The 115,343-nt window shown below is 40.3% G+C and carries 113 protein-coding genes and 5 tRNA genes (1 of these 118 running past the window's edge); 83 read left to right on the forward strand and 35 right to left on the reverse strand.

What is annotated here, in order from left to right; translation table 11 throughout:
- The 3 genes from OFO01_RS05620 to OFO01_RS05630 all read left to right on the forward strand — a co-directional run.
- A partial coding sequence (locus OFO01_RS05620; protein WP_270859221.1) for a YadA-like family protein occupies window positions 1-2,329 on the forward strand: 2,329 nt, incomplete at its 5' end.
- Window positions 2,330-2,391: 62 nt separating this feature from the next.
- Window positions 2,392-3,171: an OmpA family protein gene (locus OFO01_RS05625; protein WP_270859222.1), complete on the forward strand. Its 780-nt coding sequence runs from the start codon at window positions 2,392-2,394 to the stop codon at window positions 3,169-3,171.
- Window positions 3,172-3,218: 47 nt separating this feature from the next.
- Window positions 3,219-3,947, forward strand: coding sequence for a tetratricopeptide repeat protein (locus OFO01_RS05630; protein ID WP_270859223.1), 729 nt, complete (start codon window positions 3,219-3,221; stop codon window positions 3,945-3,947).
- Between the two features lie 7 nt (window positions 3,948-3,954).
- Here the strand turns inward: OFO01_RS05630 and recO are convergent, their stop codons facing one another.
- The gene (gene recO, locus OFO01_RS05635) at window positions 3,955-4,569 is read right to left on the reverse strand and encodes a recombination protein RecO (RefSeq protein ID WP_270859224.1); all 615 of its coding nucleotides are present in this window, start codon (window positions 4,567-4,569) and stop codon (window positions 3,955-3,957) included.
- Window positions 4,570-4,655: 86 nt separating this feature from the next.
- Between recO and accD the strand changes: the two genes are divergently transcribed.
- From accD to OFO01_RS05670, 7 genes are all read left to right on the forward strand, one after another.
- Window positions 4,656-5,561 (forward strand): acetyl-CoA carboxylase, carboxyltransferase subunit beta, encoded by a 906-nt coding sequence (gene accD / locus OFO01_RS05640; protein ID WP_270859225.1) that lies wholly within the window; start codon window positions 4,656-4,658, stop codon window positions 5,559-5,561.
- Complete coding sequence (locus OFO01_RS05645; protein WP_270859226.1) at window positions 5,561-6,013, forward strand: 23S rRNA (pseudouridine(1915)-N(3))-methyltransferase RlmH; 453 nt, start codon at window positions 5,561-5,563, stop codon at window positions 6,011-6,013. The genes accD and OFO01_RS05645 overlap by 1 nt, the downstream gene beginning before the upstream one ends.
- A 7-nt stretch (window positions 6,014-6,020) precedes the next feature.
- The gene (gene dksA, locus OFO01_RS05650; protein WP_270859227.1) at window positions 6,021-6,377 is read left to right on the forward strand and encodes an RNA polymerase-binding protein DksA; all 357 of its coding nucleotides are present in this window, start codon (window positions 6,021-6,023) and stop codon (window positions 6,375-6,377) included.
- 2 nt (window positions 6,378-6,379) lie between these two features.
- A complete protein-coding gene (locus tag OFO01_RS05655; RefSeq protein ID WP_270859228.1) occupies window positions 6,380-7,381 on the forward strand; it encodes a LapA family protein in 1,002 nt (333 codons plus the stop codon).
- A gap of 63 nt (window positions 7,382-7,444) precedes the next feature.
- Window positions 7,445-8,371, forward strand: a complete 927-nt coding sequence (locus OFO01_RS05660) for a tRNA dihydrouridine synthase (protein ID WP_270859229.1) — start codon at window positions 7,445-7,447, stop codon at window positions 8,369-8,371.
- Between the two features lie 7 nt (window positions 8,372-8,378).
- Window positions 8,379-8,777 (forward strand): hypothetical protein, encoded by a 399-nt coding sequence (locus OFO01_RS05665; RefSeq protein WP_270859230.1) that lies wholly within the window; start codon window positions 8,379-8,381, stop codon window positions 8,775-8,777.
- Between the two features lie 180 nt (window positions 8,778-8,957).
- Window positions 8,958-9,599 (forward strand): hypothetical protein, encoded by a 642-nt coding sequence (locus OFO01_RS05670; protein ID WP_270859231.1) that lies wholly within the window; start codon window positions 8,958-8,960, stop codon window positions 9,597-9,599.
- Window positions 9,600-9,821: 222 nt separating this feature from the next.
- Here OFO01_RS05670 and OFO01_RS05675 read toward each other — a convergent pair whose 3' ends face one another.
- Complete coding sequence (locus OFO01_RS05675; RefSeq protein WP_270859232.1) at window positions 9,822-10,652, reverse strand: prephenate dehydrogenase; 831 nt, start codon at window positions 10,650-10,652, stop codon at window positions 9,822-9,824.
- A gap of 79 nt (window positions 10,653-10,731) precedes the next feature.
- On the opposite strand from OFO01_RS05675, the gene bamA reads away from it, so the two are divergent.
- From bamA to OFO01_RS05755, 16 genes are all read left to right on the forward strand, one after another.
- Window positions 10,732-12,981: an outer membrane protein assembly factor BamA gene (gene bamA / locus OFO01_RS05680; protein ID WP_270859233.1), complete on the forward strand. Its 2,250-nt coding sequence runs from the start codon at window positions 10,732-10,734 to the stop codon at window positions 12,979-12,981.
- A 131-nt stretch (window positions 12,982-13,112) separates the two neighbouring features.
- Window positions 13,113-14,492, forward strand: a complete 1,380-nt coding sequence (locus OFO01_RS05685) for a M23 family metallopeptidase (RefSeq protein WP_270859234.1) — start codon at window positions 13,113-13,115, stop codon at window positions 14,490-14,492.
- Between the two features lie 48 nt (window positions 14,493-14,540).
- A complete protein-coding gene (gene lpxC, locus OFO01_RS05690; RefSeq protein WP_270859235.1) occupies window positions 14,541-15,425 on the forward strand; it encodes a UDP-3-O-acyl-N-acetylglucosamine deacetylase in 885 nt (294 codons plus the stop codon).
- A gap of 51 nt (window positions 15,426-15,476) precedes the next feature.
- On the forward strand, window positions 15,477-15,887 hold the full coding sequence (locus tag OFO01_RS05695; protein ID WP_270859236.1) for a glycoprotease: 411 nt from the start codon (window positions 15,477-15,479) through the stop codon (window positions 15,885-15,887).
- Between the two features lie 8 nt (window positions 15,888-15,895).
- Window positions 15,896-16,777, forward strand: coding sequence for a homoserine kinase (thrB, locus tag OFO01_RS05700; RefSeq protein ID WP_270859237.1), 882 nt, complete (start codon window positions 15,896-15,898; stop codon window positions 16,775-16,777).
- Window positions 16,778-17,009: 232 nt separating this feature from the next.
- Window positions 17,010-19,682: a translation initiation factor IF-2 gene (gene infB, locus OFO01_RS05705; RefSeq protein ID WP_270859238.1), complete on the forward strand. Its 2,673-nt coding sequence runs from the start codon at window positions 17,010-17,012 to the stop codon at window positions 19,680-19,682.
- Between the two features lie 9 nt (window positions 19,683-19,691).
- On the forward strand, window positions 19,692-20,057 hold the full coding sequence (gene rbfA, locus OFO01_RS05710; protein WP_270859239.1) for a 30S ribosome-binding factor RbfA: 366 nt from the start codon (window positions 19,692-19,694) through the stop codon (window positions 20,055-20,057).
- Window positions 20,050-20,469 (forward strand): ribosome maturation factor RimP, encoded by a 420-nt coding sequence (rimP, locus tag OFO01_RS05715; protein ID WP_270859240.1) that lies wholly within the window; start codon window positions 20,050-20,052, stop codon window positions 20,467-20,469. Before rbfA ends, rimP begins: the two co-directional genes overlap by 8 nt.
- Complete coding sequence (locus OFO01_RS05720) at window positions 20,470-20,982, forward strand: tetratricopeptide repeat protein (RefSeq protein WP_270859241.1); 513 nt, start codon at window positions 20,470-20,472, stop codon at window positions 20,980-20,982.
- Entirely contained in the window at window positions 20,979-22,127 is a 1,149-nt protein-coding gene (gene ribD, locus OFO01_RS05725) for a bifunctional diaminohydroxyphosphoribosylaminopyrimidine deaminase/5-amino-6-(5-phosphoribosylamino)uracil reductase RibD (RefSeq protein ID WP_270859242.1), read from the forward strand. The genes OFO01_RS05720 and ribD overlap by 4 nt, the downstream gene beginning before the upstream one ends.
- Before the next feature lie 137 nt (window positions 22,128-22,264).
- Window positions 22,265-23,791: an OmpA family protein gene (locus tag OFO01_RS05730; RefSeq protein WP_270859243.1), complete on the forward strand. Its 1,527-nt coding sequence runs from the start codon at window positions 22,265-22,267 to the stop codon at window positions 23,789-23,791.
- A 1-nt stretch (window position 23,792) separates the two neighbouring features.
- Window positions 23,793-25,337, forward strand: coding sequence for a hypothetical protein (locus OFO01_RS05735; RefSeq protein WP_270859244.1), 1,545 nt, complete (start codon window positions 23,793-23,795; stop codon window positions 25,335-25,337).
- The gene (locus OFO01_RS05740; RefSeq protein WP_270859245.1) at window positions 25,334-26,146 is read left to right on the forward strand and encodes a hypothetical protein; all 813 of its coding nucleotides are present in this window, start codon (window positions 25,334-25,336) and stop codon (window positions 26,144-26,146) included. The genes OFO01_RS05735 and OFO01_RS05740 overlap by 4 nt, the downstream gene beginning before the upstream one ends.
- 142 nt (window positions 26,147-26,288) lie before the next feature.
- Window positions 26,289-27,071 carry a hypothetical protein gene (locus tag OFO01_RS05745; RefSeq protein WP_270859246.1) on the forward strand — a complete coding sequence of 261 codons (783 nt, stop codon included), beginning with the start codon at window positions 26,289-26,291 and terminating at the stop codon, window positions 27,069-27,071.
- Window positions 27,004-28,467, forward strand: coding sequence for a hypothetical protein (locus OFO01_RS05750; RefSeq protein WP_270859247.1), 1,464 nt, complete (start codon window positions 27,004-27,006; stop codon window positions 28,465-28,467). Before OFO01_RS05745 ends, OFO01_RS05750 begins: the two co-directional genes overlap by 68 nt.
- Complete coding sequence (locus tag OFO01_RS05755; RefSeq protein ID WP_270859248.1) at window positions 28,391-29,329, forward strand: DEAD/DEAH box helicase; 939 nt, start codon at window positions 28,391-28,393, stop codon at window positions 29,327-29,329. Before OFO01_RS05750 ends, OFO01_RS05755 begins: the two co-directional genes overlap by 77 nt.
- Window positions 29,330-29,356: 27 nt before the next feature.
- Here the strand turns inward: OFO01_RS05755 and OFO01_RS05760 are convergent, their stop codons facing one another.
- The 8 genes from OFO01_RS05760 to ileS all read right to left on the reverse strand — a co-directional run bounded on the left by OFO01_RS05760 (window position 29,357) and on the right by ileS (window position 38,314).
- Window positions 29,357-29,872, reverse strand: a complete 516-nt coding sequence (locus OFO01_RS05760; protein ID WP_270859249.1) for an adenylate kinase — start codon at window positions 29,870-29,872, stop codon at window positions 29,357-29,359.
- Window positions 29,873-29,880: 8 nt separating this feature from the next.
- Window positions 29,881-30,540, reverse strand: coding sequence for a HesA/MoeB/ThiF family protein (locus OFO01_RS05765; RefSeq protein WP_270859250.1), 660 nt, complete (start codon window positions 30,538-30,540; stop codon window positions 29,881-29,883).
- Window positions 30,537-31,361: a carbon-nitrogen hydrolase family protein gene (locus OFO01_RS05770; RefSeq protein WP_270859251.1), complete on the reverse strand. Its 825-nt coding sequence runs from the start codon at window positions 31,359-31,361 to the stop codon at window positions 30,537-30,539. The genes OFO01_RS05765 and OFO01_RS05770 overlap by 4 nt, the downstream gene beginning before the upstream one ends.
- On the reverse strand, window positions 31,354-31,548 hold the full coding sequence (gene xseB, locus OFO01_RS05775; RefSeq protein WP_270859252.1) for an exodeoxyribonuclease VII small subunit: 195 nt from the start codon (window positions 31,546-31,548) through the stop codon (window positions 31,354-31,356). The genes OFO01_RS05770 and xseB overlap by 8 nt, the downstream gene beginning before the upstream one ends.
- Entirely contained in the window at window positions 31,538-32,644 is a 1,107-nt protein-coding gene (gene metX / locus OFO01_RS05780) for a homoserine O-acetyltransferase MetX (protein WP_270859253.1), read from the reverse strand. Before metX ends, xseB begins: the two co-directional genes overlap by 11 nt.
- On the reverse strand, window positions 32,641-34,092 hold the full coding sequence (gene guaB / locus OFO01_RS05785) for an IMP dehydrogenase (protein ID WP_270859254.1): 1,452 nt from the start codon (window positions 34,090-34,092) through the stop codon (window positions 32,641-32,643). The genes metX and guaB overlap by 4 nt, the downstream gene beginning before the upstream one ends.
- A 1-nt stretch (window position 34,093) precedes the next feature.
- The gene (gatA, locus tag OFO01_RS05790) at window positions 34,094-35,452 is read right to left on the reverse strand and encodes an Asp-tRNA(Asn)/Glu-tRNA(Gln) amidotransferase subunit GatA (protein ID WP_270859255.1); all 1,359 of its coding nucleotides are present in this window, start codon (window positions 35,450-35,452) and stop codon (window positions 34,094-34,096) included.
- Between the two features lie 99 nt (window positions 35,453-35,551).
- Window positions 35,552-38,314: an isoleucine--tRNA ligase gene (gene ileS / locus OFO01_RS05795; RefSeq protein WP_270859256.1), complete on the reverse strand. Its 2,763-nt coding sequence runs from the start codon at window positions 38,312-38,314 to the stop codon at window positions 35,552-35,554.
- Window positions 38,315-38,433: 119 nt separating this feature from the next.
- Between ileS and OFO01_RS05800 the strand changes: the two genes are divergently transcribed.
- The 5 genes from OFO01_RS05800 to OFO01_RS05820 all read left to right on the forward strand — a co-directional run bounded on the left by OFO01_RS05800 (window position 38,434) and on the right by OFO01_RS05820 (window position 43,230).
- Window positions 38,434-39,531, forward strand: coding sequence for a CinA family protein (locus tag OFO01_RS05800; RefSeq protein ID WP_270859257.1), 1,098 nt, complete (start codon window positions 38,434-38,436; stop codon window positions 39,529-39,531).
- Between the two features lie 9 nt (window positions 39,532-39,540).
- Complete coding sequence (locus tag OFO01_RS05805) at window positions 39,541-40,158, forward strand: hypothetical protein (RefSeq protein ID WP_270859258.1); 618 nt, start codon at window positions 39,541-39,543, stop codon at window positions 40,156-40,158.
- Window positions 40,159-40,209: 51 nt separating this feature from the next.
- Entirely contained in the window at window positions 40,210-41,136 is a 927-nt protein-coding gene (locus OFO01_RS05810) for an aspartate carbamoyltransferase catalytic subunit (RefSeq protein ID WP_270859259.1), read from the forward strand.
- Window positions 41,136-42,416, forward strand: a complete 1,281-nt coding sequence (locus tag OFO01_RS05815) for a dihydroorotase (RefSeq protein ID WP_270859260.1) — start codon at window positions 41,136-41,138, stop codon at window positions 42,414-42,416. Before OFO01_RS05810 ends, OFO01_RS05815 begins: the two co-directional genes overlap by 1 nt.
- 100 nt (window positions 42,417-42,516) lie before the next feature.
- Window positions 42,517-43,230 carry a metallophosphoesterase gene (locus OFO01_RS05820; protein ID WP_270859261.1) on the forward strand — a complete coding sequence of 238 codons (714 nt, stop codon included), beginning with the start codon at window positions 42,517-42,519 and terminating at the stop codon, window positions 43,228-43,230.
- Between the two features lie 607 nt (window positions 43,231-43,837).
- Here OFO01_RS05820 and aqpZ read toward each other — a convergent pair.
- Window positions 43,838-44,512 (reverse strand): aquaporin Z, encoded by a 675-nt coding sequence (gene aqpZ / locus OFO01_RS05825; protein WP_270859262.1) that lies wholly within the window; start codon window positions 44,510-44,512, stop codon window positions 43,838-43,840.
- A gap of 133 nt (window positions 44,513-44,645) precedes the next feature.
- Here aqpZ and OFO01_RS05830 point away from each other — a divergent pair, with 133 nt between their 5' ends.
- Window positions 44,646-45,263, forward strand: coding sequence for an MBL fold metallo-hydrolase (locus OFO01_RS05830; RefSeq protein WP_270859263.1), 618 nt, complete (start codon window positions 44,646-44,648; stop codon window positions 45,261-45,263).
- 107 nt (window positions 45,264-45,370) lie between these two features.
- On the forward strand, window positions 45,371-46,180 hold the full coding sequence (locus OFO01_RS05835) for a hypothetical protein (RefSeq protein ID WP_270859264.1): 810 nt from the start codon (window positions 45,371-45,373) through the stop codon (window positions 46,178-46,180).
- 114 nt (window positions 46,181-46,294) lie between these two features.
- Here the strand turns inward: OFO01_RS05835 and OFO01_RS05840 are convergent, their stop codons facing one another.
- Window positions 46,295-46,660, reverse strand: a complete 366-nt coding sequence (locus tag OFO01_RS05840; RefSeq protein WP_270859265.1) for a diacylglycerol kinase — start codon at window positions 46,658-46,660, stop codon at window positions 46,295-46,297.
- 70 nt (window positions 46,661-46,730) lie between these two features.
- Here OFO01_RS05840 and OFO01_RS05845 point away from each other — a divergent pair, with 70 nt between their 5' ends.
- From OFO01_RS05845 to OFO01_RS05855, 3 genes are all read left to right on the forward strand, one after another.
- Window positions 46,731-47,489 (forward strand): exodeoxyribonuclease III, encoded by a 759-nt coding sequence (locus OFO01_RS05845; protein ID WP_270859266.1) that lies wholly within the window; start codon window positions 46,731-46,733, stop codon window positions 47,487-47,489.
- 22 nt (window positions 47,490-47,511) lie between these two features.
- Window positions 47,512-49,179: a formate--tetrahydrofolate ligase gene (locus OFO01_RS05850; protein ID WP_270859267.1), complete on the forward strand. Its 1,668-nt coding sequence runs from the start codon at window positions 47,512-47,514 to the stop codon at window positions 49,177-49,179.
- A gap of 409 nt (window positions 49,180-49,588) precedes the next feature.
- Complete coding sequence (locus OFO01_RS05855) at window positions 49,589-50,212, forward strand: hypothetical protein (protein ID WP_270859268.1); 624 nt, start codon at window positions 49,589-49,591, stop codon at window positions 50,210-50,212.
- A 233-nt stretch (window positions 50,213-50,445) separates the two neighbouring features.
- On the opposite strand, the gene OFO01_RS05860 is transcribed toward OFO01_RS05855, so the two are convergent.
- Genes OFO01_RS05860 through OFO01_RS05900 form a run of 9 tightly spaced genes read right to left on the reverse strand, consistent with a single transcriptional unit; the run spans window position 50,446 to window position 61,052 of the window.
- Entirely contained in the window at window positions 50,446-50,805 is a 360-nt protein-coding gene (locus tag OFO01_RS05860; protein ID WP_270859269.1) for a hypothetical protein, read from the reverse strand.
- Window positions 50,802-52,763 (reverse strand): FAD-dependent 5-carboxymethylaminomethyl-2-thiouridine(34) oxidoreductase MnmC, encoded by a 1,962-nt coding sequence (gene mnmC / locus OFO01_RS05865; RefSeq protein WP_270859270.1) that lies wholly within the window; start codon window positions 52,761-52,763, stop codon window positions 50,802-50,804. The genes OFO01_RS05860 and mnmC overlap by 4 nt, the downstream gene beginning before the upstream one ends.
- Window positions 52,763-54,241, reverse strand: coding sequence for an N-acetylmuramoyl-L-alanine amidase (locus OFO01_RS05870; protein WP_270859271.1), 1,479 nt, complete (start codon window positions 54,239-54,241; stop codon window positions 52,763-52,765). The genes mnmC and OFO01_RS05870 overlap by 1 nt, the downstream gene beginning before the upstream one ends.
- A complete protein-coding gene (locus OFO01_RS05875) occupies window positions 54,225-55,313 on the reverse strand; it encodes a nitronate monooxygenase (protein WP_270859272.1) in 1,089 nt (362 codons plus the stop codon). Before OFO01_RS05875 ends, OFO01_RS05870 begins: the two co-directional genes overlap by 17 nt.
- Window positions 55,313-56,518, reverse strand: coding sequence for a tyrosine--tRNA ligase (gene tyrS / locus OFO01_RS05880; RefSeq protein WP_270859273.1), 1,206 nt, complete (start codon window positions 56,516-56,518; stop codon window positions 55,313-55,315). The genes OFO01_RS05875 and tyrS overlap by 1 nt, the downstream gene beginning before the upstream one ends.
- Before the next feature lie 15 nt (window positions 56,519-56,533).
- Entirely contained in the window at window positions 56,534-58,726 is a 2,193-nt protein-coding gene (locus OFO01_RS05885) for a RelA/SpoT family protein (RefSeq protein WP_270859274.1), read from the reverse strand.
- Window positions 58,704-58,922, reverse strand: coding sequence for a DNA-directed RNA polymerase subunit omega (locus tag OFO01_RS05890; protein WP_270859275.1), 219 nt, complete (start codon window positions 58,920-58,922; stop codon window positions 58,704-58,706). The genes OFO01_RS05885 and OFO01_RS05890 overlap by 23 nt, the downstream gene beginning before the upstream one ends.
- A 13-nt stretch (window positions 58,923-58,935) precedes the next feature.
- Window positions 58,936-59,655 carry a UMP kinase gene (pyrH, locus tag OFO01_RS05895; protein ID WP_270859276.1) on the reverse strand — a complete coding sequence of 240 codons (720 nt, stop codon included), beginning with the start codon at window positions 59,653-59,655 and terminating at the stop codon, window positions 58,936-58,938.
- 59 nt (window positions 59,656-59,714) lie between these two features.
- Window positions 59,715-61,052 (reverse strand): apolipoprotein N-acyltransferase, encoded by a 1,338-nt coding sequence (locus OFO01_RS05900; RefSeq protein WP_270859277.1) that lies wholly within the window; start codon window positions 61,050-61,052, stop codon window positions 59,715-59,717.
- On the opposite strand from OFO01_RS05900, the gene yajC reads away from it, so the two are divergent.
- The 12 genes from yajC to OFO01_RS05960 all read left to right on the forward strand — a co-directional run bounded on the left by yajC (window position 61,025) and on the right by OFO01_RS05960 (window position 74,621).
- Window positions 61,025-61,294, forward strand: a complete 270-nt coding sequence (gene yajC / locus OFO01_RS05905; RefSeq protein ID WP_270859278.1) for a preprotein translocase subunit YajC — start codon at window positions 61,025-61,027, stop codon at window positions 61,292-61,294. The two genes, OFO01_RS05900 and yajC, sit on opposite strands and share 28 nt — an antisense overlap.
- Entirely contained in the window at window positions 61,287-62,888 is a 1,602-nt protein-coding gene (gene secD, locus OFO01_RS05910; protein WP_270859279.1) for a protein translocase subunit SecD, read from the forward strand. The genes yajC and secD overlap by 8 nt, the downstream gene beginning before the upstream one ends.
- Window positions 62,875-63,843 carry a protein translocase subunit SecF gene (gene secF, locus OFO01_RS05915; protein WP_270859280.1) on the forward strand — a complete coding sequence of 323 codons (969 nt, stop codon included), beginning with the start codon at window positions 62,875-62,877 and terminating at the stop codon, window positions 63,841-63,843. The genes secD and secF overlap by 14 nt, the downstream gene beginning before the upstream one ends.
- A 9-nt stretch (window positions 63,844-63,852) precedes the next feature.
- Window positions 63,853-64,194: a DUF6394 family protein gene (locus tag OFO01_RS05920; protein WP_270859281.1), complete on the forward strand. Its 342-nt coding sequence runs from the start codon at window positions 63,853-63,855 to the stop codon at window positions 64,192-64,194.
- A gap of 8 nt (window positions 64,195-64,202) precedes the next feature.
- Window positions 64,203-66,635 (forward strand): leucine--tRNA ligase, encoded by a 2,433-nt coding sequence (gene leuS / locus OFO01_RS05925; protein ID WP_270859282.1) that lies wholly within the window; start codon window positions 64,203-64,205, stop codon window positions 66,633-66,635.
- 6 nt (window positions 66,636-66,641) lie between these two features.
- Complete coding sequence (lptE, locus tag OFO01_RS05930; RefSeq protein WP_270859283.1) at window positions 66,642-67,193, forward strand: LPS assembly lipoprotein LptE; 552 nt, start codon at window positions 66,642-66,644, stop codon at window positions 67,191-67,193.
- Window positions 67,174-68,397, forward strand: a complete 1,224-nt coding sequence (locus tag OFO01_RS05935; RefSeq protein ID WP_270859284.1) for a Mur ligase family protein — start codon at window positions 67,174-67,176, stop codon at window positions 68,395-68,397. Before lptE ends, OFO01_RS05935 begins: the two co-directional genes overlap by 20 nt.
- Window positions 68,384-69,274, forward strand: coding sequence for a M23 family metallopeptidase (locus OFO01_RS05940; protein WP_270859285.1), 891 nt, complete (start codon window positions 68,384-68,386; stop codon window positions 69,272-69,274). Before OFO01_RS05935 ends, OFO01_RS05940 begins: the two co-directional genes overlap by 14 nt.
- Window positions 69,274-72,249, forward strand: a complete 2,976-nt coding sequence (locus OFO01_RS05945; RefSeq protein WP_270859286.1) for a DEAD/DEAH box helicase — start codon at window positions 69,274-69,276, stop codon at window positions 72,247-72,249. Before OFO01_RS05940 ends, OFO01_RS05945 begins: the two co-directional genes overlap by 1 nt.
- The gene (locus OFO01_RS05950) at window positions 72,242-73,090 is read left to right on the forward strand and encodes an ATP-binding protein (protein ID WP_270859287.1); all 849 of its coding nucleotides are present in this window, start codon (window positions 72,242-72,244) and stop codon (window positions 73,088-73,090) included. The genes OFO01_RS05945 and OFO01_RS05950 overlap by 8 nt, the downstream gene beginning before the upstream one ends.
- Window positions 73,077-73,757 carry a 3-methyladenine DNA glycosylase gene (locus OFO01_RS05955; RefSeq protein WP_270859288.1) on the forward strand — a complete coding sequence of 227 codons (681 nt, stop codon included), beginning with the start codon at window positions 73,077-73,079 and terminating at the stop codon, window positions 73,755-73,757. The genes OFO01_RS05950 and OFO01_RS05955 overlap by 14 nt, the downstream gene beginning before the upstream one ends.
- 555 nt (window positions 73,758-74,312) lie before the next feature.
- Window positions 74,313-74,621: a hypothetical protein gene (locus OFO01_RS05960; RefSeq protein WP_270859289.1), complete on the forward strand. Its 309-nt coding sequence runs from the start codon at window positions 74,313-74,315 to the stop codon at window positions 74,619-74,621.
- Window positions 74,622-74,700: 79 nt separating this feature from the next.
- Here OFO01_RS05960 and OFO01_RS05965 read toward each other — a convergent pair whose 3' ends face one another.
- Entirely contained in the window at window positions 74,701-75,498 is a 798-nt protein-coding gene (locus tag OFO01_RS05965) for a 3'-5' exonuclease (RefSeq protein ID WP_270859290.1), read from the reverse strand.
- The gene (rpe, locus tag OFO01_RS05970; RefSeq protein ID WP_270859291.1) at window positions 75,495-76,136 is read right to left on the reverse strand and encodes a ribulose-phosphate 3-epimerase; all 642 of its coding nucleotides are present in this window, start codon (window positions 76,134-76,136) and stop codon (window positions 75,495-75,497) included. Before rpe ends, OFO01_RS05965 begins: the two co-directional genes overlap by 4 nt.
- A gap of 151 nt (window positions 76,137-76,287) precedes the next feature.
- Between rpe and rpmB the strand changes: the two genes are divergently transcribed.
- The 4 genes from rpmB (at window position 76,288) to OFO01_RS05990 (ending at window position 79,401) form a co-directional block, all read left to right on the forward strand.
- Window positions 76,288-76,479, forward strand: coding sequence for a 50S ribosomal protein L28 (gene rpmB / locus OFO01_RS05975; protein WP_270859292.1), 192 nt, complete (start codon window positions 76,288-76,290; stop codon window positions 76,477-76,479).
- An 18-nt stretch (window positions 76,480-76,497) separates the two neighbouring features.
- Window positions 76,498-77,628 (forward strand): potassium channel family protein, encoded by a 1,131-nt coding sequence (locus tag OFO01_RS05980; protein WP_270859293.1) that lies wholly within the window; start codon window positions 76,498-76,500, stop codon window positions 77,626-77,628.
- Window positions 77,621-78,814 carry a bifunctional glutamate N-acetyltransferase/amino-acid acetyltransferase ArgJ gene (gene argJ, locus OFO01_RS05985; RefSeq protein WP_270859294.1) on the forward strand — a complete coding sequence of 398 codons (1,194 nt, stop codon included), beginning with the start codon at window positions 77,621-77,623 and terminating at the stop codon, window positions 78,812-78,814. The genes OFO01_RS05980 and argJ overlap by 8 nt, the downstream gene beginning before the upstream one ends.
- A 146-nt stretch (window positions 78,815-78,960) precedes the next feature.
- Entirely contained in the window at window positions 78,961-79,401 is a 441-nt protein-coding gene (locus OFO01_RS05990) for a hypothetical protein (RefSeq protein WP_270859295.1), read from the forward strand.
- Between the two features lie 78 nt (window positions 79,402-79,479).
- Here the strand turns inward: OFO01_RS05990 and OFO01_RS05995 are convergent, their stop codons facing one another.
- The 8 genes from OFO01_RS05995 to ribA form a co-directional block, all read right to left on the reverse strand.
- Window positions 79,480-79,782: a hypothetical protein gene (locus OFO01_RS05995; RefSeq protein WP_270859296.1), complete on the reverse strand. Its 303-nt coding sequence runs from the start codon at window positions 79,780-79,782 to the stop codon at window positions 79,480-79,482.
- Window positions 79,783-79,882: 100 nt separating this feature from the next.
- A complete protein-coding gene (locus OFO01_RS06000) occupies window positions 79,883-80,416 on the reverse strand; it encodes a type II secretion system protein (protein WP_270859297.1) in 534 nt (177 codons plus the stop codon).
- An 83-nt stretch (window positions 80,417-80,499) separates the two neighbouring features.
- Entirely contained in the window at window positions 80,500-80,922 is a 423-nt protein-coding gene (gene lysM, locus OFO01_RS06005; RefSeq protein WP_270859298.1) for a peptidoglycan-binding protein LysM, read from the reverse strand.
- A gap of 476 nt (window positions 80,923-81,398) precedes the next feature.
- Window positions 81,399-82,265, reverse strand: a complete 867-nt coding sequence (htpX, locus tag OFO01_RS06010; protein WP_270859299.1) for a zinc metalloprotease HtpX — start codon at window positions 82,263-82,265, stop codon at window positions 81,399-81,401.
- Window positions 82,253-82,789: a hypothetical protein gene (locus tag OFO01_RS06015; protein ID WP_270859300.1), complete on the reverse strand. Its 537-nt coding sequence runs from the start codon at window positions 82,787-82,789 to the stop codon at window positions 82,253-82,255. Before OFO01_RS06015 ends, htpX begins: the two co-directional genes overlap by 13 nt.
- A complete protein-coding gene (locus OFO01_RS06020; protein WP_270859301.1) occupies window positions 82,786-83,016 on the reverse strand; it encodes a hypothetical protein in 231 nt (76 codons plus the stop codon). Before OFO01_RS06020 ends, OFO01_RS06015 begins: the two co-directional genes overlap by 4 nt.
- Before the next feature lie 10 nt (window positions 83,017-83,026).
- A complete protein-coding gene (gene rsmG, locus OFO01_RS06025; RefSeq protein WP_442868036.1) occupies window positions 83,027-83,602 on the reverse strand; it encodes a 16S rRNA (guanine(527)-N(7))-methyltransferase RsmG in 576 nt (191 codons plus the stop codon).
- On the reverse strand, window positions 83,599-84,162 hold the full coding sequence (gene ribA / locus OFO01_RS06030; RefSeq protein WP_270859302.1) for a GTP cyclohydrolase II: 564 nt from the start codon (window positions 84,160-84,162) through the stop codon (window positions 83,599-83,601). The genes rsmG and ribA overlap by 4 nt, the downstream gene beginning before the upstream one ends.
- A 61-nt stretch (window positions 84,163-84,223) precedes the next feature.
- Between ribA and hemB the strand changes: the two genes are divergently transcribed.
- From hemB to OFO01_RS06055, 5 genes are read left to right on the forward strand one after another with little or no spacing between them, the layout of a single operon-like run.
- Window positions 84,224-85,201: a porphobilinogen synthase gene (hemB, locus tag OFO01_RS06035; RefSeq protein ID WP_270859303.1), complete on the forward strand. Its 978-nt coding sequence runs from the start codon at window positions 84,224-84,226 to the stop codon at window positions 85,199-85,201.
- A gap of 14 nt (window positions 85,202-85,215) precedes the next feature.
- Window positions 85,216-86,136, forward strand: coding sequence for an ornithine carbamoyltransferase (gene argF, locus OFO01_RS06040; RefSeq protein ID WP_270859304.1), 921 nt, complete (start codon window positions 85,216-85,218; stop codon window positions 86,134-86,136).
- Window positions 86,137-86,619, forward strand: coding sequence for a DUF2603 domain-containing protein (locus OFO01_RS06045; protein ID WP_270859305.1), 483 nt, complete (start codon window positions 86,137-86,139; stop codon window positions 86,617-86,619).
- Window positions 86,606-87,970 carry an oxygen-independent coproporphyrinogen III oxidase gene (gene hemN, locus OFO01_RS06050; protein WP_270859306.1) on the forward strand — a complete coding sequence of 455 codons (1,365 nt, stop codon included), beginning with the start codon at window positions 86,606-86,608 and terminating at the stop codon, window positions 87,968-87,970. Before OFO01_RS06045 ends, hemN begins: the two co-directional genes overlap by 14 nt.
- Before the next feature lie 3 nt (window positions 87,971-87,973).
- The gene (locus tag OFO01_RS06055; protein WP_270859307.1) at window positions 87,974-89,239 is read left to right on the forward strand and encodes a (Fe-S)-binding protein; all 1,266 of its coding nucleotides are present in this window, start codon (window positions 87,974-87,976) and stop codon (window positions 89,237-89,239) included.
- Between the two features lie 31 nt (window positions 89,240-89,270).
- Here OFO01_RS06055 and OFO01_RS06060 read toward each other — a convergent pair whose 3' ends face one another.
- A complete protein-coding gene (locus tag OFO01_RS06060; RefSeq protein ID WP_270859308.1) occupies window positions 89,271-89,489 on the reverse strand; it encodes a hypothetical protein in 219 nt (72 codons plus the stop codon).
- Window positions 89,490-89,620: 131 nt separating this feature from the next.
- On the opposite strand from OFO01_RS06060, the gene OFO01_RS06065 reads away from it, so the two are divergent.
- The 26 genes from OFO01_RS06065 (at window position 89,621) to OFO01_RS06190 (ending at window position 114,012) form a co-directional block, all read left to right on the forward strand.
- Complete coding sequence (locus tag OFO01_RS06065) at window positions 89,621-90,523, forward strand: helix-turn-helix transcriptional regulator (protein ID WP_270859309.1); 903 nt, start codon at window positions 89,621-89,623, stop codon at window positions 90,521-90,523.
- A gap of 65 nt (window positions 90,524-90,588) precedes the next feature.
- On the forward strand, window positions 90,589-90,897 hold the full coding sequence (locus OFO01_RS06070; protein WP_270859310.1) for a YtxH domain-containing protein: 309 nt from the start codon (window positions 90,589-90,591) through the stop codon (window positions 90,895-90,897).
- A 17-nt stretch (window positions 90,898-90,914) separates the two neighbouring features.
- Window positions 90,915-91,466, forward strand: coding sequence for a hypothetical protein (locus tag OFO01_RS06075; protein WP_270859311.1), 552 nt, complete (start codon window positions 90,915-90,917; stop codon window positions 91,464-91,466).
- 145 nt (window positions 91,467-91,611) lie between these two features.
- On the forward strand, window positions 91,612-92,409 hold the full coding sequence (locus tag OFO01_RS06080) for a GTPase (protein ID WP_270859312.1): 798 nt from the start codon (window positions 91,612-91,614) through the stop codon (window positions 92,407-92,409).
- The gene (locus tag OFO01_RS06085; protein WP_270859313.1) at window positions 92,409-92,843 is read left to right on the forward strand and encodes a hypothetical protein; all 435 of its coding nucleotides are present in this window, start codon (window positions 92,409-92,411) and stop codon (window positions 92,841-92,843) included. Before OFO01_RS06080 ends, OFO01_RS06085 begins: the two co-directional genes overlap by 1 nt.
- Before the next feature lie 96 nt (window positions 92,844-92,939).
- The gene (locus tag OFO01_RS06090) at window positions 92,940-94,622 is read left to right on the forward strand and encodes a dynamin family protein (protein ID WP_270859314.1); all 1,683 of its coding nucleotides are present in this window, start codon (window positions 92,940-92,942) and stop codon (window positions 94,620-94,622) included.
- 69 nt (window positions 94,623-94,691) lie between these two features.
- A complete protein-coding gene (locus tag OFO01_RS06095) occupies window positions 94,692-96,908 on the forward strand; it encodes a dynamin family protein (protein ID WP_270859315.1) in 2,217 nt (738 codons plus the stop codon).
- The gene (locus tag OFO01_RS06100) at window positions 96,892-98,466 is read left to right on the forward strand and encodes a dynamin family protein (RefSeq protein WP_270859316.1); all 1,575 of its coding nucleotides are present in this window, start codon (window positions 96,892-96,894) and stop codon (window positions 98,464-98,466) included. The genes OFO01_RS06095 and OFO01_RS06100 overlap by 17 nt, the downstream gene beginning before the upstream one ends.
- Window positions 98,467-98,469: 3 nt before the next feature.
- A complete protein-coding gene (locus OFO01_RS06105; protein WP_270859317.1) occupies window positions 98,470-99,555 on the forward strand; it encodes an HP0729 family protein in 1,086 nt (361 codons plus the stop codon).
- Window positions 99,556-99,558: 3 nt separating this feature from the next.
- Window positions 99,559-99,708, forward strand: a complete 150-nt coding sequence (locus tag OFO01_RS06110) for a hypothetical protein (protein WP_270859318.1) — start codon at window positions 99,559-99,561, stop codon at window positions 99,706-99,708.
- Window positions 99,709-99,793: 85 nt separating this feature from the next.
- Window positions 99,794-99,869, forward strand: a tRNA-Thr gene (locus OFO01_RS06115).
- Window positions 99,870-99,904: 35 nt separating this feature from the next.
- Window positions 99,905-99,989: transfer RNA gene (locus OFO01_RS06120), tRNA-Tyr, on the forward strand.
- Between the two features lie 9 nt (window positions 99,990-99,998).
- Window positions 99,999-100,075: transfer RNA gene (locus OFO01_RS06125), tRNA-Gly, on the forward strand.
- A gap of 112 nt (window positions 100,076-100,187) precedes the next feature.
- A tRNA-Thr gene (locus tag OFO01_RS06130) sits at window positions 100,188-100,262 on the forward strand.
- Window positions 100,263-100,320: 58 nt separating this feature from the next.
- Window positions 100,321-101,520 carry an elongation factor Tu gene (tuf, locus tag OFO01_RS06135; RefSeq protein ID WP_270859319.1) on the forward strand — a complete coding sequence of 400 codons (1,200 nt, stop codon included), beginning with the start codon at window positions 100,321-100,323 and terminating at the stop codon, window positions 101,518-101,520.
- A 56-nt stretch (window positions 101,521-101,576) separates the two neighbouring features.
- Entirely contained in the window at window positions 101,577-101,747 is a 171-nt protein-coding gene (gene rpmG, locus OFO01_RS06140; RefSeq protein ID WP_270859320.1) for a 50S ribosomal protein L33, read from the forward strand.
- Window positions 101,748-101,753: 6 nt separating this feature from the next.
- A tRNA-Trp gene (locus tag OFO01_RS06145) sits at window positions 101,754-101,829 on the forward strand.
- 14 nt (window positions 101,830-101,843) lie between these two features.
- On the forward strand, window positions 101,844-102,017 hold the full coding sequence (gene secE, locus OFO01_RS06150) for a preprotein translocase subunit SecE (protein ID WP_270859321.1): 174 nt from the start codon (window positions 101,844-101,846) through the stop codon (window positions 102,015-102,017).
- A 12-nt stretch (window positions 102,018-102,029) separates the two neighbouring features.
- Window positions 102,030-102,560 carry a transcription termination/antitermination protein NusG gene (nusG, locus tag OFO01_RS06155; protein ID WP_270859322.1) on the forward strand — a complete coding sequence of 177 codons (531 nt, stop codon included), beginning with the start codon at window positions 102,030-102,032 and terminating at the stop codon, window positions 102,558-102,560.
- 23 nt (window positions 102,561-102,583) lie between these two features.
- Entirely contained in the window at window positions 102,584-103,009 is a 426-nt protein-coding gene (rplK, locus tag OFO01_RS06160; protein ID WP_270859323.1) for a 50S ribosomal protein L11, read from the forward strand.
- Window positions 103,010-103,068: 59 nt separating this feature from the next.
- Complete coding sequence (rplA, locus tag OFO01_RS06165; protein ID WP_270859324.1) at window positions 103,069-103,770, forward strand: 50S ribosomal protein L1; 702 nt, start codon at window positions 103,069-103,071, stop codon at window positions 103,768-103,770.
- 125 nt (window positions 103,771-103,895) lie between these two features.
- Window positions 103,896-104,375: a 50S ribosomal protein L10 gene (rplJ, locus tag OFO01_RS06170; protein ID WP_270859325.1), complete on the forward strand. Its 480-nt coding sequence runs from the start codon at window positions 103,896-103,898 to the stop codon at window positions 104,373-104,375.
- A 23-nt stretch (window positions 104,376-104,398) separates the two neighbouring features.
- On the forward strand, window positions 104,399-104,776 hold the full coding sequence (gene rplL / locus OFO01_RS06175; protein WP_270859326.1) for a 50S ribosomal protein L7/L12: 378 nt from the start codon (window positions 104,399-104,401) through the stop codon (window positions 104,774-104,776).
- A gap of 93 nt (window positions 104,777-104,869) precedes the next feature.
- The gene (gene rpoB, locus OFO01_RS06180) at window positions 104,870-109,006 is read left to right on the forward strand and encodes a DNA-directed RNA polymerase subunit beta (protein ID WP_270859327.1); all 4,137 of its coding nucleotides are present in this window, start codon (window positions 104,870-104,872) and stop codon (window positions 109,004-109,006) included.
- Entirely contained in the window at window positions 109,003-113,517 is a 4,515-nt protein-coding gene (rpoC, locus tag OFO01_RS06185; protein ID WP_270859328.1) for a DNA-directed RNA polymerase subunit beta', read from the forward strand. Before rpoB ends, rpoC begins: the two co-directional genes overlap by 4 nt.
- Window positions 113,518-113,622: 105 nt before the next feature.
- Window positions 113,623-114,012 (forward strand): DoxX family protein, encoded by a 390-nt coding sequence (locus OFO01_RS06190; protein WP_270859329.1) that lies wholly within the window; start codon window positions 113,623-113,625, stop codon window positions 114,010-114,012.
- A 6-nt stretch (window positions 114,013-114,018) separates the two neighbouring features.
- On the opposite strand, the gene OFO01_RS06195 is transcribed toward OFO01_RS06190, so the two are convergent.
- The 3 genes in view from OFO01_RS06195 to OFO01_RS06205 are tightly spaced (at most 9 nt apart) and all read right to left on the reverse strand, a layout consistent with a single transcriptional unit that may run on beyond the window.
- A complete protein-coding gene (locus OFO01_RS06195) occupies window positions 114,019-114,972 on the reverse strand; it encodes a PstS family phosphate ABC transporter substrate-binding protein (RefSeq protein ID WP_270859330.1) in 954 nt (317 codons plus the stop codon).
- A gap of 3 nt (window positions 114,973-114,975) precedes the next feature.
- Window positions 114,976-115,113, reverse strand: a complete 138-nt coding sequence (locus OFO01_RS06200) for a hypothetical protein (RefSeq protein WP_270859331.1) — start codon at window positions 115,111-115,113, stop codon at window positions 114,976-114,978.
- Between the two features lie 9 nt (window positions 115,114-115,122).
- Window positions 115,123-115,343, reverse strand: the 3' portion of a protein-coding gene (locus tag OFO01_RS06205; RefSeq protein WP_270859332.1) for a hypothetical protein. The gene runs 10 nt beyond the window's last position; only the last 221 of its 231 coding nucleotides appear in the window; its start codon lies beyond the right edge, outside the window; it ends in the stop codon at window positions 115,123-115,125.

Raw genomic sequence — 115,343 nt, forward strand, 5'->3', positions numbered from 1 at the left:
CTTAACCATTAACAATACCGACCCTGATAAAATTATCAAGCTTACAGATAACAATGTTAGCATGGGTGACAATCAAATTCACAATGTCAAAGCTGGTGAAGCTGATACAGACGCAGTCAATGTATCTCAACTAAAAGAAGCAGCTGAGGGTAATAGAACTTATCTTACTGTCAATGGTGGCACAGAAGCACCTAAGACCCCTGGTCAATACACAGATGGTAACCTAAAACTTACTCATGGCGGTGAAGATAACAACACCTATGACCTAAAACTTGCTAATAACCTAACAATAGGTGAAAAAGGTGAAAACGGCAAACCTGGCGAAGATGGTAAAATCGAAGTTATCGACAAAGATGGCAATCCAGGTGTAACTGTTGCTGCAAAAGACGGCGAGGGAACTATCGGTATCAATGGTAAAGATGGTAAAGATGCCGAAATCACAGTAGCTAAGGGTAAAGATACGCTTGATAATAAAGAACCTGGTAGAATTATTTATAAAACTACAAATAACGAAGGTAATGAGATTACATTGCAAGTTGCTACTATGGAAGACGGCTTGAAATTCCAAGGCGATTATAACGGCGAGGTAGCTAAAAAACTAAATGAAAAACAAAATATCAAAGGTAACCACACAACCGGTAAAGATAGCCTAACCAACGGCAATATCGGCGTTGTTAATGAGGGTGGTGATTTGATCATTAAACTCGCTCAAAATATTGACCTAGGAAAAGACGGAAGTGTTAAAGCTGGCGATACTACTATCAACAACGATGGTTTGACTATTGCAAATGGTCCAACTATAACCAAAAACAATGTTGATATGGGTGGAAAACAAATCCACAATGTAGCAAAAGGAACTGCCGATGATGACGCTGTCAATGTATCTCAATTAAAAGAAGTTGAAGGTAAAATCAAGGCTCCAAATACAGTTTCTCTAAAAAATGGAGAAGAAAATTTGGCTATGATTGAAACTAAAAATTCTGACGGTAGCACAAACTACGAATTGGCGTTAAATAAAGATATTACTTTGGATAAAGGTAGTATAAGTATTACTGGTGATAAAAACAATGTAAATATCACAGGCGATAAAGTAGATGTCGGCGGAAATAAAATAGAAAATGTTGCAGCTGGCACAGCTCCAACTGATGCAGTTAATGTATCTCAACTAAAAGAGCTAGTTGGTAACTACACTGTTGAAAACTACACCGATGAGGAAGGCAATACATTTAAAAATGTAGTTCAAACAAAAGATGAAAAAGGCAATACCGTAACACTAAAAACTTACAATGTCAAAGATAAAGGTGAGTATGTTACAAACAATGTCGTAACTGCGATTTCTAAGATGAACGAGCAAGGTATTAAATACTTCCATACAAATGAAGATGAAAATTTCAAACCAGAAGAACAAAGAAAGAATACTGTCGATTCATCAGCCAGTGGCGGACATGCGACAGCTATTGGTTATCAAGCAGATGCTAGTGGTAAATCATCATTAGCTGTTGGCGATAATGCAAATGCAAGTGGCGAGCAATCTATCGCTATCGGTAATGGCGCACAAGCTAGCGGAAAACAATCAATTTCAGTTGGAACTAAAAATATAGTAACAGGCAACAACTCTGGTGCGTTTGGTGATCCAAACACTGTCTCTGGAACTGGAAGCTACGCTATGGGTAATGATAATACCGTATCTACAAATGATACATTTGTAGTTGGTAACAATGTAACTAGCACAGTTGCAGACTCATTATTCCTAGGTAGCAGAACAGCTTATGTTAATCATGAAGACAGACCAGATAGAACTAAGGGTATAGATAATACTTACACTAGCGCAAGTGTAACTGCTACAAATAAAGCAGGCGAGAAAGTGGTTATCGATATGAAGAAAAAATTTGCTGGTGGCAACCAAGTCAAAGGCGTAGTAAGCGTGGGTAATGCTGATGAAACTCGCCGTATCCAAAATGTCGCACCTGGTCTAATCGGACCAGACAGCACCGATGCAATCAACGGCTCACAACTATACTCTGCTATCGATGGTATCGCCGAGCATTTGGGTAACAACATAACAAATATCAATCAAAGAATTGATAATGTTAGAGATGAGGCTAGGGCTGGTGTCGCTTCTGCTATCGCTATTGGCAACCTACCGCAATCTACAATCCCTGGTAAGGGTATGCTAAGTGTGGGTACTGGTTATTATCAAGATGAGGGTGCTCTATCTATCGGTCTATCAAAAATGTCAGACAATGGTAAATGGGTATTTAAATCATCTATCTCAGTCGATACACAAGACAACATTGGCGCAGGCGCGTCTTTGGGCTTCCACTTCTAAGGTAGCCTAGTGCGAAACCGATGAATTTCGGTTTCGCTTTTTTTAAATTTAAAGGGTAAAAAATGAAAAAATCATTACTATCAGCTCTAAGCTTGGCTGGAATTTTATTTTTTAGTGGTTGCACCACTCATGTAAGCGACAATATCCCAGAAGACGGCGTCATGCAATGGGACGATGTAACTTTTTTGGATATGAACAAAACATGGATTGACGCTCCAACTCACCCAAATGCCGAAAATTTAGGCAAAGTAGAAAAGGGTATGAGCAAAGACCAAGTCTATTTCCTAATCGGTCATCCGCACCACCAAGAGGGCTTGTATGCGGTTAGAGAGTGGGATTATGTATTTAATTTGAAGAAAAAAGCTGGCGATCCTGATAAAATTTGCCAATTCAAAATCATCTATGACAAAGATTATCGCGTAGGAAGCACATTTTATAATCCAAAAGGTTGCGCCGATGTAGCTCCTGTGCAGCTACCGAACCAAAATGTCGAGCTAGAATCTGACTTTTTGTTTGACTTCGACAAAGACAATCTCAAAGCCGAGGGCCACGAAAAAATCGCAGCTGTCGCCAAAGATATCGATGTAAATATGGTAAGAAGCGTCAAGGTCTATGGTTACACTGATCCGCTAGGAAGCGACGCTTACAACAAAACTCTATCACAACAACGCGCAAATATGGTCAAAAACGAGCTTATCGCAAATGGAATCCCAGCTAGCAAAATCCAAGCTATTGGCATGGGCGAGGCAGATCAGGTTAAATTCTGCCCGGGCGAAAAAGGCGCAGCGCTAAAAGAGTGCCTCAAACCAAATAGACGCGTCGTAATCAAAACTATTTATTAACAAATTTGGGCTAAGCTTAGCCCAAATTTCACTTCAAAGGGGTTAGTTTGAAAAAACTAATTTTAATCTTTTTATTTTTCTCAAATTTATTTGCTATCGAAGATACGAAATTTATCGCGTGCGAAAAGGGCGACGCGCAGGCGTGCTATGAGGTGGGACTTTTGCTTTATATGGGGCAAAGCACTGCCAAAGACGATGAGGGCGCGGTTTTGTTCTTTAAAAAAGCGTGCGATAAAAAGCACGATAACGCCTGCGTAGCTTACGCACAAATGCTAGAAAATGGCCTTGGAATCAAGGCGGATAAAAACGCAGCCTTGAATTTATACGAAAACGGCTGTAAGCAAAAAAATGTCCTTTCGTGTAAAGGGGCTGAGAGATTGCACTCTGCTTCGAATAAAAACAAAAAAAGATTAAGTGAAATTCGCGCGTTTTTGTGCAAAAATGGCGAGGACGAATACTGCGAAAATGCCCTTGTGACGCTGGAAAACATAAAAGCCGTGGCAAGGCTGGATAATGACTGCAAAAACGGCAATAAAGATTCTTGCGAAACCTTGGTAAATTTGTATTTTAAAGCCCAAGGCACGCCTGAAAATATCCAATCAGCGATTTTTTACACAGATAGGCTTTGCAAGCTAGATGTCGCGACTTCGTGCCGAAATTTAGCTATTATTTTCCAAGGTCAAAGCGATATCGAGGGGGCGAAAAACTACTACGCCAGAGCCTGCGCTATGGGTGATAAAATTTCATGCTCGGAGTATAAAAAGCTAAGCAAATAAGCAAAATTTAGAAGCCTTGAAGCGTGATAGCATATAGCCTTTCAACCGCGTCGTCTTCTAAATTTAGCGAATTTTGACTTTGCAAAAATTCCAAAATTTCGCCCCACTTAAAGCCTTTTTGGTGCAAACAATGCTCGTGAGCGGGCAAAAATCCGCGTGTGAGTGATACTGCGCCGCTAATTTCTTCATCGCACAAAAAACAAAATGGTTCGCTGTGAAGCCTGCCTTCAAATTCTAAAATTTTAGCGTAACTTTCGATAATTATTCGGCGTGGATTTTGGCGGCCAAAGCGCGAAGCGGCGGAATTTAAAAGCTCATAGTAAAATTTATCAAGCTCGTTTGCGTCCTTTAAATGTGCGCCCAGTAGCCTGATGAATTGCTGCCAAAAAATGAGTTTTTCTCTATTTGCGAGCCAGCCGTATCCTAGGTGCATGACATTGCTTAGGCGCGGGAGGAAATTTTGGTTTGAGACTAGCTCAAAATCGATTTTGTATCCTTGTGTGATATTTGGGTGTCTGGCACCATAAAAGCGATACGCGCGCACCAAGGCGTCAGCGCATAGCACATCTACTATACAATCTTCGTCTTTGATTTTTGTGACTTTTAATATAAATCCTTGCATAGTTATATTCTAGCAAAATTTTAAATTTAAATAAAGAAAAATAGGTTAAAATTGAGAGTTTAATTTTGCAAAATTAAAGGAATATTATGAATTTTGGAGATTTGTTTTCAAAGATTCGTAGAGCCCAACCAGAAGCTTCTGAGGCACCTGCGCATTGGGTTAAGTGTCCTGGTTGTGCTTCTTTGATGTATTTTAAGGAGGTGGAACAAAACCACCATGTCTGCCCTAAATGTAACTATCACATGCGTTTTAGCGCAGATGAGCGAATCGCGCTAATCTGTGATGAGGGTTCGTTTGTAGAGTGTGATAAAACTCTCGAACCTGTTGATCCGCTTAAATTTGTTGATAAAAAATCATACAAAAAACGCATAAGCGAGGGGCAGGAAAAGACAGGCAGATCGAGTGCTGTCATCGCTGGCGAGGCCAAAATTTCAAAACAACCTGTGCAATTGGTCGTTTTTGATTTTAATTTTATGGGCGGAAGCCTTGGTTCAGTAGAGGGCGAAAAAATCGTGCGAGCCGTCAAACGCGCGCTTGATAAAAAGCAAGCCTTGATTATCGTATCAGCTAGCGGTGGAGCTAGAATGCAAGAAAGCACATATTCGCTAATGCAAATGAGCAAAACCTCGGCTGCGCTTAAAATTTTAAGCGAAAATAAAATTCCATTTATCTCTGTTTTGACAGATCCTACGATGGGCGGAGTTAGTGCGTCGTTTGCGTGGCTAGGCGATATTATTATCGCTGAACCGGGTGCATTGATTGGCTTTGCTGGTCAAAGGGTCATCAAACAAACAATCGGAGCAGATTTGCCAGAGGGTTTCCAACGCTCAGAATTTTTGCTAGAACATGGATTAATCGACGCTATCGTGCCAAGAGCGCAAATGCGTCAGTATCTAAGCGATATGGTAAATATGCTAACAAATACCCCAGTCCAACTCGATGATAGTAGCGATGAGGGGCTATTTGATACGCACGGCGAAGAAGACGAATAGTGCAGATTATCGTTAATTCTATACAAAAAGGCACCGACGAATTTGCGAGCGAGTTAAACGAGTATCGCAAAATGTCGGCTAAATTTGCTAGCATAAAAGATGAAATTTTCTTTAACGCTAGTATCGCAAAGGCTCAGACGATTGATAGAGCCAGCGCGCTTAGGGCGTATGACGAGGTTTATATGCCTAGATTAAAAGGTTATAATATCGCCCTTGACGAGAGGGGCGAAAAGCTTGATAGTATGGAATTTGCTAAAATTTTAGACGGGAAAAATTTGGTTTCATTTTTCATAGGCGGTGCTTACGGGCTAAGCGATGATTTTAAGGGCAAATGCGATAAAATCATCAGCCTAACAAAGCTAACTTTGGCACATAAAATTGCAAAGCTTATGCTCTTTGAGCAAATTTTTCGTGCGCTTTGTATAAATGCAAATCATCCATACCATAAGTGAGGGTAAAATGAAAAAAAGTGAGTTGAAAATTTACAAAAAACTTTTAGAAGAAAGAAAAGCCGAGCTAAGCGCTAATATCAACAGCGCGACAAAAGATATCGAGGAGCTTAGAGAGCACGGCGCGACAGATGAGATTGATGTAGCTAGCATGGATACGGATTTGACGATTGAGTATTCGATTGGGCTAAAACAAAGAGAGAGCCTAAATAAAATAGTCTCTGCGCTAGAACGCATTGAAAACGGCACTTATGGCGAGTGTTTGGAGTGTGGCGAGCCAATCAGCCCAGAAAGGCTAAAAGTCCGCCCAGAATCAAGACTATGTATTTCTTGCAAAGAACTTGCCGAAAAAGCACAAAGGAGATAATGATGAAGGCAAAACAATTTTTTGTATATTCAGTGATATATATCGGTATCATCGCAGCTGTGATTTTCACGCAAGAAAGCGCAAGCTACACCCTAAGCGTGCTTGGATACTCTCTCACACTGCCTGTGGCTGTGTGGGTAGTGCTACCATTAGCTTTGTATATGATACTTGCACTTTGTCATTTGGGCTTTTATGGTTTTATGGTTTATCGCAAAAACCGCGCTATACAAAAAGATGTAAGCTCGTATGACGAGATGACAAAAGAGGTTTTACTAGGATTAGAGACGAACCGAAATTTCAAAACAGAGTTTTTCAAAGATCCAAGCGATATAACTAAAATTTTATCTCCATGGTATGATAGTAGCGAGCTTGATATCAAAAACGAAAGCCTAAAAGAGATAGTTGATGTCGTCGAAAAGGTAAAAAACGGCGAGGTCGTGGATCTGAAAAAATACAAACTCCCTAAATCAAACGGTATGTTTTTACAAAACGAGCTAAACCGCCTTGATGCCGAGCCTGATTATGCTCGCGAAATTTTAAAAACAAAGGGCGTTTATAACGATCAAATCACCAAAAAAGCATATAAAATTTTAGTTGATAAGGGCGATTATAGCGCGATTAAAACCTATAAAGAATTCCAAGACACCGACGATATCAAGCGTATCGTAGAAAGAGCTGCTGATGATAGCGAGTTTGAGGTCAGTAGCGAGGAGCTGTTTAACCTCATAAATAGCGATAAATTCAGCGACAAAGACTTCATTTATTTTGCCAAAAAGCTCAAAGACCACCTAAATCCGGAGCAATACAGAACCTTTTTTGAAAGGCTCAAAAACCAAAATTCAAGCGCGACAGAGGCGTATTTGTATGCGCTATATGAGCTTGGTATGATTGATGAGCTAAGAGAGCAGCTCCACATGAGCGACGGCGACGAATTTGATAAATTCCAAATTTTGCTATTTTTACGCGACAATGGCAAATCAGTGCCAGCTTCGCTGATATTCTAAATTTCGGGGCGCAAATTTGTAAATTTTGTAAATTTGCAAATTCGCGCCATTTTTACACAATCAATGAATTTAAATAAATTTTTCGAGACAAAACCGCTTTTTTTAGCCCCTTTGGCTGGGTTTTCAGATCCGCCACTGCGCGGTGTGGTGAAAAAATTCGGCGCTGATGCGACGATAAGCGAGATGATTAGCGCAAATGCGCTGGTGTTTGAAAACGACAAAACCCTAAAAATGCTAGAAAAAAACGAAGCAGAAGAGCCCTTTTTCGTCCAAATCGCCGGAAGCGACGAGGAAGTGATAAAAAAGGCGGTTTTGATTTTGAATAAATTTGACGGATTTTGCGGGATTGATTTAAACTGCGGCTGCCCTGTGCCAAAGGTCGTGAAGCAAAACTCTGGCTCCGCGCTTTTGCTGGATTTGGACAAGATAGCCCGAATTTTAGAAATCATCAAAACCCACTCAAACAAAAAATTCGTAAGCGCGAAAGTTAGGCTTGGCTTTGCTAGTGTTGATATCGAAAATATCGCGCGCGCGGTGGAGCGAGGCGGAGCTGATTTTATCGCGGTGCATGGGCGCACGAGGGCTGGTGGATACAGTGCGCAGGTCGATTACGACGCAATCGCGCAGGCAAAAGGTGCCGTGCAAATCCCGCTCATCGCCAACGGCGACATTAGCTCGCAAAATGCCGAATTTGTGCGAAGCACGACCGGCGCGGACGGACTTATGATAGGCAGGGCAAGTATCGGGCACCCGTGGGTTTTCGCCGAGATTAAGCAGGGGCAAAGTGCGAGCGCAGAGCTGAAAAAAGAGATTATTTTGGAGCATTTTGCGCAGATGATAGCGCACTATGGGGCGCATGGTGCGGCGATTTTCCGCAAACACCTGCACGAATACTCCAAGGGCTACGCAAACGCTAGCGCATTTCGCGAAGAGATAAATCACATAGAAAATGCAAATTTAATGCGAGATAAAATTTTAGAGTTTTTTTAAATTTTAAATGGATATTTCAAGGCTTAAAATTTACGATTATATTTTTATTGTTAGTTTTTGTGTGATTGTGGTTTTTGGTTCTGGCACGATCGCTGGTATGGGGCGCGAGAGTGTTGGTTTGGAGAGAAACGCTGTTATTATCAAAGATTTTATTTTGCTTTTACCGATTTTGGTGATAAATTTGAGTGCAAGGCTAATAATGGCAAAATTTAGGCGTATTGGCGTGATTTTTGCGATTTTGTGTGGGCTAAATTTGACATTGTTTGTGCTATCTTTTTATTTCAAATTTAACTGGCTTTTTAATGCGTATTATATGTATTTTTGGATTTCGCATTGGCTACTTGGAACACCATTTGTTATATTTGCAGGGTTTTTGTTTGCGTTGTCAAAGGTTAAATTTGAATAATCAAATTTAACCAAATTTCAAACTACAAAATCTCGCGCAGCACCGTAGGGTGGGCAAGGATGCCCACCCTACGGTGCTTTAAAAGTATATTTTAAAATAGTAGAGAGATACTTTACTATTTAAGTATAAATTTAGTTTTAGAAGTGTTAGTATTACAAATCGAATAAAAAGGAAAGAAAAATGCAAAATATACGAACACATGAAGATGAAAATTTTCATCTATTTTTAAATGATTACATCAAAAAGCACGATAAAATTTCTAGTTTAAAGCCATTTTATTTTTATATGATAGTGATGATTTTGCCTCTATTTTTATCAAAAGATATCAAATTCTCAAATTTTATAACGCAATTTATTAACTTTATGGCGGATTTTTTTCCAAATATAAAAATAGTTGCCTCTCTTAGCAAACAGTCCGATTTTATCGCATTTTACTATGCTTTTAGTTGGTTAGTTATTATTGGAATTTGCATTTATTTGATAATAGATATCCCAAAAGCCTATGAGCGTTCGCAAGAATTTTTTGGAACAGGCAATTTTCAAAAACATGAATTAAGTGAAATTTTAATTGATTATTATAAAAAAAGGAGATTTTGGACTTTTATAGCACTTGTTCTTCTTTTTAATGTGGCTTTCAAAAATTTCACGGGTAGTATATACACTACAACTTTATTTAATTTAGAATTGCATAAATATTTTGATAATAGCGTCAGCTTATATATCATAAATTTTGTGTTTCAAGGTTTTGCTTTGTTGGTTGCCGTAGATACGGTTAGAATTGTTGTATTTCATCTCTTAAATTCAAGAAAGGTTAAAAAATGAGCGATATGGCTAAAAATGTAGCACCGTAGGGTGGGCATTATTGCCCACAGAATTTTATATTTTTATCAAATTTCATCAATTTTAATCCTTTGATTAACCATTGCAGTGAGGAAAAATAATCAAAATATTACAACCGCGTCATTGCGAGCATAGCGTTGCAATCTAGTAAAATTTAGATAAATTTCAAACTCGTAGATTGCTTGCGCGACAAATCAGGCAAATTTACAAAATCTCGCGCAGTGTCCTTGCGCTGTGCATCCAGCTATCTAGCTCGTTCCATTTTTCGTTTTCGATCATATCGGTGCAAATTTGAAGCTCTTTTTTGAAAGACTCTATCGATTTTAACAAATTTTCTTTGTTTTGTTTGAAGATATCGACCCACATTTCAGGGCTTGATTTGGCGATTCTTGCCATGCCAGTGAAACTTCCGCCGGCTAAATTTATGATATTTCGGCGATTTTCCTCTTTTAAGACGCTATTTACGAGCGAGTAGCTAATCGCGTGTGGCAGGTGCGAGATGAGCCCCACATGGTGGTCGTGGCTGAGCGCGTCCATAAAGACAATCTTCATACCCGCAAACGAAAAAATTTCAACCGCGCGTTTGACATGCATTTCATCGGCATTGTTATCGTCGCAGATGACGACTACTGCGCCGTTTAGTAGCTCTGAAAACGCCGCGCTTGGGCCTGAGTTTTCCGTGCCTGCCATAGGGTGAGCGGCGATGAAATTTCCTCTAATCTCTGGCGGGCAACTTTGCAAAATTTTAAATTTCGTGCTTCCTAAATCGATGATTGTGGTTTCCTTGCGCGCGTCTTTTAGCTGGGCTAGCGTCGTGATAATCGCCTCGACTGGGATTGCGAGAAAAATCACATCGCATTTTTGCTTCATCTCCTCGATACTTAAAATTTCATGCACCAGCCCCAGCTCCAAAGCCTCTTTTTCGTTTTCCCTAGAAATATCGTATCCGCTAACCGTGCTAATAATCTTTGATTTTTTCATACAAAGCCCGAGCGAGCCACCTATCAAACCTAAGCCTATAATGCCTATTTTCATAATTTTCCTTTGTAAATTCTTTTTGATTAATTTTAATATGCTATTATACGCAATTATTTTCATTTCTAGGTAAAATTTTATGAGAAAAAGTTTGTTTTTATTATTAGGTGGGGTTTCTGTTGCTTGCGCAGCGCAAATCCAAACTATTAAATTCGAGGGTTTAAAACACCTATCTCCGCAAGTTGCAGCTGCTATTTCTGGCCTACAAATAGGCGATCAAATCACAGGCGAAAACACAAACCGAGCGATCTCAAATCTCTTTGCTCAGGGCTATTTCGAAGATGTGTATATCAGCGAACAGGGCGGAAATGTAACAATTAGCGTAAAAGAAAAACCAAGCGTGGCCAAAGTCGATATCAAAAATGTCGTTACAAACGACCAAGACGCTATTAAAAATTTAATCGGACTTCGCCCAGGACAGGTCTATGATGAGGTTTTGGCAAAAAACGCCGCCGCTAGAATCAAACAATTTTACGAAGTAAAGGGCTTTTTTGACACTGTTGTCGAAGTTACTCCAAAACCGCTTGATAGCGAAGGAAACGCCGTGCATGTCATAGTCGATGTCAATAGAGGCGAAAACATCATCATCGAAAAGGTAAATTTGATCGGTGCTAAAAAGCTAGATTATGATGATATCGAACCAGCTGTTTCAAACAAACAACGCGAAGTATTTGGCTGGCTATGGGGCTTTAACGACGGACAGCTAAAAGCCAACGAGTTGCCAAACGACGCAAATAGAATCCAAGAAGAATACTACAAAAAAGGCTACCTCGACGCTAGGGTATCTGCCCCAATCGTAAATGCCGATACTGGCGATTACACTGCGGATTTGACATATTATGTAACAGAGGGCGAGCGTTATAAGGTCAGCAGTATAGATATCGACTGCCCAGAAAATGTAACTATGGATAAAGAAAAGGTCATAAGCGATCTAAAACTCGAAAAGGGCGATACGATGAATTCAGACTGGATGCGTCGCGATATCCAAAAAATCGAAACCTTAGTCGCTGATCAAGGATATGCTTATGTCAAGGTCGTCCCACAAACCGATCAAGACAGAGAGGCTAAAACCATAGGCATAACTTATAAAATCATACCTGAAAATAAAGTCTATATCAGAAATGTAACAATCTCTGGCAACGACAAAACAGAAGATAAAGTCGTTAGACGCGAAATGTATCTAACTGAGGGAAATTTATTTAGCAGAACCGATTATGCTGATTCTATCGCGGCTCTTAAACGCACGGGATATTTTGAAAATGTCGAAATCAAAGAAACTAGGGTGAGCGACGATCAATTAGATTTAGAAGTCGTAGTCCAAGAAACCCCAACTGGCTCGATTACAGGCGGTATCGGATATGGTAGCGATGATGGATTGCTACTAAGCGGTGGAATTAGCGATAGAAATGTCTTTGGAACAGGATTAAGCGGCTCAGTATCGGTAGAAAAATCAGATGATAAATTAAGCGGTAGAGTAAGCCTTACAAATCCTAGAATTTTCGATTCAGAATACAGCCTGGGCGGTATGGTCTTTGCTAATGATTATGACTGGGACGATTACGAGGAGAAATCTTACGGATTTGCTTTGACGCTTGGCAGAAAGCTAGGACGAAATTTAAGCGCAAGTCTGACATACTACCTAGAAAAGACAGAAATCGAAGGGCTAAACGAATACTACGCAGCCGCTGGTTATCGTAACCACGAAAGCATAAAAAGCTCGATTACACCAGCGCTTACATACAATAGCACAGATGATTACTATCTGCCACGAAGCGGTATCATAGCCACAGCTAGCCTAGAATACGCTGGACTTGGCGGAGATATCGAATTTACCAAAGCAAAAGGAAGCTTTAATTACTACTTTGGATTGCGTGATTATATCGATTACGATTTGATTTTCCGCTACAAAGCTGCGGCTGGATATGTTTGGGATAGAGGCGATCCACTTCCAATCAACGAAAAACTATTCCTAGGCGGTATTAGGACGGTGAGAGGATATAATTCTAGATCGATTCCGCGTAAAGAAATTTGCGTAGCTAGTGGTAGTTGCCGTTATGTCGAAACCGGCGGTATGCAAAGCTTCAACAACTCAGTCGAGCTAAGCTTCCCGCTAATCGATCGTATGAAAATGCGCCTTGTGACATTTTTCGATTATGGTATGATAGGCGACAATGACTGGAACGAGGAAGAGCGATATAGCGCAGGTGCTGGTATCGAGTGGCTCACACCAATGGGGCCGTTGCAGTTGTATTTCACAAAACCGCTTAACGAAAAACCACACGATAAGACAAATAGTTTCGAATTTAGCATTGGAGCTAGATTTAACTAAAATTTGGCGTAAATTTTGGGTAAATTTCACTTTTACCCAAAATTTAACCTTAATGAAATTTAACCAATCCTTTACTTACGATTTACAAAAACTCAGTAAAATCAGGCTTTAATTTAAAATCAAGGTAATTTATGTATAGAAATCGAAGCAGAATAAATCCTAAAATTTTCATTTTTTTAATACTAGCTTTGGCGATAGCTTATGGAGTTTTTCATTTTTTAACCTCGCCTAAATTTGAACAAAATCCCCCTAAAATCGAAATTGCAGATGAAATTTACTGGAATTTAATCTCACCTTTGAAGGTTAAAATTTCAGATGATACTGGCGTAAAATCAATAAAAATAAGCCTAAATGACGGGGAAAATTTAACTCCGCTAAAAGATGAAGAGTATGGCATAAGCCAAAAAGAGCTAGAAATTGCAGTCGAATTTCCAAAAAATTTAATCCTAAACAAAGATAAAAAATACAAACTACACATCGAAGCTGGCGATATTAGCGCGTGGAATTTCACCAAAGGCAACAAAACCGATAAAGTCGTAAATATAATCATCGACAACAAAAAACCTTTGATAAATTTGGTCGCAAATTCGTATAAAATCACCAAAGGTGGTTCGGCTGTGGTTGTTTTCAGCGCGACGGACGAAATGCTAGATGAGGTTTTTATCCGCACAAATTACGGTAAAATTTTCAAAGCTACGCCGTTTGTCAAAGAAGGCTATTACGCTTCGCTTGTAGCATGGCCGGCAAACGAAGATGAATTTCGCGCCGAAATCGTAGCAACCGACAAGGCTGGAAATGTCAGCTCGTCGCAGATTCGCTACTTTTACAGCGATAAAAAATACAAGGTCTCGCAAATCAAACTTAGCGAAAATTTTCTCTCAGGCAAGGTTAGCGATCTAGCCAGCCAACATGCGCAAAATTTCAACTCTATGAGCGATTTGGATAAATTTAAATTTGTAAATGAAACTCTCAGAGAGCAAAACGCGAAGGATTTGCACGCATTTACGAGCAGGGTGCATGAGGATATGATAAGCGAGTTTTCGCTTCGTCCGTTTTATCCGCTTGCAAAGGGCGCTGCGGTAGCGAGTTTCGCCGATCACAGGCTGTTTTTCTTAAACAGCGAGCAAGTTAGCGAGAGCTGGCACATGGGGCTTGATCTTGCTAGCGTGGCAAATGCAGATATTAAAGAGAGCAATTACGGCGTGGTCGTGTTTTTACAAGATAATGGAATTTATGGCCTAAATTTGGGCGTTTATTATGGATTTGGAGTTTATGGCGTGTATGCGCACTGCTCGAATTCAGCCCTTAGCGTGGGCGATCAGGTCAAACCAAACGATATCTTAGCCCAAACTGGCGCCACTGGCTTTGCCTTTGGCGATCATTTGCATTTTGGCATAGTGGTTCAGGGCGTGGAAGTAAGGCCAGAGGAGTGGATGGATCCGAAGTGGATCAAGGATAATGTGAGCGATGTGCTCGAAAGTGCGAAAAAAGTTATCGAAAAAGGAAAATAAATTTCAAATTTTTCGCTATAATGCAAAAATTAATGAAATGAGGGAAAAATGAGACAAAGAACAATAGCTAAAAAAGTCCATAGTGTCGGTATCGGATTGCATAAAGGTGAGCCAATCAGACTTACATTGGAGCCTTTGGAAGCAGGTAGCGGAATAGTATTTTATAGAAGCGACCTTGGAATTAGTTTTAAAGCAACGCCCCAAAATGTCGTAAATACCCAAATGGCCACTGTCGTGGGCAACGAAAAGGGCTATGTCTCTACGATAGAGCACCTAATGAGCGCGATTTCAAGCTATGGAATCGACAATATCCGCATTATCGTCGATGCGAACGAAATCCCTGTAATGGACGGAAGCTCGGCGAGTTTTTGTATGCTTTTGGACGAAGCTGGAATCAAAGAGCTAGATACGAATAAAAAAGTCATTATCATCAAACGCGATGTCGAGGTCAAAGAGGGCGATAAATTCGTCCGTCTAAGCCCAAGTGCAAGGCCTAAATTTGATTATACGATTAAATTCGCAAATCCGATTATCGGCACACAGCACCATGTCTTTGAATTTAGCAAAAAGGCTTATATTAAAGAAATTTCTAGGGCTAGAACTTTTGGATTTTTAAAAGATGTTCAAGCGCTTCGTTCTATGGGCTTAGCACTTGGTGGAAGCCTAGAAAATGCCGTCGTAATCGACGATAATAAAATTTTAAACCCAGAGGGTTTGCGCTATGAAAACGAATTCGTCCGCCATAAAATTTTAGACGCTATTGGCGATTTGGCACTTAGTGGAGCGCCTATTTTGGGCGATTACACATCATTTGCTGGAAGCCATGATCTAAATCACAAGCTCACCGAGGCTGTATTTAGTGACGCTAAAAATTACGAATTAGTCGAGCTAAACGCGCAAATCGTAAGAGAGTATCAAAAAGCTTTCGCGTAAGGGCAAATCATCAAAGAAATCAGCGTTTTAGTCGTAGCACTCACTTCGCCCGTGCTTGTCGGTATTTACGAGAAAAATGACAAAATTTTAGAATTTTCTAGCGCGCCAGGGCAAAAAGCCGATGAATTTTTGGTAGAAAAATTTTCTCAAATTTTAAAAGAGTATAAAATTTCAGAGCTTATCTATGCGAATACACCAGGCTCTTTTATGGGCATAAAAGTTAGCTTTGTAATGCTAAAAACGCTTAGTATCGCCCTAAATTTACCACTTTACGCGGTCACTGGATTTGAGCTAAATGGATTTTTGCCAATCAGGGCAAACAAGGCATTTTCATACATTTACGAAAATGGCGAGATAAAAATGGCAAAATTAGAGCCTGCTCCTATGAAATTACCGCAAAATTTATCAACTTTAAATAAAAGCAATGATATACTACCAAATTACATTATTGATGCAGTTTAGGAGAAAATTTGATTATAAAAATTCCCGCCACCAGCGCAAATTTGGGACCAGGCTTCGATGCGCTAGGACTTAGTTTAGAGCTTTTTAACGAAGTAGAGATTTGCGAAAACAGCTTTCATTGTATCTCGCTAAACGGATATGGAAGCGAAAAGGCGTGGCTTAAAAAAAATAATGCGTTTTTAAACATTTTCCGCGAAATTTACACCAAACTAGGCGGAAATCCAAACCAAAATTTCAAAATTTCATTTCAAAACAATATCCCATTTTCGCGCGGTCTTGGAAGCTCGTCGGCTGTGATAGTCGGAGCAATCGCGGCAGCGTATTATATGCGTGGATTTAGCGTGGATAGGGGCAAAATTTTAAATCTCGCCCTAGAATACGAAAACCACCCTGACAATATCGCCCCAGCGACTTATGGCGGGTTTGTTTCGAGCATAACTTCTGGCAAAAATGTCTATTCACAAAAGTGCGAGATCGACGCTGATATCAAGGCTATCGTCGTTATCCCAGATACGCCAATGCCTACAAATGAATCTCGCGGAAAATTGCCTAAGAGTTTTACTATCAAAGATTGCGTGAGCAACCTTTCGCACGCTGCGTTTTTGACGGCGTGTTTTATGAAAAAAGATTATGATAGCCTAAGGCTTGCTTGTGTGGATAAAATGCACGAGGAGGTGCGTATGAGTGCGCTACCTGAGCTGTTTAGCGTGCGCGAAGTGGCTTACGCAAATGGCGCGATTATGAGTTCGCTCAGCGGTAGTGGCTCGACTTTTTTAAATTTAGCCCATGCTGGCGACGCGCAAAAGATAAAAAATGCGCTGGCGGATAAATTTAAAAATTTCAAGGTAGAAATTTTAAATATAGATAATAACGGCTTTAATATTAGCTAAGAAAAAGTAAGATATAATTTTATGAATAAACCGATAAGAATGTGCGTTATTTGTAGAGGTAGATTTGCTAAGGCGGGGCTTAATGCCTTTGTGCAAAATTTCAAAAAAGAAAATTCAAAACGGCAATTTTATATTTGCAATCAATGTATAAATCAAAAAGAAAAAATTATTAAATATTTATCAAAATTTAGAAAATATGAAAATTTTGAGATTATTAAGGAGAGGGTTTTAAATGGCTGAGGGAGTTAAAATCAGTGACATCGCGGCTGAGCTTGGGTACGCAAGCAAAGACATCATCGAAAAAGCGCAAGAAATGGGCTATACTAAGGTCAAAACCGCGTCAAACAAGGTAAGCAACGAAGAAGCAGCGGCTATATATGAGTATATTCAAACAGGAATTTTGCCAGAGTCTTTAAAGCCAAAATCCAGTGCTAAAAAAGCCCCTGCGAAACCAAAAAAGCAGAGCGAAACCAAAAAAGATGAGCCTAAAAAAACTCAGAGCAAAAAAACAGAGCCAAAGGCTGAAAATTCTCAAAGCAAAGAGCCAAAACCTGAGCCAAAACCTGAGCCAAAAGAGGAAAAGCCGCACTCTCAACCAAAAAGCGAAACGAAAATCGAAGCAAAAGCCGAAGTTAAAACCGAGCCAAAATCCAAGCCCGAAGCGCAAACCCCTCAAATAAATAGTGGCGAGAGCCTAGCTAGCGAGAGTTTGCAAAAGCGCCGTGGTTTGGTGATAGTCAAAAAGAAAAAAGACACCGAAGCACCAAAGGTGGAAAAACCAAGCGAAAGCCGCGAAAAGGTAAGCGCTAGCTTGGAGGCGATTTTTTCAAACGCTGAGTTAAATTTGAAAAAGAAAAAGGCCGAAAAGAAAAAAATCGCCGTTTCTAAAAAAGAAGATACCCAAAAAATCGATTTGGTTAGCGACCACGAACTAGCGGACATTGTCATCGATGATGATGAAGATATGGTAGTTTTGCCTGATCTTACAGTTAAGCCTATCCAAGTAGAAAACAAAACAAAAACCAAAAATCAACCAAATATCTACAAAGGTTCGCAAACGCAGTTTTACGGAAACGATACGGGTATTAGCCGTGGAAGTCGCAAAAAACATAAAAAAGTCGTCAAAAAAGACGACGAGCAGAGCGTAACTTCTGTAAATATCCCAAAAGAAATTCGTGTTTATGAATTTGCCGAAAAAATCAAAAAACAGCCTAGCGAAATCATTTCAAAGCTATTTTTGCTTGGCATGATGACTACTAAAAATGACTTTTTGGACGAAGACGCGATTGAAATTTTGGCAGACGAATTTGGCATTGAGGTAAATATCGTAAATGAAGCCGAAGAATTCGACTATGTCAAGGCTTACGAAGATGAAGTAGTTGAAGAAAATTTAACCACAAGAGCGCCAGTAATTACCATTATGGGGCATGTCGATCACGGAAAGACTAGTTTGCTTGATTTCATTAGAAATTCACGCGTCGTAAGTGGCGAAGCAGGCGGTATCACCCAACATGTGGGTGCGTATATGGTCGAGAAAAACGGACGAAATATCACATTTATCGATACCCCAGGACACGAAGCATTTACATCTATGCGCGCCAGAGGTGCGGAAGTTACCGACATTGTTATCATCGTGGTTGCGGCAGATGATGGCGTAAAACCACAAACAAAAGAAGCCGTAAATCACGCCAAAGCTGCCGGTGTGCCGATAATCATCGCAATTAATAAAATGGATAAAGAAAACGCAAATCCTGATTTGGTAAAAACAGGTCTAGCAGAACTTGATATAATGCCGACCGAGTGGGGCGGAAGCTATGAATTTGTGCCGATTTCAGCTAAAACAGGTATGGGAATCGAAGATTTGCTTGAAATCGTCTTGCTTCAAGCCGATTTGCTTGAATTAAAAGCCGACAAAACTCGCCAAGCAAAAGCAACCATTATCGAAAGTTCGCTTCAAAAGGGTCGTGGCCCTGTCGCCACCGTCATTGTGCAAAACGGCACACTAAAAGTGGGTGATACGGTAGTTGCGGGTGTGGCGTATGGAAAGGTTAGAGCTCTAAATGATGATAAAGGCAAAAAGCTAAGTTCGATTGCTCCTGGCGAGTGTGGTGTCATCATCGGTCTTAGCGAAGTCCCGGAAGCCGGAGAAACGCTAATTGGCGTTGGAAGCGACAAAGAAGCAAGAGAGTATGCGAGCCGAATTTACGAACATCAACGCCAAAAAGAGCTATCAAAATCTACAAAGGTTACAATCGACGAGCTAAGCGCAAAAATCGCAGAAGGCGAGTTAAAATCGCTTCCTGTTATCGTAAAAGCCGATGTGGTGGGCTCTCTTGAAGCTATTAAGGCAAGTTTAGAAAAACTTCGCAACGACGAAGTTAAGGTAAATATCATACACTCAGGCGTAGGCGGTATCACGCAAAACGATGTAGGTTTGGCAAGTGCGAGTGAAAACTGCGTGATTTTAGGCTTTAATATCCGCCCGACAGGCGAAGTCAAAGAAAAAGCCAAAGAGCGCGGTGTAGAGATAAAAACTTACAATGTCATTTATAACTTGCTTGACGATGTTAAGGCGATTTTGGGCGGATTAATGAGCCCGATTATCAGAGAAGAAGACCTTGGCCAAGCTGAAATTCGCCAAGTCATCAATGTGCCAAAAATCGGACAGATTGCAGGTTGTATGGTTACAGAAGGCTCGATTCAAAGGGGAGCTAAAATCCGCGTAATCCGCGACGGCGTGGTGGTTTTCGAAGGAAATATCAGTTCGCTAAAACGCTTTAAAGACGACGCAAAAGAGGTTGCTAAGGGCTTCGAGTGTGGTGTCGGCATAGATGGATACAACGATATGCGCGTTGGGGATTTCATCGAAAGCTTCAAAGAAAAAGAAGAACAAGCCACGCTATAAAGGTGATTTATGAACGCTCACGAAGTAAGACGACTACGAACCGCAAGTGTCCTAAAAGAGCTGATTCCACAGGCTTTATCGCAGCTTGATGATGAGTTTTTGCACGGGCTTTGCGTAACCGATGTTGAGTGCAAAAGAGGACGCTATGATGCCTTTGTATATCTCGATAAAATGGGCTTAGACGAAAGGGAGCAAGAGCTAATCTTGGCAAAACTTAAAAAAGTAAGCCGTTTTATCCAAAACCACTGTATGGAAGCAGAAGGCTGGTTTCGCTCACCTGCGCTTCACTTCAAATTCGACGATAGGCTCGAATACCAAAACAAAATGGACGATTTGTTTGAAAAAATTAGTAAGGATTTAAATAAAAATGGTTGATTTAAACGCCCTTGCCAGCGAGTGTGGGCTGGAATTTTACGATTGCGAAACAGCTAGTGAAAACGGCAAAACGATTTATAGAGTTTTTGTAACTAAAACTGGTGGCGTGAGCTTAGAAGACTGCGAAAAACTAAGTCGCATTTTATCTCCGATTTTCGATGTCGAACCGCCTGTTAGCGGGGAGTATTTTTTAGAAGTATCGAGTCCTGGGTTAGAGCGCAAACTAAGCAAAATAGAGCATTTTAGCAAAAGCGTGGGAGAGTTAGTCAAAATAACCACGAGCGAAAAAGATAAAATTTGCGGAAAAATTCTTAAATTCGAAGATGAAAATTTATACTTAGATACTACTGACGGCGAAATTTGCATTAAATTTAGCGATATAAAAAAGGCGAAAACTTATATCGAGTGGTAAATGAGAGTTTTGCTAATTAGCCTAGTTGGTTGGATAGTTTTAATAGGGGCTTTTTACATAACTTTTGTTTATGGAGTTGATAATTTTGAAGCCAAACTTTGCGATTATGGCAAAACTAGAAGCTGCCATAATGCTGGGTATTGGGCCCATGTGGGTAGCGAAGAGCCAAAAATAGAGATAAATTTAGATAGAGCTTTTAAGTATTATACAAAAGCTTGTGATAAAAAAATACCACAAAGTTGCCATAATTTGGGCATTTTATATAGCGACAACAATGATTTTGAAAATTCGATAAAATATTTTGATAAAGGTTGTGAGTTAAAATTTATTCCAAGTTGCTATCAAGCGATGAATAAAATTTTAGAAGCCAAGCCAAAAAATCCTTTGCAAATCAAACAAGGGCTTGAATTTGGTGCAAAAATTTGCGATTTAAACAGAGATTTTTGCGACAAATCAAAACAAGATAAAATTATGAAAAATATGAATTTAAAAATTCAAAAGAGTTTAAAATGACTAACGAATTTTATATGAATTTAGCTGTGCAAGAGGCGTGGCGGTATCAGATTTTAACCTTTCCAAATCCTGCTGTGGGGTGCGTGGTAGCCGATACGCACGGCAAAATTTTAAGCATAAATTCTCATAAAAAAGCTGGACTCTTACACGCCGAAGCAAACGCTGTTTTTGTGGCACTTTGTGAGATAAGCGATGAATTTTTAAATAAATTTTTGCAAATTTATGAAAGCGAATTTGGCCTGAATTTGAGCCAAATTTGCAAAAATCCGCAAAATCTAATCTACGGCGATTTTTTTGAAAATTTCGGTGCAGTATCCGCAAAATCATGCCTTGCAAATCAAATTTTAGAGTTCAAAAATCTAAACGCAAATTTCGTTTATGAATTTATCACGCAAAATCACGGCAATTTACTTAAAAATGCAACCGCTTTTGTTACTCTCGAACCCTGCGCCCATATCGGCAAAACCCCATCGTGCGCGAATTTACTTAAAAATTTGGGCTTTAAAAAAGTCGTAATCGGCGTGGCGGATTTAAACGAAAAAGCTAGTGGCGGCGGCGAAATCTTAGCGCAAAGTGGCGTGGAAGTGGAATTTGGCATTTTAAAAGACGAGTGCGGCGCGCTTTTAAAGCCGTTTTTGGCGTGGCAAAAAAGTGGAAATTTTAGCTTTTTTAAACTCGCATTTTCTGCAAACGGCGTGATTACGGGCGAAATTTCAAATGCCAAATCTCGCACATTTTCGCACTATTTAAGGAATATTTGCGATAGCTTGATGATTGGCGGAAATACCGTGCGCACGGACCGCCCGAAGCTCGATACTAGGCTGATTTGTGGCGGGAAAAATCCAGATATTTCTATCTATTCTAGGCAAAGCGAATTTGATAAAACTATCCCGCTTTTTAGCGTTGCGGGTCGAAATGTGCAAATCACAAATGATTTGCAAACTGCCTTAAATTCGGGGTTAGTGATGATTGAAGGCGGGCAAAATTTGCTAAATGAAATCGCTAAAGGCGTAAATTTATTTCTGTTTTTCCGCTCAAACGAGCTCAAAAACGGGCAAAATTTCAGAAGCGATCTGAAATTTAAGCCACTTTTCACAGCCAAATTCGGTAGCGACGAATACGGCTGGTATGAGTTAGAAAAATAAAGATTATTTTACTACTTATTTTCAAAATATCTCTATTTTAGGGATTTTGAAGGCAAAATTTTCGTGTGCTAAAATTTGCCTTTTAGTGCTTTTTGTGCTAAAATCGCCCGTTTAATTTTTCAAAAAAAGGTCTTAAAATGCGTAAGCGAATTTTTATTTCGATTCCACTTGTAGTCGCCCTTAGTGGGTGCGCTGAGTTTTATAACAATCTAGGTAAAATCGGAGGCACAGCGGGGGGGGCTGCAATCGGGGCCGTGGTAGGCAAAGAAGTAGGTGGCGATAAGGGTCTAGTAATAGGCGCTGCTGTGGGTGCTGGAATAGGGTTTTTGATAGGTAAATTTATAGATGAAAGAAGAGCCGCTCAAAGACAAATCGCCAAGGAACACAACGCCGAAATTTCATTTGATGATATCAAAACCGCTGGCGAAAAGGGCGATAGAGTAACTATCGCTGATAATAATCAATTTGGCGTAGGCAAATCAAGCCTAAATTCTGATGCGAAAATTTTATATACAAAATTAGCCAAAACATATCAAAATTCTCAATCAAAAAGAAAAATTCTAATCGTAGGTCATACCGATGATAGTGGCGCAAGCAAAAATAATCAAAAGCTTTCAGAAGCCAGAGCTAAAACGGTCGGTCAAATTTTTGCAAAAAATGGAACAAACATTAAAGATATCTACTACTGGGGAGCTGGCGAGTCGCAACCAATCGCTGATAATAACACAAACGAAGGCAGGATGAAAAATCGCAGAGTAGAGATTATCGAGCTTGACAAAGAAGAAGATATCATAAAATACACTCAAAATATCGCCGTAAATCCTGCGTATTTCACAAAAATCGCTCGCTCAAATGCGGTTATAGCAAAATCAGAAAAACAGACACAATCTAGCACCAAAAAAGCTGTTTCGCAAACTTCTAAAACTAAAAACGAGACTTCAAATGATAAAAAACCTGTGAAAATCGCTCAAAAATCTAAGCAGGAGCCGAAAACAAATACGCCACAAGTGCAAGAAAACACGCAAGAAGATAGTTTTGAAATTTTGACCAAAAACCCGCAAGCTAGCAAAAGTGTAAAAGCTGGCGATGTTTTGGTGGATTTCGACGGTAGGGCGATTAGAGGTGATAGTTTTGCTCTTGGCAAAGAATACGGTGGAGAAAAATCAACATTTTCTATTATTACAAAAGCTTATGCAAGCACTGGTTTGCAAAACTGCTACTTTGATGTATATCACGAAGAAGGTGGTGTGAAACACCTTTCAAACGGCAAAGCACTGCCAAAAACAACTGAATTTAGAAAATCTTTAAATGGCGGAAGTTGGCAGGGTATGGTAAATAATAATCTCGTTGGAATTGCCCCAATTAGCGTTTTAAGGGACGGTGGTAGAGCGACGGCAAATCCAAAAGTGCTGATTTTTAAAGATTATGTAAATTCAAGCAATGCAAAATCTGATTATAAAATCGGCTCGCTTGTAAATACCTACGAAGGCGAAAACGGGCTACTTTATCGTGTATTTTCGACAGATAAAAAATCACCGATAAAGTGTATGGATATAGTCTTTGACAATAAAAATTCATCAAATGCCAAGGGATATTTGTATTACACTGCTTCGAACGGAGCGATTTTAGAAAAAGATTTTGAAATCAAACCATTAAGGAAATAAAATGCAAGGACTTATAGATACGCTTATATTGTATAGAGTGTGGGTTTTGGCTGCGATATCGACGATTGTGTTGATTTTGCTAGTGATTAAATTTTGGGATAAGATTAAATTTTGGTGGCTATGTTCGTGGATGAGTTTTCCGCTTATCGGTGGTATTGCTAAGCTATCTAAATCAAAAACTATAAAAGATAAATGGTATGATAGCGAAAGAGTATTATGTTCTAAATTTTATAGATATTACATTTCGTTTGATAAAGACGGCAAAATGTATGATAACTCTGTTTCATACTTAAATAAAATCGATGAGATCGGCAGAAAACCACTTCCTATTTTTATGCTTATAATTATATTTGCATTGGTGATTTTAGAAGCACTTGGATTTGCCTATGTTTTGGCTGGTTATACTATACCTGGCGCTAGTGAATCGCTTCAACAAAAAGGCGCACTTGGAATCGCCTTTATCATTTCGATTATTTTGGTTATGCTTACGCATTTTAGTGGCGATGAAATGTATAAAAATTCACTTGCTAAAAAAGTGCGCGAATTTTTTGTTGTGGAAAAAAATGATTACAAAAATAATACCGATAGTTCATTAAAATTAATTCCAAATTCAAAGGTAAATTTACAAGAAAATCACCTTGATGATAACGAGCCTAGATGTCTTCAAATTTTAAATAGATTAAAACATACAAATGCACAAGTTACTAGGACTTGGTATATTAGTATCATTACGGCTGTGCTTATAGTTTTTATCGCTATTGGAGCGACTTATGTTCGTGGTCAAGTTCTAGAAAAACAGTTAAATCAAGAGATTTCAAATGTCGTTACAAATGTCTATGAAAGTGCGCCAAGCGAGCTAGCTGAAATTCAGACAGAAGCTGATAACAAAGCACTTCAAGAACAACAAGAAGCCGATAGAAAAGGTGGCTGGGCGACATTTATCGTTTTGGCTGTGCTTTTTGTATTTATTCAAATTTTAGGCATTATAATCGGCTTTAAATGGGGCTTTGCAGGAAAACAGAGCAAGGAAGCTTATCTTTATAGCCACGGATTTGCAAGTAGGGATGAATTTGAAAACTTTTACAATCTCAAAAAAGATAGAATTGCAAGTGTCGCAAACGAAAAATTATCTATTTTGCAATCAAAAATGTCAAATTTAATCCACTCTCACGCTATTAGTGGCGACGAGCTAGATATGGTAGATGAAAAATATAGAACTTTTGATAACTATATAAAAGAGCATAAAGAAAAAGATAGACAAAGAAGAATAGACAAAGAAGTCGGTAAAGTAAAAGAAGCAATGGAAATCAAAAAAGGCAAAGAAAAAGCTGAACAAGATAACAAAAATGATGAAATTTATGAAAAAAGTGAAAAAGTAGAGGAAATCCCAGCTTCAAAACAAAATGAAATTTCTAGTGAAAATTCGCCTAGCCTGCCACCGCAAAAATCCAAGAAAGAGATTTTGAAAGAATTTAAAGAGTTGCTTGATGAAGGGCTTATATCGCAAGAAAAATATGATGAAAAAGTAAAGGAAATTTTAGGATGAAAACGATTTTATTTTTATGTGCATTTTGTGTTTCTATGTTTGCAGTGCCAAACTGCTATGAGATAAACAAAATAGAAAAACCAAACGCCACGCCAAAAGAAGCGGTTTTTGTTTTGATAGATGAAACTACGCCATTTGGCGATTCGCTAAAAGAGCAAATTGTAAATAATGCCCTGAAATTCGCCGAATTTGGAAATCACATTTTTGTGGCAAAATACTCTGCATTTTTAGACGGCAGATATAATGAAGTTTTATTTGAATTCACGCTAGATACGCCACTTGATGAAAAGGCAAGATACGAGTTAAATAAAAATAGTCTTGCTAAATTTGATAAATGTCTAAAAGATCAACTTGGCTATGTGCGAAAAAATATGGCACAAAAAATTAACGACGCCTTTTTAAAAGATGGCGAAAGTGTCGCTAAATCCGATATTTTCTATGCTTTGCAAGATTTTAGTAAAAATTCAATCGCCACTTTTGAAGCCGAGACAAAAGTCGTGCTTTTAGCTTCTGATATGTTAGAAAATTCGTCAATCGCAACCTTTTATGCCAAGGGCGCTCCAAGGCAAATCAATGCAAAAAAAGAGCTTGAAATTTTAAGCAAAAATGAACTTTTTGGAGATTTTGGAGAAGCTAAAATTTATGTGGTCGGTGCAGGTTTAACCGAAACAAAAAAAGGCTCGAAAAGCGGCTATGTAACGCCACAAATTTTAAATTCATTGCGTGAATTTTGGAACGATTATTTTAGTTCATCAAATGCAAATTTGGTAGAAATGGGAACACCTGCTTTAAAACGAAGCGTAAAGTAAAGTATGCGCTTATAACTCTTTGCAAAAAGGTAAATTTTTAAAATTTCCTTTTTGCTTTTGACAAAATTCAAAAACTTGCTTATAATTCAAGCCGCTTTTACGGCTAAATTTAACAACGATAAATCCAAAAAAAGGAAATAAAATGGATGATATTGAAAAAACTCTTTGGTATTTTTTGTTTTGCGAATACCTAAATCCAAGCAAACTAAAAGAGCTAAGTAAAGAACAAGAAGATAAAAATAGAATAGTTTTTGAGACAAATTTCGAAAATCTATACTCACAAATCGATAAATACAAAGAAGAATTTATTAAGCTTCAAGATAAAGCAAAAAATGAGTGCGATAAAGACAAAAAAGAAAAAAGACAGGGAGACTATGAACTTTCGATTAAAATTTATGGCGGATTTTTTTATATCGGGCAGATTTCTAAACAAATCGAAAAAGTCGTTGGCTCGCACGAAAAAAACGCCGAAGATTCCTATACAGAAAGCCCGATTGACGAGGAGATAGCGGCATCGTATCAGATTAAACTAAGCACAAATTTAAACCAAAGCGATATTTTTGATGTGGCAAAATTTGAGCAAATTTCAAAAGATAATATTTTTATCTCAAATACTCCGGCGGTAATGAAAAGATTTATCCAAACAAAGGGTTTGCCAAACGACACTTCCAAAAAGCTCGAAAAGGCTTTGGAAGATTTAAAATCTGTGGTTTTGGGGATTAGGCAAGAGGGCGAGCTTAGGGATTATCTCTCACAAATCGATAAGATGATTATGAGCGAAATTCACTCCAAACTTACCGAGGATATGATAAGCGATTTTTTTGGCAACCAAAAACAAATCAGGGTTGAGATAAAATTTGCTAGAAACTGGCAAAACGACGCTTTTAAAGGATATCATCGCGGCGCTTATAGTGCAAAGGGCTGAGGTTTTAGCATCGCTTGGGGCGGATGAAATTTTGATAGAATCAGATAAGGCAGATAAATATGGTCCGCTTTTTTATAGCTTAAATCCGAAACTTACTGGATATGAAATTGTCGTAGCTTCTAGCAATAATGGCGCAGTGGAAAATATCAGCAAGGAAATCCCGGTCGAAAAAAGTATAGATAAAAAATATTTGCCAAAAGCAAGGGAATTGGATTTTTTCGCGCATACGGCCAAGGGGCTTTTGGGTATCGGAAAAGCGGCAAATAGCGAGGAACAAGAGGCTTGGGGGCTAATGTGCGCTACTCTTGGGAAATCGAGTAATATTTATAATTTCACTCAAAATTTTATATGGGGTAAAGATACAAAACTCATACAAGAAGATGATGAGATAAAGAATTTGAAATTAGAAAGAATAAAGGTATGGAAAGAATACGAAAATGGTAACAAAAGCGATAAGGGACTTTACGGAAAATATATGGAACTTAAAAAATCAATCGAAAACCATGAAGAAAAAATATACCTAAAAAACAAAAAAGAATTTGAAAAAGTCAAGGCTGAATTTAAAGAAGCAAAAAACCGATATGCTGGTATCTTGCAAAAATTTAATAAATTGGTGAAATTTATAGAGAATTATCCAAATAAGAAGAAAGCATTGCAAAATAAAATTTCCGAGTATGAACAAATAGACTTTGCCAGCGAATTTGCAAAATTTGACGAAGCTATAATTGGCTTTGATACTAAAATTTCGGATTTAAACGCAGAGTATAGCCAATTAGAAAATTCTAAAAATTTTATATTGCAAGCAAAGCCAGAAAAGCCATTTTTGTTTTTTATTCACCAGATTTTTAACACTGCTACCTACAAAGAATATAAGCGCAAAGATGACGAATTTAGCACTAAAATTTATGAAATCCAAAACAGATATAATGAAATTTTGCAAGAAAAAAGAGCTTTGGCAAAGGAAAAATCCGAGCAAGAAAAAGCAAAATTAAACCTAAAAGATAAAGAAAACGAGCTAAATTCTGCAAAAAATGAGTTAGAAAATTTAAACAAAGAATTACAAAATAGCCAAAATGAAATCGCTTTAAAATTCGGCGAAATTTTTAAAACCGATGAAAATGAGCGCGAGAAATCATCGCCATTTATGAAAAGTGATAATGGCGCAAAAACCGAGCTTTTTGAGGCTAGGGTAGAACTGTTTTTCAAGGCTTTGAAACTTCATAAAATGGCGATTTTAGCCAATGCGTCAAAATTTAACGCTAATTTTCGTAAATTTACATTTTTAAATAAAAATATGGATTTGCAAAGAAGCGAAAAGGTTGAAATTTTTAAATCTCTGTTTTTTTGCCGTGCCTGTGGTAAGCTCGACTTTTGCGGCGTTTGGGCGATGTTTTAGGGATTTTGAGTGCGAGGATATCGGGTATTTGTTAATCGACGAAGCAGGGCAGGCGGCGCTATCAAACGCCGTAGGCGCTCTCTGGCGCTCTCGCCATGCTGTCGTAGTAGGCGATCCGCTTCAATTAGAGCCTGTGGTTACACTGCCTGCTAATTTGAACAAAATTTTGCTGAAAAGTTTTGGTATAGATGATAGCCTAAATCTAGCTACCGCCTCTGTGCAAGGGCGGGCTGATTTCCATGAGAAATTTGGCACTTATATTAATGGTCTTTGGGTTGGTTCGCCACTTCGTGTGCATAATCGCTGCGATAATCCTATGTTTGAAATCGCAAACGAGATAGCCTATGAGGGGCTGATGATTTGGGGGCGAAATAAAAATAAGGGTAAAAATCCAAATTTAAAGAGCGTTTGGGTCGATGTCAAAAGCACAAATTTTGTAGAAAATTTTAGCGAGCAAGAGGGCAGGAAGGCCCTTGAAATCGTGAAAAAAATCCTCAAAGCTGGCAAAGTAGATCCAAATGATAAAAATGATAAAATTATCACGCAAGACGATATAAAGATAATCTCGCCATTTCGTGGCGTAGTAAAAGCTATGAAGGCAATAGCGCCAGAGTTAAAGGGCAATATCGGCACAATCCATACAATGCAAGGCAAGGAAGCAAAGGTGATAATCTTTGTCCTTGGTGGTGCGAGCGGGGGCGCTAGGGCGTGGGCGGCAAGCAAGCCAAATCTGCTAAATGTCGCCCTAACACGCGCCAAAAACTATATTTATATCATTGGCAATAGGGATAACTGGAAAGATTTAGAGTATTTTAAAGACGCAGCAGATAAGCTAGAAATCCGTATAATAAATGAAATTTAGGCTTCAAATTTAGCCTAAATTTTAAATTTAAAGCTTACTTATAGTTTTTTCATAATCATCATCAATCAAAACGATTTTCTCGCCGTTGTTTAAAAAGCCCTTTATAAAATTTTGATTATCCGCTTTTAAATTTTCTTTTGTGCAGGTCGTATCATCAAGCCTATTTTCTATATCACAGCTATGTTTTTTGATTTTATCAAAATTTTCATCGATAAATTTATCGCTCATCGCTAGGGCTATAAAACGAATTTGGCGCAAATATTTTTCACTAAAATCGCTCCGCCAAGAAAACGGCACATAACAACCTTCGATAATCAAATTTTGCCCATTTTCTATGGCGGTTTTAATTATTTCACGCACGATTTGCCACAGATACGGCGTTAGTGCTTCATCGTCATTTGGAGTGAGATTTGTATTTTTTGAGCGAATTAGCCCCATTTTTAGGTGGTCGATTGAAAAAGACGAAAATTTATAAATTTCAACCATTTTTTGTGCTAAAAGCGTTTTGCCAGTATGCGAAGCGCCCGTTATGAGTATAACCATTTTTTGCCTTAAACAAGAGCGATTTTTTTGGTTTCAAATTCGCCTGAGAAAAAATTTAGATAATAAAGCGTGTCTTTTTTCACGCTCAAACCCGCCAAATAGCGCAAAGCTAAATTTGCCGCAAAACTCGCCGCAAACATAACGATAGGCGCAGCAAGCCCTGCTGGTGCCACTGTCGTAGTGGGGAAAAATTTAAAATCGCTTTTTTCGATGAAGCAGACTTGCACCTGCCAACTATCAACCGAAGTAAAAATCCACGGTGTCTCCGTTTTTTTCGCAAATTCATCGATTTGCATACGCGTGGCAAGATTATCGGTCGCATCTAAAATCAGGTCAAATTTATCCGCGCAACTAGCAAAAAATTCATCAGCTTTCATTTTGTGCGTATTCACACGCACTCCATCGTATCGAGCCTGGACGCGCTCTTTGAAAACATCGGCCTTGTATCGTCCCTCATCGCTTAGCGAAAATAAAATTTGCCTGTGGATATTATGAAGCGACACTGTGTCGAAATCGACAATGTCAATCCGCCCGATCCCGCTGGCTCCTAGCGCATACGCAAATGAGCTTCCAAGCCCGCCAGAGCCGATGATTAGGACAGATTTTTGCGCTAGGGAGTTTTGGGTATCCTCGCCCCAGAGCTGGATTTGTCTATGGAAAAATTTCACGCAAAGCCTTTGTTTTTCAAATTTGCCTTAAAGCCCCAAAATTCCGTAGCTTCGCGCACGATTGCTGGGTCTATTTCGCACATTAGCGCGCCCTCTTCGCCCTTTAATTCGTTGATAATCTCGCCGTAAGGATTCGCTAGGAAACTGCCGCCATAAAATTTAAAGTCCATATCGCCGAATTTCGCCTCACCTATGCGGTTTGTGCGCACGATATACGCCGAGTGCGTGAAGGCTCGCATTTTAAGCAGTTCTGCCCAGCGCAAATTTGACTCAAATGTCGAAGCTGTGGGGATTAGCACGCAATCTACGCTTGCGTGGTCGAAGCGCTGCCATACCATATCAAAATGCGCTTCAAACCCAAAACAAACGCCAAATTTAACACCCTCGACCTCAAAAATCAGTGGCTCGAATTTGCCGTTTTTGTGAATTTTGGCGTTTAGGAAAAACTCGTCCTCGTTCCAGTGCGAGTAGTTTATCAGCATAGTTTGATTGTAAAATTTCACGCCAGAGGGGCTAAAATGCGCGCAGGATTTGATCCATGCGATTTCGCTAGCCTCGCTCCCGCTTTGGCGAATTATGGGCGCGATGATGTTTAGGTCGTATTTTTTGGCTAAATTTTGCATTAGCTCCATTTTGTGTTCGCTTTGTTTTTGCGTGATTGAGCTTGGCATGTGTTTTAGCTCGGTAAAAAACGAATTAAGCGTGTATTCGCCCAAAACCACGATTTTTGCGCCGTTGTCGTGGGCTATTTTCATATAATAATCAATGCGATTTTCGCTCATCGAAAGCGTGGCGAGTTGTAGGGCGCAGATTTTAATCATTTTGCGCACCTTCGTTTATTTGCGTGATTTCAAGCTTGGCGTTTTCTAAAATTTCCTTCGCCTCTTTTAGCAGGCAAATTCCGCTTTTATACAGCTCTACGGAGCGATCTAGCGTGATGTCTTTATCATTTAAGCTCTCTAATAGCTCGCCTATTTTTTTCATTTTTTCTTCAAAATTATCTTGCATCTAAAACCCTTTTAATGATATAGTCAAATTTTTCCACCTCGACCAAAAATGCGTCGTGCCCGTAATCGCTGTCGATTTGCGTGTAAAACACGCGCTCTTTCGCGCCAAGATCAATCATGCATTTATACATTTCCTCCATTAAATTTGGCGGAAACAAAATATCGCCAGAAAACGAAATCAAAAATAGTTTCGCGCGGATTTGCGCCATGGCGTTTTTTAGCGAACCATAATGCCTCGTGCAATCGAAAAGATTCATCATTTTTGCGATATAAAGGTAGCATAGCGGATCGAAGCGATGAGAGAAATTTACCCCATTGTAGTCTAGGTAGCGATCTACTTGAAATCTGCCGTCAAGCTCGTAAAGTCCGTCAGTTTCTACATAATTTCGCCCAAATTTTTCGTTCATCGAAGCAGGGCTTAAAAAGCTAATATGCCCAGCCATGCGACCTACCGCCATGCCATTTAGGCCTGATTTGGCGATTTCATCTTTGTCATAATACCCGCCTTTGAAATTTGGATCGCTCTTAATCGCGCTGATTGCGATTTTATTAAAGGCGATTGCCCAAGGTTGCGTCGCATAAGTGGTAGCTAGTGCGAAAATATTTTCGGCGAAATTTGGGTATTCGATTGCGTAGCACAGAGCCTGCATACCGCCTAAACTCCCGCCGATTACGGCTTTTACCCGCGAAATCCCAAGCTCGCTTAGCAATCTAACCTGCGCCTTTACGACATCTGAGATTACAAGCACGGGAAAGCGTGTGCGATACTCCTTGCCAGTGCTATCATCGATATCTAGCGGGCAGGTCGAGCCAAAGGGCGATGAGAGGATATTTATGCAGATGACGAAAAATTTGCTCGTATCCACTGCCTTGCCATCGCCGATTAGGTTGTCCCACCAGCCAGCCTTGCTTTCATTTTCGTATCTGCCAGCAGCGTGTGCGCTACCGGTTAGAGCGTGTGTGATGACAATGACATTTGATTTATCGGAATTTAACTCGCCGTAAGTTTCGTAAGCTAGGTGAAATTTAGAAAAAACACGACCGCTCTCTAAATAGAGCGGTTCGTCAAAATAGTGGGTTTTGGTTTGGATTTTCACTGATTAACTCGGTAGTTTGGCGCTTCTTGCGTGATGATGACATCATGGACATGGCTCTCTTTAAGTCCTGCGCTTGTGATTTCGACAAATTCGGCTTTTTCTTGCAAGGTAGGGATATCCTTGCTTCCGCAATATCCCATAGCGCTTCTTAGACCGCCTACTAGCTGGAAGATTACATCTTTTAGCATACCAGCATAAGGGACGCGTCCTTCGATGCCTTCTGGGACGAGTTTTTCTTTGGCGGTGCCTTCTTGGAAATATCTATCTGAGCTTCCTTTTTGCATAGCGCCAATTGAGCCCATACCGCGGTATGTCTTATACTGGCGACCTTGGAAGGTGATTAGCTCGCCAGGAGTTTCGTAGCACCCAGCTAGCACGCTTCCCATCATTACTGAGCTAGCACCCGCTGCTAGGGCTTTGGCGATTTCGCCTGAGTATTTGATACCGCCGTCTGCGATGATTGGAACGCCAAATTTAGCCGCTTCGTTTGCGCAATCTACAATTGCGGTAAATTGTGGCACGCCCACACCTGCAACGATTCTAGTGGTGCAGATTGAGCCCGGTCCGATACCGACTTTTATCGCGTCTGCGCCAGCTTCGGCGATATCTTTGATAGCCTCTGGGTTTGCTACATTTCCTACTACGACATCGACATTTAGCTGTTTTTTAAGCTCTTTTAGGGTGTTTATGATACCTTTGGTATGTCCGTGAGCAGAATCCATTACAATCGCATCTACGCCTGCTTCGACAAGGGCTTTTGCACGATCAATCTGACCTACGCCAATGGCGGCTGCTACGCGAAGTCTGCCATAAGCGTCTTTGTTTGCAAGAGGGTATTCGATGCGTTTTTTGATATCTTTAATGGTAACTAATCCCTCCAAATGGTTGTTTTCATCAACAATCGGAAGTTTTTCTACCTTGGTGTTGCGGAAAACTTTCTCAGCGTCATCTAGCGTCGAGCCCTTTTTGAGCGTGATTAGTGGCATTTTAGTCATTTTATCGCCAACGCGCGCTGAGGTATCGCTTTCAAATCTCAAATCGCGGTTAGTTAAAATTCCGATTAATTTATGCTCGTCATCGACGACTGGAATTCCGCTAATGTGGTATTCGGCCATTAAATTTAGCGCATCTTGCACGCTGGCTGTGGCTTTGATAAAAATCGGATCGATGATGACGCCACTCTCGCTTTTTTTCACTCTTTTAACCATTTTGGCTTGGCTTTCGATATCCATATTTTTGTGGATTACGCCAATCCCGCCAAGGCGAGCCATCATGATAGCTGTGCGATACTCGGTAACCGTATCCATAGCAGCACTCACAAGTGGCGTATTTAGAGTGATATTTTTGGTAAATTTTGTCTTTAAATCCACATCTTTTGGTAAAATTTCAGAGTATTGTGGCACCAACAAAACATCTTCAAATGTCAAAGCTTTTTTCAAAATTTTCATCTTAACCCCTTACGATTGTTTCTAAATTTAACCCGCCATCAAGCACCGTTTGTTCGTCATAAGCGCGTCCTATTAGCTGTGCGCTGATATTTAAATTTTGTGAATTTCTAGCTACTGGCACGGAAATCGCTGGAAGTCCTGCTAAATTTACGCCGATTGTGTAAATATCGCTAAGATAAGCTTTTAGCGGGTCGTTTAACTCGCCAAATTTATACGCCACATCAGGCGCAATCGGCATAAAAATCAAATCAGCCTCTTTTAAAATTTCCTCATATTCAGCCTTGATAAAGGCTCTGGCTTTTTGCGCTTTTATGTAGTAAGCGTCGTAGTAACCGCTACTTAGCACAAATGTTCCTAGAAGCATTCTGCGTTTGACCTCGTCGCCAAATCCCTCGCCACGGGTGTTTGCGTAAAGTTCGTTTAAATTTGACGCCTTTGCGCGGTTTCCGTATCGCACGCCGTCATATCGGCTTAAATTTGCGCTAGCTTCGGCTGTGGCGATGATATAGTATGTGGCGATATCGTATTTGGAATTTAGCAAATTTTTATAAATTATCTTGTGTCCGAAGCTTTTTAACTTCTCGATTGCCAAATTTAGCGCAGTTTTAATCTCGTCGCTAGCTTCGTTTAGGTAGTTTTCGATAACTGCGATTGTAAGTTTGCGCTCGCTATTTAATTTATCAGCCGTGCTGATAAACTCGCCAGCGTAGCTTGTGCTATCCATTTCATCGTGTCCTGCGATGATATCGTATAAAATCGCCGCGTCCTCGACATTTCCTGTGATTGGTCCGATTTGATCTAGGCTAGATGAATACGCTCCAAGCCCATAGCGGCTAACCCTGCCATAGCTTGGCTTAAATCCAACGCAACCACAAAAGGCTGCTGGCTGGCGGATAGAGCCACCAGTATCGCTTCCAAGGGCTGCGATGGCTAGACCTGCTCCCACAGCAGCGGCACTTCCGCCACTGCTTCCGCCTGGGACGCGAGTGTGATCGAGCGGATTTAGAGTTTTGCCATAATATGAGCTCTCAGTAGTGCTTCCCATGGCAAATTCGTCCATATTGGTGCGACCAAATGGAGCTAAATTTGCCTCTTTTAGCTTTTTGATTACGGTTGCGTCATAAGGCGCAATGTAGCCTTGCAGGATTTTAGAACCTGCCGTTACGCTCCAACCTTTGACTTGAATATTATCTTTAATCGCGATTGGCACACCTGCGCCACTTTCGTTTAATTCCTCTCCACTGAGTTGTTCGACATACGCGCCAAGGTTTTTATTGGCTATGATTTGGCTTTTTAAATCTGCGCGAAGTGCCAAAATTTCGCTAGGGCTCAGTTTCAAAGCCTCTTTTAAACTTATCATTTTTTATCCTTAAATTTTATTACAAATTTTATTCCCACGCCTATGCAGACAAAGATTAGCGCGATTGTGAGAACTACTATACTAAAATGTTGAGGCGAACTAAGCATTTAGCACCTTTGCACATCTTGGGCATAGGCAGTCTTGCTCTTTTGCGCTAAATTTCCAGCACCTTGGGCATTTAAATTTATCAGATTTTACAAGGCGGAAAATTTCATCACCTATGCGAAATTCTGCCAAAGCATTGTCGCTGTTGCCATCTAGCGATGTTACATCACTTACCATAAACCAATCGCTCACGCCCAAAATATCGTAAGATAAAATTTCATTTGAGCTAGTTTGCAAAGCGAGTTCTAGGGTCGATTTGATGATTTTGTCTTTTTTGAGCGCGTCGATGATTTCGAAAAATTTCTCTCTTGATTGCTCTAAAATTTCATCGTATTCGACAAAATCGCTAAATTCAATCGGCGCATAAACCAAATCAAAAGCGTCTTCTTTGCCGTTTTTAACGATACTTGGTGCGTATTGCATTACTTCATCAATTGTGTAAGTTAGCGTAGGTGCAATCAGAGGCAGTAGCGCTCTGGTGATTAGCACTAGCGCACTTTGCGCACTTCTGCGTCTTGGCTCGTCGATATGGTCGCAGTAAAGGCGGTCTTTGATGATATCAAGGTAAATTCCGCTTAAATCTGCGCTTAGGAAATTTAGAAGTTGGTTAAATCCTTTTGAGAAATCATACTCTCTAAAACTCTCTTCAACTGCGCCAAAAGTCCTTACTGCGCGGGTTAAAATCCACTTATCAAGGGTTGTGAAATTTGAAGTTTCAAGCTCTTCTAAATCGCTAACATTTGCTAGCAAAAAGCGAATTGTATTGCGAATTTTGCGGTATTGCTCGCTGACTTGTTTTAGGATATTTTCGCTGATTTTCAAATCTGTGGAGTAATCACTCAGCGCAACCCATAATCTCATAATTTCCACGCCGTATTCTTTGGCGACTTTTTGTGGAAGGACGATATTGCCCACGGATTTGCTCATTTTTTGACCCTTCTCATCGACTGTAAAGCCGTGAGTTAGGACACTTTTATACGGAGCGAACTCATTTACAGCGCAACTTAGCAAAAGTGAGCTTTGAAACCAGCCTCTGTGCTGGTCTGAGCCCTCTAAATACATATCGGCTGGAAACGCGCCTGCGTCGTATTCGCCGCTTTTTAGCACAGCGTTCCAAGTCGAGCCACTATCGAACCAAACATCTAAAATATCGGTAACTTTCTCTAAATTTTCAGGGTTGTAGCCAGAGCCTTGCGGTAAAAGATCGCAAATTTCGCTATCCCACCACGCATCAGCGCCTTTGGCTTTGAAAATTTCGTATAAATAATCCATTATTTTTTCATCGAAAATCGGCTCTTTTGTCGCTTTATCACGAAAAAATGCAATCGGCACACCCCAATCTCTCTGCCTTGAAATACACCAATCAGGGCGGTTTTCAATCATCGCTGTGAGGCGATTTTCGCCAGTGGCTGGGTAGAATTTGATTTTTTTGATTTCGCTAAGCGCGATCTGGCGCAGTGTTTTTCCACCGCTAAATTCTTTATCCATAGCGATGAACCATTGCTTTGTAGCGCGGTAAATTACTGGTTTGTGCGTGCGCCAGCAGTGTGGGTATGAGTGGGTAAATTTGCCGACTTTCACCACTGCATCGCCAAGAATTTCGACGATTTTTTCATTTGCTTTGAAAATGTGCATGCCGACTATTTCATCTACGACGCCAGCCCTAAATAGCCCCTTCGCGCGCAGTGTTTCATCAAAACACCCTGCCTCATCGACTGGCATTAGCACCTCTATGCCGTATTTTAAGCCCACGAAATAATCGTCCTCGCCGTGTCCTGGGGCGGTATGAACTAAGCCTGTTCCGCCGTCCATTAAGACATGTTCGCCTAGGATAAATTTTGAGCTTCTATCATTTAGCGGGTTGATTGCGTATAAATTTTCTAGCTCTTTTGAGCTAAATTCTTTTAAAATTTCGCCATTTGTGATACCTGCGCCGATTAAATTTTCTAAAAGCGGTTTTGCAAGTATGAAATTTTCGGCTGTTAGGACATAGGTTTCGTTTGGATTTAGGCTGATTGCGCCGTTTGCTGGAAGTGTCCAAGGCGTAGTCGTCCAAATCACGGCTTTTGCACCTTTTGCGCCGATTTTGGCATTTGCTTCATCGCTTAAATCGAAAGCCACATAAATCGAATAATCCTCTTTGTCCTTATACTCGACCTCCGCCTCAGCTAGCGCGCTTTTTGCTGCCCAGCTCCAAAATACAGGTTTGCTTCGTTCGATTAAAATACCCTTTTTAGCGATATTGCAAAGGGTTTTGTAAATTTCAGCTTCAAAGTTAAATTTCAGCGTCAAATATGGATTTTCCCAATCCCCAATTACGCCAAGGCTTTTAAATTCATCTCTTTGGATATCGATAAATTCTTTCGCGTGTGTGCGACAAAGCTCGCGGATTTCGTGCTTGGTAGCTGATTTTTTCGCGTCGCCCATTTTGATTTCTACTTGTTGCTCAATCGGCAAGCCGTGGCAGTCCCAGCCCGGGACATAGCGGATATTTTCACCGAAAAAATAGTGGGTTTTTGTGATAATGTCTTTTAAAAATTTATTTAGCGCATGGCCGATATGCAGGTGTCCGTTGGCATAAGGTGGGCCGTCGTGGATATTAAAGCTAACGCCCGCGTTTTTGCGTTTGGCTTTCATTTTTTCATAAATTGCTCGCTCGTTATACCAGCTAGAAAATCGCGCTGGTTCGTTCGCTGGGAGTGAGCCTCGCATAGGGAAGTCCGTAGTAGGGAGAAAAAGTGTTTCTTTGTAATCCATAAAAAACCTTTAATTGTGTTTTAAAAAATTTGGTAAGTGTAGCAAAAAGGCTTTTAAAAAGGACTGAAAATGCAAGAATTTTTTATGCTATAATGGCAAAAATTTAAAGGTCGAAATTTATGAAAAATGTGATTTTAATCATCGGCGAAGCTATCCGCTATAATCCGCCATTTTTTAGCTATATTTTGCGCGAATACGAGCAGGTTTTCGGCGTGATTGATGATATTAAATTTATAAATGAAAACGATAAAAATTTGCCATTTTTGATAGAAAAAATGCTCGGCAAATACGATTATATCACGATTTTTGCGACAAAAGTGGCTTATGCAATCGCAGGGAAAATCCTCTCCACGCTCACGCTTGATACTTTGGAGCTTAAAGATTGTGGCACGCTAGCCCCCTCAGCAGCTAAATTTGTGGTAAAGGATAGTTTTTTGCTAGATATTAAGGGTTGCCTTGTAAATGTGCTAAAAGCAGACCCCTTGCAAAAACTGCCCCAAATTTTGCAAGATCCCCTAAACGAGGGCGAGGGGTTTTATCTATTTGACACAGACTATGCGAGCGCAAAAGCTAGACTTGAAAGCCTAGCGTTAAGCTATAAAATTTCATTTATCATCAGCGAATACAGCTCGTTTTTGCTCTTTGTGCGCGCTAGCGAGCAAAAATTTGGCGCGCTGGATAAATTTTTAAATAGCGTGAGCAAATACTACGCAAACTCATTTATCGCGCCTAAAAATTTCATCTCTCACGCCGTGGAGAAATTGCGAGAAATCGGGGCGAAAATCACATTTGCAGAGAGTTGCACGGCTGGACTTTTGGCGGCTAAATTTGGCGAAATAGCCGGTGTGAGCGATATTTTTGACGGCTCGGTGGTAAGCTATGCAAACGAGATAAAGCGTGCGTGGCTAGATGTGAGCGATGAGGTTTTGCAAGATTACGGCGCAGTGAGTGAGCAATGCGTCGCAGGTATGCTTAGCGGGGCATTGGAGAGTTCGGGGGCGAATTTTGCCCTAGCCATTAGCGGGATAGCTGGACCTGGGGGTGGAAGCGATGAAAAGCCCGTAGGAACGGTGTTTATCGGGGCAAAAGAGCTTGGTGGGCGACAGATAATCGGCAAATTTCACCTAAACGGAGATCGCAACTATATCCGTGAAGAGGCCGCAAATATCGCAGTTTGCTTGCTTTTGAAATTAAGAAGTGATTTATTTTTAAACTAAGGAGAGAGTATGAAAAAATGTGGAATTTTGCTTGCTTGCGCGCTTATTTTTAGTGCGTGTAGCGACAGTGACAAATCTAGCCAAAACGGCCTAGATATCGAGAAAGAGATCGAAAAAAAATCTCAAAAAATGGTTGAGAAAAATGAGCCAAAAATACAGATAAATTTGGATAAAAATTTATCAGCTAGCGCTAGCGAAAGCGCCCCTAAACCTGCGCCAGAGGCAAATTTGAGCCAAAACGCTAAACCAAAGGTTCAAATCGAGCTAGTGCCAAAGCCTGAGGGCAAAATTTCAAAAGATATCAACGAAACGATTGATGAATTTGCCGCAACGGCTAAAATTTTGGGCGAAAATTTGGAAAGATTAAGCAAGGAAGCGCCGAAAATTTTAAACGAATTTGCCGAAAAAAACGCGGATAAATTAGAAGATTTAGCCAAAAAAGGCGAGAAAATTGTGCGCGATTTAAACGGCTCATTAGGCGGGATTGAAAAGGATTTAATGGATTTAGCAAAGGATGCAAATTCGAGTTTTGGACAGATTTTAAATATCTTTGGCGATATGATTAATAATGGCAAAAAAATTGAAAAACATTATGAAAATTCGCAGGGAGAGGATTTAAAAATTTAAGTCAAATTTGCGTAAAATACAGCGAAAATTTTAACCATTTTAGGAGGCAAAATGTATAAATTAAAGCACCTGCTTAGCACGCAAGATTTAAGCGCAGATGATATTTACGATTTCATCGCTTTGGCGAAGGATTTTAAGGCCCTAAACCGCTCAGATATCAAAAAATCAGACTCTTTGCGCGGAAAAACCGTGATTAATGCTTTTTTTGAAAATTCCACTAGAACGCGCATTTCCTTTGAAATCGCTGCCAAACGCCTTGGCGCGGACGCTATAAATTTCAGCGCAGGTTCAAGTAGCACCAAAAAGGGCGAAACTCTAATCGATACGATAAAAAATATGCAAGCCATGCGCAGTGATATTTTTGTCGTGCGCCACGCAAGTAGTGGTGCTGCGAAATTTATCGCCTCTAACTGCGACGCCTCGATTGTAAATGCAGGAGACGGACTAAACGAGCACCCTACACAAGCGCTTTTGGATTTGCTCACAATCCACGAAGCCAAGGGCAAATTTGATGGGCTTGAAGTCGCTATTATCGGCGATATTTTCCGCTCTCGCGTGGCTAGATCTGATGCGTGGGCGATGAAAAAACTAGGCATAAATGTCAGACTCTTTGGTCCTCCGATGATGCTAAGAGACTGCGAGGCGTTTGGGTGCAGGATTTGCAAAAGCGTCGAGGAAGCAATCGAAGGCGCAGATGTGATAATAATGCTAAGAATTCAATTAGAGCGCCAAGACGGCGAGCCAAGCTTTCCAAGCGTTAGGGAGTATAGTAAATTTTTTGGATTAACTGCTAAGCGTATGCAGGTAGCCAAAGAGGGTGTGATTATCATGCACCCAGGTCCGATAAATCGTGGCGTGGAGATTAACTCAGATGTCGCGGACGATCCGCGATTTACCTGCATTCTCGATCAGGTCGAAAACGGTGCAGCCATGCGTATGGCGGTGCTTCACACAATAAATTTAAATAGGAGCTTGTAATGAAAATTTTAATCAAAAATGGCACCGTTATTAACCACGACAGAAGCGAAAAGATAAATGTTTTAATAGAAAATGACCAAATTTCAGCACTTACAAAGGACGAGCCAAGCGCAGATAAAATCATCGACGCGACTGGCAAGCTTGTCATGCCGGGGCTAATTGATATGCATGTGCATTTTAGAGATCCGGGTTTTGAGTATAAAGATGATGTCATCACTGGTAGCGAAACAGCCGTAGCAGGGGGCGTAACGACCGCTATGCCTATGGCAAATACAAACCCGGTAAATGATAATTCTGCAATCACAAAGGCAATGATTAAAAAAGCGCGCGATAGGGGGCTAATCGATCTGCTTCCAATCGGAGCGATTTCACAGGATTGCAAAGGGGCGAAAATCGTCGAAATGGGCGATATGATCGAGGCTGGGTGCGTGGCATTTAGCGATGATGGACTTCCGGTTACCGATAGTTCAGTCATGCGACAAGCCCTCGAATACTCGGCGCATTTTGGCTCTTTTGTCATAAATCACAGCGAGGATTGCTCGCTTTGTCATGGTGGAGTGATGAACGAGGGTAGGGTGAGCGCGCTACTAGGGCTTAAAGGCATGGCGAGCGAAAAAGAGGAGATTATGGTTTCGCGCGATATTTTGCTTGCTAAAAAAACGGGCGGACACCTGCATGTGGCGCATGTAAGCTCGGCGTGGTCGCTAAAACTCATCGAACAAGCCAAAAAAGAAGGCATAAATGTAACCTGCGAAGTTACGCCACACCACTTCACTTATGATGAGAGCGAACTTATGGGCTATGATACGAATTTTAAAATGTCCCCGCCACTTCGCACGAACGCCGATGTAGAGGCTATGCGAGATGGCTTAAAAAACGGCTTAATCGATGTTATCGCCACAGACCATGCACCGCACAGCTGGGACGATAAATTTGTCGAGTTTGACAAGGCTCCGTTTGGGATTTTAGGGCTTCAAACGCTCGTGCCTTTGACGCTAAAATTAGTTGATGAGGGCGTGATTGATTATGAAAAAATGGTAGCTCTCACCTCGTATAATCCAGCCCAAATTTTAAAACTCTCTGACAAAGGCGAAATCGCTGTCGGAAAGCTAGCCGATATCGCTATAATCGACCCTGAGCTAAGATACACTTACGACGCGAAACTCAACAAGTCAAAATCGTGCAATTCGCCACTTTTTGGCAAAGAGCTAAAAGGTGCGTGCGTGCTAACGATAAAAAGCGGAAAAGTAGTGTTTGACTTCCCAAATGTGGTAGCGTAAATTTCAAATTTAACCCAAATTTGGGTTAAATTTGACCTTTTTTAAATTTTAAATTTTAAAAATTCTAATATAATTCTTTTAAAAATTCAAAGGTAAATTTATGCAAAATATCTACATTATCGGCGATGTGCATGGTTGCTACGAGAGTTTAATGGCGCTGATTGCGCGCTTGCCGGCGAAATTTGATAGCAAAATTTGCTTCGTGGGCGATTTGTGCGATCGCGGCCCTCAGAGCGCCAAAGTCATCGAGTTTGTGCGCTCGCACGGCTATGACTGCGTGCGCGGAAACCACGAGCGCAGATTTTTGCTAGCAAAATCCAGCGCGCAAAGGTGCGTGAGAGACCGCGAAATCGTAATTGGCGCAAGCGATGATATCAACTGGATTGCCAAAAGTGGTGGCAGCGATACGATGAAATCGTATTTTGCGCCCGAATTTAGCGCGCTTTTAAACGAGCATTTAGAGTATTTGCAAAGCTTGCCCGTGTTTTTGCAATACGACATTTTCGACGAAAATTCTCGCTCTCTCGTGGTCTCGCACTCGGCTGTGGGAAATATGTGGAAGCTTCGTGACTTCGTGGCGGTAAAGGACGATTTTGAGGCGCATGTGTTGAGCGGGCGCGACGATTTTACCGATAATGCGGGCATTTTCAATGTCTATGGCCACACGCCACAAGATGAGCCATTTATCAATGATTACAGCGCGAATATCGATTTGGGCTGTGTTTTTAAAAAGCGCGGTTACAAAAACGCCCGCCTTTGCGCTATGGAATTCCCCTCTAAGCGACTTTTTATCCAAGATTGCATTGATTTTTAAAATTTGCTTTTTAAAATTTGCTTTTTAAATTTCCGCTTCGCAACTCCCAAACACTGCCCCGAAATTTTAAACTCATAGATTGCTTCGAATTTGCTACGCAAATTCTCGCAATGACAAATCAAGCGTAAATTTTGCCTAATTTGTTATTGCGAGGAGCTGTTTTACAGCGACGAAGCAATCTACGAATTTAAAATTCCTTGCGCTAAATTCGCTGTCATTGCGAGCTTTCGCAGAAAGCGAAGCAATCCAGAGAAATTTAAATTCAAAATTATACTTAAATTTAGCATTGAATTATTTTTTAAATTTTAGGCAAAATTTTGCTTTTCTCGTAAGGGGGAAGGGGGCTTGAATTGCGAGGTCGCTCCCCTTCCCCCTTACAAACCCCCAACCCCCGACGACGCTTTACAAGGTGGCTAAATTTAGAAAAACTTCGTTTTTCTAAATTTAGCTGGTTTTATTTTACGGAAATGCTTCGCATTTCTTTGCGATTTCGGTGCAGTGTTTTTGAATTTGCGAAGCGGAAATTTAAGAATTTAAAGAATTTAAAAAGCCCCTTGCGAAAATTCACAAGGGGCGAGGCGAAATTTACGCCAAATTTAGCGAAATTTTACTCTTTTTCCAAAAAAGTTTTATAGATAATTCCGCCGATTGCGCCACCGATGATTGGCGCTACCCAAAACAGCCATAACTCGCTAAGCGCCCAGCCACCTTGGAAAAGTGCCACGCCAGTTGATCGGGCAGGATTAACTGAGGTGTTTGTAACTGGGATTGAGATTAGGTGGATTAGGGTGAGGGCTAAACCGATTGCAATCGGTGCGAAGCCACTTGGCGCGCGCTTATTTGTCGCTCCCATGATGACGATTAGGAAAAACGCAGTAAGCAGGGTTTCTGCGATTAGCGCGCTTAGCATTGAATATCCGTTTGGTGAGTGTTCGCCGTATCCGTTGGTCGCAAATCCTGCGCTGATGTCAAATCCAGCCTTTCCGCTTGCGATTAGATATAGCGCACCGCCTGCTGCTATCGCGCCTAGCACTTGCGCGATGACATAGCCTGCTAATTCGCTAGCTTTAAATCTGCCACCGCATAGCAAGCCCACTGAAACTGCTGGGTTAAAATGTCCCCCGCTAATGTGTCCAAATGCGTAAGCACCGCTTAGCACGGTCAAACCAAAGGCGATTGACACGCCAACAAATCCGATATTGTATGCGGCGAAAATCGCGCTTCCGCAACCGCCAAATACTAGCCAAAATGTGCCAAGAAACTCGGCCAAAAGCTTTTTCATAAGCTCTCCTTTGAAAAAATTTGCAAAAGCGCGTATTTTACTCCGTTTTGGTAAATCAAGGATAATTTTTGGCTAAATTTAATGGCTGGTTAAATTTAAGAGCGTAAAATTTGGAGAAATTCAAGGAGAAAACATGGTTTTATGCGTGGAAGTGGCAGGTTATATCAGCGAGAATTGCTATTTTTTTATCGACGAGGCGAGTGGAGCAGGGTTTGTAATCGACCCTGGGGCGCAAGCGGACAAGCTTTTGGGGATTATAAAAGAGAGAAATTTCAAAATCGAAAAAATTTTGCTCACTCACGGACATTTCGATCACATTGGCGCAGCTAGCGAGCTCTCGCGGGCTTTGGACGCGCCGATACTCGCGCACGAAAACGCAGGTGTGTATCTGGGCGAGCCAGACTATAATCTATCGAATTTCACGGGCGAAGAGATAATCATAGATGATTTCACGCCCCTAAAAGATGGCGAAATGGTCGCGCTAGCTAGCGGGGCGTGCGAGTTAGCTGTGATTTATGCGCCAGGGCATACGAGTGATAGCGTGGTGTTTTATAGTAAGGGGCAAAATTTGGCGTTTTGTGGGGATTTGATTTTTCGCGCGGGCTTTGGGCGCACGGATTTGCCGGGCGGGGATAATAGCGCGCTAAAAGCTAGCATAGAGGGCAAGATTTTTACCCTGCCAGATGATGTGGTTTTATACTCGGGACATGGAGAGCCCACGAGCGTCGGGGCAGAAAGGGCGAGGTTTTAGCGAAATTTTCGTTGATTTTACATGTAAAGAAATGCGAAGCATTTCGTGGCAATCGCCAAAAGTAAAATAACAAATTTGCAAAGAAATTTTTATAAAAAGAAATAAAAGTGAAAAATTTATTTAAAAAATTGTTCGATACCAAATTTAAAAAAATAAGTTGGTTTGTTGCAATTATAACGATTATTTTATGTCTTGGTTTTATTAGAATTGTGCCAAATTATTCTAAAAAATACGACTTTGAAATAGTGAGTTTGTGGGATTACAACAAATATAATCGGGGCTATTGTTTAGTAGAAAATAGGATTTTAGATAAAGAAGAGTTGTATAAAAGAGCCGTTGTGGAATATTTAAAGAAAGAATTAGAAATAGAAAATAAATTAGACGAATATAGAATTAAGACACTAGGTAAAAATAAGCGAGCAAATAGTATAGATATAGGGTATTATAAATTTGACGATGATATAAATTTAGATAATTGGATTTATAAATTAAAAGAAGCATACGATAATAGGGATATTTATGCAGATAGCGTTGCAGGAGATTTAATTTTAAATATATTAAAAGCCACGCAAATAGACCCAAACCAATATATATCGGTAAATTTAAAAGAGATGACGGCAGGTTTTGCAAGACCGATTTTTTTCTCTGAGTATTTTGGTCGTAATCGTGTTTTATTAGACAATTTTATATTATTATGTGAAGATGACATTATTGATATTTTTAATGGTTATTCACTTTTTGGTTATATTGGCGATAAATTTAAAGATAAAAATATTATAGGAAACGAGTTAAAAAAATATAAATACAAACAAAAATGCAATCTAAAATATTCAAAAAAAATAGATAATTGCGGACATTTAGATTATGGCGATATGGAAAAAATATTTTTAGAACAAAAAGAATATTTATTTGGCTAATATGCAATAAACTAATTTTAAAGTCGTAGATTGCCACGAATTTTGCTAACGCAAAATTCTCGCAATGACAAATTAGGCGTAAAAATTTTAAATTTTAAAATTTCGGTGCAGTGTTTAGCCAAAAATTTTACCGCAAATCGCACATACCCACAGGGCGAAATTTAGGCTTAGAGTGAGCATTACAGCGGTGCTGGCGGTATCTTTGGCGGCCCCTGCAAGCGGGTGAAAATCGGGGCTTGCTAAATCAACCACGCGCTCGATTGATGAGTTTATGCACTCGACAACCAGCGTAAAAACCGCGCCAAAAACCAAAGCCAAATTCCAAACTAAGCCAAAATTCCAAAAAAATAGCGAAACCAAAAGTGGCGCAAAAACAAAAATTTCTAGCCGAAAACTTCGCTCACTACGCCAAATTTCAACTAGCCCCGCCAAAGCATAACCCCAGTTTGCGAAAAATTTGTATTTTGGCTGATTTCTCATTTTTTTCCTTTTAAATTTTAGTTAAATTTAGGCATAATCATAGCCAAATTTTGATAATTAAAGGGTAAAAATGAAGCTAATGAGCTGGAATGTAAATGGGCTTAGAGCCGTGCTTGGCAAGGGCGCATTTGCATGGCTTGATGATGAAAAGCCCGATTTTTTGGGCTTGCAAGAGATAAAAGCGAGCGCAGAAAATATCCCAAAAGAGCTTTATGAGCTGGGATTTTCGCAGATTGATACGAACTCAGCCACGCGCGCTGGGTATTCTGGCGTGGCAAGCCTAGCTAAATTTGCTAGCAAGGTTAGCAAATGCAACTTCGCTAGCGACGATGAGGGGCGGGTTTTGGAGCATAGATTTGGCGATGTGGTGCTACTAAATATCTACTTCCCAAACGGCCAAAAGGACGATGAGCGTCTAGCTTATAAGATGAAATTTTACGCTGATTTTTTGCGCTATATCGACGAGTTGGTCGCGCAGGGGCTTGGCGTGATATTTTGTGGCGATGTCAATACCGCTCACAGGGAAATTGATCTAGCAAATCCAAAGGCAAATTCGAAAATTTCTGGCTTTTTGCCTATCGAGCGGGCGTGGATCGATGAGGTGATAAATCACGGATTTGTTGATACTTTCCGCGAAATTCATGGCGATGAAAAAAATGCGTATTCGTGGTGGAGTTATAGATTTAATGCACGCGCTAAAAATGTCGGCTGGCGGATTGATTATTTTTTTATCTCGCAAAATTTGCGTTCGCGCCTCAAAGACGCCTTTATCCGCGCTGATATCACAGGTAGCGACCACTGCCCAATCGGCATTGAGATTGATTTGTAAAATTTAAATTTAAGGGGAAAAAATGTTAAGCGATATCGAAATTACGCACAATGCGAAGCTTAAAAAAATCACAAAAATCGGCAAAAAACTAGGTTTGAAAAAAGATGAAATCGAGCCTTATGGATTTTATAAGGCAAAAATTCCGGGGCGCGAGTATAGCACGCACGGCGAAAAAGGCGCACACAGCGCAAAGCTGATTTTAGTTACTGCCATTAGTCCTACGCCTTATGGCGAGGGCAAAACCACGACCTCAATCGGTCTAGCTGACGCGATAAAATCTCTTGGCAAAAGCGTGGCTTTGGCACTTCGTGAGCCCTCTCTGGGTCCAGTATTTGGCATAAAAGGTGGCGCAGCAGGTGGGGGATACTCGCAACTCGCACCCATGGAAGAGTTAAATTTGCATTTCACGGGCGATTTTCACGCCATTACTAGCGCAAATAATCTAATCAGCGCGATTATCGACAATTCGATTTATCAAGGAAATCCGCTAAAAATCAAAACCGTGCTTTGGAAGCGTTGCATGGATATGAACGATCGCGCACTGCGCCAAATCACCGTAGGGCAGGGCGGTAAATTTGACGGCGTAGAGCGCAAAGACGGCTTTAATATCACCGCAGCTAGCGAGATTATGGCGATTTTGTGTTTGTCGAAAAATTTGGCAGATTTGAAGGAAAATATCGCAAATATCATGGTGGCTTACGATGAAGATGATAAGCCGATTTTCGTGCGGGATTTGGGTTGCGAGCAGGCTGTGGGCGTGCTTTTAAAAGAGGCAATTAAGCCAAATTTATTCCAAAGTATCGAGCATACGCCTACTTTCGTGCATGGCGGGCCTTTTGCCAATATCGCTCACGGGTGCAACTCGATAATCGCTACAAAAACGGCGATGAGCCTAGCTGATTTTGTCGTGACAGAGGCTGGATTTGGCTCTGAGCTTGGCGCGCAAAAATTCCTCGATATCAAATGTCCGCGCGCAGGTATCGCCCCTGATGCGGTGGTTTTGGTGGCTACGATTCGTTCGCTCAAATACAATGGCGGCGCAGCCAAAGATGAAATCACTAAGCCAAATTTAGAAGCGCTTATGGTGGGAATCGAAAATTTAGGCGGACATATTGAAATTTTGCAAAATTTCGGTCTAAATCCGATTGTCGCACTGAATAAATTTAGTTTTGATAGCGACGAAGAAATCGAGTTCGTGCGCAACTACTGCACCGCGCGCAGTGTAAAAATGGCGGTTTGCGAGAATTTCGCCAAAGGCTCAGTTGGGGCGACGGATTTGGCAAAACTAGTCCTTGCCGAGTGCAAAATCCTAAAAAATATCAACTACACTTACGATAAAACCGACGATATTAAGACCAAAATCGAAAAAATCGCTACTAAAATTTACGGCGCGAAAGAGGTTGTTTTTGAAGAGGCCGCACTTAGGGCGTTGGAGCAAATTCGCGCGCTTGGGCTTGAAAATTATGATGTGTGTATCGCCAAGACGCAGTATAGTTTCAGCGACGATGAAAAGGCACTGGGTCGCGCGTGCGGGTTTAGCCTACGGGTCAAAGATTTGCAGATTCGCACGGGGGCTAAGTTTATCGTGGCTGTGGCTGGCAAAATCATGCTAATGCCGGGACTTTCCAAACACCCTAGCGCGCTGGATATGAAAATCAGCGATGATGGCGTAATTAGCGGGTTATCATAACCCGCTAGCGGGGCTTTTAAAACACTGCGCCGAAATTTGCAAATTATGCAAATTTGTTCGCCATTGTCATTACGAGATGACGAAGTCGTCGAAGCAATCTACGAGTGAAAATTACCAAAGCGCGAATTTAGTTTCATTGCGAGTGCATACCACGCGCGCCAATCAGTAAAATTTAAATTCAAAATTCAACCTAAATTTTGCATTGAACGATTTTTTAAATTTAGGCAGATAGTCAAAATTCATTTCTGAATTAAAATTTATTAGAATTTCTCTAGATTGCTTTGTAATGGAAATAGTTAGTATAAAATTTTACTTTTTAGAGGAATTAAACCGAAAATTATTAAGTTATTTACCGTTTGTTTTTTTTTTTTTTTGTTAGACTTTAAAAATTTTACTTTTGGAGTTTTTTATGGAAATAATTCATGGTTATTGCGAACAATTAGCTATGACTACTTTATCGCGCACTAGTGTTAGTGTATCATATTCGTCACAGAGTGTTTCAAGTAGTACTTATGAAACTGATAGATATTATTTTAAAATTAATGGGATTAGTGTGTTTAGGGAAGGTTCTGGTTATATAGAAGAGGGCGATTTTCTTATAATGTATGGCTGTAAATATGATGATGGATTATGGCGCCCAAAATTTATAATTAATTGTGATAAAATTTGGTCGAATATAGATGACAAAGATATAAATAGTGTAAATAAAAAATACTCTACGATAGAAATATTGGGCAATGGTAGCATTATTAATGGGATTTTTGCTTTATGTGTTTTAATTGTTTATTTTATTCTTGGAATATATGGATTGATTGAGTTGCTGATGCATCCAAAGGATTATAGTTATGGGATGTGGTTTGTGTGTCTTTTAGGCGTAATAAGTTTGCCATTGTGTAAATTTACTTTATACGCTACTAATTATAAAAACCTCAAACAAAAACAAGATATTATAAGAAAAATGTTAGAATTACTTGGTCGATATAAACAAGGAGAATTTGACTATGAATACGAATATGATGAAGATGATGAATAATAATGAAAATTTTATAAATTTTGTTAAAACAGGACATTAATTTTTAGACTTATAGATTGCCACGCGCGCGGTGCGCGCTCGCAATGACAAATCATGCGCCAAAAACGCCTTTTTAACAAGGCAAAATTTCGGGGCAGGGTTTGGGGGTTGCGCCAGCGAAATTGGGAAATTTTAAAATTTCAAATTCGCCAAATTTAAAATTTATCAAAATTTATTTTTGAATTAAAATTTAACTATTCTTCGGTTTTGTAAATTTTATTCGAAAATCTGCGGTGTTTGATCTGCAAATAGAGCACAAAAACGATAAACAAAATTGCCGTTGCGATGATATAGTAGCGGTTTTTAAAGATTATCGCGCCGTTTATGAGCCCAGAAAAAAGTGCTAAAACCACGGCTGTGAGAAACGGAAAGCGCACGGCGTCCTTTTCTTTGATTGCGATTATCACAAGCGCAAGGGCAAAAAGCGCGGTATTTAGCAAAATAGCTAAAATTTTAATCTCGGCAAACAAATTTGGATTTGTCCTCGAAATGCCGTAAAGTGCGAGTGCGCCGAGGGCAAAAAGGATTAGAATTATTAGGATTAGTTTTTTCATTTGATAAGTCCTTTTTTGAGTTTGCGAATCAAAAAGCGCGATGGCATTAGCTCGTTTGCGATCGAGCGTGGCACGCAAAGCGGGCGAGAAAGTGCATAATCGCATATAAGCTCCGCGCCCAAAACTGCGGTGCTTAGCCCGTGTGCGCCGTGCGCTGTGTTAAGGTATAAATTTGGGATAAATTTGGCGCGTCTGGCGGATTTTTTGTTTTTGCTCCATGGCAGATCCTTGAAATCTCGCGCCAGACTTTCTGGCTCGCACACTGGGCCAATTAGCGGAAATCTATCGCCACTATATCCTCTGTATCCGACCTTAGAGCCGATGATTTTGGCCTTTTTGCTCAAAAACTCGCCGACGCTTTCTAGATTTTTGACATCGTCGATTGCTCTTGCTTCGTCGTGGTAGCACTTCCTATCGTAAGTCGCGCCGATGAGTTGCTTTTTGCCCACGGCTGGGCAGATGTAGCCAGAGGCACTGAGTGGAAATTTGGTTTTGATTAGCGGGCGAATTAGCGTGGTTTGACCGCGAACGGAGCTGATTTGCACGCTAGGATCTAGGTTAAATTTGGTATCTTGCGATACTGCGCCGCGACCGAAAAATTCCTCGCTCTCGCTTCCTGCGCAAAGGACTAAAATATCGCAAAATAGGCTTGCGCGATCTTTTAAAATCACTTCGAATTTATCATTTTGCTTTTTGAAATTTAGCATTTCGTGGTTAAATTTGACGCCGAGTTTTTTGGCGAAATGTTTGCAGAGCTTGTGCGGGTGGGCTAGGACGGCGTTTTTTATCATTATGCTTGGATATGGTTTTGAGTGCGCTTTAAATTCGTAAATTTCAGGGTTTCCTGCGCTTTGATACCTTGCTAAAAGCTCGCTATCATAGGCAAAATCCTGCGCCCCAAGCAGGCTAGCTAGCTTTTTGGGAGCGTGTTTGGCATAAAAGCTAAGAGCCAAATCAAATGCGTGTATGTGCATTTCTCCAAGCTTCACGCCCTCTTTGGTGATCAGCGGGGCGCACACACCTGTGAAATTCCCGCTACCATTTAGCCCAGCTTCGCTTCTTTTGTCTATCACGCTGACGCTAAAACCTGCCTTTTTAAGCTTAAAAGCCGTGCAAAGCCCAGCAATTCCTGCTCCCACGACAATCGCTGTGGGGGTTTGCGCCTGCGGTGCGGTGTTTTCGTCGTATGAATTAGGGTCGTATAGGCAGTGCGTGGCGGATAAATCGGCGAAATTTGAAAACTGTATTGGCAAAATTTCTGGGTAATTTCTGGCAAAATAAAAATTTTTTACTTCATCATCTTCGCGCAAAAATTTCGCTCTAATCATGTGGCGTTTGGTGTCGAATCCGTCTGTTTTCTCGACGAAAAACCCTGCTTCGCGCAGTGATTTTGCCACCCAGCCAGCGCTTGTGTATGTCGCTAAAATCGCGCCCTTTTTGCAAAGTGGTGTAAGGGCGGCAAAAATCTCTTTGCTCCAAATGGTTTCGTTTTTCGCAGGTGAAAATCCGTCTAAAAACCACGCATCGGCCTTGAAATCAAGCTCATTGATTAGCTCACTAGCCTCGCCAATACAAAGATCAAGCGTGATTTTTTTGGAAAAATTTATGCGGTGGATTCCCTTGGTAAGGGGCGGGAGTTTTTTGATTAAAATTTTAGAAACTGATGAGAGTTCGCTAAATTTCGCCCAAATTTGGGCTAATTCGTCCTTGCTAAGCGGATTTTTTTCGATTGAGACAAAGTGTAGGCGTTTGTTAAATTTAAGCGCCTTTTTTGCGCAGAGCAAAAAGTTGCGCCCCACGCCAAATCCTAGCTCGCCGACGATGATAGGCGCATTGCTCGCAAACGCCGTATCCAGCGCGCTTATAAAGACATATTCACTCTCGCCAAGAGGATTTTTGAAATTAAAATAAAAATCCTCGTAAATTTCACTAAATGGTGCATCGTTGATAAATTTCATCACTTATTCTTTTGAAAATACGCATCTACGCCGTTTGCGATACCTTGGGCTATGCGGTCTTGGTATGCAGAGGTGCCTAGGTTTTTGCCCTCACTTGGGTGTGAGATATAGCCCATTTCTACGAGCACAGCTGGCATTGTAGCCCCCACTAGCACCCAAAACGGCCCCTCTCTGACACCGCCGTCTTTGCTTTTGTAACTTTTTTGGACGGAATTTAACATATAGCTTTGAATATCGATTGCAAGTTTATTTGAGGCGATGATTTTTTCTCTATTTAAGAAATTTAAAAATGTCTCTTGCGAAAAGGCGTTCATATCCTCCATGTCGCCTTGGTTTTCAAATGCTGCGACATTTTTGCTACGCTCTGATTTGGCTGGGCTTAAAAAAAATGTCTCCACGCCACTGAAATTTGGCGCTTGTTTGGCATTTGGCGCGGCGTTTGCATGCACCGAGATAAACATATCGGCATTTTTTTTGTTGGCGAAAGCTGTGCGGGATTTGAGGTTGATAAATACATCGTTGCTTCTGGTATAAAGCACCTTGTAACCGCGTTTTTGAAGCAGTGCGCCAAGTTTTTTGGAGGTTGCAAGAACGATAGTTTTTTCCTTCAAACCATTTCCGATAGCGCCACTATCTTTGCCGCCATGACCTGGGTCTATGACGATTAGTTTGCCTTTTGTAGATTTGTAAATTTTATTCGTTCCGCTTGCCTCGCTTTTGGCTGAATTTACCTGAGTAGCTTTTGCGCTAGTTTGCGCTGGCATAGCGATTTTAGTCCCTGCTTTGGCGATGATTAGCTCATTGCCAAAAATTTCAATCTTTGGGTTGAATTTTTGGTTGTGATTTAGCACGACGCGGGCGATTTTGTCGTTATACTGCGAAGTGCGAACTTCATCTACGAAACTGCCCGTTAATCTCGTGGTGTGTGAGCTGTTTTTGGCGTTGAAGTCTAGGACATAGCGATAAACTTTATCTTTGTTAATTACGAAATTTTTATACTCGCTGTGGTCTAAATCTCTATTAAATTTCACCCTGACGCTATTTTCATCGCTACTGATTGATTGCAAAATCAAGGGCTTTGATTTGTCGATTTTCGTGCTATTTGGCGTGATTTTGCCTGAGTTTAAAAACTCCAAATCAGCCTTGCTTAAAGTTTTTTTAGCGTCCGTGATAGATGGCTTGTAATCGGCCTTGGCGCCTAGTTTTTCTAGCTCGGATTTATACACAGAGTAGTTTGAATACCCCAGCACCTCGCTACTATAAGTTAGCCGTTTTAGGACGCTAATTTTGGTTTTTTTATCTTTATTTGAAGTGGCGGAATAAATTTTTTTAAGCTCGCTGTGAAGCTCTTTTTTTGCGGTTTTGCTAGCACTGACATAGTTTTTGTCAAAATTCGCAAAAACGCTACTGGCGTTCGCGCCAAATGCGAAACTTACGCTAAAAACAATAGCGCATAAAATTTTAACTATCTTCGCCATTTACGAGTTTTTCCATTAATTCTTTTACAGAAATGATTTCATTTAGCTTCCAGCCGTTCGCGCCTGTGAAAAACAGCCCGCTCTCTTGTCTGCCAAGATAAGCATCGCTTAGGCGATCTGCTATGCAGTATCCGACGAGTTTGGCGCCTTTGCCACGCTCGCAAGGTGCCACGCAGTTGCTAACGCATGAGATTTTCGGTGCGCTTCCAGCAGCAATCATATCTTGCAAATTCGTATGAATTCCGCGCGCAGGGTAGCCTACTGGGGATTTTAGAAGTTTGATATCTTCTTTTGTGGCTTTTAGTAAGACCTCTTTAAATTTCTCGTGGGCGTCGCACTCAAATGTCCCGATAAATCTAGTGCCCATTTGAACGCCGTTTGCACCAAGACTTTTGGCTTTATCTATATCGTTTTTGTCCCAAATTCCACCTGCTGCAAATAGCGGGAATTCTCCCCAGCTATCGATTTCGGCTCTTACTTGCGGGATTAATTTTTCTAGCTGATACTCTGGGTCAGTGCATTGCTCGTAGGTAAAGCCCTGATGACCGCCACTTAGTGGGCCTTCTAGCACGACGCCATCAGGCAGGCGGTTGTATCTGCCACTCCAACGCTTGGCTATGATTTTTAGAGCCTTGGCAGATGAAACGATAGGCATGAGAGCCACATCTGGGAAATCGGCGGTAAATTCAGGCAAATTCGTAGGAAGTCCAGCCCCGCTGATGATGATATTTATCCCAGCTTCGCAAGAATCCTTTACAATGCGCTCATAATCATTAGCCGCGCACATGATATTCATCGCTAGTGGTGCGTCGCCACAGATTTCGCGAGCGTTTTTTACTATTTGAGTAAGGGCTTTTTTGTTATAAAAATTTAGCGAAGAAAATGGTCTATCGTGGATACACTTTTCCGAAAATTTAAGGTCGTCATAATATCCAGTCCCTACCGAGCTAATCACGCCCAAACCGCCATTTAAGCTGACATTTCCAGCTAGCTTGTCCCAGCTAATCCCTAGCCCCATTCCGCCTTGGATAATAGGGTGTTTGATCTCGTATTTGCCGATTTTAACGCTCATTATCTTACCTTTAATTTAGCAAATTTTTTCTTTCCTACTTGTAAGGTGTATTCGCCAGCACTTAGTTGGAGTTGCTCGTCTGAAATTTTGGTCTGATCGACGCTGACGGCGTTTGATTTGATTAGGCGTCTTGCGTCCGAGCTAGAAGTGGCTAGCTTGCAAATAAGTAGAGCTTTGACGATCCACGCTGGCGCTGAAACGCTAAATTCAGGGATTTCTGCTGGAAGCTCGTTTCCGCCATGAACTCTATCGAATTCCTCTTTTGCCTCTAATGCGACATCTTCATCGTAAAATCTCGTAACGATTTCTGTGGCAAGCTCCTCTTTTACGGCTTTTGGATGCACAGCTTCATCTGCTACGAATTGTTTGATTAGTGCGATATCTTCGTTGCTTTTTTGTGATAGTAGATTATACCAATCCCACATCAAATCATCGCTGATACTCATTACCTTGCCATACATATCGTTTGGAGCGTCTGTTACGCCGATATAATTTCCTAGGCTCTTGCTCATTTTATTTACCCCGTCAGTGCCTACGAGAAGTGGCATCATAACGACGGCTTGTTCTTTGCCTACATTATAAACTCTTTGGAGTTGGCGTCCCATAAGAAGGTTAAATTTTTGATCAGTGCCGCCAAATTCGATATCGCATTTCATACATACGCTATCATAGCCTTGCAAAAGCGGGTATAAAAATTCGCTAATGCTAATTGGCATTTCGGCCTTGTAGCGTTTCTCGAAATCATCTCTTTCTAGCATTCTGGCTACATTAAATGTGCTTGATAGCTCGATTACACCGCTAGCACCTAAGCGATTTGTCCATTCGGAGTTGAACATTACCTTTGTTTTTTCTGGGTCTAAAATTTTAAAAACTTGCTCTTCGTAGGTTTTGGCATTTTGCATTACGACATGGTGAGGAAGTTTTTTTCTAGTTTCGCTTTTGCCTGTTGGATCGCCGATTTGAGCTGTGAAATCACCGATCAAAAACTGTACGATTGCGCCGTGTTGTTGCAAAAATGCGAGTTTATTTAGCACGACAGTGTGTCCTAGGTGTAGATCTGGCGCAGTCGGATCCATGCCGATTTTTACCAAAAATGTTTCGCCACTCTCGTAAAATTTAGTAATCAAAGCTTCAATTTGCTCTTCGCCTATTATCTCGCTTACTCCGCGTTTGAAATTTGCCATTATATCTTTAATGTCAGCCATTTATTCTCCCTTTTATTAGTTTTTATACACATCATCTAATGATATAAAATCAGCGATTTTATATCTATTTTTTAATCTGTCTTTGATATAAGTGTGGTCTAAATTTTCGTTTAATTCTATAATGATTTCGAAAAAATCAGACACAGCTTCGTTGTTTTCGTTCAAATTTATAGAAACTAAATCGACGCTTAGTTTAGCCAAATATGTTAAAAACTCAGCCAGTGAGCCCCGTTTGTTTTCGATATTTAGTATGATTTTATACCTGTGTGGCGCGTTTCGCGTCCATTTGACGAAAATCATCTCATCGCTTTTCATCAAATTTGCCGCTCTTTCGCAAAGCTTGTGATGAACCGTGACATTGTGTCCGTTGCGAAATCCGATGATATCGTCCCCGCGCTTAGGATTACAGCAGTAATCAAACTCTACTTCGTTGATTTTGTAGTTTGAATACACCACGATATTGTCGAATTTTTGCTTTTCGACGCTGTATTTATCGCGGAATTTCATATTGAAAAGCTTCTCTTTGAGCGGGTATTTTTTCAGCGCATTTACGACATCTTTCAAAAATACCGAATCATAGCTTGCTTTGCCGACTTTTTTGATTAAATTTTCTTTTTCTACCCAGTTTATCACGCTCTCTTCGGTCGTGGCGAAAATCGCACTTAAAATTTTAATCGCTACTTCTTGATTTACATCGCGAATTTTTTGTTTGCAAAATGCCTTGATTGTGGCTCTTGCTTTTCCTGTTTTGACAGAATTTAGCCAACTACAACGATAGTGCGGGTTGTTTCCTGTGATGATATGGACGATATCGCCGTTTTGAAGCTCGGTTAGAAGCGGGACCTTTATGCGATTGACAAAGGCTTCGACGGCTTTAAGACCGACTTGTGAGTGTATTTCATAAGCGTAATCAAGCGCAGTCGCACCTCGTGGGAGCGTGAAAATTCCGCCCTTTGGCGAATATACTGCGATATCCTCGATATATAGGCTATCTTTGGCATATTCGTATAAATCATCAGCGTTTGAATCATCGGCTTCTTGCAAGCCAATATCGCTAATCCAATCAAGCTTAGGATTTAGCGAGCCTGAGTATTTGTATTTCCAGTGCGCAGCCACGCCAAGCTCGGCTGTGTTGTGCATCTCTGTGGTGCGGATTTGGACCTCGACTATCATGCTGTCGTTAAAAACGGTCGTGTGAATCGTCTGGTAGCCGTTTTGTTTAGGTAGGGCGATATAGTCTTTAAATCTCGAAATCAAGGGGTTAAATTTGGTATGGATTACGCCAAGAGCTAGATAGCAATCCATCGGCTTTTGCACGATTATGCGGATAGCTAGCAAATCCAAAACCTCTTCAATCGAAATGCCCTTTCTTTGCATTTTTAGGTAAATTGAATAGTAATGCTTCATACGCTTTTGAATTTCAAAGCTATTTTCGCTAAATCCGTTTGTAAGCAGATACTCGCTAATCGTTTCGCTAAATTTGCTTAAATTTATTTGGAGCTGTTGTTTATGCTCTTCGACATAGTTTGCGATTGTGGCGTATTCTTTTGGCATTACATATTTGAAACTTAGATCTTCTAAGATATTTTTAATCGATGAAATTCCAAGCCTGTGCGCGATTGGCGCATAAACTAGAAGCGTCTCTTCGCCTATGCGTTTTTGCTTATCTGGGCGGAGTGCTTCTAGGGTTAGCATATTATGGAGCCTATCGCAGAGTTTGACCACCAAAACGCGCTGATCTTCGATAGAGATCATCAGCATTTTGCGAAATGTCAGAGCTGTGGTGCGAAGCTTAGCGTTTTTATCGCCAGAAGGGGCTAGTTTATCCTCGCGGATATTTACGATTTTTGTCATACCCTCTACGATTTTTGCGACATCTTCGCCAAATCTATCCCCGACTTGCTCGGTGCTAAAATCCGTATCCTCGACCACATCGTGCAAAAGCGCAGAAATGACCATAGCGTCATCACCGCCCATAAACGCGACGAAACACGCTACCAAAATCGGGTGGATTGCGTATGGTTCGCCACTTTTGCGAAACTGACCCTCATGCTGCGTAACGCATAAATTTATCGCATCTACAAGTAGCGGGGTCGGCTCTTTTAGGCTATAAAGTAGCCGTTTGGCGTCCTCGATCTCTTTTGTTTCGACAATATCTTCGATAAGGCTTTCTAAATAGCCGTCACTAATCCTTGTCAATGATTCCATCTAGGGTAATCTTACCTTCTGCTAATTCTAAAATCGCAATATCTGCAAATTTCATATTGCGTGTGTCGATGTTTTCGACAAGTGGAGTTGCCCCAGCGGCAAGCTCTTCTGTGCGTTTAGTAGTCATTAGTGATAGCTTGTAGCGATCGCCACCTGTGACTTTCAACGCTTTTGCTATGATTTGTTCTGTTCTCATTAATTCTCCTTTTTTAGTTTTTTACGATTGAACATTGGCTTAAATCGCCGTTATTGATGATTTTGTGTAAATTTCCACTCTCAAACATATTGCATACGATGATTGGAAGTTTATTATCCTTGGCTAGGGCGATTGCAGTATCGTCCATGACCTTGATATTATCGTGCAAGGCTTGATCGTATGTAATGGTATTTAAAAGCACTGCGTCATCGAATTTATGCGGATCTTTGTCATAAATTCCATTTACCTTTGTCGCTTTGATAATCGCGTCTGCGCTGATTTCGACCGCGCGCAAGGTGCCAGCTGTATCAGTGGTAAAAAATGGATTTCCAGTGCCTGCTGCAAAGATTACGACCCGTTTTTTCTCCAAATGTCTTTTGGCTCTGCCGATGATGAAGGTTTCGCAGATCGCTTCCATTTTTATCGCGCTTTGCACGCGCACATCTATGCCGTTGTATTCGAGTGCCTCGCGCATAGCGATTGCGTTGATTACGGTTGCTAGCATGCCCATGTGATCGCCACTTGTGCGTTTGATGATACCGCCAGCTGCCGCGCTTACGCCTCTGATTATGTTTCCGCCACCGATTACGATACCTACTTCGATACCGTTATCGACGAGCTGTTTAATCTCTCTGGCTATAAATTTTAAAATTTCACTATCTATTCCAAAACCATCTTTTCCAGCCAGTGCCTCGCCTGAAAATTTAACGAGCACACGATTAAATTTTGCCATTTTAATGCTCCTTGAAAAAATTTGATTATGTTATCTAAAACTCGTTTAAAAATAGCTTTTTACGCCGTTTTAAATAATGCCAAAAATTTATTCACCCATAGTTTTTTAGGCGTGATTATCTCGCTAGGGCTTGCGTTTATGGCGTGATACACACTTGCCCCGCTTAGCGTGGCGTAATAGCGGATTATCAGGCGTTGCAGGTGCGGTTCGTAGCTAGGAATAAACCAGCCGTTGTTTGAAATCGCCACGACAAATTTTGGATTATCGCTGTAAAACTCGCCCCTCGTCGCCTCATAGCAAATCGCGCTTTTTACGGGGATTTCTTTGATTGTATAAAAACTAAAATTTGGCGCAATCGAAAAATCGCTAGCCCCGCCTAGAAATGTGTTATTCATAAAATCTCTAATCGGCGCAGGCAGGGGCACTTGCTCGCCAAAAGGCACCAAAATGTGCTTGTCAAATCTGCGCAAATTTCCGTTTTCAAAAACATACGCGCTGTTGTAAAATTTAGACTCTTCATACGCCTCAGCACCAGCTACAATCGAAATTTTATGCGATTTTTCTAGCAAAATTTCCTTTAAGGCTTCCTCGCGGTTTAGATACAGCGCAAATGCGCTCTCTGGCAATACTATCGCCTCGTAGCCACTTTCTATCGCCTCGTCTATTTTGGCTAAATTTTCTCTAATTGCGCCTAAAATTTTGTCATTGTCCCAGATGTCAAATTGTGAAATTTGCGAGTTTTCAAGCTTGATTTTAAGTGGTAAAAATTCAGCTTCTTTTTCTTTAAATTCTAACGCGCAAATCAAACAAGCGCAAAAAAGCAAAATTTTGGCTTTGTGCCTAAATTTTATCAAAATGCAAATTCCAGCCAAAATCGCGCAAAATGCGAAAATTTCGGCTCTAAAAATGCCGTGTGAAAACAAAAGCTCGAAATTTAGCCAATCAAAGCCAAAAGGGTGGATAAATTTCAGCCCCACCAAACAGAGCGCGCGCGCTATCGGCTCATCAAAAATGGCAAAAATACGAAAAATCGCCCCCGCAATCAGGCAAATTCCTAAAATTTCAACTGGGATTAAAAACGAAAGTCCAAAATAAATCAGGCTAAAACTAATCCAATAAAACCAAATCGCGCCGATAAAAAACCCAAACCAAAACCAAATTTGCTTATTGCTTTTTAAAAGCACAAATAGCGCAAAAATCGCGATTAGTGGCGAGAAAAATTCAGCCAAAAGCGATAAAATTCCACCTAAATTTTGGCTTAAAATTTCAACAAATATAAAATTTGAAACTCCAAGCGCAAGAAAAAAGCCGTTATTTATTTTATTTAATGTAAAATACTCTCTTTTTAAATTTTTTACAAAGGAAAACGATGGAACAAGGGAATCTTTTTGGAACATTATTACCTCTAATTGTCTTTGTTGGGATTTTTTACTTTTTGCTAATCAGACCGCAACAAAAACAAGCAAAAGAGCATAAAGCTATGGTTGATGCGCTCGCTAAGGGCGATAAAATCGTCACAAGTGGCGGACTAAAATGCACAGTCGTAAAAACAAGTGAGGATTTTATCACAGTTAAGCTTAATGATGATGTTATCGTCGAACTAGACAAACTTTATATCGCAAGAAGGTTAGATGCGTAGTAAGATTACATATCGTTTGATTGCCTTTTTAGTAGCGGCAATTTTTAGTTTGATTTTTGCTATGCCTTCGATTTTGCAGAGTGAAAAGGGCGATAAAATCAACCTCGGACTTGATTTGCAGGGCGGTCTTCACATGCTGCTCGAAGTCCAAAGCGACGAGGCGATAACTTCGAAAATCAAATCAATCGCAGCTAGCGTAAATTACGCTGCTAAGCGCGATGATTTGCTAATGGACGGCTTGAAGCTTGATAGCGATTTTTTCGAATTTGAAATTTTAGACCCCGATGAAGCGCCTAAATTTGACGCTTTGTTACACTCTGCTGCTAGTGGGCTTGAAATCGCCAAAACTGGCGAGAAATACCGCGTGAGCCTAACGCCAGAGGAGATCGCTAGCACCAAAGAATACGCGATCGCTCAGGCTGTGGATACTATACGCAACCGCTTGGATCAATTCGGCCTTGCTGAGCCAACAGTCGCTAAACAGGGCGAGAGCTATATCCTAGTCGAGCTTCCTGGAATTAAGAGCTCAGAAGAAGAACAACGAGCCAAAGATTTAATCGCCAAAGCAGCGCATTTACAGCTCATGGCACTTGATGAAATTCGCCAAGACAGAGCTCTAACGATGAGCGAAGAAGAGGCCAAAAGCTACGGCGATGTAATTTACCCTGACGCGAAAAATCCAGAATATAAATACCTAATCAATGAAATTCCGGTTTTAGACGGAGCAATGCTAGTCGATGCTAGGGTGGCTTTCGATCAAAACACAAATCAGCCAATCATAAATTTCACGCTTAATTCACAAGGCGCGCAAATTTTCGGCGATTTTACAGGCGAAAATGTCGGCAGACGCCTTGCAATCGTGCTTGATGGCAAGGTCTATTCAGCTCCACGCATTAATGAGCGAATTGGTGGCGGAAGCGGACAAATCAGTGGCGGATTTAGCGTGCAAGAAGCACATGATGTGGCGATTGCACTGCGCTCTGGTGCGCTTTTGGCGCCTGTTAGCGTGAGCGAATCGCGCAGTATCGGACCAAGCCTAGGACAAGATAGTATAGATCAAAGTGTCAGAGCTCTAACTTTCGCGGCGATTGTAATTTTGATTTTTATGGTTTTATACTATGGTATGGCGGGCGTGTTTGCGGACATCGCGCTAGTTGTAAATATTTTATTTTTGATAGCGTTTATGGCGCTGTTTGGGGCGACACTGACCCTGCCTGGTATGGCTGGTATCGTGCTTACCGTGGGTATGGCAGTCGATGCTAATGTCATTATAAATGAGCGCATAAGGGAAGTGTTAAAAGCTGGTGGCTCCATTAGCCAAAGTATCACCAAGGGCTACGAAAACGCCATGAGCGCGATTGTAGATGCAAATATCACTACGCTGATTACTTCGGCTGCCTTGTATGCGTATGGCACAGGCCCTGTTAAGGGCTTTGCGGTAACTATGAGTATAGGTATCATTGCGTCGATGATTACTGCGATTTTGGGCACTCATGGTATGTTTGAGGTGGTAATGGGTAAAATGGAAAAGAGCAAAAATACGAAATTTTGGCTAGGTTACAAAGTCAGAAAGGCGCAAAATGCAGGTATTTGATAGTGATAAAATTTATGATTTTATGAAATTTAGACATATCGCATTTGTGATATCTGCGATTTTGATAATTGGCTCGATTGGGCTATTTTTGATTAAGGGCTTTAACTACGGTATAGATTTTAGCGGTGGAACGCTAATTCAGGTCAAATACGATACAAAAGCCCCGCTTGATGAAATTCGAACTCGCTTTGAAGCGGCAAATTTGGGAAATATAAATGTAACTGAGTTTGGAAGCGATGAGGAAGTTACCATTAGATACTCTGGCAGTAGCGATTCACTGGGCGATAATCCAGCCTTAGCAGCGCAAGAAATTTTAAAAGGAAGTGGAAATTTCGAGGTTCGCAAGGTCGATGTGGTGGGTCCAAAGGTCGGTAGCGAGCTACGCACAAAGGGAATTATGGCTGTTTGTGTATCGTTTGCGCTGATTTTGGTTTATATCACAATTCGCTTTGAGTGGAGATTTGCGATTGCGGCGGTGATTTCGGATTTGCACGATGTCATTATCGCATGTGGTGCGCTGATACTATTTAAAATCGATTTTAACCTTGAAATTTTGGCCGCACTTCTTACGATTATGGGTTATTCGCTAAACGATACTATCGTCGTTTTCGATAGGATTAGAGAGGGTGTGCGCACTAGCAAATCCATTAAGCTAACCGAGGTTATCAACGAATCGATCTCAGCTACGCTTTCAAGGACATTTTTGACATCATTTACGACCTTGCTTGTAATTGTGATTTTGTTCGTTTGGGGTGGAGCTATGATACATGGATTTAGCCTTGTTATGCTTGTTGGCGTCGTGGCTGGAACATTTAGCTCGGTTTTCATCGCTGCACCGCTTTTGATTTTATTTGGATTCGATGTGGAAAAATACCGCGCGTTTTTGGCTGATAAACAACGACGCGCCAAAGAAAAAGAAAAAATGCGCGCAATGTATGAAAAAGGCACTGTATAAGGATAGAAAATGAACTGGGGAAGAGTAACTTACATATTTTTTGCTTTGATGAGTGCGACTACAATCGCTGGATTTATCTACGAAAGACACGAGCTTTTGCTCTTTATCGCTGCTAGTATTAATGCAGTTTCTACGCTACTTAAAGTCGGTGTGCGCAATATGCTCTCAGCCGAGCTTTTCGCAAGCTCGCTTGTGGCTGATTTGCACCTAATTCCAGCGTTTGTGCTTATGATAGTTCATCCAGGCGATCTTTCGGTTATAACCGCGCTTTGTATCGGCGCGCTGATTGCTGTGATTTTCTCATTAGTGCTAATCACCGTAGAATCAGCCAAATCAAAAGATGAATTTTAGGAGTAATAATGGCTTATAATAGCAAAGAGATAGAATTAAAATGGCAAAAAATTTGGAACGATGAGGGCGAAGCAGAGCCAAAGGACGATTATAGCTTACCTAAAAAATATATTCTTTCGATGTTTCCATACCCAAGTGGTCGTATCCACATGGGGCATGTGCGAAACTACGCTATCGGCGACGCGCTCTCACGCTACTACCGCTTGCAAGGATACAATGTGCTCCAACCAATCGGCTTTGATAGCTTTGGTATGCCAGCAGAAAACGCAGCGATTAAACACAAAATTCACCCTAAAAAATGGACTTACGAAAATATTGATTATATGAAAAACGAGCTAGACAGGCTTGGTTTTAGCTTTTCAAAGCGTAGATTACTAGCTACTTCTGATCCGCTTTATACAAAATGGGAGCAGGAATTTTTCATCAAAATGTATGAAAAGGGGCTGATTTATCGCAAAAGCTCACTGCTAAACTGGTGCGAACACGACGGCACCGTGCTTGCAAACGAGCAGGTCGAAGACGGCAAATGCTGGCGCTGTGGCAATGAAGTAGTGCAAAAGCAAATGCAAGGCTACTACCTAAAAATCACTGATTATGCTGGGGAACTGCTTGATTGCTTGAAGGATTTGGAGGGAAAATGGCCAAATCAAGTCCTAACCATGCAAGAAAACTGGATTGGGCGAAGTGAAGGTTTGAAATTTCGCTTCAAATTTGACGATGAAAGCCGTGAGATGCTAGACGGAATCGACGGATTTGATGTATTTACGACTCGCCCTGATACGATTTATGGTATGAGCTACTCGGCTCTTGCGCCTGAACACGCGGTTATTGCGAAGCTTTTGGAGAAAAATTTACTTCCAAAAGATGTAGAGCAAAAGGTTCGCGCGATCCTAAATCAAAGCCCAAGAGAGCGACAAATCGCCGATAAAGACGGAGCGTATCTAGGCGTAAATGTCCTACACCCGCTAACTGGCAAAAAAATCCCAGTGTGGATAGCAAATTTTGTCTTGGCAGATTATGGCGATGGCGCGGTTATGGCTGTGCCAGCAGGCGATGAGAGGGACTTTGAGTTTGCGAGTAAATTTGGACTTGAAATTATAAATATTTTCGAAAACGAAACCCTACCGCATGTCGAAAAAACAGGAATTTACGCAAATTCTGAAATTTTAAATGGCCTAAAATACAAAGAGGCAAATGAGAAAATTCTGCAAATTTTTGAAGAGCGAAATTTAGGCTCTCGCGTGGTAAATTTCAAACTCCGCGACTGGGGCGTTTCACGCCAGCGCTACTGGGGCGCGCCGATTCCTATGATTCACTGCGAAAAATGCGGTTTAGTTGGCGAAAAAATCGAAAATTTGCCAGTTGCGTTGCCTGATGATGTGCAAATCACAGGACTTGGCAATCCGCTTGATAAACACCCTACTTGGAAGCACTGCACCTGCCCGAAATGTGGCGGAAAGGCCGTTCGCGAGACCGATACGCTTGATACATTTTTCGAGAGTAGCTGGTATTTCGCGCGATATGCAAGCGATGAGAAAACTTGGACGAGCAAGGCATTTGACGAGCAGAGCGTGAATTACTGGATGAGCGTAGATCAATACATCGGCGGTATCGAGCATGCGATTTTGCACCTGCTTTATGCTAGATTTTTCCAAAAAGCATTGCGTGATTTGGGCTATTTGCGCGATAGTGAGCCGTTTGCTAGACTTTTGACACAAGGCATGGTGCTAAAAGACGGCGCAAAAATGAGCAAATCTAAGGGCAACACCGTCGATCCTGATGATATCATCGCTACTTATGGGGCTGATACTGCGCGACTTTTCATACTTTTTGCAGCACCTCCTGCAAAAGAGTTAGAGTGGAACGATAGCGCAGTAGAGGGCGCTTATAAGTTTTTAAACCGCCTTTATGAGCGTTCAAGCAATGCGTATAAAACAGATAAAATTCCTAGCATTAACCACGCAAATTTAAGCAAAGATGAAAAATATGCGAGATTAAAAGTCTATGAAGCGCTAAAAAAATCGCACGATGTCTATACGGAAAATTTCGCCTTTAATACCCTAATCGCGGCGTGTATGGAGGCTCTAAATGCCTTAAACGCGCAGGATAACGCTGATATTTACACTGAGGGGTATTTTATTATCCTAAATTTACTTCAACCAATCGTGCCACATATCGCAAGCGAGCTAAGCCAGACACTTTTTGGGCGCAAAAATTTCACAAAAATTGAGCTTTTGCCTGAGGTTTTTGTGAGCGATACTATCACGCTTGCAGTTACCGTAAATGGCAAAAAACGCGCCGAAATCGACGCCAATGCAGACGCGAGCGAGGCGGAAATTTTAGCACTTGCCAAAGAAAATGTCGCAAAATGGTTAGAGGATAAAACGCTAATAAAAGAAATTTATGTCAAAAACAAACTTGTAAATTTGGTCGTAAAGTAGGAAAAAATGAGAAATTTGATTAAAAATTTAGCCGTTTTTGCGTTTGTGGTTTTGGTCGTTGGTTGCGGATATCAGCCAGTATCTAAAATCACTTCGCAGATTATGTCAAAAAGCGTGTATGTCGATGTGCTGATGAGTAAAACTGACCCTCAAAACACAGTGGCTATCAAAGATGCTGTCAAAAGCGGTATCGTAGCGCGTCTAGGCTCAAATTTAGCCGACAAATCTAGCGCCCAAACCTACATCGTAGCTAGCATAAAAAGGCTAACTTTCACAGCCCTTACTTACGATAGATACGGCTATATCACGAGTTATCGTGCAAATTTGACGCTAAATTTCAAAACAAAGCTTAAAAATGGCGAAATTTTTAGCAAAGACTGCGTAGGAGACCATGATTTTTCGGTCTCTCGTTTAGTCAAAAACAAACACGACACAATCTCAGTCATCAGCGACAAAGAGCGCTATGACGCTATCGAAAATGCCTCTACTCAGGCGTTTGATGAGTTTATTTCTGCGCTTGCGATCAAAGGCATACAGCTTGAACGCGCTAAAAACTAGCTTGGTTTTTGACTTCTTAAACGCTCGTCCGATTTATTATAAAAAGATCGATTACGAGCGTTTTCCAACTGCCTTTGAGGCTGTGCGTAGCGCACTCCCGCTAAAAAATATCACCCAAATCATCGGCACCAATGGCAAGGGAAGCACTGGCAGGTTTTTATCTAGGATTATTATGAGTGCAAATGGCGCAAATGGGCGAAATTCGGGCGCTAAATTTAGCGTCGGACACTACACTAGCCCGCATATTATGAGATTAAATGAGCGCATTTATCGCGACGGGCGCGAGATTAGCGATGATGAGTTGCAAGGCGCGCACGAGTATTTGCAAGCAAATTTACCGGCAAAATTTAGAAATAACCTTTCGTATTTCGAATACCTGACTTTGGCGGCTGCGGTGCATTTTAGGGAGTGCGATTACTGCGTATTTGAGGCTGGTATGGGTGGCGAGTTTGACGCTACGAGCAGTTTTGATACCAAGCTTTCGCTTTTTACCCCTATTGGCACCGATCATATCGGCATGCTTGGGGAGAATTTGGAGCAAATTTCGCGCACAAAGCTTAATGCAATGGCGCAAAACGCGATTTTAAGCGATGAAATGAACGAGATTAGCGTGAAAATCGCGCGTGAAATCGCAGCGCAAAAGGGGGCAAATTTGGCGTTTGCAAGCGATTTTTTAAACGCAGATGAAAAGCGCGAAATTGCCGAATATATCAAAACTCACAACCTAGCAAATTTTCAATATTCAAATTTAAAACTAGCCGTGGCTGGGGCGAAATTTTGGGGCTTAAATTTTAAAATTGCTGAAATTTTGCCACTTGATTTGCCTGGGCGCGCCGAAGCAATCGCTCCAAATATCATTATCGATGTGGGGCACAACGAACTAGCTGCCGCAGCACTTGCCAAGGAATTTGCAGGCAAAAAATTTACTCTGATTTACAACGCCTTTGCCGATAAGGATATCAAAAAGGTTCTTGCTACCCTTGCGCCGATTATTAAAAATGTCCAAATTTTGCCTTATGAGGCCCCTGGTCGCGAGCTTGGCGGGGAGATGATTACGCAGGCTTTGGACGAGCTTGGTATCGCGCACTCTGAATTTATGGGCGAAACCTATGAAAATGAGCTATATTTGGTGTTTGGTTCGTTTCATTTAGTCGAGGAATTTTTGAAATTTTATAATAACGGGGCGAAATTTGGCAAAAACTAAAATCACCATTAGTGATAATTTCGGCTCGAAAACCATGCAATTTGGCGAGAATTTTCGCTTTCAACTTAAAATTTTAATTGCATTTATCATTGTGTTTTTGCTCGTTTTGTTTTTCGCGCTTTTTCGCCTAAATAACGACAAAAAAAACCTAAAAACTACCAATGCTACGCTAATGGCGCAAATCGAAAAGCTAGAAAAACAAAACCAAAATTTGATAATTCAGGCAAATCAAATGCGCGAACAAACCAGCCTCGATATCGCAAACGAAGGCCCTGACGGCGATGAGAGCGACGCGCAAATCGCGCAGTATTTCAGCGAAAGACTAGCCCAGCGCAACAAATCAAACGCTAAAACAATCAGCGCAAACGATAACACCTATAAATTGATGTTTCAATACATACCAAACCGCTACCCGATAAAAAACCGCGGAATCACCGATAATTACGGCATGCGCACGCACCCGATAGCCGGTGTCAAACGCATGCACCACGGCATAGATTTGCGCGCCAGTGTCGGCACACCAGTAATCGCCACAGCAGATGGATTTGTCGATTTTGCCGGCGAGAGCGGAAACGGATATGGCATACTCGTGCGAATCACGCACAATTACGGATTTTCGACAAGGTATGGCCATTTAAGCTCGGTTAGCGTGGCTCCTGGCATGTGGGTTAGCAAAGGCACGATTATCGGATATACGGGCAATACAGGGTATAGCACGGGGCCACATTTGCACTATGAGGTGCGGTTTTTGGGTATGACGCTAGATCCACTAAATTTCATGCTGTGGGATAGCTCGAATCTAAATATCTGGTCGGTCGAGCCAAATGTGTCGTGGTATGAGATAAATCGCGTCTTGCAAAGTGGGGCGCAAAAATAATGCAAGCTAGAATTTATGAGTATTTTTCGCAAATTTTAGCGCAAAATTCTGCGCAAATTTGTCCTCAAATTTTAATCACAGATGATGAAAAAGATAGCGCACTTTGCGCTGAGGTGCTGAAATTTTTGGGTTTTAAAACTTTTGTTTTGCCTGATTTTAGGGCGCATTTTGGCGAGGATTTGCGAAGCTATTATGACGAGCTAATCGGCATTTCACGCTCGCTTGGCGCGTATTACAAATGCGAAGAGCGCAAAATTTTAATCTCGCCAGTTCGCACGATTTTAAACAAACTCCCCACAAAATCGCAACTAAAAGGGATAAAAATCGAATTTGCCCAAAAGCTAAATTTGGCTGAATTTAAAGATGAAATTTTGCGCCTTGGATACAGCGTGACGCAGGTCGTCGAAAGCGCAGGCGAGATTAGCTTTCGTGGCGAGATTATCGATATTTTCCCGCTTGGAGGCGAGTGCGGGGTGAGGGTTTTGCTCGATGATGATGAAATCGAGAGCATTAGGCATTTTGACATTGATACGCAAAAATCCGAAAAAATCGAGCTAGAAAGCGTCGAGATTGAGCCGTTTTTGGCGAATTTAAACAAGGGCGAGTTTGAGAGCGCAAACGAAAAAATTAACGCCTTTGATAGCGACGCTTTGATTAATGATTTAACTTCGCTTGGGTTTTGGTTTATTGATGGGTTTGTGGATTATTTGCAAGAATTTAGCGCAGTTTTAGCGTGTCCTATCAAAAAAGATGAAATTTTTGCCGAAAGGGATCTAAGCGTCCTTGATACACTGCCGCTAATCCCGCAGGCGCGTAAATTTAAGGATTTGCAAATCACGCCAAATAGCGAATTTTTCGAATTTCACAAAAATGATAAAATCACCATTATCGCGCGAAATGACGCACTTTTGGCGCATTTGGATCTCTCAAATTTAAGCAATGCGAAAATTTTAAAAGAGGATTTTATCCTAAATTTAATCAGCTCCGACGAGATTATCGTTTCATTAAACAAGCTAATCCCTAAAAAGCGCGTTCGCAAATCTAGCCTTGCGCTCGATGAGCTAAATCCTGGCGATTTTGTCGTGCATGAAGACTACGGAATCGCTAAATTCGCTGGCCTTGAACTAGCCACCGTTTTGGGGCATTCGCGTGAGTTTGTCGCCCTGATATACGAAGGCGGCGACAAGCTACTTTTGCCTGTGGAATACCTAAACAAAATCGACAAATATATAGCTAGTGGTGGCGTAGTAAGCCCTGATCGCCTAGGCAAGGCAAGCTTTGCGAAAATCAAAGAAAAGGTGCGCGAAAAGCTCTTTGTCATCGCTAGCAAAATCATACAAACCGCCGCCAAACGCGAGCTAATTCGTGGCGTGATGATAGAAAATACTGGTCCAAATTACGTCAAATTTATCGCTTCTAGCGGGTTTTCATACACGCCAGATCAAGAAAGCGCGATTAGCGCGATTTTGCAAGATTTACGCAGTGGCAAGGTCATGGATAGGCTATTAAGCGGCGATGTGGGCTTTGGCAAGACGGAAGTGGCGATGAACGCGATATTTGCGACGATAAAAAGTGGCTTTTCAGCACTTTTTTTCGTGCCGACGACTTTGCTGTGCGCCCAGCACTACGCTACGCTAAAAGCGAGATTTGATGAGTTTGAAATCCCTGTTTTTAGGCTAGATAGATTTAGCAAGGCAAAGGAAAAAAGCGAAATTTTAAAACGGCTTAAAAATAATGAAGCGATTGTGTGTGTGGGCACGCATAGCCTGCTAAATGTCGAAGCACCAAATTTAGGGCTCGTAATCGTCGATGAAGAGCATAAATTTGGCGTGAAACAAAAAGAAAAATTAAAGGAAAAATCGCAAAATTCGCACCTTTTAAGCATGTCTGCTACGCCAATTCCACGCTCGCTAAATATGGCGCTAAGCCAGATTAAGAGTTATAGCACGCTTCTAACTCCGCCACTTGATCGCCTCGATGTGCGCACAATGGTCAAAGAGTGGGACGAAAAAATCGTAAAAGAGGCGATTATTAGGGAGCTTCGCCGTGGTGGGCAGATTTTTTATGTGCATAATCATATCGCAAGCATGCCTAGCGTGAAAAAACGGCTACTTGAAATTTTGCCAAATTTAAAAATCGTAATCTTACACTCTAAAATCGATGCGCAAACCACCGAGGACGAGATAGCTAAATTTATCGCTGGGGAGTATGATTTGATGCTATGCACGAGCATAGTCGAGAGTGGAATCCACATGCCACGCGTCAATACGATTTTAATCGACAACGCCGATAAATTCGGCATTGCAGACTTGCACCAGCTTAGAGGCAGGGTAGGGCGCAGCAACAAACAGGCATTTTGCTACTATTTGATTGGCGATAAAACCGCCCTTACTAGCGACGCGCTAAAACGGCTCGTGGCATTGGAGAGCAACTCATTTTTGGGCTCTGGCTCAGTGCTAGCGTATCACGACCTAGAAATCAGAGGTGGTGGAAATCTCGTCGGCGAAGCGCAAAGCGGGCATATCGAGGCTATCGGATACAGCCTGTATTTGCGTATGCTAGAAGATGAGATAAACAAGCTTTTAAACCAAAAAACAATCATTTCAAGCGTTGAGCTTAAAATTTCAGTCAATGCCTTTTTAAATAGCGAATATATCGCGGAGGATAGGTTGCGACTTGATATTTACCGCAGGCTTAGCAAATGCGAAAACGCTATGCAAATAAATGAAATTTACGCTGAAATCGAGGATAGATTCGGCAAGGCTGATGTTTATACTAAACAATTCATTGATATGATGATGATAAAGGTGCTAGCCCAAAATATCGGTGTGCGCGCGATTTCGAGCGCAGATGTAAATATCGTAATCACAGATAAAAATGGCGAGAAAATCCGCCTAAAATCGCCTTCGAAAGACGATGATGATGTGCTAGCGGAAATTTTAGTGTATTTGCGAAAGGAAAACAAAAATGTCTGAGTTAAATTTGAAAATTGATTGGCAAAGCGTGCAAGTGGCGCAGTTTCGCAGACACGGACTAAGACTTAAAGCGATAGAGGATATTGATTTTGTGGATATCAACGCGCTTTGTGGTTTGGAGGCGCAAAAAACTGCGCTTGTAGAAAATACGCGAATTTTTATCCACGGGCGCGGGGCAAATCACGCCTTGCTTTGGGGCGAGCCAGGGTGCGGTAAATCAAGCTTAGCAAAGGCAGTTTTTACGAAATTTTTGCAAGATGGGCTTAAAATCGTCGAAATCGGCAAAGATGATTTGGAGTATCTCATCGACATAATCGATGAAATCAGGGGGCAGGATTATTATTTCATCATTTTTTGCGATGATTTAAGCTTTGAGCTTGGCGAAAACGCCTACAAGCACCTTAAACCGCTACTTGACGGCTCTATGGAGCGCGCGCCCAAAAATGTGCTAATGTATGCGACCTCAAATCGCAGACACATTTTAAGCGAGCTAGCCAGCGACAACATGGGCGCGCAGGTGGGCACCGACGAGCTTCATTTAAGCGACGCCAAAAACGAGCGCATTAGCCTTAGCGAGCGATTTGGCTTGCAACTTAGCTTTTATAGTGGCAATATGAGCGAGTATTTGGGCGTGGTGGAGAGCTATTTCGCGGCATTTAGATTTATGAGCGTTGATGAGTTTAGGCAGCGTTTCGCGCACGCACTTGATGAGTTGCGCGCCAAAGCTAGCGAGTTTGCGAGGCTAAGGGCGAGCCGAAGCGGGCGGATCGCAAAGCAGTTTGCGCTAAGCTATGCAAGCGAGTTTTTTACGAAATTTAGTCCCGAAAATGAGCGCGACTGAGCTATTTCACGCACTTTTTGGCGCGATTAAATTTAATGATTTTCGTTGGTGGCCGAATTTTGGCGAATTTGAAGTGATTGTCGGCGCGATACTGATCCAAAATACAAACTGGAAAAACGCTGAACTTGCACTTGAAAATTTAAGGAAATTCGGGCTTTTAACTTTGCAAAATTTGGCGAATTTAAGCGTGGAAAATTTGGCGGAAATCATCAAACCAAGCGGATTTTATAACCAAAAAGCAAAGCGATTAAGCTCGCTTTGCAAAGCTATTTTGGCAGAATTTGGCGATTTTGAAAATTTCGCGCACGCCGTAAGCCGTGAGTGGCTGATAAGCCAAAAAGGCATAGGCGCGGAAACCTGCGACGCGATTTTGTGCTATGCGTGCGGAAGGGCCGTAATGGTCGCAGATAGCTACTCTGCGCGTTTGCTAGGCGCGCTTGGATATGAGTTTGAGAGTTACGACGAGCTTAGCGAGTGGCTTGGCGCGCTGGAATTTGGCGAAGTTTTTGAACTAGTAAATTCTCGCTACAAAAATTTTTCAAACGACGAAAACGGCGCATTTGCGCTATTTCACGGACTAATCGTGGAATTTTGCAAAGCACACTTAAAAGGCAAAAAATTCGACGAATTTGCGATAAATTTATTTGATGAGTTAAAATGCAGTTAAAAATCCAAATTTTTCTAACAATCTTTCTCGTGATTTACACCCTTTTGTCGCTACCTAGCCAGATAAAAAATAAAAACTATTTTCAAATTTTTCTTTTTTTGTCTTTTGTCTGTATTGGCATAGAAATGCTTAGGCAAAACAGCCTTATAAATGGGCTTTTATCTAGTGTTGGTATGGATTATTTCGACATTATTTTTATTTGTGTTATGCTCTTTTTTATCTATGCTTTTCGCTCTGATAAGCCTGGCACTTTTATGATGTCTGCAATCTCTTTTTTTAATGGGTTTGCTTCGCTAAACGGATATAAAGTGTGGAGCAAATACCAAGGCTGGGTAAGACTTGGCACAAAGAGCAAAATTTTCGTTTTTATTGTAGCTTTTGCCTCACTTTTTGCTTTTTTATTTGGTAAAAAAAGTAATCAAAATAAACTATTTTTCTGCAAAAATTGCCAAAAGACTTTTTATTTTTATGAGGTAAAAAATTTAAAGTGCAAACAATGTTTTGGGAATTTGGTGGATTATGAGCACTATTTAAAACAAAAATATGCACATAAAAATGAAATTTTTACTGGTGATAAAGCTGGCAAGCCAAAACCGCGCAAGAATAAAAGAAAAAAGCATAAATGAGCAAGGGAGGGTATTTTTCACTCGCAGACGCTTGCGAAGTGCCCTGCGCACGCTAAAATCAAATTTGGACCTGCTTTTTACCTATCAGAGTTATCCAAATATCCCAAACACAAACAATTCATTAGAGGCAAGCTTTAATGATTTAAAAAGCAAAATCAGAAACCATGCTGGGCTAAATTTGAGTAATAGAAGGAAATTTATCTCATGGTATTTTTCTGTCAAAAATGAGACAAAATGATAATTTCATCCCCCTAAATGTCCTTTAAGCCTAAATTTCAAAATTTAGTAAATTTAGAGTGAAATTTTGTGGGTAAAATTTAGTTTAAATTCGCTGTTGCGCTTGGTTTTTTCAGCCCTGCTGTGCGGGAAAATAGTATCAAATCCTCCGTGCTTTGCACGCTCCATGGAAGTGCGCTTATGGCGTGAGCGAAGATTTCCTTGCACGAAATAGCGTCGCTGTAAGCCCTGTGGTGGGTGTTTTCGATACCCAAAAGCTCTTTTAGTGCGCCGAGATTGTATTTAGGCGACTCTATCGTGCGACGCGCTAGCTCGACGGTGCAAATTTTGCGGTTTAGTAGCATGCCAAACCCGCATTTTTGCATACTTGCGTCGATAAAACCATAATCAAATTTGACATTGTGCGCCACGAAAATCGCGTCGCCTAAAAATAGCCGAAACCGCTCCAAAACGCTAGCTAGGCTTGGTGCGCCCACCAAATCGCGCGCGCTAATTCCGGTTAGTTCGGTGATACCCTCTGGCACGAAATTTGCATAGACAAAGCTCTCAAATCTATCCAAAACTCGCCCGCCTTGCACCTTTATCGCGCCGATTTCGATGATTTGACCGCTACTTAGCCCGCCACTAGTCTCGATATCCACAAAGCAAAAAATCTCGTCTTCGATATCGGTTTCGCGGGTTTTAAGCGTGATTTTGCCATTGTCTAGCTTGATGACATTTAGCCCCATGGCGCGCCACATGCTAAAATCTTTTGGCTCAAAAAGCTCTGCAATTAGCTCGATTTTTTGCGCTTTGGCGATAAAATCGTGGTAATTTATGCTTTTTTGCGCCAAAAGTTCGATTAGGTTATCAAGCCCTTTTCTGCTGTCTTGGCTCATACTTTTAGGGCTTTGATAGCTTCGCTGTAATCGTTTGATGAAAATACGAAATTTCCAGCCACGACGATGTCTGCGCCTGCACTATCTAGCTCGGCGACATTTAGTCCATTTACGCCACCATCGACTTCGATCATACATTTCGCGCCCCGTTTTTCGATCAAATTTCTAAGTTCTGAAATTTTGCGCAAGGCTGATGGGATAAATTTTTGCCCGCCAAAGCCCGGATTTACGCTCATTAAAAGCACCATATCAACCTCGTCTATGATATAATCAAGCGCGCTAATTGGTGTGTGTGGATTGAGCGTGATAGCGGGGCTGACGCCGTTTTTGCGGATATAATCTATCAAGCGCAAAGGGTGTTTTTCTTCTTCGATATGAAAGCTTAAAAATTTTGGTTTTAGTGGCAAAAACAAATCAGCGAAAAACGGCACATTTTGCACCATTAAATGAATATCAAGAGGCTTTGTAGAGGCCTTGGCTACGGCATTTACGACAAGTGGGCCGATTGTGAGATTTGGCACGAAGTGTCCGTCCATGACATCGACATGGATCAGATCTGCTCCCGCATCGCATACTGCGCGCACTTCTTCGCTAAGCCTGCCAAAATCAGCTGATAAAATACTAGGGGCTACATACATATCAAAATTTCCTTATCAAATTTATAAAACCTGCAATTTTACTAATTTTTCTCATAAATTTTGCTAAATTTAATACTTTGTATAATTTAAGCAAATTTTGAAATTTTTTAAGATATAATCGCCGTTTATTTTCAAATTATAAGGATTTATTATGGCAAGAAGATGCGCAATCACTGGCAAAGGTGCGATGGTAGGAAACAATGTAAGCCACGCAAACAACAGAACTAAGAAAAAATTCCAAGTCAATCTACGCACAGTTCGCGTTCAGCTAGAAGACGGCACTACAAGAAAAATCAAAGTAGCTGCTTCAACTCTAAGAACAATGAAAAAACAATCAAGATAACCTTAAAAAGAGGAATTTATGTCTATTTTAGGCAGAATAAAATTATTCCTCAACTGGTCCGGCTCTACTAAACCGGACATTAACCTTTATAGCGAAATTTACGACGAACTACGCCCATTTAGACTTCCACTAATTATCATTGTTTTAATGCAGTTAGTGGGGACTTTGGGCTATATATTCACCGCTGGATTTTCGCTAGTTGATGCAATTTATCAAGCAGGCATGACATTTACCACCGTCGGATTTACCGAGGTGGCGCCAATCCCGCCTGCTGGCAGACTTTTTACAATCGCATTTATTTTGATGGGCTTTGGGACATTTTCGTTTTGTCTGGGTGTCGTCGTCGAAGTTATCAAAAAAGGAACACTGCAAAATTTAATCAGGGAGCAAGCTATGATAAACAATATCGCAAGGCTCAAAAATCACTACATTATATGCTATAACAACTCGTATTGTGCGGAGTTGGCGAAAGAATTTCGCGCCAATCATATCCCATTTGTCGTCATTGATCCAAACCCAGATTTGGCAAAAAGTGCTGATGAAAATTTATACCCATACTACATAATTGGCGATCCGCACGAGCAAAAAACGCTTTTAAAAGCGCACCTTTCAAGCGCAAAATCCATAATCACGCTAAGTCCAAATTTAGCCGATAATATCGCTATTATCACGCTTGTTAGGCTTTATGAAAAAGAGCTAGGGCGTATTACGCCGTATTTTATCATGGCGAATTCTGACAGCGACAGCGACAGCGAACGCCTCAAAAAACTTGGCGCAAATTCCGTCGTCTTGCCGTCCAAGCTCGCCGCACAGCGCCTTTCAGCGATTAGCGTGCGCCCAGATATGGAAAATATCCTAGAACGCCTCGTTTATCAAAAAGACTCTCCGATTGATATCGAAGAAATTTTAGTCCCTGAGTTTTCGTGGATGAGGTTCAAACGCCTCAAAGAAACCCGTCTCAAAGAGATGACAAACGCAAATATCGTGGGCGTGAAGGAAGCTAACAATCGCTTTGTAGCTATGCCCGATGGGGATTATCTAATCGGCACTGGCGCGAAACTGCTAGTTATCGGCACAGCCGAGGGTATCAGGGATACCAAAAAGCTAATTAGAAGCAAATACAAACCACAGGAGATGAAATATGTATAAAATCGCCCCTTTGCAAAACGGCCTAGAAAATATCGACGGATTTTATTTTGGCGGGCTAAATTCGGGCTTTAAAAAAGTCGGAAATGATTTGGGATTTATCAGAGCTGACGAGCCGTTTGCTATAAGCGCGATTTTTACGAGTAATAAATTTGCCGCTGCGCCAATAGCGCATTTTAGGCGAATTTTAGAGAAAAACGGCGGGGAATTTCGCACAAATTTCATTTTGATAAATTCTAAAAACGCAAACGCAATGACCGGCGAAGCTGGTATTGGCGATATAGATGAAATTTTCTCTGAAATTTCAAAATTTACGCCCTTAGTAAATCCTGTGATGAGCTCAACCGGCGTCATTGGATATAGATTAAAAAAAGAAAAAATCATAGCTGCTGCGAAAAATTTCGACCTTATGGCGCGTGATTCTGAGGCCATAGCCACGGCGATTATGACGACAGACACACTAAAAAAGGAGTTTGCTTACGAAGTTAGCTTGGAAAATGGCGAGAAATTTCACATAGCAGGTATTTGCAAGGGTGCTGGTATGATAAATCCGGCTTTGGCGACTATGCTTTGCTATATTTTAACCGATGCGAAAATCCCGCACTCTGATATGGGCGAGCTTTTAAGCGAGGCTGTGGAGGATAGCTTTAATAGGGTCAGTGTCGATGGCGATACTAGCACGAACGATACCGTCATGCTAGCGACCAGTGCGCGCGCTAGCTATGATAAAGAGGCGTTTCGTGCCGCGCTGAAAAAAATCGCACTCGATCTTGCCTTAATGCTAGTGCGCGATGGCGAGGGTGCGAATAAGCTGGTAAAATTTAGAGTTTTTGGCGCGAAAAATGATAATGAAGCCAAAAAGGCTGCCAAGGCTTTGTCAAATTCTCCGCTTGTCAAAACAGCGATTTATGGTGAGGATCCAAACTGGGGGCGCATAGCCTCTACAATCGGCGCGTGCGGGATAGAGTGCGACGCCGAAAAACTCGTGATAAAATACGACGACGCGCTTGTGTATGATAGCGCGCACCGCGAGCTAGACGAGGAGCGCGAAAGGCTAGCGCACGAAGTAATGCAAAAGGCCGAATTTGAAATTTCATGCGATTTGGGGCTTGGAGCAGGCGAATTTAGCGCGTATGGCTGCGATCTGAGCTATGAATATGTCAAAATAAACGCAGATTACAGGTCGTAAATTTAGCGAAATTTGCGCCTGTAAGGGTGGTTTATCGAAAAATATCTATGAAATCAAATAAATTTATACAATTTATCTTGGAAAATATTTATTATATTTTGTTTTCTGGGGTGTTGTTTTTTATATCGTTTAATATAGAAACTAATTTGAAAAACACCGAATATATCGAAGGAAAAGTAACATCTATCGGGGAGATAGCGGTAAAAAATTTTAGAGATAAGGTTTTATCGCCTAGAAAATATTACAATGTCTGCATTAAAAATAACGCTGGGAATAGCTGTATTAAGGTCGTAGAGCCAAATTTGGGATTTGAGCCGATAGTTAGTTATTTGAGCAAAAATAATTATTTTTTTACATTTTGGGTAAAAAAGGAAAGTTTTGGCGATGTTTATAAAATTTACAAAGCGCTTGTTTATGAAGACGAGCAGAAAACAAAAATTCTAAAATTTTATAGTGGAAAAGACGCCCAAATCGTAAAATTTTCACAAAAAGAGCTTCGATTATACAAAAATTTTACCTTATTTTTGGCGATTGCGTTTTTGTGGTTTGTCTTTAAAAGAAGAAAGTTAGTTCGAAATTGGTTATAAAATATCGAATAAATAGTGATAAAAGTTTTAGAGTAGTTAAATTTGACGCAAATTTCAAAATTTTGCGCCAATTTTCAATCATACTTCACAAAAAGATGATGATTTTAAAACCATTTTTCCATTGAGATAGTTAAGTTGGATATCTATCACCAATACGCCTTTTTTGAAAATCATTGATTTGAAATTCTTTTGCAATTCCTCAAACGCTGGCGTTTTGGCGCAAGAAAACAGAGCAGTTTCTTGGTTTTGCACATAGACCGAAACGACGAAATTCCCAGGATTTTCATCGTCTTTTGCCGTGTTTAAAAAAATCTCTTTTGCATCGAAAGCCTTGGTTTGCGGACAGCCGTCTCCTGGAAATTCGTTGATTAAAATTCGCACATTAACTCCTTTTGATAGAATTTCGTAATTTTATCCAAAACAAAAGAATTTTGGCGCAAAATTTTAGAATTTTAAAATTTTGCACCAAATTTTGAAAATTTTATCTAAATTTATTCGGATTTAATCCGCCGATTCGTGTGCCTTTGGCTGTTTTGTTTGCGCCAGTTTCGTCTGTGTATGTGAAACTTGCATCGCGCATTGATTTCATCGTGGCTTGATTGTGCGCTAGTTCGCACGCATTTGAGGCACCTGCGCTCATACCATCTATGTGCACCCAAGCGCCCATGTATTCGCTCACGCCGTAAGTTAGGGCGTAGCAAGGTTTGTTTTTGACTCTGATGTGCATTGACACGCTACCGCCATTAGCTAGGCACGAGCCGTTGCCTGCGTGCGCGCCACCAGCGGCTGAGCTAAATGTGGCGACATTGCTCATAAAATTTGGATTGTTGCTAAGACAGCCGTTTGCATTGTAGTAGTTTGTGATATCGCTAGTAAGGGTCTTTATATTTGTCATCAATCGCACGATTTCGGCATCGTCCCTGCTGGCGTTCATTCTAGGCAGAGCGATACTAGATAAAATTCCCAAAACAACGATAACAAAAACAAGTTCGATCATAGTAAAAGCGTTTTTCATAACTTGCTCCTAGCTAAATTTTGGGTGATTATACAAAAATTTGAAAAATAAAAAAAGAGTAGGGCGCGTTTGCGCCCATAAATTTAGATTTTTGGAATTCTGATTTTTTGACCTGGATAGATTAGGTTCGCGTCTTTGATGACTTCGCGATTGGCCTCGAAAATCACAGGGTATTTGTTAGCATCGCCGTAGAATTTCTTAGCGATTTTTGAAAGGTTGTCGCCTTTGACGATAGTGTAGTAGTTCTCTTCGCTATCTTCATTGACGCCTTCGATCTCTACGCTTGAAATTCCATTTACATTTCCTGCGATTAGAGCGGCTTTTTCAAGAGTTTCTTTGTCGGCGTTTCCGCTTACTTTAACGACATCGCCCTCGATTTTGACATCTAAGCCCTCGATTGGGGTAGAAGAGAGGTTTTTGGTGATCTCGTCTTTGACATTTTGCTCGTCGTTTCCGATACCAAGTAGCTTTTTACCAGCATTTGCAACAAATGAAAGTAATCCCATTTTTTCTCCTTTGATGAAAAATAAAATGTGATTTTAACGCAAGATAGTAAATATTTGAAAAAATGAAAATTTGTGATTATATTGCAAGAAATGAGAAATAATTTATGAAATTTTAGTTGTGTAAATTTTACATAATTTGTCATTGTGAGGAGTAAAGCGACGAAGCAACCTACGAGCGAAAATAACCAAACGCTAAATTCGCTGTCATTGCGAGAAAACGAAGTTTTCGAAGCAATCCAGTAAAATTTAATGCAAAATTCTACTTAAATTTTGCATTGAACGATTTTTTGAATTTTAGGCGAAATTTTGAAATTCTTTGTAATGGGGAGGGCGCGCTTTTTAGGAGACGCTACCCTCCCCCTTACCAACCCCCACCCCTGTAAAACCTTAAAAGTGGCTAAATTTAGAAAAACTTCGTTTTTCTAAATTTAGCTGGTTTGATTTTTACGGAAATGCTTCGCATTTCTTTGCAAATTTTACTTTTGGGTAGCGATTTTGTTTTTTAGCTCTTCGAGTTTTGCGATACGGTCGCTTGTGCTAGGGTGCGTGCTAAAAAGCTGAGAGAAATTCGCCTTAATCCCACTAAATGGGTTTATGATAAACATGTGCGCAGTCGATCCCGTCGCAGAGTGCATGCGGTAGTTTTTGGCGTAATTATCCAGCTTGGATAGAGCAGAAATCAGCCATTCAGGGTGTCCCGTAAGTGCGGCTGCACCGGCGTCTGCTTTGAATTCTCTGGTGCGTGAGATTGCCATTTGGATTACGCTAGCGGCTAGCGGCATTATCACGGCTCCGATGAGCAAGAAAATTCCGTTTGCGTCACCGCGATTTTGCGAGTTTGAGCCCGCAATCGCGCCAAATTTGGCGAAATTTGCTAGCATTGCGATTGCGCCTGCAAACATCGCAGCGACCGAGCCGATTAGGATATCGTAGTGATTAACATGGCTTAGCTCGTGAGCTAGCACGCCCTCGATTTCTTGCGGGCTCATTAGATTGAGCAGGCCTTGTGTAACGGCGACTGCGGCGTTGTTTGGATTGCGACCTGTGGCGAAAGCGTTTGGAACTTGCTCATTGATGATATAGATTTTTGGCATTGGCAAATTCGCCTTAGCGCAAAGGCGATCGATTATGTCGTATAACATAGGCTGGCTCTCGGCCGTAACTGGCGTAGCGCGGTAGTGTTTCAAGACTAGTTTGTCGCTGAAAAAATAACTGAAAAAATTCATACCGCACGCCACGACAAACGCCATAATCATACCCTTTTGTCCGCCAATTAGGCTGCCGACGAACATAAAAAGTAGCACGAGCCCGCTCATTAGCAGGGCGGTTTTTATTTTTTCCATATATCCTCCTTGGATAAATTTTTCGCACTGATTTTTGTGTCTAAATTTTTGATTTTTCCGCCTAAATTTTTGGTTAGACCGATTAGGCCTTGCGGATTGATATGCGGCAGGTGAAATTTGCGTCCGCCCGCAAAAAGCCCGCTTAAAACGGATTTTGGGCGGTTTGCGATGGCTTCTTTGAAAACCACAGCGTCGATTCCAAGCTCGGCAAGCTGTTTTAAAGCGCGAGTGGAGCTGACAAACATGGCGATTTTAGCGTCAAAAAGATAGTCGTTGGCTAGCTTTTGCGCGAGTGGAGCGGTTTTTTTATTTACGATGATAAATCTCGCACCTGCACCGTTTGCGAGCAGAATTTCGTTTAGGTTGTTTGTAATGACGCTGAAATTTTTCTCCGTGCTTTTGGCTAGCGAGATTAATTTAGGATCAAATTTAAAGAGCAAATTATCGTATCTGAAAACCTCGTCTGTGTGTTTGATAGCGTAAAACGGCTCGTAATCAACCAATTCATGCCCTAGAATAATCATTTTTTTTCCTTTATTTTTGCCAAGCAAGATTTGCAAATTTGGCGAGAATTATGCGAGATAAGCGCGCCTTGCTCGTAGTATGTCCCGCACTCATCGCAAGGCATTAGCGCTGTTGGCTCTTGCTCGCTCTTTGTGTCTGCGCTCTCGCCCTTTTTGGCGCGAAATTTTGGTACGATTAAAAAATAAATTAACGCAATAATTATCGCTAATGATAAAAGTTTTCCCATTTTTGGCCTTTTAAATTGGTTTTGAAATTTCACTTATTAAAAGATAATTTCTATTCTCTTCGTTAAAAACTTGCGTCTTTGCGCCTGTGAATTTTACCCTAAATTCGGTGATTTCATCATCTACGCTACTGCCTTTATAGAGCAAAAAATGCGTATTGCTATCATAAAATCCATCACAAATTTCGACTAAATTTTTCGTTTTCATCACAGCCCTTGAAGTTATCAAATCAGCCCTAAATTTTAGAGAATTTTCGATTTTTTCTCTATGAATTTCGACATTTTTTAGCCCCAAATTTACCTTAGCGTAGGTCAAAAACGACGCTTTTTTGGCGATTGGCTCGTATAAATGCCATTTCGTGTGGTTTAAAACCATAGCCAAAAATATCGCTGGAAACCCAGCCCCGCTACCGATGTCAATGGCGATTTTAGGGTATTTTGGGATAAATTTCACCCCGCCAATACTATCGGCGATAATTTCGCTTAAATCATCGTAATTCGTAAGGCTGTGGATTGCGTTAAATTTACGCAGACACTCGCCAAATTTAGCGCACTTTTCGTCGAAATTTTCAGGCAAAATCAAATTCACAGCAAATGCCCCATTTTATCTTTTTTAGTTCGCAAATAATTTTCGCTAAATTCGTTAGCTTTGATGATAATCGGTATGCGCTCGACGATCTCCACACAATGTAAATTTGATAGCTTTTCAGGGTTGTTTGTGAGTAAATTTATCTTTTTGATTTCATAGTGTTTTAGGATAAAATCCACGATTTCATAGGTGCGCTCGTCTGCCTTGAAACCTAGCTGATGATTTGCCTCGATTGTATCAAAGCCCTTATCTTGGAGCGCGTAGGCGTTGATTTTATTTAAAAGCCCGATATTTCGCCCCTCTTGGCGCAGGTATATCACCATACCGCCGTTTTTTTCTATGTATTTTAGGCTCTCTTCGAGCTGGTCACGGCAGTCGCATTTTAGGCTTCCGATCGCATCTCCTGTGAGGCACTCGGAGTGGATTCGCACATTTACGATTTCATTTAACGGCATTTTTGCGATTACTAAGTGTTCTTTTTCGTTTTCTTTGAAGGACTGCACCTTAAATTTACCGAAGCGTGAGGGCAAATTTGCAATCTGCGAAATTTGAATATTCATATAAAATTTACTCCATTTGTGATATTATAAATCGATGATTTTACCCAAAAAAGGAAAAACAATGTTTAAACGATTTAGAAGAGTGCGCATAAATCCAGTAGTAAGGGAGCTCGTGCGCGAAACTTCGTTAGAGATGAGAAATTTTATTTACCCGCTTTTTGTCGTTCCTGGTAAAGGTGTCAAAAACGAGATAAGTTCCATGCCAGGCGTTTTTCAGCTGAGTTTGGACGAAATTTTAAAAGAGTGCGAAATTTTATCAAATTTGGGAATTAATAAAATTTTGCTTTTTGGAATTCCAGAAATCAAAGATAGCATTGGCTCTGACGCGCTTAGCGATGATGGCATAATCGCCACTGCGCTTCGCGCGATTAAGGATAAATTTCCAAAATTTATGGTGATTACGGATTTGTGCTTTTGCGAATACACTGACCACGGACACTGCGGGATACTAGATCATGTTCATCAAACCGTAAATAACGACGCTACGCTTGAAATTTCAGCCAAACAAGCCCTAATCCACGCTAAAAACGGCGCTGATATGATAGCCCCAAGCGGTATGATGGACGGCATAATCACCACTTTGCGAGACGCACTTGATAGCAATGGATTTGAAAATTTACCGATTATGGCGTATTCGACAAAATTTGCGAGCGGATATTACGGACCATTTCGCGATGTAGCGGAGAGCGCGCCTAGCTTTGGCGATAGAAGCTCGTATCAAATGGATCCAGCAAACCGCCTAGAAGCGATAAATGAGAGTTTAGAAGACGAGGCGCAAGGGGCTGATATTTTAATGGTAAAACCGGCACTTGCATATTTGGATATAATCCGTGATTTGCGCGAGCGCACTTTGCTTCCGATTTGTGCGTATAATGTCAGTGGCGAATACGCGCTTTTAAAAGGCGGAGCGAAGCTTGGATTGATCGATTATGAGCGGGTTTTAATGGAGACTATGATAAGCATAAAACGCGCAGGAGCGGATATGATAATCTCATATCACGCAAAAGAAGTAGCCGAGCTTTTGCGTAAATTTAGCTAAATTTAGGAGTGAGTATGCGACATTTTTTGACTTTTGAAGATTTTAGCAAAGATGAAATTTTTGAAATTTTGCGCCTTGCAGCCGAGATTAAAAAAGAGGCCAAAGCGAAGGATTACAAACCGTATCTAAAAAACCAAACCCTAGCAATGATTTTTGAAAAAAGCTCGACTAGAACGCGCGTGAGCTTTGAGACTGGTATGTATCAGTTAGGCGGACAAGCGCTGTTTTTAAGCTCAAAAGATATTCAACTAGGTCGTGGCGAGCCTGTGAGAGATACTGCGCGCGTGATTTCTAGCATGGTCGATATGGCTATGCTTAGGGTTTATAAACAAAGTGATTTGGAGGAATTCGCCAAATACTCAGCCGTGCCTGTGATAAATGGCCTTAGCGATTATCTCCACCCAGTGCAGTTAATCGCGGATTATCTTACTATGCAAGAGCGCGCGAACGGCGATTGCGTGGCGTATATCGGAGATGGAAACAATATGGCGCACACTTGGATTTCGCTGGCTTCGATTTTAGGATTTGAGCTTAGAATCGCTACGCCAAAGGGCTATGAGGCTGACGCTTCTATCGTAGCGCAAGCTGAGAAAAACGCAAAAATTTCAGGGGCGAAAATCATCTACACTCACGATCCACGCGAGGCAGTCTGTGGCGTAGATGTCGTTACGACTGATACTTGGGTTTCAATGGGACAAGAGAGCGAAAAAGAGCGCAAAGTTAAGCTCTTCGAGGGATTTTGCGTAGATAAAGATATGATGAGCCTAGCCAAAAAAGATGCTATTTTCTTGCATTGCTTGCCAGCGTATCGCGGATACGAGGTCAGTGATGAGATTATAGAAGCTTATGCGGGCGATGTTTTTAGCGAGGCTGAAAACAGACTGCACGGCCAAAAGGGCGTAATGGTATGGCTAGATAGACACAGAGGTAATTAAGTGGAAAAAAACGATAAAGCATTAACAAAAATTGATCAAATCAATGAATTTTTCGGTATCGAGGATGCTAATAACACGGTTTTTGAGATTTCGCACGACCCTGGGACAAACGAAAAAAAACTAACACTAAAAAAGGGTTCGTGGAGCGACGAGGAGCCGTGGTTTGGGATAGATGAGAGTGGCGAGCTGCACACAATGGTATCTTTAAAATCGCTAAATAATCTAATCCAAGTCGCAAAAGGGGCGATTGCAGAAAATTTTAATCTCAAACTCGAACGCTCGATTTTGCAACATGCGCCTGTGGATTTTGGCGACGCGTGGATCGTATGCATGGACGAGATCCGCAAAATCACGAGCGAAAACCCAAGCATAAAAAAGATAAATTTAGATTTAGACGCCATAGTTTCGCGCGTGAAGCAATCACACCCAAATTTATTTATTGATATCGAAGAGTTAGTAAGGAGCAGAAATGGCAAACATTGATTTTGACGCGTATGCTAAATTTTCGCGCCCAGGACCGCGCTATACGAGCTATCCTACTGCGCTAGAATTTAGCCAAAATTTCAGCTACGAGCAGTATATAAACGAGCTAAAAACCCAAGACAAAAACGCCCCGCTTTCGCTTTATTTTCACATGCCGTTTTGCCGTTCGGCGTGCTATTTTTGTGGCTGTAATGTCATCTACACTGGCAAACGCGATAAAATGGACAGGTATTTAGACTACATAGATCGCGAAATGGATATTTTGTGCGAGCATTTAGACGCTAGCAGGATTGTTACGCAAATGCACTTTGGTGGTGGCACACCGACATATTTCGACGCCGAACAACTTGATCGCCACATAAAAAACATAAAAAAACATTTTAAAAATTTCAGTGCTGACGCTGAGATTAGCTGTGAGATTGACCCTAGATTTCTTACGCAGCAGCAGCTTGATGTGCTTATCTCGCATGGATTTAACCGCATAAGTTACGGCGTGCAGGACTTCAACGAGCGCGTGCAAAAAGAAATCCATAGAATTCAGCCCTACGAGCTAACAAAAAGCGTAATGGATATGGCGCGAAAGGCTGGGATAAAGTCGATTAATATGGATTTGATTTATGGTTTGCCATATCAAAATTTAGCGACTTTCCAAGAAACGCTAAATTTGGCGCTAAGCCTTAATCCAGATCGTTTTGCGATATTTAATTACGCCCATGTTCCATGGATAAAAAAATCAATGCGTAAATTCGACGAAAGCACGCTTCCTGCGCCAAAAATCAAGCTTGAAATTTTAAAATTTACCCATGATTTTTTGACCGCTAATGGATACGAGCCAATCGGCATGGATCATTATTCTAAGCCAAGCGACGAGCTTCATGCTGCGCTTAAAGACGGCACGCTTCATAGAAATTTCCAAGGCTACACCACAAAAGGTGGCGCGGATTTGATTGGCATTGGGCTAACAAGTATCGGCGAGGGTGCGCGGCATTATGCGCAAAATTTCAAAGATATGGCGCCTTATGAAGAGGCGATTGATAGCGGTAAATTGCCGTTTTTCAAAGGAATTTTGCTAAATAGCGAGGATTTGCTTCGCAAAGATGTTGTAATGAGCCTAATGGCGAATTTTAGGGTAAATATCAAAGAGATCGAAGCCAAGCATGGTGTTAAATTTTTCGAGCATTTTGCAAATTCGCTAAAAGAGCTTGAATATCTTAAAGATTTTGTGAAAATTTCAGATGATGAGCTTAGCGTAACGCCGACTGGAACGCTTCTAATCCGCAATATCGCAATGTGCTTTGATGAGTATATGCATAAAAATTTGGGCGAGAAAAAATTCTCAAAAACGGTGTAAAAAATGTATGATTTCAAAACCCTAAGCGATAAATGCGTAAAATGTGGCAAATGTATTCCAGCCTGCACGATTCATAATATCAATAGCGACGAAGTTACCAGCCCGCGCGGGTTTTTGGACCTGCTTGGTGCGGTCGAGCGGGGCGAACTCGAACTCGATAAAAATATGAAAAATATTTTTGAGAGCTGTTTTTTATGCACAAGTTGCGTCGATGTGTGCAACGACTCCCTACCTACCGATACTGCGATCGAAAATGCGCGCCACAAAATCGCGCAAAAATTTGGCATAGCGTGGTATAAAAGGGCTGCGTTTTGGTTTTTGAGCCACCGCAAAATTTTGGATTTGGCAGCAAGGCTAGGGTATTTTTTCGTGCCGTGCGCCTTTAAGATGCAAAAAGATAGTGAGCGCGGAAATACGATGAAACCGCGATTTTCGGTGCCTATGATGAGCGTGGAGCGCACACTGCCTAGCTTAGCGAAAAAAAGCTTTATGAACTCGCACGCCGAATTTATAGATAACGGCGGAAGCAAAACTATCGGGCTTTTTATCGGCTGTATGGGAAACTACGCATATACGGGCATTGGCGAGGCGTTTTTGAAAATCGCAAAAAGCCTAAATTTAAATGTGCATTTGATGAAAAAGCAGGCCTGCTGTGGCGCGCCGCAGTATTTCACGGGGGATTTTGGCTCTGTGGAGAAAAACGCGAAATTTAACATAGAGTATTTTGAAAAAATGCTAGCTAATCTCGACGCTATCGTTGTGCCAGAGGCCACATGCTCTGGTATGCTAAAAGTCGATTATGTGCATTTTTTCGAGGGCGATCCGCACTGGCAAGAGCGCGCAAAGGCTGTGGCGAGCAAAATTTATCTAGCGACGGAGTATTTTGATAAATTTACAAATTTAAAAGAAATTTTATCAGAGCGCGGAAAAATAGGGCAAATCACCTACCACGATCCGTGCCACTCACGCAAAATGCAAGGAATTTGGCGCGAACCGCGAAATTTGCTTTCGCAAAATTACGAAATAATCGAAATGTCAAACGCCGATCAATGCTGTGGATTTGGCGGTGTAACAATGCAGAGCGAAAAATATCATCTCTCGCGCAAGGCTGGGCTAGACAAGGTCGCCTCGCTCAAAGATAGCCCCCTAAAAATCGTAAGTGCGGAGTGTAGCGCGTGCAGAATGCAGCTAAATAACGCCTTTGGCTTAGCGCAAATCGATATGAAATGCGTAAATCCATTAGAATTGATTGCTAGGGCGTTGGGGTAGCATGGGTTAAACCTAAATTTAACCCCAAATTTCAATCTTCGTAGGCGTTTTCTTCTGCTTCTGGCTCTTTTGGGCTGTTTTCTTGGATTAGCATGCGGTTGGTTTCGATCTGTTTTTTTAGCTCGTCGTAGTTGCTCTCGGCTTGGTTTAGTCGCTTTTCTAGCGCTGTGATGCGCTTTTCGGAACGAGAAATAAAATAATACACCACATAAATCATAAATATAACGATAATCCAAGGAACGATTTTCATCTTTTTGCCTTTTTGTAAATTTCAAAGCGTGATTATAGCATAAGTTAAATTTACCAAAATTTTAACTTTTAATTGCTCGGTTTTAAGGCGAAAAAAGATAAAATACAAGTTTTATTTTTAGGTAATGGACAATGAAAAAGATAATGGGCAAAACCAAAGATAGTCGCGAAAATATCGCCATTAGACTTCTTAAATTTATGCAATTTGCGTTTTTAGGCGAGAGCTTTCGCGAGAAAGATTTGCAAAGCGAATTTGGCGTAGATGTTCGGACGATACAGAGGGATTTGAAGGCGCTTAGGGCGTATGGATTTGAGTTTGAGACCAAAAACGGCGTAACTCACGCAAACTGCGTTGGGGGGGGGGTTCTAGATACCTGCTCGCTTAGTCTAGCGCGAAATTTAGGCGTTAGCGAGATTTTCCCTAGCTTCGGAAGCGAGGAAATCACAGACCTGCTAAACGGCGTTTATAAAATCGACGCCAAATTTGACAAATTTACCCCAAATTCCACGCTCAAAAGGGATTTTGAGGAGATTTGCTACGCTATCAAAAATCACAATATTTTAAATTTCACTTACTCAGGCAAGGAGCGCACCGCAAAGCCTTATGCCTTTATTTTCCGTCTTGGGGTGTGGTATGTGCTATGCGATGAAATGGGGGTTTTAAAGACCTTTACATTTGAGAAAATTTCAAATTTAGATGTTTTGGAGCAAACCTTTTCGCCAGAAATCAAAAAACTAGCCCAAATCAAAGAAAATAAAAACCACTGGTTCTCGCAAAGCCCCGTGAGTGCGAGACTGCGCGTGGATAATACTGCGCTTGCATACCTTGGGCGCAAAAAATTTTTCATCACGCAAAATTTTATTGATAAAAACGATAAATTCGCCACGCTTGCCGTAACGGCGGCGTTTGAAGATGAAATTTTAAATTTCGCAAAACTCTATCTTCCATATATCAAAATCATCGAACCAGCGAATTTACAAAGCAAATTTGAAAAAATTTTGCAAGATTATCTAAAAAATGGCGGAAATTTATGAGAAACGACAAACCCTGTCGCAAGAGTTTCGTAAAATACCATAAATTTTTTACGAAAGGATGAAAAATGTGGAAGTTTTTCTTAGGTTTAGGCGTAGGTGCGATAGCGGGTGTAGGTGCGTTAGCGTATGTCAAAAGTAGGTGCGAAGAAGATGACGAATTCGCCGAAAAAGTCGATGATGTCATAGAGAGCGTTTGTGATAGTTTCGAGAGCGCGAAAGACGCCATAGAAAGCACGGCTTCAAACATTTCTGAGGTCATCGACGAAAAATGCGAAGAAATTGATGAAGCCTTTGGCTGGGGCGAGAAAAAGAATAATGCGTTTCTGGGAGCTGATGAGAAATGCAAGCGATATTTAAATATGAGAGAAATTTAAAAAATAAGGAGAAAGATATGGATTTGGGAATTTTTGATGAAAGCGCAGTAGTCGGTGGTGTAAGTGGTTTTGTAGATACGGAGGCGACGCTTAGCGAGCTTGATGAGAGTTTAGATGATTTAAGGCAGAGATTGGCTGATATATCTGAGGAGGCTGAGAAATTTGGCTGCACTGGCGGATATGACAAGACAAATCTACAAAGCGAGTGGGCAAAAAACGCCCCAGAACTCATTAGGCAATGGGATTTGGAGGTGAATTTGATAATTGCGCTTTGTGAATTTGCAATCAAAGAAATCGATGAGAAAAGTGCAAAACTCGAACAAGCCCAGGAGGCTATGGACGATGATGAGCTATACGATGAAATCGATAAAAAACTAGATAGTGGCGCAGATCTAAAATACGAACTCGAAGATATTTTATCAGACGCTAGGGATTTGCAAAAAACGCATGATGAGAAAAATGAAGTGAAAATTGAAGTGCCAAGGGCGAATACTGGAAGTCAAATTGGCGGTGTCTTGGGTCTCGTAAAAGACATGCTTGTGGGAGATAAACCATTTCCTCGCTCTTAGAAATCGTAGGCTAATGCGCGAGTGAAAATTTGCGAATTTGCAAAATTTCTAAATTTGCGAATTTTACTCGCCAAAAGCCTTTAAATTTCATTAAACAAGCCCGCCAAACGCGGGTTGGTTTAGTGAAATTTTATGAAAGGATAAGATGAGTATTGACGAAAAAAGAAAACTTGTAGAAAAACTAAAAAATTTGCAAGATGAAAAGCCGATTGTTTTGTGTATGGGGATTTATAATAGTGGCAAAAGTTCGCTTTTAAATGCCTTGATAGATGATTTTGAAAACGAAATTTTTGAAGTGGCTGACAAGCGAGAAACGCTAGAAACCAAAAGCGTGGAGCATAGGGGCATTATTTACACAGATACTCCCGGGCTAAATGCTACGCCAGATGATGATAAAAATGCTCTTGGCGATGAATTTATGTCTGATGTGAATATATTTTTGCACTCTTTATCTGGTGGAGAGCTGAAAAAAGATGAGATAGGCTATTTGCATAGTCTGATAAACGAGTTTAATAGCGTAAAATCATTTTTCGATAAGACAATCTTTGTGATAAATCATATAGAAGATAAAAGCGATGATGATATAAAAAGAGCCATAGAAAAAATAAAAGAACAAATTCAAAGTGAATTTGGTGCAAATGCGAAAGTTTTTAGCATAGAAATGCCAAATGGACTTTTAGAAACCGACCCGCGACTAATAGAAAAAAGTGGCATAAATGTGATAAAAAATCAAATAAATACAATGTGCAGACCAGATAAAATTTATGAAAATAGGGAAGCAAGACTAGAAAAAGCCGTAAAAATGCTGATTTTGGCACTGCAAGAAAAAATCGACGAAAATAATAAAGCTGTGCAAAATATAAAAGAACAAGAAGCTCAAATTTTAAAAAGAGTGGAAGAAACAAATAAAACTATACAAAATATGAAAGCGAGATTAAGATAATGGCGTGGTCTTTGCTTAAATTTTTGCGTGGAAGTGGTGGCGTCTGTGAGCCAAAAAATGATAAAACTAGAAATAGCGATGACGAGCCACAGCTAGAAACTACTGACAACCATAACAAACCAAAAGTAGAAAAAAAGAAAAACGAGTTATCTCATAATGAGAAAATTTACGCAAGTATTAAAGAGTATAAAAAAGGTGTGCTTAATTCAATAAAAAATGATTTTGGAGTTGAAGTAAGGTATTATAATGACAAAGGCGATATATATGCTCTTGGTTTGGTTAATAAATCAAATGTCGCACTTGTAGCTGTATTTTCGAATAATGCAGTCAAAAAATATGAAATGCTTTTTCACGGCATAGATACGAGCTATATAAAGCAAGAAAATGAAAAAATTCGAAAAGAAATTGAAGAGATAAGGAGATTATATAATTAAAAGAAAAATGAGTAAATTTTACTTGTGAAATTTATTTCATCAAACAAATTTGAAATAGTTTGTTTGATGAAGTAAAAATTTTTTTAAGGAGAAAATATGAAAAATTTACAGGTTAAATACAAATCGTATTTAGATGAAGTTTGTGGGATTTTGCAAGGTGTTGGCTTTGATACAACCAAGCAAAAAGAGTTAAGCAAAGCCATTGACGAAGTGCGTTTAATCGCCCCAGTTATCGGTGGATTTAGTGCAGGAAAAAGCACTTTTATAAACTCGTTTTTAAAAAATCAAATTCTGTCTGTAAATATCACACCAGAAACAGCTCTTGCTACCGAGCTTATATATGATAAAAACGAGCGTTTCGAAGCCGTTTTTGATGATGATAAATTTGATAAATTTGAAATTTCAAAAAGCAAAGATATAAATGGAAATTCTAGTAAATACGAGTATGTTAAAGCGTTTGTAGATAATGAAAATTTAAAAAATATCGAACCGCTTATTTTAGTCGATATGCCAGGCTTTGACTCTCCTGTATCATTGCATAATAAAGCTATTTTAAACTATCTTTCCAAAGGTAAATTTTTTATAGTTTTAATTAGCGTCGAAGAGGGCGGTATAACAAATAAAGTTATGCGTGAATTACAAAATATCAGTGAGCTTTCAAAAGATTTTATAGTATGTGTAAGCAAAGCAAATTTGCGTTCAGGTGATGATGTAGAGCGTATCAAATCACACATAAAATCACAGCTTCAAGATTATTTTGACTACGATAAAGAAGTCGTTGTTATCGGATTAGATGATGGCGATAATTTGGGCAAAATTTTATCATCAATCGATAGTAAAGAGCTATTTAAAAGTATTGTTTTGCCTGATTTAAAAAGCGATAGTTTTGCGATAGAAAGTGCCATTGCTACGCAAATAAACACACTTCAAAATGATAAAGAAGCAAGCGATAAAGCCATAAGAGAGTTAGAAAGCGCAGTGGTAAAATTGCAAGATAAAAAAGAAAGTGCTATTGCCGATATTCAGGCTAAATACAGCTCAAACACAGCAGATAGTATCGTCAGAAGCATAGAGCGAGATTTGTATGATAGCGCAGATAATCTAGCAAATTTAGCTGTGAGTGGGGCAGGTTTTGAATCCGAGCTAAATGACATTATCCAAAATACGCTTATTAGGGAGAGTAGAAGAAAGCTAAATTCTATTAGTTCAGATATAGTTGGTGATTTTAAATTTGAATTAAAAGGGCTAAATTTAGCAAATTTTGCCATAGATGATACTTGGCTAGAAAAAGTTTCAAGTGGTATAGAAAGTTTATTAAACAATGCTATGGGTGGTTTAAATTCATTAAGCATAGCTATGAAGGAAAATGCCGAAAAAGCAGGTAGGGTCTATAAGGCTCTTACTACTATTTTAAGTATTGCGACAAATGTTGTAAATCCTGTTTTAGAACTTGTAGTTGTATTTTTACCAGAAATTATTTCATTTTTTACAAAAAATAGTAAAAAAGATGAGATAAAAAATCAGATTATTTCAAGCGTGATACCAAAAATCAAAGGCAGATTAAAAGATGAAATCAATGCTGTTTTTGGCGAACAGATTTCAAATATCGTTGCGGCTGCAAGTGATGAATTCGAAGCTCAATTAACACAAAAAAGAGATGAAATCGCAAAAGCCGTATCTTTAAGAAGTGAAAATGCTAACGAAATAGAAAATAAAATTTCAGCCCTAAAAGATGCGAAAGAGAGACTTGCAAGGCTATCAAGCGAGAATTTGTATTAGAAGCGGCATTGTTTGCAAATTTTTTCAATGAGAATTTGCAAACTTAATCTAATCAAAAAAGGAAAATTTATGGATATAGTAAAATTAACACAAAATTTAGAAAAAGTCATTGAAAAATACAGTATCGATACTAGCAAAGTTATAGATTTATCGCTAGAAAAAAGCGAAAAACTAGCAAAACGAATAGCTGAAATAAACGATGAAAATAGATTGCTTAAAATAGGCATTATCGGTCGTGTCAAAGCTGGAAAAAGCTCACTTTTAAATGCTTTGTTTTTTGACGGGGAAGACATTTTGCCAAAAGCCGCTACGCCGATGACGGCAGCTTTGACCGTTTTAAGATATTCTGATAGTCCAAGAGCTGAGATTGAATTTTATGATAAAGATGATTTAGAGACAATCAAAACAAGTTCTAGTGAGTATGATAAAAAATTTAAAGACGAATATGAAAAAGCGTTTAAAAATTTACAAGACATAGCACAAAAAAAGGGACAGCAGATAGATAAAAAAGATATTGAAGAAAGAGCACAAAGAAGCGCTAAAAGAGTTTTAGATGAAAATAAAACGCTATGCGCTTATAAAGAACAACAAGTTATGCTAGAAAACTCGAATTTATCTTTTTCATCTCTCAAAGAAAGTAGCCAAATTAGTGCTGATACTATGGCGGAATTAAAAGAAAAATTGAAAGATTATGTCGGGGCAGATGGCAAATTTACGGCTTGGACGAAATCTGTCATACTTTATATAAACAACGAAAATTTAAAAAATGTCGAAATCATTGACACCCCAGGCGTTAATGACCCGATAGTTTCGAGAGAAGAACGCACAAAAGAGTTTTTAAAAGGTTGCGATGTCGTGCTTATAGTTAGCTCAGCAGGACAATTTATGAGCAATTCTGATATGGATTTATTAGAGAGAATTAGCACAAAAGACGGCATTAGAGAAATTCTAGTCGTAGCTTCGCAAACTGATAATCAACTCTATGGTAGCGAAAAAGAAAAATCGCGTGGTGATTTTGATTTGGCACTACAAAACATAAAAACGACACTAAATTCACAAAAAAATACAAATTTATCAAATTTTTCAAAATCGTTAAATAGCTTTGAAAAATCGGTTTTTAATATAAATGAAATGCTGAAATCAGATTTAATACTGACTTCAAGTGCCTCTTATGAAATCATTAAAAAATTTGACAACCAAGCAGTGTGGGACGAAAATTTAAAGGTTGTTTGGGCAAATCTAAACAGGCATTATGGTGATTATTTTTCTAACAAAGAAAGTGCTTTGTTAAATTTAGATAAATTAAACGGCGTTAAGGCTATAAAGTCTAAATTTGACGGCGTTAAAATAAAAAAAGATGAAATTCTAAAACAACGAAAAGCTGAATTTGAAGAAGTTTGGCACAAAAATATAAAAGCTTTTCAAAACGAGCTAATCAAAGTGCAAGAAAACGAAATAGAAAAAATCAAAAGCACCGATATAAATGAGCTAAATGAAAAAATCAAAAATATGCAAATTATAAAAGACAAGGCTATATCAAATGCGGATATGGCTTATGAGAGTTTGATAGAAGAATTTGGGTTTAATACAAAAGAAAGATTGTTTAAACAAATGGATGAATTTTTTAATGCAACCGAAGAAAAGATAGATAGTAGTGAAGGTTCTAGGTCTTATGAAGTAGAAGTAAAACGAAGTGGTTTATTGGGTTGGATTAGGGATTTGGTCTCTACAAAAAAAGAAACTAGATACGAAACTACCGTAAGAGCCAGTATGGTTTGGTCTGCTTTGCAAAAGCTTTGTCATGAATTATCAAATATGACAGAGTTAAAATATGAAAAAAATATTATGGATTTTAAAGAATCGCTTACTAGTAAAATTTTAGAAGCCATAAGATTTGATTCTAGCGTAGATGAGATTTTAGACCTTGATATTATAAAACTAGCCATTATAAATATCGTAAAAAAAGTCGAATTTCCTACTATCGAAAAAGAAGAGCTACCTAAAAATTTAAGAAAAAGTGAAAAGCTTACGGGATACAGTGCCGATAGGTTTTTAGAAGATGCAAGAGATTTTGTTTATGATTTGCAAGGCAGAGAAAAAGAAAAAATCAAAAATGCCATAGGAGCATTAACGCGAGATTTAAAATCGCAAAATATCGGCAAAAATATATTTGCTAAATATGATGAAGATATAAACGAGCTTAAATCAAACATAGAAAACACTAAGCGAAGTATAGAGAAGTTTAATCAAATCATAATGGAGCTTAAAAATGTGGATAATGCTTGAAAAAACGCACATTAGGCTTATGAAAGAAGCAGACGAGAAATCGTCTGCTAAAATAATAAATTTAGAAAATGAGGGAGAAAAAATGAAGAGTGATCTTGAAAAGTTAAATTTCAAAAACAATCAAAATTTAAAAAATTTGCAAAATTTGCAAAACAACTACGATGACTTAAATTTAAAATACACACTAATTTCAGAAGTTTTATCATCTAAATTAGAAAATAATGGTATTAGAAAATTTGATGAAATTTTAAATAATGATTATATGGAATTTGCCAAAAAAGAAGATACACTAGCCAGTGAAGCAGAACAACTTATAATCTTGCAATCCATAAAAGATGAGCTTGTGATGGTTGCTAGTTGTAAAGAACTTTTTGATAAAACTTTATTGCCTATTGGTGGAGGATTTAGTGCTGGAAAAAGTGAATTTATAAATAGCTTTATGAGTGGTGGCGTAACATTGGCTAGGTCTATCGAGCCGACAACTGCTATCCCTATGTATGTCATAGATGGCAAAAGCGGGATTTTGGGATATAACAAAACAGGCGGAGTAACAAATTTTGAAAAATCTATAAATTTAAAAAATTCGCAAGGAAAAATTGAAAATTTTATAGCAAAATTGACGCATGATTTTATTTCGAAATTGGGCTTCAATTTAAAACAAATTTTACCTTTTATGGTTTTAACAACAGCTATGAAATACAAAAATATCTGTTTTGTCGATACTCCTGGATACAATCCAGCCAAAGTAGGAGCGCAAAGCGATGATAAACAAAGCGCAAAAGAATTTTTAGCTCAATCAAATAAATTTATATGGTTAGTCAGTGCAGAAAGTGGCACTATAACTAACGATGATTTAAATTTTTTAAATGAATTAAATTTGGATAATAAAGAGCTTTATATAGTCGTAAATAAATCTGATTTAAGAAGCGAAAGTGATATACAAAGCATTATAGAGCAAATTTCAATTACGCTAGATGACAATATGATAGATTTCGCTGGAATTAGCGCTTATAGTGCCCAAGACAAAACCGCTGGGTATTATGAAAAAAAATCACTCGATGATTTTCTTAGCGAGTGTGATAAAAAATCAAACAAGCTAAATGAGATTGTAGATAAAATTTACGGCGTTTATAAAGAATATCGCTTTGCCATAGAGTCGAGCATACAATCAAAAAAAGATATTTTGGCTAAATTAAAAAGCATTGGTATTGATTTTATCCAAGAATTTGGAGATTTTGACAATGAAGCCACAAAAAATTTGCAAGAATTTAGCAAATGGGAAGATTTTAAATTTGATTTAGAAAAAACGAATTTAAAAGATTTAGAAAAGGTTATAAATGGCTTTTTAGAAGCGATTAGTGAAGTTTTTGGCGAGAAAATAATAGTAAATTTCGATGAACGATATAAAAACGATAATGCAAAAACTCCTAAAAAGAAAAAGAGTGTAAAAAAGGCTGTTTCTGATAAAAAAGAAGTGGAAACAAATGAGGTCGGAAAAGGTTTAAATGGTGTTGTTTCTTTACTATTGGGTAGTGCATTTTTAGGTAGGGGTAGGTGAAAAATGAAAAATATCCTTATCCTTTACAACCCATATTTCAAGGCAAATGTCATCGAAGAGCATATAAAAATTTTGCTTAGCAAAGGCAAGGTCGCATTTGGCAAGGTCAGAGCCAAGGATAGGGATATGCAAAATTTAGATGAAAACGCCCTAAACGAAATTTATAATAGCACGAACGCAAATGCCTATTTCCAGCTGTTTTTGAGTGATTTTTCTAGCCTTTATGTAGCCAAAGTCATCGCTGTAAAAGACAGCCTAGATGATGAGATAAGCCCAAGCTATTATGCAGATTTGCAAGTGGAGAAATGGTTTATTTTAGGCGATTTGCGTGAGCTTGTGCGAAACGATTTCGAACGCGTCAGAGATGATTTTTTAAGCGGATTTTTGGTGCGTGGTAGGACCTACCGCATTTACGGCAACGACTATGTTTATCCGCTCGTGGTAGAACAAAAAAATTCGCTTGATTATTTTAGCAGTGGTGAGTGTTTTTACAAAAATGTCTATAAAAGTGCCGAATTTTTAGGCGTAAAAGAAAATTTGGCAAGGTATTGTTTCGGCGAGATTTTTCATATCTTACATATCGACAGTGTGGAAAATTTAGTCTCAGCCGAGATTGAATACCTAGCCAACAAAGATGATAAAATCTATGATTTTAGCGCCATTTCGATGAGATATTCTAAGGTCATGGAGCTTGAAATTTACGAATTTGTCAAAATTTTATTTAAAAGGCTTTGCATTTTTGACAAAGAGATTTTAGCCGTGCCTTACTCGGTGCAGGGTAAGGACTACACCGTGCGAGATATGTTTGATACCCGCCCAAATTTAGGCACTTACAAATTTTTATTTAATCAAATTAGGATTAAAAAAGCAATTCAGAGGCTGGGCGATAGAAATTTAGAAAATTTCCTACTTTACATCTTACTTGGAGAAATAACTGCATTGCAAAGTGTGCGAAATGCAAGCGTGCATGAAAAAAAGGCGAGCCTGCGTGAGATAAATTTGCTAAGAAGCCGAATTTTAGGCATAGGGCGAGACGGCGCGATACCTGCGCTTTTGCGAGAAAAACAAAAAATCGATTATAAAGGATAAAAAATGAAAATCAACGGCATAATTCCAGGAAAACCAAAGTTGGTAAAATGCCCAAAATGTGGAAATTTGCAAATTTTTATTTTTAGTTGCACGAAGCCGTTTGCGGTGTGCAAAAAATGCGGAAACATAATACCGCAGCAAAAAGGGGAGTAAAATTTGAAATTTTGACTTAAAAATTTCAAAAAAACCTTGACAAAGATTTTTTTTTCAGATATAATCCAAACTTCAATTTCAAAATGCTGGTGTAGCTCAGTTGGTAGAGCTACTGCCTTGTAAGCAGTGGGTCGGCGGTTCAAGTCCGTTCACCAGCTCCATTTTTTTGTAACAGTGTTTGACCAGATTTTCATTAGGTGAGATACTCAAGTGGCCAACGAGGGCAGACTGTAAATCTGCTGACTATGTCTTCCGTGGTTCGAATCCACGTCTCACCACCATGAATCTATGCGGGAGTAGCTCAGTTGGCTAGAGCATCAGCCTTCCAAGCTGAGGGTCGCGGGTTCGAGCCCCGTTTCCCGCTCCATTTGGGTTTTACTGGGAGCTGTAAAAACTTAATGCTTTTATACGCTTTTATATCCAAATTTCGTCTTACATTGTCAGATAGTAGGTAGCGATTTCTCTTGGCCAGGGGTAATGCTCATATGGCTCAGAGGTAGAGCACTTCCTTGGTAAGGAAGAGGTCGCGGGTTCAAGTCCCGCTATGAGCTCCATTTAGAAAATTGCTTAGTTTTTTTATTGTGTAACCATAAATTAATAACGGAGGATATGATGGCTAAAGAAAAATTTACTCGTAACAAGCCACACGTAAACATTGGTACTATTGGTCACGTCGATCATGGTAAAACTACTTTGACAGCTGCTATTTCTGCTGTTCTTTCTAGAAGAGGTCTTGCTGAGCTTAAAGATTACGACAATATCGATAATGCTCCTGAGGAAAAAGAGCGCGGTATCACTATCGCTACATCTCACATTGAGTATGAAACAGAGTCTCGCCACTATGCTCACGTTGATTGCCCAGGCCACGCTGACTATGTTAAAAACATGATTACTGGTGCTGCTCAAATGGACGGCGCTATCCTAGTTGTTTCAGCAGCTGATGGTCCTATGCCACAAACAAGAGAGCACATCTTGCTATCTCGCCAAGTTGGTGTTCCATACATCGTTGTTTTCCTAAACAAAACTGATATGGTTGATGATCCTGAGCTTCTAGAACTAGTTGAAATGGAAGTTAGAGAGCTTCTAAATGAATACAACTTCCCAGGCGATGATACTCCAATCGTAGCTGGTTCAGCACTTCAAGCTCTTGAAGAGGCAAAAGCTGGTAACGACGGCGAGTGGTCAGCAAAAATCATGGATCTTATGAATGCTGTTGATAGCTATATCCCAACTCCAACTCGTGACACTGATAAAGATTTCTTGATGCCAATCGAAGATATTTTCTCAATCTCAGGTCGTGGTACAGTTGTAACTGGTAGAATCGAAAAAGGTGTTGTTAAAGTAGGCGACACAATCGAAATCGTTGGTCTTAAACCAACTCAAACAACAACAGTTACTGGCGTTGAGATGTTTAGAAAAGAGATGGATCAAGGCGAAGCTGGCGACAATGTCGGTGTATTGCTAAGAGGAACTAAAAAAGAAGAAGTTGAGAGAGGTATGGTTCTATGCAAACCAAAATCAATCACTCCTCACACAAAATTCGAAGGTGAAGTTTATATTCTAACAAAAGAGGAAGGCGGACGCCACACTCCTTTCTTTAACAATTATAGACCACAATTCTATGTTAGAACAACAGATGTTACTGGCTCAATCACTCTACCTGCTGGCACAGAGATGGTTATGCCTGGTGATAATGTTAAAATCACAGTTGAGCTTATCGCTCCTGTTGCTCTTGAACAAGGAACAAGATTCGCTATCCGTGAGGGTGGTAGAACTGTTGGTTCAGGTGTTGTTTCAAACATCATTGCATAATTTTTATACAGACGGATTTTCGAATCCGTCTGTTTTTTTAAATTTAAGGAAGTAATATGGCAAAAAATTCAAGTAGAGTAAAAATTGGTCTAAAATGTTCTGAGTGCGGAGATATCAATTACAGCACTTATAAAAACAGCAAAACAACAACAGAAAAATTGGAACTTAAAAAATACTGCCCTAGATTAAAAAAACACACACTTCACAAGGAAGTTAAGCTTAAATAAGTTTATAGGGCAATAGCTCCAACGGTAGAGCGCCGGATTCCAAATCCGATGGTTGGGGGTTCGAATCCCTCTTGCCCTGCCACGAGGATAGGGATTATGGAAAAAATTAAAGAATATTATAGACAAGCAAGAATAGAATTAGATAAGGTAATTTTTCCAACAAAAGAGCAAACAAGAACTGCTTATATTTCAGTAGTTGTTGTGGTTGTGGTCATAGCGTTATTTTTGGCTTTGGTAGATTTTTTAATGTCTACTGCAATTACTGCATAGAAAGGTTTTTTTATGGCACATAAATGGTATGCAATTCAGACTTATGCTGGCAGTGAAATGGCAGTAAAAAATGCTATCGAAGCTTTAAAAGCTGATGAGATGCTTGCAGATAAAATCGGTGAGGTTTTAGTTCCCACAGAAGATGTTATCGAGGTCAAAAACACAAAACAAACTATCAAAGAGAGAAGTTTATATCCTGGATATTGTTTTGCAAATTTAGATTTAGACACTACTTTGTGGCATAGAATTCAAATTTTGCCAAAAGTTAGTCGCTTTATCGGCGAGGCTAAAAAACCTTCTCCTTTATTGGAAAAAGATATCGCAATAATTCTTGAAAAAATCAATAATCGTCAAGCACCAAAACCAAAAATCAATTTTGATGAGGGCGAGACTGTTAGAATTATCGATGGACCATTTGCGAATTTTAATGGTATTGTCGAAGAGTATGATATGCTTCACGGCAAGCTTAGATTAAATGTTTCTATCTTTGGTAGAAGCACGCCGATTGAAATTTCATATTCACAAGTTGAAAAGATAATTTAAAAATTTAATAAGGAGTATAGTAAATGGCTAAGAAAGTTGTTGGTGAGATTAAATTACAAATCGCCGCTACAAAAGCAAATCCAAGTCCGCCAGTTGGTCCAGCTTTGGGTCAAAAAGGCGTAAATATTATGGAATTTTGTAAAGCATTTAACGAGCGCACAAAAGATATGGCAGGTTATAATATCCCTGTTGTTATCACTGTTTATGCTGATAAAAGCTTTACATTTATCACAAAACAACCACCTGCGACAGATTTGATTAAAAAAGCAGCTAAAATCGACAAGGGTTCAGACAATCCTTTGAAGAAAAAAGTTGCGACTTTAACAAAAGCGCAAGTTTTGGAAATCGTTGAGAAAAAAATCGCTGATTTAAATACCAACGATCGCGAACAAGCAGCTAGAATCATTGCTGGTTCTGCACGCTCTATGGGTATTACCATAGTAGATTAATCTTTTGACCGCTAAGATTTAAATAAAAGCGGTAGCACTTTAAAATTGCGGAGAAATATATGTCAAAAAATTCGAAAAGATTTAATGAACTTTTGAAAAAAGTTGATTCTAATAAGCTATATAATATATCTGAGGCTATCGATACAGTAAAAGGTCTAGCATCTGCTAAATTTGACGAAACTGTTGAAATCGCTCTTAAACTAAATGTAGATCCACGCCACGCAGACCAAATGGTTCGCGGCTCTATCGTTTTACCAGCTGGCACAGGCAAGAGCGTCCGCGTTGCTGTTATCGCAAAAGACGCAAAAGCAACTGAGGCACAAGAGGCTGGTGCTGATATCGTAGGCGCAGATGATTTAATCGAGGAAATCCAAAAAGGTATTATAAATTTCGATGTTCTTATCGCTACTCCAAATTTAATGGGATTAGTCGGTAAAGTAGGTAGAATTCTTGGACCAAAAGGCGTAATGCCAAACCCTAAAACAGGCACCGTTACAATGGATGTAGCACAAGCTGTCAAAAATGCAAAAGGTGGTCAAGTAAATTTCCGCGTTGATAAACAAGGAAATATCCACGCTGGTCTTGGAAAAGTAAGTTTTAGCAAAGAACAACTTTTGGATAATGTTACAACATTTATCAAAGCCATTAACAAACACAAACCAGCTACTGCAAAAGGTAGATATGTGACTCATGCAGCACTTTCGCTAACTATGAGCCCAGCTGTTACTCTTGATAGCCAAGAAGTTATTGATTTAAAATAAAAATTTAAAATTTTTATCTTAGATTGGAGACAGTTCAAGGTCGCTTTGACTTAATTGATTTAAATTTAACTAGCTTAAATTTAAATCTCTTGGCTTGAAATCACCGATCGGAAAGGAGAAACCTAATGACGAGAGATGAAAAATCACAAATCGTAGCAGAACTAAGCGAAGCTTTCAAAAATAGCGAAGCTATTGTTATATCTGATTTCAAAGGTCTAGATGTTAAAAAACTAGAAGAACTTAGAAATAGCGCTCGTGAGCTTGATGTAAAAGTCAGAGTTATCAAAAATACATTAGCAGCTATCGCTTTGAAAAACGCCGAAAAAGATGGTATGAGTTTCAAAGATACAAATATTTTCTTATGGGGCGATCAACTTTCAGTATGTAAAGTTGCTGCTAAATTTGAAGAGAAAAACGAAGCATTTGCACTTAAAACTGCTTATGTCGATGGTGAAGTTACTAGCATCGAAAAAGTTCGCGCGCTTTCAAAAATGCCAAGCAGAGACGAGCTTATCGCAATGTTACTTCAAGTCTGGAACGCACCGATTCAAAATTTTACAATCGGCTTAAATGCGCTTAAAGAAAAAAAAGAACAAACAGCATAAAATAAAAATTTAGGAGAAAAACAATGGCAATTACAAAAGAAGATGTATTAGAATTCATTTCTAATCTTTCAGTTTTAGAGCTTAGCGAATTAGTTAAAGAATTCGAAGAGAAATTCGGCGTTAGCGCAGCTCCTGTTATGGTAGCTGGCGCAGCAGGTGCAGCAGCAGGTGCAACAGCAGCTGAGGAAAAAACTGAATTCGATATCGTATTAGTTGATGCAGGCGACAAAAAAATCAATGTTATTAAAGTCGTTCGTGCTCTTACAGGTCTTGGTCTTAAAGAGGCAAAAGACGCTACTGAGTCTACACCATCTGTTCTTAAAGAGGGCGTTAGCAAAGAAGATGCTGAAAAAGCTAAAAAAGAGCTTGAAGAAGCAGGCGCTAAGGTCGAACTTAAATAATCTCGCAAAATTTATTAGTTTTGCAAATCATAATGTGTGTCGGTGTGCAAGCGCCGACACTTCTTTCTTAAAATACAACTACGAGGTAGTAGAATGTTAAATAGCTTATATTCAGGTAATCGTCTTAGAGTTGATTTTTCTAAGGTCCCAAAAGATATAGAGATACCAAATTTATTACAATTACAAAAAAAAAGTTTTGATCACTTTTTAAATCTTGATAACTCAAATGCAGATAGTGGTATAGAAAAAGTCTTCCGTGCTATCTTTCCTATTCATGATGCTCAAAACAGACTAAGCATCGAGTATGTAAGTAGCGAGCTTTCCAAGCCAAAATACTCGATTAGAGAGTGTATGGAGCGTGGTCTTACATATTCTGTAAATTTAAAGATGAAAATTCGCCTAATCGTGCATGAGCGAGATGATAAAACAGGCGAAAAAATCGGCGTTAAAGATATAAAAGAACAAGATATTTATATTCGCGATATTCCGCTTATCACCGATAGAATTTCATTTATCATCAATGGTGTCGAGCGTGTCGTCGTAAATCAACTACACAGAAGTCCTGGCGTTATTTTCAAAGAAGAAGAGAGCCCGACTGTATTAAACAAACTAATCTACACAGCCCAAATCATACCAGATCGCGGCAATTGGCTATATTTCGAATACGATGCGAAAGATGTATTGTATGTGCGCATTAATAAACGACGCAAGGTTCCTATTACTATACTTTTCCGCGCACTTGGATATAAAAAACAAGACATTATAAAACTATTTTATCCGATTAAAACAATCTATGTCAAAAAAGGCAAATTCTTAACAGATTTCGATCCAAAAGAGTATGCTGGCAGACTTGATTATGATATTATCAACGAAAAAGGCGAGGTTTTGCACCAAGCAAGCAAGCGTTTAACTCTAAAAAAAGCTGAAAAATTGGCAGAAGAGGGGTTGAAGCTTATAGAATACCCAGCTGAAATTTTAGCAGAGCGCCACTTAGCAGATGCGATTTTTGATAAAGATAGTGGCGAGGTTATATATGATTCACTTGCTGCGTTAGATGAAACCAAACTAGTCGCTATTGCAAATTCACAGAAAAAATTTACAATCGCAAACGACCTAGCTAGCGGTGTCGATGCCTCTATCATCAACTCATTTGCCCAAGATAGCGAAGCTCTTAAAATTTTACAACAAAGCGAAGGCGTTGATGACGAAAACGATTTAGCAGCTATTAGAATTTATAAAGTTATGCGCCCTGGCGAGCCAGTGGTTAAAGAGACTGCAAGATCGTTTGTAAATGATCTGTTTTTCAACCCTGAAAGATACGACCTTACAAAAGTTGGCCGTATGAAAATGAACCACAAGCTTGGCAACGAAACACCAGAGTATGTAACGGTGCTAACTAACGAAGACATTATAAAAACAGCAAAATATTTGATAAAAGTTAAAAATGGCGAAGGCTTTATCGATGATAGAGATAATCTAGGCAATCGTAGAATTCGCTCTATTGGCGAGCTTTTGGCTAGTGAAATGCACCTTGGATTTATCAAGGTTCAAAAAGCTATAAAAGATAAATTTGCAAGCATTAGCGGAAATATCGATGAGCTTATGCCTTATGATTTTGTCAATCCAAAAATCATCACAACTACCCTTATGGAATTCTTTACAGGCGGTCAGTTGAGCCAATTTATGGATCAGACAAACCCACTTAGCGAGGTTACTCACAAGCGTCGTTTATCTGCTCTTGGCGAGGGCGGTTTGGTTAAAGAGCGCGCTGGATTTGAGGTGCGCGATGTCCATCCGACTCACTATGGTAGAATTTGTCCAATCGAAACCCCAGAGGGTCAAAACATCGGTCTTATCAATACCCTTGCAACTTATGCAAAAGTAAATGATTTAGGCTTTGTCGAAGCTCCTTATAAAAAGGTCGTCGATGGCAAGGTAACAGACGAAATCGTTTATCTAACTGCTACACAAGAAGAGGGTCATGTAATCGCTCCTGCTTCTGCTAAATTAGACGAAAATGGTGCGATTATCGAGGAAATGCTAGAAGCTAGAAAAGACGGCGAAAACCTTATGGCTAGACGCGAGGACATCACTCTAATCGACCTTTGCTCTGGTATGATTGCTGGTGTGGCTGCTTCACTTATTCCATTTTTGGAGCACGATGACGCCAACCGCGCGCTAATGGGTTCAAACATGCAACGCCAAGCAGTTCCACTTCTATACGCAACTGCTCCGATTGTAGGCACAGGTATGGAAGCTACTATCGCAAGGGATTCTTGGGAAGCGATTAAGGCCAAAAGAGCCGGCGTGGTCGAAAAAGTAGATAATAAAAATATCTTTATCTTGGGCGAAGATGAAAAAGGTCCGTTTATCGATCACTACTCAATGGAGAAAAATTTACGCACTAACCAAAACACTACATTTTCTCAGCACCCAATTGTGCGCAAAGGTGATAGTGTCAAAGAAGGACAAATCATCGCAGATGGCCCTAGCATGGACGGCGGCGAGCTAGCTATCGGTAAAAACGCTCTAATCGCGTTTATGCCATGGCATGGTTATAACTACGAGGACGCCGTTGTAATGAGCGAGAAGATGATTCGCGCTGATGAATACACAAGCGTGCATATTTATGAGAAAGAGATTGAAGCCAGAGAGCTAAAAGACGGCGTAGAAGAGATCACCAGAGATATCCCAAATATCAAGGAAGAAGAGCTTTCTCACCTTGATGAGAGTGGAATTATCAAAATCGGAACCCATGTCAAACCTGGTATGATTTTGGTAGGAAAAGTAACTCCAAAAGGCGAGGTTAAACCAACCCCAGAGGAAAGACTTTTAAGAGCGATTTTTGGCGAAAAAGCAGGACATGTGGTAAATAAATCACTCTATGCGACAGCTTCTATGGAGGGCGTGGTAATCGATGTCAAAATTTTCACCAAAAAAGGCTATGAAAAAGATCCTAGAACAAATAAAGCTTATGAGGACGAAAAGACAGAGTTAGAGCGCGAGCACCACGATAGACTTTTGATGCTGGACCGCGAAGAAATGCTAAAAGTCGTAGCCTTGCTATCAAAAAGCAAACTAGAAAGTGCACAAAGCCTAAATAAAAAAGAGTATAAAAAAGGCGATATTGTCAGCAAAGAAGAGCTTGAAAGCTCAAACCGCTTTACGCTAAATTCGTTTATCAAAGGATATTCTAAAAAAATTCAAAAAGAGTATGAGGATTTGAAAAACCACTTCCAAAACGAAAAACGAAAGCTTAAAGAAGAGCATGATGAAAAAATCGAAATTTTGGAAAAAGATGATATCTTACCAAGTGGCGTAGTAAAACTAGTCAAAGTCTATGTCGCAACTAAACGCAAACTAAAAGTCGGCGACAAAATGGCTGGACGCCACGGAAACAAAGGTATCGTCTCAAATATCGTCCCAGAGGTCGATATGCCATATCTTCCAAATGGTCAAAGAGTAGATATCGTCCTAAATCCGCTAGGCGTTCCAAGCCGTATGAATATCGGTCAAATCATGGAGAGCCACTTAGGTTTAGTAGGTTGGCGTTTGGGCGAGCAAATCGCTGAAATTTTAGAGCAAAAAACTGGCGAGTGGTTAAAAGAACTTCGCGCTAAAATGATTGATATCGCAAATGTTTCTAAGCTTATGGACGCGAAGAAAACGCTAGAAAAAATCAGCGATGAAGAGCTTTTGAAATATGCCAGAGATTGGAGCAAAGGCGTTAGATTTGCAGCTCCGATTTTTGAGGGAATCGTGCCTGAGGATTTTGCGAAACTATTTGAAATGGCGAAAATCGACGCTGATGGCAAAACCGAGCTTTATGATGGACGCACAGGCGAAAAGATTAAAGAGCGCGTAAATGTGGGTTGTATGTATTATCTCAAACTCCACCACCTTGTCGATGAAAAAGTCCATGCTAGAAGCACAGGCCCTTACAGCCTTGTTACACAGCAACCAGTCGGCGGTAAAGCGCTATTTGGTGGTCAAAGATTTGGAGAAATGGAAGTTTGGGCGCTTGAAGCTTATGGTGCGGCATATACCTTGCGCGAAATGCTAACCGTCAAATCAGACGATGTCGATGGTCGTTTGGCGGCGTATAAAGCACTTACCAGAGGCGAAAATGTTCCAACAACAGGAATTCCTGAGACATTTTTTGTTTTAACAAACGAGCTTAAATCACTTGCTTTGGATGTTGAAATTTACGGAAACGGGGAAAAGAAATGAGCGAAAACAATAGCTTAGAAAAAATTGAAATTAAAGAAGACGGTAGAGTTCAAGATTTTGATGTATTTGCCATAAGACTTGCTAGCCCTGAGCAAATCAAAAATTGGAGCCACGGCGAGGTTAAAAAGCCAGAAACTATCAACTATCGCACGCTAAAACCTGAACGAGACGGCTTGTTTTGCGCTAAAATTTTTGGTCCAGTAAGGGATTATGAGTGCATTTGCGGAAAATACAAAAAAATGCGCTATAAAGGCTGGAAATGCGAAAAATGTGGCGTAGAAATCACTAGTTCGAAGGTTCGCCGCACACGCATGGGGCATATCGAGCTAGTTACCCCAGTAGCGCACATTTGGTATGTAAATTCGCTTCCTAGCCGTATCGGCACGCTTTTGAATATCAAAATGAAAGATTTAGAGCGCGTGCTTTACTATGAGGCATATATTGTAGAGAGCGCTGGTAGTGCGTATTATGATAACGAAAACACTAAAAAAGTCGAAAAATACGATGTCTTAAACGAAGAGCAATATCAAAGCTTGCGCGAGAGATTTGAGCAAACTGGTTTTGTGGCTAAAATGGGTGGCGAAGTTATCAGAGATATGCTAGCAGATCTTGATTTGGTCGAAATTCTTTCAAATTTGAAAGAGGAAATGGCTAGCACAAATTCAGAATTAAAGAAAAAAAATATAATCAAACGCCTAAAAGTCGTAGAGAGCTTTTTAAATTCTGGCAACAAACCAGAGTGGATGATGATTACAAATTTACCAGTTCTACCAGCGGATTTAAGACCGCTAGTTAGCCTTGATGGCGGTAAATTTGCGGTTTCAGATGTCAATGATTTATACCGCAGAGTTATCAATCGCAACACTCGCCTTAAAAAACTTTTAGAGCTTGATGCGCCAGAGATTATTATTCGCAACGAAAAACGCATGCTCCAAGAAGCTGTCGATGCGCTATTTGATAACGGCAGAAAGGCAAACGCTGTAAAAGGCGCAAACAAACGCCCACTAAAATCTCTAAGCGAGATTATCAAAGGAAAACAAGGCCGTTTCAGACAAAATTTGCTTGGAAAACGCGTCGATTTCTCAGGTCGTTCAGTTATCGTCGTAGGTCCAAATTTGCGTATGGATCAATGCGGTCTGCCAAAAACTATGGCATTAGAGCTATTTAAACCGCATTTGATAGCTAGACTTCAAGAAAAAGGCTATGCAACAACCGTAAAACAAGCCAAAAAAATGATTGAGGGCAAGGTAAATGAGGTTTGGGAGTGCCTAGAAGAGGTTGTTAAAGGCCACCCTGTCATGCTAAACCGTGCGCCGACACTTCACAAAATGTCAATTCAAGCCTTCCACCCAGTCCTAATCGAGGGTAAGGCTATTCGTTTGCACCCGCTTGTTTGTGCGGCTTTCAACGCTGACTTCGACGGCGACCAAATGGCCGTTCATGTCCCACTAAGCCAAGAAGCAATCGCAGAGTGCAAAATTTTAATGCTAAGTTCTATGAATATCTTGCTTCCAGCTAGCGGTAAGCCTGTGGCTGTGCCTTCGCAAGATATGGTTTTGGGAATTTATTATCTTAGCCTTGAAAAAGCCGGCGCAAAAGGCACAAACAAAATTTTTGCCAATGTCGATGAGGTTATGGTCGCTGTGGAGGCGAATTCTCTCGATATCCACGCTAAAATCAAAACTATGGTCGATGGTCGCATTATCTTTACGACAGCTGGTAGATTGGTCATCAAATCGATCTTGCCTAATTTTATCCCAGATACATTGTGGAATAAAAAATTAAAGAAAAAAGATATCGCAGAACTAGTCGATTATGTCTATAAAAATGGCGGTTTGGAAGTAAGTGCTGAATTCCTAGATAACCTTAAAAATTTAGGTTTCGAATCCGCTACAAAAGCTGGAATTTCAATCGCTGTTTCAGATATCATCGTGCCAAATTCTAAGTCAAATTTGATCGAGGACGCGAAAAATCAAGTCCGCGAAGTCCAAAACCAATACTCTGGCGGTTTGCTAACTGAGGGCGAGAGATACAATAAAACTATTCAAATTTGGACAAGCACGACTAAAAAATTAGCCGATGAGATGATGGATTTGATGAAAAACGACAAAGACGGCTTTAACTCAATCTATATGATGGCTGATAGTGGCGCTCGTGGTAGTTCAGAGCAAATTCGCCAATTAGCTGGTATGCGTGGTTTGATGTCTAAACCAGATGGTTCGATTATCGAGACCCCGATTACATCAAATTTCCGCGAGGGATTAGATGCGAACGAATACTTCATCTCAACCCACGGTGCGAGAAAGGGTCTAGCCGATACTGCGCTTAAAACGGCAAATGCTGGTTACCTTACTCGTAAGCTAATCGATGTCGCTCAAAATGTCCGCGTTACAATCCATGATTGTGGCACACACGAGGGTATCGAAGTAACTGAAATCGTCGAAAACGGAACTTTGGTCGAGAATTTAGCCGATAGAATTTTAGGTCGCGTGCTAAGTGCAGATGTGATTGATCCAGTTTCAAATGAAATTTTATTTACCGAGGGCACACTTCTTGGCGAAAAAGAGGTTCGCACTATCGTAGATGCTGGAATTAAATCAGTTAGCATTAGAACTCCGATTACTTGCAAGGCTCACAAGGGTGTTTGCGCTAAATGCTATGGCGTGAATTTGGGCGAGGGCAAACTGGTAAAACCAGGTGAGGCTGTCGGTATCATCTCAGCTCAATCAATTGGTGAGCCAGGAACGCAACTAACGCTAAGAACTTTCCACGCAGGTGGAACAGCTGCTACTGATCAACAAGCAGATAAGGTTATCGCTAGCGATGAGGGTTATATCAGATATTACAATGTCAAAACTTATGAAAACAATGGCAAAAATATCGTAATGAACCGCCGAAATGCGGCTGTGCTTTTGGTCGAACCAAAAATCAAAGCTCCATTTAGCGGTAAGGTAAGCATAGAAGTAACTCACGATGATGTCAATATCTCTGTAAAAAGCAAAAAAGATGAGGTCAAATACAATATCCGCCGCCACGATTTGGCTAAACCAAATGAGCTAGCTGGTGTTAGCGGTAAGGTCGAGGGCAAATACTATATCGTTTGCAAAGACGGCGATAATATCGAAGAAAACGAGAGTTTGGTCGAAATCATCAAAACAGACTGGAATATCCCAGCTCGTGTGCCGTTTGCTAGTGAAATTTGCGTCCAAGACGGCGAGCCTGTAACTCAAAAAATCAAATCAGGCGCAGTTGGCGAGATCAAATATTTCATCTTAAAAGGCGATTATTTAGAGCGTCTAAAAGATATCAAAAAGGGAAATATCGTAACCGAAAAAGGTATGTATGCTGTAATCTCTGATGAAAACGGCAGAGAGGCTATCAGACACTATATCCCACGCGAATCTGTGCTTGTATTTAACGATAATAGTAAGGTTAAATTTGATGATATCATCGCAAAACCTAAAAAAGAAGAAAACACCGTAATCGCTCAATGGGATCCATATACTACCCCTGTGGTAGCTGAGTGCGCTGGTGTGGTTAGCTACGAAGATATCGAGCCAGGTTACACTGCTACTGAGCAATACGATGAAGCGACAGGACATAGTAGCTTGGTGATTAATGAGTATTTACCACAAGGTGTAAAACCAGCTATCGTAATCACTCCTAGCAAGGGCGAGCCGATGAAATACAATATCGGACCAAAAACTCAAATTCTTGCAACTAGTGGAGATGAGGTAGCGATCGCTGATATCCTAGCTAGGACGCCAAAAGCCGCTGCGAAATCGAAAGATATCACAGGTGGTTTGCCACGCGTTTCTGAGCTTTTCGAAGCGCGCAAATCTAAAAATACCGCTATCATCGCTGATATCGACGGAACTGTGAGATTTGGCAAACCTATGAGCTCAAAAGAGCGCGTAATCATCGAGGGCGAGGACGGCACTGTGGCTGAGTATCTAATCGATAAATCTCGCCAAATTCAGGTTAGAAACGGCGAGTTTGTCCATGCTGGCGAAAGGCTAACTGACGGCTCTATTAGCTCACACGATGTGCTTAGAATTTTAGGCGAAAAGGCACTTCATTACTACCTAGTTAGCGAAGTTCAACAAGTCTATCGCTCACAAGGCGTTGCGATTAACGATAAACATATCGAAATTATCGTATCTCAAATGCTTCGCCAAGTCCGCATCATAGATAGTGGCGATACTAAGCTAATCATCGGCGATTTAATCAGCCGTCGCAGGTTTAAAGAAGAAAATGAGCGCATTATGAAAATGGGTGGCGAGCCAGCGATCGCTGAGCCAGTGCTTCTAGGTATCACAAGAGCGGCTGTGGGAAGCGATAGTGTGATTTCGGCTGCTTCCTTCCAAGAGACTACCAAGGTTCTAACCGAGGCAAGTATCGCGGCGAAATTTGATAGATTAGAGGACTTGAAGGAAAATATCATTTTAGGTCATATAATTCCAGTCGGAACCGGTCTATACAAAGACAAAGAGGTCAAGCTTAAAAAATAATTTTGGGGGCGAAATTTCGCCCCTTTTTTAAATTTTAAAATTTTAGAATTCTTGAATTTTGCCAAATTTTAAAATTTTAAAATTTCGCCACAAAAGGGACTATCTATGCCTAAATCATTTCCAAATTTCGGATTATTAATGCTTCGTTTGACGCTTGGAGTTTGCCTTTTTATGCATGGCGTGGCAAAGATAATGAACGGCGTGGGCGGTATAAAGGGTATGCTGGGAGCAAAGGGATTGCCTGAGTTTATCGCGTATGGCGTGTATTTGGGCGAAGTCGTCGCACCAGTGATGATAATCATCGGATTTTTTACCCGCGTGGGCGCGCTCATCGTGCTTGGGCTGTGTGGCGTGATATTTTATCTAGCGCACCCTGATTTTTTGGCATTATCAAAACACGGCGGATTTGAAGCTGAAATTTTATACCTTTATATCGGAATTTCACTTTGCTTGCTGGCCTGCGGCGGCGGAAGATTTAGCGTGGTGAGGGATTAGCAAAATTTAAAATTTTATCCCCACATATCCGCTTTGCTCGATGATTTCTTGACCTTGGTTGCTTAAAATCCACTCTAAAATTTTAGTGATATTTTCGTTTTTGTTATTTTTATCATACACGGCGTAAATTTCGCCTATTATTGGATACGAGCGGTTTTTAATATTTTCTTTGTTTGGATATACGCCGTTTAGGCTTAGCATTTTAACCTTGCCGTTTGCGACGAGAGTTTCGACATAGTAACGAAACGAAAAGCCAATGGCTGAGCCGAAAAATCCAAGCGTGTTTCGCTTCATTTTTTCATCTTTCATAAACGCGCTCATCGCACTTTGCGAACCGCTGCCTTCGTTTCGTTGCACAGCATCGATATATAAATTTGCCCCGCCTACTTGCGACCATTTTGTGATTTTTCCGCTATAAATTTCCTTGATTTGAGCGGTGCTTAAATTTGATACAGGATTATCTTTATGGACGATAAAAACAAAGGCTTCAAGCCCGATTGGCACGAATTCTAAATCCACGCCATTTTCTTTTGCGTATTGTAGTTGAGCCATTGAGGGCTTTGCGACAAAAATCAAATCTGCTTTCTTATCAACCACTGCCTTATAAGCACCACGAGTGTTTGTGTATTTTAGTCTGCTTTTTTCGCTGAAATTTTCGCCGTCAAATTCTACGCTATCTTTTGGATAAATCGCATTTACAAAAGCTGAAAACGCAGGAAAAAGTGCCGCCGCTCCGTCGATGACGGGCAAATCGCCTTGCAAATTTAAATTTGCCTTTGTCTTGTAAATTTGCGAATTTTCATCAAATGGCAAAAATTTGCTAATTTCGATTGATTTTGCCTGCATTTCGGGATTTGTAGAGTTTTTATATCTTTTAGTAATGCCGTGATAAAATGCCAAATCAAACGCCAAAAACGCAAAAATCAGCGAAATAATTGTTAAAATTTGAGACTTTTTCACGGCTCATTTCCCGTTTGCGATATACGAAATAATCGAGCATTTGCTTTGCAAATCAAAAGTATAAGCAATCAGTCCAGCCACGCTAAATGCCCAAATAACGCAAATCGCAAGGATTATTTTATAAAATTTTTCATCACTCATAATTTTTCCTTACATTGTAGCACCGGGCAATGACATTAAAATCATAAACACCACAAAAGAAGAAATAAGGACAATCGCTACAATTACAAGAGATAAAATTATATAAATCAATGTGTTGGTAAGTTTTGAGCCACCTCTTGTATTAAGATAGGTTCTAATTTTTTTATCGACAATTCTAACTCCGACAAGCAATAAAATCGGAATTCCCCATAAAAGTATTGTAAAAAATA

This window comes from Campylobacter sp. JMF_01 NE2, assembly GCF_027737365.1.
GTDB lineage: Bacteria > Campylobacterota > Campylobacteria > Campylobacterales > Campylobacteraceae > Campylobacter_B.

Bases quoted from the DNA above. Each gene is read 5' to 3' on its own strand.
- OFO01_RS05625 (WP_270859222.1), top strand. From the start codon at position 2,392: ATGAAAAAATCATTACTATCAGCTCTAAGCTTGGCTGGAATTTTATTT.
- recO (WP_270859224.1), bottom strand. From the start codon at position 4,569: ATGCAAGGATTTATATTAAAAGTCACAAAAATCAAAGACGAAGATTGT.
- accD (WP_270859225.1), top strand. From the start codon at position 4,656: ATGAATTTTGGAGATTTGTTTTCAAAGATTCGTAGAGCCCAACCAGAA.
- dksA (WP_270859227.1), top strand. From the start codon at position 6,021: ATGAAAAAAAGTGAGTTGAAAATTTACAAAAAACTTTTAGAAGAAAGA.
- OFO01_RS05655 (WP_270859228.1), top strand. From the start codon at position 6,380: ATGAAGGCAAAACAATTTTTTGTATATTCAGTGATATATATCGGTATC.
- OFO01_RS05660 (WP_270859229.1), top strand. From the start codon at position 7,445: ATGAATTTAAATAAATTTTTCGAGACAAAACCGCTTTTTTTAGCCCCT.
- OFO01_RS05665 (WP_270859230.1), top strand. From the start codon at position 8,379: ATGGATATTTCAAGGCTTAAAATTTACGATTATATTTTTATTGTTAGT.
- OFO01_RS05670 (WP_270859231.1), top strand. From the start codon at position 8,958: ATGCAAAATATACGAACACATGAAGATGAAAATTTTCATCTATTTTTA.
- OFO01_RS05675 (WP_270859232.1), bottom strand. From the start codon at position 10,652: ATGAAAATAGGCATTATAGGCTTAGGTTTGATAGGTGGCTCGCTCGGG.
- bamA (WP_270859233.1), top strand. From the start codon at position 10,732: ATGAGAAAAAGTTTGTTTTTATTATTAGGTGGGGTTTCTGTTGCTTGC.
- OFO01_RS05685 (WP_270859234.1), top strand. From the start codon at position 13,113: ATGTATAGAAATCGAAGCAGAATAAATCCTAAAATTTTCATTTTTTTA.
- lpxC (WP_270859235.1), top strand. From the start codon at position 14,541: ATGAGACAAAGAACAATAGCTAAAAAAGTCCATAGTGTCGGTATCGGA.
- infB (WP_270859238.1), top strand. From the start codon at position 17,010: ATGGCTGAGGGAGTTAAAATCAGTGACATCGCGGCTGAGCTTGGGTAC.
- rbfA (WP_270859239.1), top strand. From the start codon at position 19,692: ATGAACGCTCACGAAGTAAGACGACTACGAACCGCAAGTGTCCTAAAA.
- rimP (WP_270859240.1), top strand. From the start codon at position 20,050: ATGGTTGATTTAAACGCCCTTGCCAGCGAGTGTGGGCTGGAATTTTAC.
- OFO01_RS05720 (WP_270859241.1), top strand. From the start codon at position 20,470: ATGAGAGTTTTGCTAATTAGCCTAGTTGGTTGGATAGTTTTAATAGGG.
- ribD (WP_270859242.1), top strand. From the start codon at position 20,979: ATGACTAACGAATTTTATATGAATTTAGCTGTGCAAGAGGCGTGGCGG.
- OFO01_RS05730 (WP_270859243.1), top strand. From the start codon at position 22,265: ATGCGTAAGCGAATTTTTATTTCGATTCCACTTGTAGTCGCCCTTAGT.
- OFO01_RS05735 (WP_270859244.1), top strand. From the start codon at position 23,793: ATGCAAGGACTTATAGATACGCTTATATTGTATAGAGTGTGGGTTTTG.
- OFO01_RS05740 (WP_270859245.1), top strand. From the start codon at position 25,334: ATGAAAACGATTTTATTTTTATGTGCATTTTGTGTTTCTATGTTTGCA.
- OFO01_RS05745 (WP_270859246.1), top strand. From the start codon at position 26,289: ATGGATGATATTGAAAAAACTCTTTGGTATTTTTTGTTTTGCGAATAC.
- OFO01_RS05760 (WP_270859249.1), bottom strand. From the start codon at position 29,872: ATGGTTATACTCATAACGGGCGCTTCGCATACTGGCAAAACGCTTTTA.
- OFO01_RS05770 (WP_270859251.1), bottom strand. From the start codon at position 31,361: ATGATTAAAATCTGCGCCCTACAACTCGCCACGCTTTCGATGAGCGAA.
- xseB (WP_270859252.1), bottom strand. From the start codon at position 31,548: ATGCAAGATAATTTTGAAGAAAAAATGAAAAAAATAGGCGAGCTATTA.
- guaB (WP_270859254.1), bottom strand. From the start codon at position 34,092: ATGAAAATTTTGAAAAAAGCTTTGACATTTGAAGATGTTTTGTTGGTG.
- gatA (WP_270859255.1), bottom strand. From the start codon at position 35,452: ATGATAAGTTTAAAAGAGGCTTTGAAACTGAGCCCTAGCGAAATTTTG.
- ileS (WP_270859256.1), bottom strand. From the start codon at position 38,314: ATGGATTACAAAGAAACACTTTTTCTCCCTACTACGGACTTCCCTATG.
- OFO01_RS05800 (WP_270859257.1), top strand. From the start codon at position 38,434: ATGAAAAATGTGATTTTAATCATCGGCGAAGCTATCCGCTATAATCCG.
- OFO01_RS05805 (WP_270859258.1), top strand. From the start codon at position 39,541: ATGAAAAAATGTGGAATTTTGCTTGCTTGCGCGCTTATTTTTAGTGCG.
- OFO01_RS05810 (WP_270859259.1), top strand. From the start codon at position 40,210: ATGTATAAATTAAAGCACCTGCTTAGCACGCAAGATTTAAGCGCAGAT.
- OFO01_RS05815 (WP_270859260.1), top strand. From the start codon at position 41,136: ATGAAAATTTTAATCAAAAATGGCACCGTTATTAACCACGACAGAAGC.
- OFO01_RS05820 (WP_270859261.1), top strand. From the start codon at position 42,517: ATGCAAAATATCTACATTATCGGCGATGTGCATGGTTGCTACGAGAGT.
- aqpZ (WP_270859262.1), bottom strand. From the start codon at position 44,512: ATGAAAAAGCTTTTGGCCGAGTTTCTTGGCACATTTTGGCTAGTATTT.
- OFO01_RS05830 (WP_270859263.1), top strand. From the start codon at position 44,646: ATGGTTTTATGCGTGGAAGTGGCAGGTTATATCAGCGAGAATTGCTAT.
- OFO01_RS05840 (WP_270859265.1), bottom strand. From the start codon at position 46,660: ATGAGAAATCAGCCAAAATACAAATTTTTCGCAAACTGGGGTTATGCT.
- OFO01_RS05845 (WP_270859266.1), top strand. From the start codon at position 46,731: ATGAAGCTAATGAGCTGGAATGTAAATGGGCTTAGAGCCGTGCTTGGC.
- OFO01_RS05850 (WP_270859267.1), top strand. From the start codon at position 47,512: ATGTTAAGCGATATCGAAATTACGCACAATGCGAAGCTTAAAAAAATC.
- OFO01_RS05855 (WP_270859268.1), top strand. From the start codon at position 49,589: ATGGAAATAATTCATGGTTATTGCGAACAATTAGCTATGACTACTTTA.
- OFO01_RS05860 (WP_270859269.1), bottom strand. From the start codon at position 50,805: ATGAAAAAACTAATCCTAATAATTCTAATCCTTTTTGCCCTCGGCGCA.
- mnmC (WP_270859270.1), bottom strand. From the start codon at position 52,763: ATGAAATTTATCAACGATGCACCATTTAGTGAAATTTACGAGGATTTT.
- OFO01_RS05870 (WP_270859271.1), bottom strand. From the start codon at position 54,241: ATGGCGAAGATAGTTAAAATTTTATGCGCTATTGTTTTTAGCGTAAGT.
- OFO01_RS05875 (WP_270859272.1), bottom strand. From the start codon at position 55,313: ATGAGCGTTAAAATCGGCAAATACGAGATCAAACACCCTATTATCCAA.
- tyrS (WP_270859273.1), bottom strand. From the start codon at position 56,518: ATGGCTGACATTAAAGATATAATGGCAAATTTCAAACGCGGAGTAAGC.
- OFO01_RS05885 (WP_270859274.1), bottom strand. From the start codon at position 58,726: ATGGAATCATTGACAAGGATTAGTGACGGCTATTTAGAAAGCCTTATC.
- OFO01_RS05890 (WP_270859275.1), bottom strand. From the start codon at position 58,922: ATGAGAACAGAACAAATCATAGCAAAAGCGTTGAAAGTCACAGGTGGC.
- pyrH (WP_270859276.1), bottom strand. From the start codon at position 59,655: ATGGCAAAATTTAATCGTGTGCTCGTTAAATTTTCAGGCGAGGCACTG.
- yajC (WP_270859278.1), top strand. From the start codon at position 61,025: ATGGAACAAGGGAATCTTTTTGGAACATTATTACCTCTAATTGTCTTT.
- OFO01_RS05900 (WP_270859277.1), bottom strand. From the start codon at position 61,052: ATGTTCCAAAAAGATTCCCTTGTTCCATCGTTTTCCTTTGTAAAAAAT.
- secD (WP_270859279.1), top strand. From the start codon at position 61,287: ATGCGTAGTAAGATTACATATCGTTTGATTGCCTTTTTAGTAGCGGCA.
- secF (WP_270859280.1), top strand. From the start codon at position 62,875: ATGCAGGTATTTGATAGTGATAAAATTTATGATTTTATGAAATTTAGA.
- OFO01_RS05920 (WP_270859281.1), top strand. From the start codon at position 63,853: ATGAACTGGGGAAGAGTAACTTACATATTTTTTGCTTTGATGAGTGCG.
- leuS (WP_270859282.1), top strand. From the start codon at position 64,203: ATGGCTTATAATAGCAAAGAGATAGAATTAAAATGGCAAAAAATTTGG.
- lptE (WP_270859283.1), top strand. From the start codon at position 66,642: ATGAGAAATTTGATTAAAAATTTAGCCGTTTTTGCGTTTGTGGTTTTG.
- OFO01_RS05945 (WP_270859286.1), top strand. From the start codon at position 69,274: ATGCAAGCTAGAATTTATGAGTATTTTTCGCAAATTTTAGCGCAAAAT.
- OFO01_RS05950 (WP_270859287.1), top strand. From the start codon at position 72,242: ATGTCTGAGTTAAATTTGAAAATTGATTGGCAAAGCGTGCAAGTGGCG.
- OFO01_RS05955 (WP_270859288.1), top strand. From the start codon at position 73,077: ATGAGCGCGACTGAGCTATTTCACGCACTTTTTGGCGCGATTAAATTT.
- OFO01_RS05960 (WP_270859289.1), top strand. From the start codon at position 74,313: ATGAAATTTTTACTGGTGATAAAGCTGGCAAGCCAAAACCGCGCAAGA.
- OFO01_RS05965 (WP_270859290.1), bottom strand. From the start codon at position 75,498: ATGAGCCAAGACAGCAGAAAAGGGCTTGATAACCTAATCGAACTTTTG.
- rpe (WP_270859291.1), bottom strand. From the start codon at position 76,136: ATGTATGTAGCCCCTAGTATTTTATCAGCTGATTTTGGCAGGCTTAGC.
- rpmB (WP_270859292.1), top strand. From the start codon at position 76,288: ATGGCAAGAAGATGCGCAATCACTGGCAAAGGTGCGATGGTAGGAAAC.
- OFO01_RS05980 (WP_270859293.1), top strand. From the start codon at position 76,498: ATGTCTATTTTAGGCAGAATAAAATTATTCCTCAACTGGTCCGGCTCT.
- argJ (WP_270859294.1), top strand. From the start codon at position 77,621: ATGTATAAAATCGCCCCTTTGCAAAACGGCCTAGAAAATATCGACGGA.
- OFO01_RS06000 (WP_270859297.1), bottom strand. From the start codon at position 80,416: ATGAAAAACGCTTTTACTATGATCGAACTTGTTTTTGTTATCGTTGTT.
- lysM (WP_270859298.1), bottom strand. From the start codon at position 80,922: ATGGGATTACTTTCATTTGTTGCAAATGCTGGTAAAAAGCTACTTGGT.
- htpX (WP_270859299.1), bottom strand. From the start codon at position 82,265: ATGGAAAAAATAAAAACCGCCCTGCTAATGAGCGGGCTCGTGCTACTT.
- OFO01_RS06015 (WP_270859300.1), bottom strand. From the start codon at position 82,789: ATGATTATTCTAGGGCATGAATTGGTTGATTACGAGCCGTTTTACGCT.
- OFO01_RS06020 (WP_270859301.1), bottom strand. From the start codon at position 83,016: ATGGGAAAACTTTTATCATTAGCGATAATTATTGCGTTAATTTATTTT.
- ribA (WP_270859302.1), bottom strand. From the start codon at position 84,162: ATGAATATTCAAATTTCGCAGATTGCAAATTTGCCCTCACGCTTCGGT.
- hemB (WP_270859303.1), top strand. From the start codon at position 84,224: ATGTTTAAACGATTTAGAAGAGTGCGCATAAATCCAGTAGTAAGGGAG.
- argF (WP_270859304.1), top strand. From the start codon at position 85,216: ATGCGACATTTTTTGACTTTTGAAGATTTTAGCAAAGATGAAATTTTT.
- hemN (WP_270859306.1), top strand. From the start codon at position 86,606: ATGGCAAACATTGATTTTGACGCGTATGCTAAATTTTCGCGCCCAGGA.
- OFO01_RS06055 (WP_270859307.1), top strand. From the start codon at position 87,974: ATGTATGATTTCAAAACCCTAAGCGATAAATGCGTAAAATGTGGCAAA.
- OFO01_RS06060 (WP_270859308.1), bottom strand. From the start codon at position 89,489: ATGAAAATCGTTCCTTGGATTATCGTTATATTTATGATTTATGTGGTG.
- OFO01_RS06065 (WP_270859309.1), top strand. From the start codon at position 89,621: ATGAAAAAGATAATGGGCAAAACCAAAGATAGTCGCGAAAATATCGCC.
- OFO01_RS06070 (WP_270859310.1), top strand. From the start codon at position 90,589: ATGTGGAAGTTTTTCTTAGGTTTAGGCGTAGGTGCGATAGCGGGTGTA.
- OFO01_RS06075 (WP_270859311.1), top strand. From the start codon at position 90,915: ATGGATTTGGGAATTTTTGATGAAAGCGCAGTAGTCGGTGGTGTAAGT.
- OFO01_RS06080 (WP_270859312.1), top strand. From the start codon at position 91,612: ATGAGTATTGACGAAAAAAGAAAACTTGTAGAAAAACTAAAAAATTTG.
- OFO01_RS06085 (WP_270859313.1), top strand. From the start codon at position 92,409: ATGGCGTGGTCTTTGCTTAAATTTTTGCGTGGAAGTGGTGGCGTCTGT.
- OFO01_RS06090 (WP_270859314.1), top strand. From the start codon at position 92,940: ATGAAAAATTTACAGGTTAAATACAAATCGTATTTAGATGAAGTTTGT.
- OFO01_RS06095 (WP_270859315.1), top strand. From the start codon at position 94,692: ATGGATATAGTAAAATTAACACAAAATTTAGAAAAAGTCATTGAAAAA.
- OFO01_RS06100 (WP_270859316.1), top strand. From the start codon at position 96,892: ATGTGGATAATGCTTGAAAAAACGCACATTAGGCTTATGAAAGAAGCA.
- OFO01_RS06105 (WP_270859317.1), top strand. From the start codon at position 98,470: ATGAAAAATATCCTTATCCTTTACAACCCATATTTCAAGGCAAATGTC.
- OFO01_RS06110 (WP_270859318.1), top strand. From the start codon at position 99,559: ATGAAAATCAACGGCATAATTCCAGGAAAACCAAAGTTGGTAAAATGC.
- tuf (WP_270859319.1), top strand. From the start codon at position 100,321: ATGGCTAAAGAAAAATTTACTCGTAACAAGCCACACGTAAACATTGGT.
- rpmG (WP_270859320.1), top strand. From the start codon at position 101,577: ATGGCAAAAAATTCAAGTAGAGTAAAAATTGGTCTAAAATGTTCTGAG.
- secE (WP_270859321.1), top strand. From the start codon at position 101,844: ATGGAAAAAATTAAAGAATATTATAGACAAGCAAGAATAGAATTAGAT.
- nusG (WP_270859322.1), top strand. From the start codon at position 102,030: ATGGCACATAAATGGTATGCAATTCAGACTTATGCTGGCAGTGAAATG.
- rplK (WP_270859323.1), top strand. From the start codon at position 102,584: ATGGCTAAGAAAGTTGTTGGTGAGATTAAATTACAAATCGCCGCTACA.
- rplA (WP_270859324.1), top strand. From the start codon at position 103,069: ATGTCAAAAAATTCGAAAAGATTTAATGAACTTTTGAAAAAAGTTGAT.
- rplJ (WP_270859325.1), top strand. From the start codon at position 103,896: ATGACGAGAGATGAAAAATCACAAATCGTAGCAGAACTAAGCGAAGCT.
- rplL (WP_270859326.1), top strand. From the start codon at position 104,399: ATGGCAATTACAAAAGAAGATGTATTAGAATTCATTTCTAATCTTTCA.
- rpoB (WP_270859327.1), top strand. From the start codon at position 104,870: ATGTTAAATAGCTTATATTCAGGTAATCGTCTTAGAGTTGATTTTTCT.
- rpoC (WP_270859328.1), top strand. From the start codon at position 109,003: ATGAGCGAAAACAATAGCTTAGAAAAAATTGAAATTAAAGAAGACGGT.
- OFO01_RS06190 (WP_270859329.1), top strand. From the start codon at position 113,623: ATGCCTAAATCATTTCCAAATTTCGGATTATTAATGCTTCGTTTGACG.
- OFO01_RS06200 (WP_270859331.1), bottom strand. From the start codon at position 115,113: ATGAGTGATGAAAAATTTTATAAAATAATCCTTGCGATTTGCGTTATT.